At 67.3% G+C, this 113,458-nt stretch carries 106 protein-coding genes; 52 read left to right on the top strand and 54 right to left on the bottom strand.

From position 1 onward, the window contains the following. Positions 1–14: 14 nt before the first annotated feature. Positions 15–1,475, bottom strand: coding sequence for a helix-turn-helix transcriptional regulator (locus tag MFF40_RS02480; RefSeq protein ID WP_147852829.1), 1,461 nt, complete (start codon positions 1,473–1,475; stop codon positions 15–17). 205 nt (positions 1,476–1,680) lie between these two features. Here MFF40_RS02480 and MFF40_RS02475 point away from each other — a divergent pair, with 205 nt between their 5' ends. After that, complete coding sequence (locus MFF40_RS02475; protein ID WP_238259565.1) at positions 1,681–2,352, top strand: sigma-70 family RNA polymerase sigma factor; 672 nt, start codon at positions 1,681–1,683, stop codon at positions 2,350–2,352. A 41-nt stretch (positions 2,353–2,393) separates the two neighbouring features. On the opposite strand, the gene MFF40_RS02470 is transcribed toward MFF40_RS02475, so the two are convergent. Next, on the bottom strand, positions 2,394–2,651 hold the full coding sequence (locus MFF40_RS02470) for a hypothetical protein (RefSeq protein WP_147896715.1): 258 nt from the start codon (positions 2,649–2,651) through the stop codon (positions 2,394–2,396). A gap of 201 nt (positions 2,652–2,852) precedes the next feature. On the opposite strand from MFF40_RS02470, the gene MFF40_RS02465 reads away from it, so the two are divergent. Next, positions 2,853–3,059: a hypothetical protein gene (locus tag MFF40_RS02465; protein ID WP_147896716.1), complete on the top strand. Its 207-nt coding sequence runs from the start codon at positions 2,853–2,855 to the stop codon at positions 3,057–3,059. Positions 3,060–4,118: 1,059 nt separating this feature from the next. Here the strand turns inward: MFF40_RS02465 and MFF40_RS02460 are convergent. Next, positions 4,119–4,421, bottom strand: coding sequence for a DUF3862 domain-containing protein (locus MFF40_RS02460; protein WP_147896717.1), 303 nt, complete (start codon positions 4,419–4,421; stop codon positions 4,119–4,121). 65 nt (positions 4,422–4,486) lie between these two features. Continuing rightward, the gene (locus MFF40_RS02455; protein ID WP_238259564.1) at positions 4,487–5,698 is read right to left on the bottom strand and encodes an efflux RND transporter periplasmic adaptor subunit; all 1,212 of its coding nucleotides are present in this window, start codon (positions 5,696–5,698) and stop codon (positions 4,487–4,489) included. 136 nt (positions 5,699–5,834) lie between these two features. On the opposite strand from MFF40_RS02455, the gene MFF40_RS02450 reads away from it, so the two are divergent. Next, entirely contained in the window at positions 5,835–8,984 is a 3,150-nt protein-coding gene (locus MFF40_RS02450) for an efflux RND transporter permease subunit (protein ID WP_147896719.1), read from the top strand. Positions 8,985–9,239: 255 nt separating this feature from the next. Beyond that, the gene (locus tag MFF40_RS02445; RefSeq protein WP_147896720.1) at positions 9,240–10,226 is read left to right on the top strand and encodes a DUF808 domain-containing protein; all 987 of its coding nucleotides are present in this window, start codon (positions 9,240–9,242) and stop codon (positions 10,224–10,226) included. 247 nt (positions 10,227–10,473) lie between these two features. Here the strand turns inward: MFF40_RS02445 and MFF40_RS02440 are convergent, their stop codons facing one another. The 6 genes from MFF40_RS02440 to MFF40_RS02415 form a co-directional block, all read right to left on the bottom strand. Next, entirely contained in the window at positions 10,474–11,202 is a 729-nt protein-coding gene (locus tag MFF40_RS02440; RefSeq protein ID WP_147896721.1) for an SDR family NAD(P)-dependent oxidoreductase, read from the bottom strand. Then, on the bottom strand, positions 11,199–11,834 hold the full coding sequence (locus tag MFF40_RS02435) for a DUF938 domain-containing protein (protein ID WP_147896746.1): 636 nt from the start codon (positions 11,832–11,834) through the stop codon (positions 11,199–11,201). The genes MFF40_RS02440 and MFF40_RS02435 overlap by 4 nt, the downstream gene beginning before the upstream one ends. A gap of 591 nt (positions 11,835–12,425) precedes the next feature. After that, positions 12,426–12,716: a hypothetical protein gene (locus tag MFF40_RS02430; RefSeq protein ID WP_147896722.1), complete on the bottom strand. Its 291-nt coding sequence runs from the start codon at positions 12,714–12,716 to the stop codon at positions 12,426–12,428. A 188-nt stretch (positions 12,717–12,904) separates the two neighbouring features. Next, positions 12,905–13,156 (bottom strand): PilZ domain-containing protein, encoded by a 252-nt coding sequence (locus tag MFF40_RS02425; RefSeq protein ID WP_147852864.1) that lies wholly within the window; start codon positions 13,154–13,156, stop codon positions 12,905–12,907. 236 nt (positions 13,157–13,392) lie between these two features. Further along, entirely contained in the window at positions 13,393–13,608 is a 216-nt protein-coding gene (locus MFF40_RS02420) for a hypothetical protein (protein WP_147896723.1), read from the bottom strand. 267 nt (positions 13,609–13,875) lie between these two features. After that, positions 13,876–14,100 carry a hypothetical protein gene (locus tag MFF40_RS02415; RefSeq protein ID WP_147852839.1) on the bottom strand — a complete coding sequence of 75 codons (225 nt, stop codon included), beginning with the start codon at positions 14,098–14,100 and terminating at the stop codon, positions 13,876–13,878. 628 nt (positions 14,101–14,728) lie between these two features. Between MFF40_RS02415 and MFF40_RS02410 the strand changes: the two genes are divergently transcribed. Then, entirely contained in the window at positions 14,729–14,965 is a 237-nt protein-coding gene (locus tag MFF40_RS02410) for a hypothetical protein (protein ID WP_147896724.1), read from the top strand. Between the two features lie 565 nt (positions 14,966–15,530). On the opposite strand, the gene MFF40_RS02405 is transcribed toward MFF40_RS02410, so the two are convergent. From MFF40_RS02405 to MFF40_RS29045, 5 genes are all read right to left on the bottom strand, one after another. Further along, positions 15,531–15,827: a hypothetical protein gene (locus MFF40_RS02405; RefSeq protein ID WP_147852841.1), complete on the bottom strand. Its 297-nt coding sequence runs from the start codon at positions 15,825–15,827 to the stop codon at positions 15,531–15,533. A 61-nt stretch (positions 15,828–15,888) separates the two neighbouring features. Beyond that, positions 15,889–16,101, bottom strand: a complete 213-nt coding sequence (locus tag MFF40_RS02400; RefSeq protein WP_238259563.1) for a hypothetical protein — start codon at positions 16,099–16,101, stop codon at positions 15,889–15,891. Between the two features lie 98 nt (positions 16,102–16,199). Next, positions 16,200–16,583: a VOC family protein gene (locus MFF40_RS02395; protein ID WP_147896726.1), complete on the bottom strand. Its 384-nt coding sequence runs from the start codon at positions 16,581–16,583 to the stop codon at positions 16,200–16,202. 46 nt (positions 16,584–16,629) lie between these two features. Continuing rightward, a complete protein-coding gene (locus MFF40_RS02390) occupies positions 16,630–16,869 on the bottom strand; it encodes a 3',5'-cyclic-nucleotide phosphodiesterase (protein ID WP_147852843.1) in 240 nt (79 codons plus the stop codon). Positions 16,870–17,108: 239 nt separating this feature from the next. Further along, entirely contained in the window at positions 17,109–17,414 is a 306-nt protein-coding gene (locus tag MFF40_RS29045) for a GCG_CRPN prefix-to-repeats domain-containing protein (protein ID WP_378997425.1), read from the bottom strand. 650 nt (positions 17,415–18,064) lie between these two features. Between MFF40_RS29045 and wrbA the strand changes: the two genes are divergently transcribed. Beyond that, positions 18,065–18,706, top strand: coding sequence for an NAD(P)H:quinone oxidoreductase (wrbA, locus tag MFF40_RS02385; protein WP_147896727.1), 642 nt, complete (start codon positions 18,065–18,067; stop codon positions 18,704–18,706). On the opposite strand, the gene MFF40_RS02380 is transcribed toward wrbA, so the two are convergent. From MFF40_RS02380 to MFF40_RS02365, 4 genes are all read right to left on the bottom strand, one after another. After that, a complete protein-coding gene (locus MFF40_RS02380; protein ID WP_187278048.1) occupies positions 18,703–18,879 on the bottom strand; it encodes a hypothetical protein in 177 nt (58 codons plus the stop codon). The genes wrbA and MFF40_RS02380 overlap by 4 nt on opposite strands. 302 nt (positions 18,880–19,181) lie before the next feature. After that, a complete protein-coding gene (locus tag MFF40_RS02375; protein WP_147896728.1) occupies positions 19,182–19,448 on the bottom strand; it encodes a hypothetical protein in 267 nt (88 codons plus the stop codon). After that, a complete protein-coding gene (locus MFF40_RS02370; RefSeq protein WP_238259562.1) occupies positions 19,405–21,450 on the bottom strand; it encodes an ATP-binding protein in 2,046 nt (681 codons plus the stop codon). The genes MFF40_RS02375 and MFF40_RS02370 overlap by 44 nt, the downstream gene beginning before the upstream one ends. After that, positions 21,450–22,961 (bottom strand): ATPase domain-containing protein, encoded by a 1,512-nt coding sequence (locus MFF40_RS02365; RefSeq protein WP_147896730.1) that lies wholly within the window; start codon positions 22,959–22,961, stop codon positions 21,450–21,452. Before MFF40_RS02365 ends, MFF40_RS02370 begins: the two co-directional genes overlap by 1 nt. A 316-nt stretch (positions 22,962–23,277) precedes the next feature. Between MFF40_RS02365 and MFF40_RS02360 the strand changes: the two genes are divergently transcribed. From MFF40_RS02360 to MFF40_RS02350, 3 genes are all read left to right on the top strand, one after another. Further along, entirely contained in the window at positions 23,278–26,241 is a 2,964-nt protein-coding gene (locus MFF40_RS02360) for a response regulator (RefSeq protein WP_187278049.1), read from the top strand. A gap of 251 nt (positions 26,242–26,492) precedes the next feature. Then, on the top strand, positions 26,493–29,135 hold the full coding sequence (locus MFF40_RS02355) for an MHYT domain-containing protein (protein WP_147896732.1): 2,643 nt from the start codon (positions 26,493–26,495) through the stop codon (positions 29,133–29,135). Between the two features lie 259 nt (positions 29,136–29,394). Beyond that, positions 29,395–29,616, top strand: coding sequence for a hypothetical protein (locus tag MFF40_RS02350; protein WP_147896733.1), 222 nt, complete (start codon positions 29,395–29,397; stop codon positions 29,614–29,616). 215 nt (positions 29,617–29,831) lie between these two features. On the opposite strand, the gene MFF40_RS02345 is transcribed toward MFF40_RS02350, so the two are convergent. From MFF40_RS02345 to MFF40_RS02335, 3 genes are read right to left on the bottom strand one after another with little or no spacing between them, the layout of a single operon-like run. Next, a complete protein-coding gene (locus MFF40_RS02345) occupies positions 29,832–32,330 on the bottom strand; it encodes a two-component system VirA-like sensor kinase (protein ID WP_238259561.1) in 2,499 nt (832 codons plus the stop codon). Continuing rightward, the gene (locus tag MFF40_RS02340; RefSeq protein WP_147896735.1) at positions 32,327–33,328 is read right to left on the bottom strand and encodes a cytochrome-c peroxidase; all 1,002 of its coding nucleotides are present in this window, start codon (positions 33,326–33,328) and stop codon (positions 32,327–32,329) included. The genes MFF40_RS02345 and MFF40_RS02340 overlap by 4 nt, the downstream gene beginning before the upstream one ends. Before the next feature lie 2 nt (positions 33,329–33,330). Continuing rightward, complete coding sequence (locus MFF40_RS02335; RefSeq protein ID WP_147853538.1) at positions 33,331–34,092, bottom strand: response regulator; 762 nt, start codon at positions 34,090–34,092, stop codon at positions 33,331–33,333. Between the two features lie 375 nt (positions 34,093–34,467). On the opposite strand from MFF40_RS02335, the gene MFF40_RS02330 reads away from it, so the two are divergent. Further along, positions 34,468–34,767, top strand: a complete 300-nt coding sequence (locus MFF40_RS02330; RefSeq protein WP_147896736.1) for a hypothetical protein — start codon at positions 34,468–34,470, stop codon at positions 34,765–34,767. A gap of 56 nt (positions 34,768–34,823) precedes the next feature. Continuing rightward, positions 34,824–35,021: a hypothetical protein gene (locus tag MFF40_RS02325; RefSeq protein WP_238259560.1), complete on the top strand. Its 198-nt coding sequence runs from the start codon at positions 34,824–34,826 to the stop codon at positions 35,019–35,021. Positions 35,022–35,208: 187 nt separating this feature from the next. On the opposite strand, the gene MFF40_RS02320 is transcribed toward MFF40_RS02325, so the two are convergent. After that, entirely contained in the window at positions 35,209–35,463 is a 255-nt protein-coding gene (locus tag MFF40_RS02320; protein ID WP_147853536.1) for a hypothetical protein, read from the bottom strand. A 250-nt stretch (positions 35,464–35,713) separates the two neighbouring features. Between MFF40_RS02320 and MFF40_RS02315 the strand changes: the two genes are divergently transcribed. Both MFF40_RS02315 and MFF40_RS02310 read left to right on the top strand, forming a co-directional pair. Beyond that, entirely contained in the window at positions 35,714–36,952 is a 1,239-nt protein-coding gene (locus tag MFF40_RS02315) for a cytochrome P450 (protein ID WP_147896737.1), read from the top strand. An 858-nt stretch (positions 36,953–37,810) separates the two neighbouring features. Continuing rightward, on the top strand, positions 37,811–38,743 hold the full coding sequence (locus MFF40_RS02310; protein WP_238259559.1) for an adenylate/guanylate cyclase domain-containing protein: 933 nt from the start codon (positions 37,811–37,813) through the stop codon (positions 38,741–38,743). A gap of 324 nt (positions 38,744–39,067) precedes the next feature. Here MFF40_RS02310 and MFF40_RS02305 read toward each other — a convergent pair whose 3' ends face one another. Genes MFF40_RS02305 through MFF40_RS02295 form a run of 3 tightly spaced genes read right to left on the bottom strand, consistent with a single transcriptional unit; the run spans position 39,068 to position 43,970 of the window. After that, positions 39,068–40,414: an NCS2 family permease gene (locus MFF40_RS02305; RefSeq protein WP_147896739.1), complete on the bottom strand. Its 1,347-nt coding sequence runs from the start codon at positions 40,412–40,414 to the stop codon at positions 39,068–39,070. Next, entirely contained in the window at positions 40,414–43,146 is a 2,733-nt protein-coding gene (locus MFF40_RS02300; protein ID WP_238259557.1) for a molybdopterin-dependent oxidoreductase, read from the bottom strand. Before MFF40_RS02300 ends, MFF40_RS02305 begins: the two co-directional genes overlap by 1 nt. Beyond that, positions 43,143–43,970: an FAD binding domain-containing protein gene (locus MFF40_RS02295; protein WP_238259556.1), complete on the bottom strand. Its 828-nt coding sequence runs from the start codon at positions 43,968–43,970 to the stop codon at positions 43,143–43,145. Before MFF40_RS02295 ends, MFF40_RS02300 begins: the two co-directional genes overlap by 4 nt. A gap of 145 nt (positions 43,971–44,115) precedes the next feature. Between MFF40_RS02295 and pucL the strand changes: the two genes are divergently transcribed. The 8 genes from pucL to MFF40_RS02260 all read left to right on the top strand — a co-directional run bounded on the left by pucL (position 44,116) and on the right by MFF40_RS02260 (position 55,199). Beyond that, a complete protein-coding gene (pucL, locus tag MFF40_RS02290; protein WP_238259554.1) occupies positions 44,116–44,958 on the top strand; it encodes a factor-independent urate hydroxylase in 843 nt (280 codons plus the stop codon). A 577-nt stretch (positions 44,959–45,535) separates the two neighbouring features. Further along, entirely contained in the window at positions 45,536–47,020 is a 1,485-nt protein-coding gene (locus MFF40_RS02285; RefSeq protein WP_238259553.1) for a methyl-accepting chemotaxis protein, read from the top strand. Between the two features lie 355 nt (positions 47,021–47,375). Continuing rightward, positions 47,376–48,521, top strand: coding sequence for a glycosyltransferase (locus tag MFF40_RS02280; RefSeq protein WP_238259551.1), 1,146 nt, complete (start codon positions 47,376–47,378; stop codon positions 48,519–48,521). Positions 48,522–49,609: 1,088 nt separating this feature from the next. Further along, positions 49,610–49,741, top strand: coding sequence for a hypothetical protein (locus MFF40_RS28775; protein ID WP_281408058.1), 132 nt, complete (start codon positions 49,610–49,612; stop codon positions 49,739–49,741). A gap of 339 nt (positions 49,742–50,080) precedes the next feature. Next, a complete protein-coding gene (locus tag MFF40_RS02275; protein ID WP_238259548.1) occupies positions 50,081–51,118 on the top strand; it encodes a hypothetical protein in 1,038 nt (345 codons plus the stop codon). Positions 51,119–51,274: 156 nt separating this feature from the next. Further along, on the top strand, positions 51,275–51,988 hold the full coding sequence (locus MFF40_RS02270; RefSeq protein WP_238259546.1) for a MetQ/NlpA family ABC transporter substrate-binding protein: 714 nt from the start codon (positions 51,275–51,277) through the stop codon (positions 51,986–51,988). A 297-nt stretch (positions 51,989–52,285) separates the two neighbouring features. After that, positions 52,286–53,995 carry a methyl-accepting chemotaxis protein gene (locus tag MFF40_RS02265; protein ID WP_238259544.1) on the top strand — a complete coding sequence of 570 codons (1,710 nt, stop codon included), beginning with the start codon at positions 52,286–52,288 and terminating at the stop codon, positions 53,993–53,995. 1 nt (position 53,996) lies between these two features. Continuing rightward, a complete protein-coding gene (locus tag MFF40_RS02260) occupies positions 53,997–55,199 on the top strand; it encodes a substrate-binding domain-containing protein (protein ID WP_238259542.1) in 1,203 nt (400 codons plus the stop codon). Between the two features lie 69 nt (positions 55,200–55,268). Here the strand turns inward: MFF40_RS02260 and MFF40_RS02255 are convergent, their stop codons facing one another. From MFF40_RS02255 to mdcG, 4 genes are all read right to left on the bottom strand, one after another. Continuing rightward, positions 55,269–56,750 (bottom strand): aldehyde dehydrogenase, encoded by a 1,482-nt coding sequence (locus MFF40_RS02255; protein ID WP_147898948.1) that lies wholly within the window; start codon positions 56,748–56,750, stop codon positions 55,269–55,271. A gap of 71 nt (positions 56,751–56,821) precedes the next feature. Further along, positions 56,822–57,805, bottom strand: a complete 984-nt coding sequence (gene gmd / locus MFF40_RS02250) for a GDP-mannose 4,6-dehydratase (RefSeq protein ID WP_147898947.1) — start codon at positions 57,803–57,805, stop codon at positions 56,822–56,824. Between the two features lie 176 nt (positions 57,806–57,981). After that, positions 57,982–58,902 carry an acyltransferase domain-containing protein gene (locus MFF40_RS02245; protein WP_238259540.1) on the bottom strand — a complete coding sequence of 307 codons (921 nt, stop codon included), beginning with the start codon at positions 58,900–58,902 and terminating at the stop codon, positions 57,982–57,984. After that, on the bottom strand, positions 58,899–59,588 hold the full coding sequence (mdcG, locus tag MFF40_RS02240) for a malonate decarboxylase holo-[acyl-carrier-protein] synthase (protein WP_147898945.1): 690 nt from the start codon (positions 59,586–59,588) through the stop codon (positions 58,899–58,901). Before mdcG ends, MFF40_RS02245 begins: the two co-directional genes overlap by 4 nt. A 481-nt stretch (positions 59,589–60,069) precedes the next feature. On the opposite strand from mdcG, the gene MFF40_RS02235 reads away from it, so the two are divergent. After that, positions 60,070–60,987, top strand: coding sequence for a DMT family transporter (locus tag MFF40_RS02235; RefSeq protein ID WP_283206081.1), 918 nt, complete (start codon positions 60,070–60,072; stop codon positions 60,985–60,987). Positions 60,988–61,080: 93 nt separating this feature from the next. Here the strand turns inward: MFF40_RS02235 and mdcE are convergent, their stop codons facing one another. From mdcE to mdcA, 4 genes are all read right to left on the bottom strand, one after another. Continuing rightward, complete coding sequence (gene mdcE, locus MFF40_RS02230) at positions 61,081–61,797, bottom strand: biotin-independent malonate decarboxylase subunit gamma (protein ID WP_147856411.1); 717 nt, start codon at positions 61,795–61,797, stop codon at positions 61,081–61,083. Then, on the bottom strand, positions 61,784–62,713 hold the full coding sequence (locus tag MFF40_RS02225) for a biotin-independent malonate decarboxylase subunit beta (RefSeq protein ID WP_147898943.1): 930 nt from the start codon (positions 62,711–62,713) through the stop codon (positions 61,784–61,786). Before MFF40_RS02225 ends, mdcE begins: the two co-directional genes overlap by 14 nt. A 2-nt stretch (positions 62,714–62,715) precedes the next feature. Next, the gene (gene mdcC / locus MFF40_RS02220) at positions 62,716–63,024 is read right to left on the bottom strand and encodes a malonate decarboxylase acyl carrier protein (RefSeq protein ID WP_238259536.1); all 309 of its coding nucleotides are present in this window, start codon (positions 63,022–63,024) and stop codon (positions 62,716–62,718) included. Between the two features lie 199 nt (positions 63,025–63,223). Continuing rightward, positions 63,224–64,870 carry a malonate decarboxylase subunit alpha gene (mdcA, locus tag MFF40_RS02215; protein ID WP_238259534.1) on the bottom strand — a complete coding sequence of 549 codons (1,647 nt, stop codon included), beginning with the start codon at positions 64,868–64,870 and terminating at the stop codon, positions 63,224–63,226. Between the two features lie 225 nt (positions 64,871–65,095). Here mdcA and madL point away from each other — a divergent pair, with 225 nt between their 5' ends. The 7 genes from madL (at position 65,096) to MFF40_RS02180 (ending at position 70,929) form a co-directional block, all read left to right on the top strand. After that, the gene (gene madL / locus MFF40_RS02210) at positions 65,096–65,533 is read left to right on the top strand and encodes a malonate transporter subunit MadL (RefSeq protein ID WP_147856368.1); all 438 of its coding nucleotides are present in this window, start codon (positions 65,096–65,098) and stop codon (positions 65,531–65,533) included. Between the two features lie 41 nt (positions 65,534–65,574). Further along, on the top strand, positions 65,575–66,339 hold the full coding sequence (gene madM / locus MFF40_RS02205) for a malonate transporter subunit MadM (RefSeq protein WP_147898951.1): 765 nt from the start codon (positions 65,575–65,577) through the stop codon (positions 66,337–66,339). A gap of 27 nt (positions 66,340–66,366) precedes the next feature. After that, on the top strand, positions 66,367–67,038 hold the full coding sequence (locus MFF40_RS02200; protein WP_147856369.1) for a GntR family transcriptional regulator: 672 nt from the start codon (positions 66,367–66,369) through the stop codon (positions 67,036–67,038). A gap of 235 nt (positions 67,039–67,273) precedes the next feature. Continuing rightward, positions 67,274–68,467: an ABC-three component system protein gene (locus MFF40_RS02195; RefSeq protein WP_147898941.1), complete on the top strand. Its 1,194-nt coding sequence runs from the start codon at positions 67,274–67,276 to the stop codon at positions 68,465–68,467. A gap of 15 nt (positions 68,468–68,482) precedes the next feature. Continuing rightward, positions 68,483–68,986 carry a three component ABC system middle component gene (locus MFF40_RS02190; protein WP_147898940.1) on the top strand — a complete coding sequence of 168 codons (504 nt, stop codon included), beginning with the start codon at positions 68,483–68,485 and terminating at the stop codon, positions 68,984–68,986. Continuing rightward, a complete protein-coding gene (locus MFF40_RS02185; protein WP_238259532.1) occupies positions 68,968–69,579 on the top strand; it encodes a hypothetical protein in 612 nt (203 codons plus the stop codon). Before MFF40_RS02190 ends, MFF40_RS02185 begins: the two co-directional genes overlap by 19 nt. Positions 69,580–69,795: 216 nt before the next feature. After that, positions 69,796–70,929, top strand: coding sequence for a DUF3732 domain-containing protein (locus MFF40_RS02180; RefSeq protein WP_238259529.1), 1,134 nt, complete (start codon positions 69,796–69,798; stop codon positions 70,927–70,929). A gap of 6 nt (positions 70,930–70,935) precedes the next feature. On the opposite strand, the gene MFF40_RS02175 is transcribed toward MFF40_RS02180, so the two are convergent. Continuing rightward, entirely contained in the window at positions 70,936–71,331 is a 396-nt protein-coding gene (locus tag MFF40_RS02175; RefSeq protein ID WP_238259528.1) for a cell division protein ZapA, read from the bottom strand. A gap of 38 nt (positions 71,332–71,369) precedes the next feature. Continuing rightward, a complete protein-coding gene (locus MFF40_RS02170; protein WP_238259526.1) occupies positions 71,370–71,657 on the bottom strand; it encodes a DUF4164 family protein in 288 nt (95 codons plus the stop codon). Positions 71,658–72,207: 550 nt separating this feature from the next. Here MFF40_RS02170 and gap point away from each other — a divergent pair. From gap to MFF40_RS02140, 6 genes are all read left to right on the top strand, one after another. Then, positions 72,208–73,212 (top strand): type I glyceraldehyde-3-phosphate dehydrogenase, encoded by a 1,005-nt coding sequence (gene gap / locus MFF40_RS02165; protein ID WP_147898041.1) that lies wholly within the window; start codon positions 72,208–72,210, stop codon positions 73,210–73,212. 88 nt (positions 73,213–73,300) lie between these two features. Beyond that, the gene (locus tag MFF40_RS02160) at positions 73,301–73,777 is read left to right on the top strand and encodes a hypothetical protein (protein WP_147898040.1); all 477 of its coding nucleotides are present in this window, start codon (positions 73,301–73,303) and stop codon (positions 73,775–73,777) included. A gap of 25 nt (positions 73,778–73,802) precedes the next feature. Continuing rightward, positions 73,803–75,005: a phosphoglycerate kinase gene (locus tag MFF40_RS02155; RefSeq protein WP_147898039.1), complete on the top strand. Its 1,203-nt coding sequence runs from the start codon at positions 73,803–73,805 to the stop codon at positions 75,003–75,005. A 133-nt stretch (positions 75,006–75,138) separates the two neighbouring features. After that, positions 75,139–76,209: a class II fructose-bisphosphate aldolase gene (fba, locus tag MFF40_RS02150; protein WP_147857692.1), complete on the top strand. Its 1,071-nt coding sequence runs from the start codon at positions 75,139–75,141 to the stop codon at positions 76,207–76,209. Positions 76,210–76,225: 16 nt separating this feature from the next. Further along, a complete protein-coding gene (locus MFF40_RS02145) occupies positions 76,226–76,870 on the top strand; it encodes a thiamine phosphate synthase (protein ID WP_238259524.1) in 645 nt (214 codons plus the stop codon). Continuing rightward, a complete protein-coding gene (locus MFF40_RS02140; protein ID WP_147898037.1) occupies positions 76,867–77,883 on the top strand; it encodes a tetratricopeptide repeat protein in 1,017 nt (338 codons plus the stop codon). Before MFF40_RS02145 ends, MFF40_RS02140 begins: the two co-directional genes overlap by 4 nt. A 245-nt stretch (positions 77,884–78,128) precedes the next feature. Here the strand turns inward: MFF40_RS02140 and MFF40_RS02135 are convergent, their stop codons facing one another. The 9 genes from MFF40_RS02135 to MFF40_RS28770 all read right to left on the bottom strand — a co-directional run bounded on the left by MFF40_RS02135 (position 78,129) and on the right by MFF40_RS28770 (position 85,093). Next, a complete protein-coding gene (locus MFF40_RS02135; RefSeq protein WP_147855283.1) occupies positions 78,129–78,569 on the bottom strand; it encodes a cupin domain-containing protein in 441 nt (146 codons plus the stop codon). Further along, positions 78,566–78,976 carry a carboxymuconolactone decarboxylase family protein gene (locus MFF40_RS02130; protein ID WP_238259522.1) on the bottom strand — a complete coding sequence of 137 codons (411 nt, stop codon included), beginning with the start codon at positions 78,974–78,976 and terminating at the stop codon, positions 78,566–78,568. Before MFF40_RS02130 ends, MFF40_RS02135 begins: the two co-directional genes overlap by 4 nt. A 10-nt stretch (positions 78,977–78,986) precedes the next feature. Next, a complete protein-coding gene (locus tag MFF40_RS02125) occupies positions 78,987–79,412 on the bottom strand; it encodes a DUF779 domain-containing protein (protein ID WP_238259521.1) in 426 nt (141 codons plus the stop codon). Between the two features lie 150 nt (positions 79,413–79,562). Further along, the gene (adh, locus tag MFF40_RS02120) at positions 79,563–81,086 is read right to left on the bottom strand and encodes an aldehyde dehydrogenase (RefSeq protein WP_147855286.1); all 1,524 of its coding nucleotides are present in this window, start codon (positions 81,084–81,086) and stop codon (positions 79,563–79,565) included. 353 nt (positions 81,087–81,439) lie between these two features. After that, entirely contained in the window at positions 81,440–81,787 is a 348-nt protein-coding gene (locus MFF40_RS02115) for a DUF3325 domain-containing protein (RefSeq protein ID WP_147855287.1), read from the bottom strand. Beyond that, the gene (locus tag MFF40_RS02110) at positions 81,784–83,307 is read right to left on the bottom strand and encodes a PepSY-associated TM helix domain-containing protein (RefSeq protein ID WP_238259520.1); all 1,524 of its coding nucleotides are present in this window, start codon (positions 83,305–83,307) and stop codon (positions 81,784–81,786) included. The genes MFF40_RS02115 and MFF40_RS02110 overlap by 4 nt, the downstream gene beginning before the upstream one ends. Then, positions 83,304–83,615: an iron transporter gene (locus tag MFF40_RS02105; protein ID WP_147855289.1), complete on the bottom strand. Its 312-nt coding sequence runs from the start codon at positions 83,613–83,615 to the stop codon at positions 83,304–83,306. Before MFF40_RS02105 ends, MFF40_RS02110 begins: the two co-directional genes overlap by 4 nt. 313 nt (positions 83,616–83,928) lie before the next feature. Further along, the gene (locus MFF40_RS02100; protein ID WP_147855290.1) at positions 83,929–84,198 is read right to left on the bottom strand and encodes a hypothetical protein; all 270 of its coding nucleotides are present in this window, start codon (positions 84,196–84,198) and stop codon (positions 83,929–83,931) included. Between the two features lie 94 nt (positions 84,199–84,292). Continuing rightward, complete coding sequence (locus tag MFF40_RS28770; RefSeq protein WP_147898035.1) at positions 84,293–85,093, bottom strand: cold-shock protein; 801 nt, start codon at positions 85,091–85,093, stop codon at positions 84,293–84,295. Positions 85,094–85,406: 313 nt separating this feature from the next. On the opposite strand from MFF40_RS28770, the gene MFF40_RS02085 reads away from it, so the two are divergent. From MFF40_RS02085 to MFF40_RS02070, 4 genes are all read left to right on the top strand, one after another. Continuing rightward, positions 85,407–85,880, top strand: a complete 474-nt coding sequence (locus MFF40_RS02085; RefSeq protein WP_147856525.1) for a response regulator — start codon at positions 85,407–85,409, stop codon at positions 85,878–85,880. A gap of 127 nt (positions 85,881–86,007) precedes the next feature. Continuing rightward, on the top strand, positions 86,008–87,090 hold the full coding sequence (locus tag MFF40_RS02080) for a Ppx/GppA phosphatase family protein (protein WP_238259519.1): 1,083 nt from the start codon (positions 86,008–86,010) through the stop codon (positions 87,088–87,090). A gap of 10 nt (positions 87,091–87,100) precedes the next feature. Further along, a complete protein-coding gene (locus tag MFF40_RS02075; protein WP_147856523.1) occupies positions 87,101–87,835 on the top strand; it encodes an RlmE family RNA methyltransferase in 735 nt (244 codons plus the stop codon). 10 nt (positions 87,836–87,845) lie between these two features. Next, positions 87,846–88,592, top strand: a complete 747-nt coding sequence (locus MFF40_RS02070) for a hypothetical protein (protein WP_238259518.1) — start codon at positions 87,846–87,848, stop codon at positions 88,590–88,592. Between the two features lie 125 nt (positions 88,593–88,717). Here MFF40_RS02070 and MFF40_RS02065 read toward each other — a convergent pair whose 3' ends face one another. The 5 genes from MFF40_RS02065 to MFF40_RS02045 form a co-directional block, all read right to left on the bottom strand. Next, positions 88,718–89,872, bottom strand: coding sequence for a DUF4167 domain-containing protein (locus tag MFF40_RS02065; protein ID WP_238259517.1), 1,155 nt, complete (start codon positions 89,870–89,872; stop codon positions 88,718–88,720). A 420-nt stretch (positions 89,873–90,292) separates the two neighbouring features. Continuing rightward, a complete protein-coding gene (gene prmC / locus MFF40_RS02060; protein ID WP_147898031.1) occupies positions 90,293–91,186 on the bottom strand; it encodes a peptide chain release factor N(5)-glutamine methyltransferase in 894 nt (297 codons plus the stop codon). Positions 91,187–91,194: 8 nt separating this feature from the next. Further along, positions 91,195–92,280 carry a peptide chain release factor 1 gene (gene prfA, locus MFF40_RS02055; RefSeq protein WP_147854286.1) on the bottom strand — a complete coding sequence of 362 codons (1,086 nt, stop codon included), beginning with the start codon at positions 92,278–92,280 and terminating at the stop codon, positions 91,195–91,197. 221 nt (positions 92,281–92,501) lie between these two features. Then, a complete protein-coding gene (gene ptsP / locus MFF40_RS02050) occupies positions 92,502–94,763 on the bottom strand; it encodes a phosphoenolpyruvate--protein phosphotransferase (RefSeq protein ID WP_147854287.1) in 2,262 nt (753 codons plus the stop codon). A gap of 307 nt (positions 94,764–95,070) precedes the next feature. Beyond that, positions 95,071–96,306, bottom strand: coding sequence for an aspartate kinase (locus MFF40_RS02045; RefSeq protein WP_147854288.1), 1,236 nt, complete (start codon positions 96,304–96,306; stop codon positions 95,071–95,073). 282 nt (positions 96,307–96,588) lie between these two features. Between MFF40_RS02045 and ubiG the strand changes: the two genes are divergently transcribed. The 6 genes from ubiG (at position 96,589) to MFF40_RS02015 (ending at position 100,869) form a co-directional block, all read left to right on the top strand. Then, positions 96,589–97,350: a bifunctional 2-polyprenyl-6-hydroxyphenol methylase/3-demethylubiquinol 3-O-methyltransferase UbiG gene (gene ubiG, locus MFF40_RS02040; RefSeq protein WP_147854289.1), complete on the top strand. Its 762-nt coding sequence runs from the start codon at positions 96,589–96,591 to the stop codon at positions 97,348–97,350. Between the two features lie 46 nt (positions 97,351–97,396). After that, positions 97,397–97,969, top strand: a complete 573-nt coding sequence (locus tag MFF40_RS02035) for a YbhB/YbcL family Raf kinase inhibitor-like protein (RefSeq protein WP_147854290.1) — start codon at positions 97,397–97,399, stop codon at positions 97,967–97,969. A 163-nt stretch (positions 97,970–98,132) separates the two neighbouring features. Further along, positions 98,133–98,750 (top strand): PAS domain-containing protein, encoded by a 618-nt coding sequence (locus tag MFF40_RS02030; RefSeq protein WP_147854291.1) that lies wholly within the window; start codon positions 98,133–98,135, stop codon positions 98,748–98,750. Positions 98,751–98,929: 179 nt separating this feature from the next. After that, positions 98,930–99,055: a type B 50S ribosomal protein L36 gene (gene ykgO / locus MFF40_RS02025; RefSeq protein ID WP_003601867.1), complete on the top strand. Its 126-nt coding sequence runs from the start codon at positions 98,930–98,932 to the stop codon at positions 99,053–99,055. A gap of 183 nt (positions 99,056–99,238) precedes the next feature. Then, on the top strand, positions 99,239–99,859 hold the full coding sequence (locus MFF40_RS02020) for a tetratricopeptide repeat protein (protein ID WP_187277679.1): 621 nt from the start codon (positions 99,239–99,241) through the stop codon (positions 99,857–99,859). Further along, positions 99,856–100,869 (top strand): alpha/beta fold hydrolase, encoded by a 1,014-nt coding sequence (locus tag MFF40_RS02015; protein WP_147854293.1) that lies wholly within the window; start codon positions 99,856–99,858, stop codon positions 100,867–100,869. The genes MFF40_RS02020 and MFF40_RS02015 overlap by 4 nt, the downstream gene beginning before the upstream one ends. A gap of 3 nt (positions 100,870–100,872) precedes the next feature. Here MFF40_RS02015 and pyk read toward each other — a convergent pair whose 3' ends face one another. From pyk to MFF40_RS02000, 3 genes are all read right to left on the bottom strand, one after another. Beyond that, positions 100,873–102,309, bottom strand: a complete 1,437-nt coding sequence (pyk, locus tag MFF40_RS02010) for a pyruvate kinase (RefSeq protein ID WP_147854294.1) — start codon at positions 102,307–102,309, stop codon at positions 100,873–100,875. A 119-nt stretch (positions 102,310–102,428) separates the two neighbouring features. Continuing rightward, complete coding sequence (locus MFF40_RS02005; protein ID WP_378997295.1) at positions 102,429–102,920, bottom strand: DUF1036 domain-containing protein; 492 nt, start codon at positions 102,918–102,920, stop codon at positions 102,429–102,431. After that, a complete protein-coding gene (locus tag MFF40_RS02000) occupies positions 102,886–104,199 on the bottom strand; it encodes a glycerate kinase type-2 family protein (protein ID WP_238259516.1) in 1,314 nt (437 codons plus the stop codon). The genes MFF40_RS02005 and MFF40_RS02000 overlap by 35 nt, the downstream gene beginning before the upstream one ends. 194 nt (positions 104,200–104,393) lie before the next feature. Here MFF40_RS02000 and MFF40_RS01995 point away from each other — a divergent pair, with 194 nt between their 5' ends. The 3 genes from MFF40_RS01995 to MFF40_RS01985 all read left to right on the top strand — a co-directional run bounded on the left by MFF40_RS01995 (position 104,394) and on the right by MFF40_RS01985 (position 105,925). Continuing rightward, on the top strand, positions 104,394–105,158 hold the full coding sequence (locus MFF40_RS01995) for an N-formylglutamate amidohydrolase (RefSeq protein WP_147854570.1): 765 nt from the start codon (positions 104,394–104,396) through the stop codon (positions 105,156–105,158). Positions 105,159–105,218: 60 nt separating this feature from the next. Next, positions 105,219–105,527, top strand: a complete 309-nt coding sequence (locus MFF40_RS01990; protein WP_147854571.1) for a DUF1244 domain-containing protein — start codon at positions 105,219–105,221, stop codon at positions 105,525–105,527. 101 nt (positions 105,528–105,628) lie between these two features. Further along, a complete protein-coding gene (locus MFF40_RS01985; RefSeq protein ID WP_092039624.1) occupies positions 105,629–105,925 on the top strand; it encodes a DUF2312 domain-containing protein in 297 nt (98 codons plus the stop codon). A 117-nt stretch (positions 105,926–106,042) separates the two neighbouring features. Here the strand turns inward: MFF40_RS01985 and MFF40_RS01980 are convergent, their stop codons facing one another. Next, the gene (locus MFF40_RS01980; RefSeq protein WP_238259515.1) at positions 106,043–107,869 is read right to left on the bottom strand and encodes an alkaline phosphatase family protein; all 1,827 of its coding nucleotides are present in this window, start codon (positions 107,867–107,869) and stop codon (positions 106,043–106,045) included. Between the two features lie 503 nt (positions 107,870–108,372). Here MFF40_RS01980 and MFF40_RS01975 point away from each other — a divergent pair. The 4 genes from MFF40_RS01975 to MFF40_RS01960 all read left to right on the top strand — a co-directional run bounded on the left by MFF40_RS01975 (position 108,373) and on the right by MFF40_RS01960 (position 113,322). After that, entirely contained in the window at positions 108,373–109,590 is a 1,218-nt protein-coding gene (locus MFF40_RS01975; RefSeq protein WP_147854573.1) for an ABC transporter substrate-binding protein, read from the top strand. A gap of 84 nt (positions 109,591–109,674) precedes the next feature. Then, entirely contained in the window at positions 109,675–110,547 is an 873-nt protein-coding gene (locus tag MFF40_RS01970; RefSeq protein WP_147854574.1) for a branched-chain amino acid ABC transporter permease, read from the top strand. 5 nt (positions 110,548–110,552) lie between these two features. Next, positions 110,553–112,607, top strand: coding sequence for a branched-chain amino acid ABC transporter ATP-binding protein/permease (locus MFF40_RS01965; protein ID WP_147854575.1), 2,055 nt, complete (start codon positions 110,553–110,555; stop codon positions 112,605–112,607). Next, positions 112,600–113,322 carry an ABC transporter ATP-binding protein gene (locus tag MFF40_RS01960; protein WP_147854576.1) on the top strand — a complete coding sequence of 241 codons (723 nt, stop codon included), beginning with the start codon at positions 112,600–112,602 and terminating at the stop codon, positions 113,320–113,322. The genes MFF40_RS01965 and MFF40_RS01960 overlap by 8 nt, the downstream gene beginning before the upstream one ends. The last annotated feature ends 136 nt before the right edge of the window (positions 113,323–113,458 follow it).

The raw sequence follows: 113,458 nt of genomic DNA, 5'->3' as shown, positions 1-113,458 counted from the left end.
CCAGTTGAGGGATTTTATTTGCTCGGCTGATCTAACGGAAATCCGTTGTCGCGCCCCCATACGATGGCTTCTGCGCGCTTGTGGACGTCGAGCTTCCGGTAGAGCGACGCCGAGTGGTTACGCACCGTGTTCCGGGACAGGTTCAGCCGCTTGGCGATGGCATCGTCCCCGAGCCCCTGGCAGATCAGGTCGAGGATCTGACGCTCGCGCACCGAGACGTTGGGGACGATGCCGTCCTTGTGGTCGGTCCCCGGCCGTCGCAGGTTGGCGAGCTTCTCGATCAGCCCCCGGCTGAACCAGGACGTATCGGCCATCACCGTCTCGATGGCCTCGAACAGCTCGCGCTCGGTGCGCTTGCGCTCGGTAATGTCTTGCAGGACCAACAGGGCGAATGTCTCGGAGCCGATCTCCACGCGCTCCGCAGAGACCAGGCAATCGAAATTGGTGCCGTCCTCGTGCTTGAGGCAGACCTCCAGGCCCAGGACGTAGCCCGTGCGCGCCACAGCCGACTCGAACTTGCTGCGGGCCGCATCGTGAACCCAGAGCCCGAGGTCCGCCGGCGAGCGCCCGGACACCTTGTCGGCGCCGTATCCGAACACCCGGGTGAACGCCTCGTTGACCCCGGTGATGGCGAAGCCGTCGGCACGGGCCAGCAGTGTCGGAACGGGGGTGAGCCGGAACGCCTTGGCGAAGCGCTCCTCGCTCTGACGCAGGGCCGTCTCGGCCTTCCGGCGCAGTTCCAAGTCCGCGAAGGTGAAGAGCATGCAGGGCTCATCGCCGAGTTCCATCGGCTGGCCGGCGACGATCACGTAGCGGCTGCCTCCGTCGGGTAGGTCGAGGCAGGCTTCCATCTGCGGGATGGTGCCGCCGCTGTTGAGGCGCGAGATCGCGAGATCCCGACTGCGGGCGCCAGACAGCACGTCGACCTCGTAGACGCTGCGGCCGATGACGGCGTCGCGGGTGTACCCGGTCATCTCCAGGAAGCCGAGATTGACCTTGACGTGGCGCAAGTCCGAAAGCCGGCAGATCACCGCCGGTGCAGGGTTGGCGTTGAAGGTGGCCTCGAAGCGCTCCTCGGCTTCGAACTGGTCCGAGACATCCTTTAGGATGAGCGCAAGGCAGCTCGGATTACCCTCGCGGTCTGTGGCGACCAGGCTGCGCAGGGAATGGACGAAGTCGACGTCCGGCCGGTCAGTGCGCTTCACGTCGACGATGACATCGTGGAAGCGCTCACCCGAGACGACGCGCTCCATCGGATACTGGTTTGGCGTGTGATTGTTGCGGTAGCGAAGGGCGAAACGCTCGCGGTATTGCTCGACCGTTTCGCCGAGTTCGCCGACGGTCTCCGCCCCGTGCATCGCGAGCGCGGCCTCATTGGCGTAGGCGATGGTCTGATCGGGCTCGACCAGAATCACGCCCTCGCTCAGGCCGGCGATAATCTGCCGAAGCTCATGCCTGTCGACGCTAACTGTCACCTCCGACCATCCTCCCGTTGCCCGGATCAAGCCAAGCCGTAACAGGCCGCGGCACAAGAGGGTTCCAGTCGATTCTGGCGCTGGATTGGTATATCTGGATCATTGACGTGAACGTGATCGATCAGTCAAAACCACAAGTGAGTTTTCCGGCGTAGAGGGGCGGATACAGCCAGTCGTTGCCTGCAGGAAGGTCGAGTCCCCTCGCATGTACTTAAGCACGATCTCTGAAAAACCTTCGCCGAGCGAGGGATCGCTCCGTCACGTCCAGGATGCAATCGGACGGCGACTGGATCAGCTCATCCCTAAAACAGAGGCGATCGATAACGACACGCGGCTCGGCCAGGTTTTGCTTCGCCTCCGTGCCGCCTTGCTCGACGCTGAGGCGGAGCGACAGGTCACAAAAACGTTCGGCGACGAGCTCATCGCCCTCGTGCCGCGCCTGCGCCGCTTCGCCCACGTGCGGACAGACGGCGCCGCCCAAGCGGACGACTTGGTTCAGGCGACCCTGCTCAAGGCCTGGGAGCACCGGTTTCGGTTCGAGGACGGTACGAATCTCATCGCGTGGTTGTTCACGATCCTGCGCAACACGCATCTGAACCAACGCCAGCGCATGCGCCGCGAGGTCGAGGATGTCGACGGGGCCATCGCAGGTACGTTGTCATCGGCACCCGACCAGGAGCATCGGATCGCCATCTCCGAGTTGCAGTGCGCGCTGGAGACCCTTCCCGAAGACCAGCGCGAGACCTTGCTGCTGGTGACAGTGGACGGGCTCCGGCACGAGGAGGCGGCCGCCATCCTCGGTTGTCAGGTGGGAACAGTGAAGAGCCGGGTCAGCCGGGCACGAGAGCGCCTTGCCATCGCCCTGGGCCCGTCATGACTGAGCAAGTGCCTGCGTTCGACGTCGAGGGAGCCGCCCCGTCATTCGATCCCGCGCCCACCGCCGCTCAGGTCCAGGCTGCCCTCGACAGCTACCTGCGGGTTCGCGCCCCCGATCAACGGTTGGCGTTCTGGAAAGCTGTCGCGCTCGGCTACGGCGGAAATTTCCAGATCCTGGCCGGATGCCCGATGCCGCCTACCGCCGCGACGTCGCCATAGATCGCGCGCGGGTGAGGACTGACGCGACACACGCTGAATTTTACCGGAATATAGCCTGTCGAAATGATACATCTGCATCATTGAGCGGTCTCGCGGCGATCATATCTCACGGTCATCGCCAAACGCATCGAAGCAAACGGCACGCGAATCCCGAAGTTATGCCGGGCCCAAAGAGTCCCCCCGATCAGGTCCGGCATGGCCGCAGGGCCGGACGTCGTGCCGCTCCGGGCGCACGTCCGGCCCGTAGGCCACCCATCGCGAACAATCATGGAGGATCCCACGATGGCCAATCCCGGCATGCCCGATCCGATCCCCGGCGGTGACATCCCCACCGAGATGCCGCCGCGGCCGTTCCCGGGCGAACGTTCGCTCGGGCCGGACGAGCCGTCCGCGCCCTACGAGGACGCGCCTATCGACGAACCGGTGCAGCCTGGTATCGGCCCCGATCGCCTGCCTGGGGCACCCACGGACCCGGGGATACGGGCCTGAGCATGGTCCCGCATGCCTTCGAGGCGCAGGCCATCCAGGAAGCCATAGAGTCCGGGATGGCGCGTTTCGAGCTCATGGCGATCCTGGGTGGCCTGCGCATTACGGATCTCATCCCCCCGCGGCAGACGAGCCGCCGGCAGACTATGCGGCCGGGGCCACGGGCGAACTCATGGTCCGCTACCTCGGCCGACTTGTCCTTCAGTAAGCCGCGCGCGAACTGCGCCGACGGCACCTTGCCGGGCGATCGTTCCAACACGCGATTCCTGCGTCGCCTCCGCATTGCCCATTCCCCGACCACCCGCAGGCTGCCGGACGCAGTGTCGAAACTCAGTCGGCCGGAGTTCTCAGACTAAACGAAGCGATCAATCCGGGGGGGTGAACGTTCAGCAACCCGGGTTCTGTGTAGGGAAAGCGCGGATTTGGTTCCGGGCAGTGCTCGGGCTCACAGGCTTTAACCTTGGATCACCCCGTTTCGCCCGATGATATGTGGCGTCCACTGACATAGGCGGTACGGTGCGCGAACAGCGCACGTTTCCGGCAGCCACGGCATACCTGCAGGGTCGAACTCAGCTTAACTTGAATGTACCCGACCATATTATTCAGGACATTTCCGACCCTACCGCATGCTCTCCGGCAAATGCTGCATCGGATTCGTGCGGCTCGGCGCACCTTGGCCCTGAACTGCGCCCTGCGATTGCATCACATCGGTCGAGGACTGGATCGCGCTCGGGGGAGAGACCTGATCGTTACGACCGCCTCGCCCGGATTGGTTCCGGTCCGGCGCTGCCGGCATCGTCCCCGGAGTCGGTTGATCGATCCGGCTCGCGGCTGATTGGGACAGCGCGTGTGGGGGAGCAGCGAGGCCAGCGGCCAAAACGCCCACGGCCAAGCTGAGACTCAGCGGGTAAGACCGAACGATGGCTGCGAAGGATCTGGCGGTCATCGCTCGATCATATCCTCTCGAAAGAACGTGGGTGCATGTGCGTTGAGCCGGCAATGCACCCGCGCCATCGTCGTTCCCTGTGATTCGGTCCGTCGACGCGAACAAAATCAGCACGTTCAGTGCAGGCCGAGCTGCGACTTGCTCGTGAGCCGACCGTTGCGGAAGGACAGGTTCAGGTTGGCGCCGGTGCTGCCGGTTCCGCGCCAGGAATACGTCGCCCGCTGAACCGTGCCGATCTCCATGTGGGTCATCCGACGACCCGGGCAGCCGAGGATCTTCACCGCCTGATTGTAGCGCGTCCCCTGCTTCAGCGAAGCGTAGGCGTCGCGGGTGACCCGGCACTCGGCCGTGCGCGCGGTCGCGGGCAGGCCGCCGACGATCAGGAGAAGGGCAGCGAGGGCAAGACGAGGCTTCGACATGGAGGCGTTGTCCCGAGACGACGGAATTGGGATGCGGCGCGATACGGGATCACGTAGCGCCGACCTCAGCCGGGCTTGCCCGAGGCCGGTGCGTCCCCGGTCCCGAGCTTCCGATCGGGCTCGACCTCCCCTGCCGACCGGGCGACGACCTTCAGGTTCTGCCGCATCTCCTGCAGGTGATCGACGACCACTTGGTCGCCATCCGAAAGCCCCTCCAGGATCGCGGTGTTCTCGCCGTAGGTGTCCCCGGTCGTCACGGGCTTCTGCTGAACCGTGCCGTTCGCGTCGACCGCGTAGACGATCTGTTGGGCCAGTTGCGAGTCGAGGGCGACGGTCGGCACCAGCAGCCTGTCCTTCGTGCCCGTCCGGATGCTGGCGCGGACGAACTGGCCTGGCAGGAAGCGCTCGTCGTCGTTCGGCATCAGGGCCCGGACGAGGCGGCGGGCCGTCCGGGGATCGAACCGGTTGTCGAGCTGGTAGATCTTGGCCTCGCGCACCGGCTTTCCGTCTTCGCCGAGCACCGACACGGTGACGCCCCCGTCCCGCATCGCCGCCCGGACCGCTTCGGAATCCTCGGAGGACAGGGCCATCTGGATGTCGATGGGATCGAGCTGGACCACGGAAACCAATTGGGTCTGGTTCTCGATGACGAGATCGCCGGGATTGATGGTCGACAAGCTGGCGCGCCCGTCGAAGGGGGCGTTAACGACCGCGTAATCCAGGTTGAGGTTCTGCCGGGCGATGGCGGCCTCCGCACCTTGCACCTGGGCCACGGCAGAGGTCCGGTTCGCCTGGAGCTGCTGGAACCGCTGCTCGGTGGCGTAGCCCTTGTCGGCGAGCGTCTCGGTCCGGTCCACCTCCGCCTGGGCGAAGGTGAGCTGGGCCTGGGCCTGGGCCTGCTGCGACTTGGCAGTCTGCAGCGCCACCTCGAAGGGCCGCGGATCGATGTGAAAGAGCACCTGCCCTTTCTTGACGTGGCCACCCGGTTCGAACGGGCGCTCCGTCACGTTGCCGGTCACCCGCGCCTGCAAGGTGGCATCCTGTTGGGAGATGATCGTGCCGGTATAAGTGACGGCGATCGGGACCTTCACTTTGCGGACGGTGATGGTCCGGACATCCAGCGGCGGCTCGGCCGGCTCCGTCGTCGCCTTGTCACCGGTGAAAGGCAGCGCGGCGGCGATCCGCTCCGGCGTGGGTCGCCCGGCCGCGTACCAGCCCCCTGCGCCCGCCAGGACGATCAGCCCCGCTCCGATACCAACCTTGACTGCTCTCCGCACCACTGACGCTCCCAAGACCGGCGGCTCCGCCCCCCGCGAGCGCGAGCGCCCCGGCGGCAGAGGAACACGCTCATCGGCCAGACGTTGCAACGCGGCCTCCACGTCGGCGGCGCACGACCGGAAGTCACGATCCCGCATGTTCGCCCGCTTCGTCGATCGGCCGGTACTGGCCGGCGTCATCTCCGTGTTGATTACGCTGATCGGCGCGGTCGCCGGCCTGACCTTGCCGATCGCCCAGTTTCCCGAGATCGCCCCACCGATCATCAACATTCAGGCGACCTATCCGGGGGCCAGCGCGCAGCAGGCCTACGAGGCCATCGCGATCCCGCTGGAGCAGGAGATCAACGGCGCCCAGAACCTGCTCTACATCAACTCGACCAGCAACACCGACGGCAGCGTCAGCATGGACGCAACCTTCGAGGTCGGCTCGGACCTCGACGCCGCGGCAGCCGAGGTCCTCACCCGCGCCAACCGGGCGGAGGCCAAGCTCCCGCCCTCGGTCAACGCGCAGGGTCTCGAAATCACGAAGAGCTCGCGCCAGCGGCTCGGCAACATCGTCCTCTACGCAGAGGACGGCGCGCCCTACGACGAGCTGTTTCTGGCCAACTGGGCCGAGACGCAGGTGATCAAGCCGCTGCGCCGGGTGCAGGGCATGGGCCGCATCGTCAACTTCTCCAACAAGCGCTACGCCATGCGGATCTGGCTCGATCCGTTGAAGATGGAGGCCCTCGGTATCAGCCCGGGCGCGGTCACCACCGCCATCACACAGCAGAACGCCCAGATCACCACGGGCACCCTCGGCAAGCCGCCGGTCGATCAGGCGACCGCCTTCGAGCTGCAACTCGTGACCCAGGGGCGCCTGCGCCAGCCCGAGGAATTCGGCAACATCCTCCTGCGCGCGAACCCGGACGGCTCCGTGGTCCGCATCCGCGACGTGGCGCGGGTCGAGCTCGGCTCCGAGCAGTACGGCGTCCGATCGAGCTTCGACGGAGCCCCCTCGGCCACCCTCGGGCTCTATCAGAACCCGGATGCCAACGCGGTTCAGGTGATGGACGGCGCCCGCGCCACGATGGTGGACCTCGCCAAGCGCTTCCCGCCGGGCTTGAAATACAAGATCGCCCTCGACCGCACGGAATTTGTCAAGGAAGCGATCTTCGAGGTCGTGCGCACTCTGTTCGAGGCGCTCGTCCTGGTGGTGATCGTCACCTACCTGTTCCTCCAGAACTGGCGGGCGACCCTGATCCCGGCCATCGCAGTGCCGGTGGCGCTGATCGGGACCTTTGGGCCGATGGCCCTGCTCGGCTTCTCGTTCAACACCCTGAGCCTGCTCGGCATGGTGCTGGCCGTGGGTCTCGTGGTCGACGACGCGATCATCGTAGTCGAGAACACCGAGCGCCTGATGGACGAGGGCATGGCGCCCCCTGAGGCCTCTCGCGAGGCCGTGACCGAGGTCGCCGGCCCCGTCATCGCCACGACCCTTGTCCTGGCCGCCCTGTTCGTCCCGGTGGCCTTCATCCCGGGCCTCACCGGCAAGCTGTACAACCAGTTCGCCCTGACCATCGCCATCTCGGTGATGATCTCGGCGGTGGTCTCGCTGACTCTAACCCCAGCCTTGTGTGGGCTGATCCTTAAGCACCGCGAGACGGACGCCAAGGACGAGAGCCGCTGGCGGGCGCCCCTACGCCGGTTCAACGCCGGGCTGGAGGGCGCGAGCCGCCGCCTCGTGGCCGCGATCGGCTGGCTGACCGGCCACATCGCCCTCGTCGCCATCGTGTTCGTGCTTTTCGCTGCCGTGACCGTGTGGATGACGATGCAGCGGCCTTCCGGCTTCGTGCCGGACGAGGACCAGGGCTACTTCTTTGCCGACGTGGTCCTGCCGAAGGGCGCTTCCGTGGCGCGCACCGACCGGATGGTCGACCGTGTCGGCGAGGCCCTGCGCGAGATCCCGAGCGTGGAGCACACGATCGGGGTGACCGGCCGCAGCATCCTCGCGGACGCGATCGCGCCGTTCTACGGTTTCCAGATTCCGACGCTGAAGCCCTGGGGCGAGCGCGACCAGAGCGTCACCGATGTCATCGCGACGGTCCAGAAGCACTTCAAGCACGACCCCGATGGCCAGATCCGGGTGGTGAACCCCTCCCCGCTCCCCGGGCTCGGCTCGCGCAGCGGCCTCACCCTGGAACTACAGGACCGCAGCGGTACCGGCGGGCTCAAGCTCGCCGAGGCCGCCCAGCGCTTCATCGCCGAGATGGAGAAGCTGCCCTCGGTCGGCCGCGCGATCCCGACGACCAGCTACGGCGTCCCGCAGATGCGGCTTGAGATCGACCGGGCCAAGGCCGAGCAACTCGGCGTGCCGCTCCAGAACCTGTTCGACGCGCTGGGGACCTATGTCGGATCGAGCTTCGTCAACCTCTTCAACCGCTTCGGCTACGTCTACCAAGTCTACGTGCAGAGCGAGGCCTCGGGCCGCCGTACGATCGAGGATGTCGAGGCGCTCACCGTGCTCAACAACCGCGGTGAGCCTGTCCGCGTCGGCTCGCTGATCCAGACGCACTTTGTCACCGGCCCGACCGCGGTCCTGTCCTATAACACCTACCCCACCATCGAGATCGCAGTGGACACCGCGGCCAACGCCAGTTCGGGCACCGCCATTGCGGCGATCGAGGCCCTGGCTGACTCCAAGCTGCCGTCCACTTACGCGGTGGAATGGACCGACGTCGCCTACCAGGAGAAGATCGCCGGGGGCTACGCGCCGCTGATCTTCGGCCTCGGCACGCTGATGATCTTCCTGCTGCTGGCCGGGCAATACGAGTCCCTGCGCCTACCCTTCGTGATTCTGCTCGGCACGCCGATCGCGATCTTCGGCGCGGTGGGCTTCCTGGCCATCCGGGGGCTCGCCCTCGACATCTTCGGGCAGGTTGGCCTCCTGCTCCTGGTCGGGCTGGCGGCCAAGAACTCGATCCTGCTGGTCGCGTTCGCCGAGGATCTGCGCAAGCAGGGCGAGGACGTGCTCAAGGCCGCCCAGGACGCGGCGCGTCTGCGCATGCGCCCGATCCTGATGACCTCGTTCGCGTTCATCATGGGCTCGGTACCGCTCGCCATCGCCAGCGGCGCCGGCGCCAACGCCCGGGTCTCGATGGGCACCGTTGTGATCGGCGGCCTGCTTGTGGCGACCTTCATCACCCTGTTCGTGACGCCGACTTTTTACGTCGCCTTCGAGCGGCTCCTGGGTAAGCCCGCCGCGTCCCAGGAGCACGAAAGTGCGGCACCGCAACCCGCCGAGTGACATGGTGGTTCGGACAACCGAGACGGCGGTCGAAGGCTTGATCCCGCTGAAGGCCATTTGGCTCGCGTCAGCCTGAGCGCCCGTTCGGACAGCATCTTTGCAACCGAACCACACTGTGCCCCTGGAGATCCAGGAATTTCCAGGCCATAGGCGAGCATCGCTGGCTGCCCTGCCGCTTCGATCTTTTGGTGTGACGGATCAAATCCGGTCGCGGATTGTCAGTTGGGCGAAATTCTTGCGGACGAGGACAGGCCTGTGAGCGTTGGATTGATCGCCCTGCTGGACGATGTCGCGTTCATGGTCAGGGCGGCGGCGGCATCCCTCGACGATGTGGCGGGTCAAGCCGCCAAGGCCGGAACGAAGGCGGCCGGCGTCGTCATCGACGATGCGGCGGTCACGCCGCGCTACGTCGTCGGTTTTGCGGCGGAGCGCGAACTGCCGATCGTCGGCAAGATCGCCGTGGGATCGCTCCGGAACAAGCTCCTGTTCCTGTTGCCGGGCGCGCTCGCGCTCAGCGCCTTCGCGCCCTGGGCGATCACACCGCTCCTGATGCTGGGCGGCGCGTACCTCTGCTACGAGGGCACCGAAAAGGTCTACGAGGCCCTCTTTCCGCATCACGGGCATGATGCGGAAGGCGGGGGCGACACCGGGAGCGACCAAGCCCGGGAAGAAAGCCGGGTGGCGAGCGCCATCAAGACCGACTTCATCTTGTCGGCCGAGATCATGGCGATCACCCTGGCAGCCCTGCCAGAGGGCAGCTTCTGGATGCGGGCGGCCGTGCTGGCCATCGTCGCCCTGGGAATCACCGTTGGGGTCTACGGCGTGGTCGCGCTCATCGTGAAGGCCGACGACGCGGGCCTTGCGCTCGCCCGCAGCACGGCGGGACCACCGTTCGGAGGCCTCGTCCGCGGTCTCGGGCGCGGCGTGGTCCACGGCATGCCGATCCTGCTCAAGATCCTCGCCTTCGTCGGCACGGCGGCGATGATCTGGGTCGGCGGCGGGATCCTGATGCACGGGATGGAGGCATACGGCCTGTCAGCGCCGGCGCATGCCGCGCACGAGGCCGCGGTGGGTGCGGCCTTATCCGTTCCGTTTGCCGCGGGCATCGTCGAATGGTTGGTCACCGCACTGGCGTCGGGCCTGATCGGCTTGGCGGTCGGCGGATTGTTGATTCCGTTGACGAGCTTCGTCCTGGCACCGGCGTGGCGGACCCTGCGGGGCCTGTGGAGGCGGAGCGTTTGAAGCGAAGCTGCAGTCAGTCGTAGAAGACTTCTTGACGCAATTGGCCGTCCATCTGCCTTGGAAGCATTGAGGTATCGCACGCTTTGAGGGTCTGCCGCGACGTTTGCTTTAAGCCTTACTTGTGAATGGTACCGATAGCAGTAATGGTTGCTCGGCGATCGATAGAAATCGGTATCGAGATGATGCCTGCCGCGGTTGCCGGCCCAGCAGTCAGGTACCACCGGGCGTATCTTGGTCGGTACTGCGCTCAGGCCGGGATACGCATGCCATTCCAGGCGAAGACGCCGCCGGTGTCTTTCGCCCCGAGGCTGTCGAGCACGCGCAGGAGATGGGCTGCGCTCACGTCGGGCTGAACGACACCCTGGGCGGTGGGATCTGACCGGAAAGGCCGCGACAGGTTCGAGGCGACCGTCCCCGGATGCAGGCCGACGACGAGCGCCTCCGGTCGGTTGCGCGCCACTTCGATCGCAAGGGTCCGCAGGATCTGGTTCAACGCCGCCTTCGACGCGCGGTAGGAGTACCAGCCGCCCAAACGGTTGTCCTCGATGGAGCCGACCCGCGCCGACAACGCCGCAAACACGCAGCGTCCCCGGCGCGCCAGTAAAGGCACGAAATGCTTGGCCACGAGGGCCGGGCCAATCGTGTTGACCGAAAAGACGGCGGCCATCGCGGCGGGATCAAGGGCCTTGAACGACTTTTCGGGTGAAACGCCGTCCTGATGAAGGATGCCGGTTGCGACGATGACCAAGCCGACAGGTCCGGTCGCGCCCACACTCTCCGCAGCCGCAGCGATCGTGGCCTCGTCGCCGAGGTCGATCGGAACGGTGCGGACGCCGTGCGGCGCTGACGGCTCCGAACGGGAAAGCGCGAAGACCGGGGCGTAGGCCTCGCTGGCCGCGAGGGCGCACACCAGAGCCCTGCCTATCCCGCCGGAGGCGCCGATGACGACGGCGCTGGTGGATGCGGAAGCCGTCAATGCGAGGCCCCGCCGACGTTCGCGGAGGGTGGGTTTAGCTTGCGGAAGATCAAGCTGAGGTTGTTGGCGGGCATCGCAACGCGCTCGGCGAGGTGGAGCCCGTACGCGCCGGCGGCAGCCGAGACGGCCTCGATGTCGCGCACCTCCCAGGATGGGTTCCGCATGCGCAAGCTCTCGTCGAACGCGGCGTTGCTCGGCGCGGTGTGGGCACCGTCCTCCCGAAACGGACCGTAGAGGTAGAGAATCCCACCCACGGGAAGCGTCGCGCCCGCGCCGGCCATCAGCCCGGTGGCCGCGTCCCAGGGGGCGATATGGATCATGTTGATCGCGACGATTCCGTCCGCCTTGGCCACCGGCCACGGCTGCCCGGCCGCGTCGATCGCCAACGGGGACCGGAGGTTCGACAGGCCGGAGGCTCGCGCATGGGCGAGGATGCTGCGGCGCGCCGCCTCGTCCGGATCGCTGGGCTGCCAGTCGAGGTTTGGCATCGCCCGGGCGAAGTGAACGGCGTGCTCGCCCGATCCGCTGGCGATCTCCAGAACGACGCCGCCGGGCGGAACGACGCGCTTCAGGACTTCGACGATCGCTGCGGCATTGCGGGCAACGGCCGGCGAGTACAGGGCATCCGACATGGGGGGCTTCAAGCGACGATCCCTTGAGGCCGAATGGCCTGCCATCGCAGCATGGCTGTTTTCAGCGGCTCGCGCACCTGCATGATCGGCAGAGGTGTGCTGTTGCCTGGCCACTTCGGTAGCCCCTCAGCGCCTCCGCCAGGATGAGCGCGTCCTCCCCGTCGACGCCGATGCTACGCCCCTTCATGCCGATATTCGTAAGCTCGAGGGAAATCAGCGCGGCGCTCAGGCCGCAAGCCGATACCGATCAACCATGCATCCACCGGCCGGACGTACATCACGCGTGCAGATGTGCGCCGCGTGGTCGAGCCGACTTGTCCCACCGCTGGCCTCCGACCGCGCCAGGAGGCAAGTACGAGCTGGTTCAACCAGATCGAACTGGACGGGCTGGCCGGCCCTGCGCTAGACGACGAAGGTTCGCGAGCGAACGCGACCGCCGCTAACGCGCTTGCGGCCTGCGTTCCGGAGTCGTCGGTCCCACCAAACGGGGCGGTGTCCTGAATGCCCCGTCCGGTACGTCACAACCGGACCATGCCGGAAGTGAGACGAAGGCCGCGAGGTCCAAGGCCCTGTGGTCGTTGCTCTGGAACGCTACGCGACCTTGTTGCGACGCGACGTCGATTTCTCAGGCGTGGGCGACACGGCCTTGGCGTGGTCGGCGACCACACGGAGTGCCGCCACCATCGCATCGGCCTGTTCGTCGAGGACCGTTACCGTCCGGCCGTCGCGGGCGCTGCTCCACCCGATGAGCAGGCACGCAAGCCCGGTCGCGACACTCGCGACCAGAGGTGCCGTGAGGAGCGCCGCCAGGGGACTCAGCGGCGCGAGGACGATGGCCGTCACGAGACCGCTACCGATTGCGGCCGCTACCAAGAGGATCATCGGAGGCTCGCCCGACATGCGCGGTAGACCACCTCCACCGACCACCCATTAACCACTATGGCGAAACCGTTAACGAGTGGTTAACGACAAGGTCTGCAGCGACTATCTGCTCTAGATCCCTTCCTATGGCCAAGGTTCGATCAACATCGATCTTCAGCGATTGATAGAGATAGGGGTCGGGTGTCCGGTCACTCCATCAGGTCGGTCAGGGCGCCGATCTCATCGGAGCTTTTCCAGACCGTCTCGCATCCGATCACCTTGTCGGTGGCGTCGAATATCAGTGTGAACTTGTCCGGCACGCGCTCGGTACCGTCGAGCCGGACCCGCACGCCCCACTTCGAGATGTCGTGGATCACGCACGGGATCGCTGCCTCATCGGGTACGGTGATGCGCCCCATCATGTTGATGGAGACGCGACGAGCGGATCTCTGATTGTCCATGGGATCACTCAAGGCGGGCTTACGTTCAGTATAGGCTCGTGATCCTTCGCTGGCGATTTGCACATTACATCAAATTGGACTTATTCGCTTGGGCTGCGGACGATCGACGCGGTGACAGCCTCACCAATTGAGCATAGCATCGAAACGACGTCAGCCTGTGCGCCTCATGGAGGCAGATGTTCGTCCCTCCCGATCAGCGACCTGTCCCGCCCCGGTGGGAGCCGCCGCGCAAACCCTCACGGGATGCCAAGCGGGCCGAGAACGCTGCCGTCACGCTGATCATCCTGATCTCGATCCTCGGTTTGTTCGCGCCGATTGCGGGCGGGACGCTGATCGCCGTGGTAGCCGCCTTGATCAGGCACCTCTCTCCTCACTAAGTTTGAAGAAAACCGGTGTTCCGGCTGAAGCTCGCGACCGATCTGGCCCCTGCCATTTTGGATCGCCCACAGCATGATCGGGTTTCAAGCCGCGGACATCCGTAGCGACCGGTAGGTTGCCCCGCTCGCCACCCTCGGCCGCCTACGCCATGACCCGCACAGGTGCGGCCGGGCACGCGGTCCGTGGCCCTCTGCGTCTGCAACGCGGAGTTGCAGGCGGCATGGCAGGTCTTGGGACCGCCGACGATGGAGCGCACCATCGACCGCCCGTCATTCAAACTTCCGTCGCCGCCTCGCTGGCTGGAGAAGAGCGACCCTGCACGCTGCTTCGGTCAATGCTCGCTACCGCTTGGCGTCGAAAGCGCGTGGCCCTATCGGCTCGCATGAGACGAACAGGCTCGCGAGCCAGAACAGCGTCATAGCCGCAATCGCTGCCCCAGTTCCGACCAACGGGCTGACGATCAGCGCGGCCAGCACGCCGTGTTTCCACATCAGGGCGAGTGCGATGAGCCAGCCGAGGCTCGCTGCGATCGTCACGCGGAAGATGCAGCATTCGGATGCCTGCATGAGGATCTCCTTCCATGTTGCAACCAGTACGTGCAATCATGGATCCCTCACTCAATGTGTTGGATTACTGAGGCGCGGACATCTCGCAAACGCCGTGTTGATCCTGCCACATCGACCCAGGCCGTCCGGGCATCATCGTGCCCCATAGCGCCGTGCGAGGCTTGATATCCCTCCAGTCGCCGCACCCTCAGCCCAGGACGTCGTCCCCGCCATTGCAGCTTCGGCCGTCGCTCGACGAGCGGGAACGAGCTAATCGCGACGGTGAAAACCGATCACGACCGCCGTGTCCTTCGGTGACAGCACCGTCGAACCGGAATCCTTCATTCCCGCACGTTGTTCGGCCGCCGAGCTCGAACATCTCGGTGCGGCCGGTATCGGGTTGATTCTCCGGCGCTTCACGAGCGGCCTCTGGCGCGCTTGAACATGTTGGATCGCTCGACAGATCGCCTCAGTCATCGCGGCGCTGTCGTGAGGAACCTGGCCCATCGGGCGGCCCGCTCACGGGTGGCTGAAATGCGCTACTGAATTGTGGAAACAAATATCTGGCGGTCGCGTGTCCCGTTAAACGCACCTTTACCCTGCCGGAGCCCCCATGAAACGCAGTGCGGCCCGGGCTCGTACTAAGTGAATGATCGACGTGCCCATCGTACCGGCCGAGCCGATGTCCCAGAGCGAGGACGCGCTCACCCACATGTCGCAGGCCGCATTCGTGGCAGCGTGGGAAATTTTTGTGGGAGAGCCACCGGCCATGATGCTTGAAAGCCGATCCGCGATGATCCGGCTTCTGGTCGAAAGCACGCCGGCAGCGCAACTGGAACAGCTCAGCGAGCCTTCACAGACCCATCAGACCCATCAGACCGATTAGACGCCAGTGCGCGCGATTCCCTGACACGCATATCAAGCCCGGGAGCCAGATTCTGGCGCGTAGGCCGTGACGCTAAGCGATACCGGGTCACTCGAAGCCAGGGAACAGACAAGGCCCGCCCGGGTGTTCCCGTAGCGGGCCTGATGCGAGCGCGTCGGCGATGCCGTTCCATTGGCGCTCAGCCCCCCAGCCGATCGCCAGGATCAACCTGCGGTGACATAGTTAACGGTCCGTTGACTATGGCCGACCGACAGATAGGCGCAGGCCGCTGGCGGTTCGGACGACGATCCGGAGCGTTCCACCGTGACCCAACAGCATAATTGCGAGCTACGGCCCGGCATGAGGGCACTGACGTTAGCCGCCCTCTGGAACGTCAACCAACCCAGCGATGGGCCCGCCCAGAATTGATGCGGCGCCGTCGGCTTCACCTCGGCTTGATCCCACTCGCAAGGTTGGATCAATGATCGCCCAGGTCAGCGTCGTGCTCGTCGTCGGCGCCATGACGGGAACGATCTCTGAAACAGGGTAAGCCCGCAGGCCGATCGCCTACGGGCCAGGAATCATCTCAGCAGTTGTCGTCACCCGGCTTCACCGGCTGGCCCTCGGGGGCCTTCTTCTCGCCCTTGTCCGCCATCGTGCCAACTCCGGCGTTGTTCATGGCGCCGACCGTACCAGGGGATTCACCCTTGGCACCTGGCGTCACCTTGGCGGTCGAGCCACCTTCGACGTTCGAGCTGGTATCCTTGGTCGTGGGGCCATTGGTGCTGGTGGTGGTGCCCACCTTGCACGGGGCCGCGAAGGACGTCGTCGCAGTCAGCGCAATGATGGCGACGGCGCCCGTCAGCGTAGCGATGCGTGGCATGGTTCCTCCTGATTTGGTTAAGGAGGAAGAGGCAAGATCGAGCAATAGTTCCGTCGGAGCTTCAGTCTTCGCGGCCGCCTTCGACAGCGCCGTCCGTGGGCTCCAGGAGCCAATCGGGGAGGATCGGGACCACCTCTCCAGCCACCTCGCCGGCGGTCGTCAATGCCTTTTCCGCCTTAGCTTCCGGACTTTCGGCCCGAACCTCGGCGAACAGTTTACGCGCCAGGCGGTCCAGCTCTTCGTCCGACAAAGTTTGGCTTGGCTCGACCGACATGGGCTTCCTCGTGAAAAGGGTTCCGCCGGCTCTGCCCCGCCGCCCGATCTGAATGCGGGTGGGCGGGACAGTCGCCTATTTCGCCAAACGGACGGGTATCAGCCTGCGATCCGATGAAGAGCGCAGAGTTTGTTGCCGTCCGGGTCGCGGAGATACGCCAAGTACAACCGGCCGGAGCCGCCTTGGCGTTCACCCGGCGGATCTTCCACCGAAGTGCCGCCGTTCGCGACACCTGCAGCGTGCCAGGCTTTTGTCTCCTCCGGGCTGTCCATTGTGAACCCGATGGTGCCGCCATTCGCGCCACTCGCCGGATTTCCGTCGATCGGCTTGCTGATCATCAAGCGTGCGCCTTTGTGCGTGTAGATCAGCCGTCCCCGCGCATCCTCTACGCCGGAGCCCGCTCCGCTCGCGGCGAAGAGTGCATCGTAGAACGCTTTTGATCGCGCCAAATCGTTGCTGCCGACCATGATGTGGCTGAACAAGATTTATCTCCCGACTATGAATGTATGTCGTATCTTGTTGAGAAATTTACTTGCCGCCGCCGCTCTTGTACGCATCGATCGCGCTGCGGCAATTCGGCGACATCTGGCTCATGTTTTTCTTGAAGCAGGCGTCCATCTGCGGGCTATTCGGATCGATGCCGGCGCAGAACGTGATGGCGTCACCCGCGCAATAGGTCTGTAGATCCGCATTGCCGCGCTTCGGAGCCTGCGCCGAGGCGGGGACGGCAATGGCGACGAGGCCGAAGGCGATGATGAGCGTGCGCATTTTTGATCCCTAACCGAAGCGGTTCGTAGCGCCCTAACGAACTCAGCGCAGGTTTTATCCCTCCCCGAAGCGGATCTCGCCGCCGCCGCCCTTCCGGGGACGGCATCCAATGGCAATTGCCCCCCCAGTCGATCAGGGTTCGCGCGCGCATCGCGCCCTCGGACAGGCGGCTGCGCCGCGCCCGACGGCCGCCGCCCTAGCCAGCCGACCTTCGCGCCGCGGACCGGTGCTGCGATCTCCTACCGGTAGCCGCCTCCAGGCAACCGGCCATGGAAGGGCGTATTGCGGCAATGTCCCCACGGGCCGCGCCAGTAGCCCGGAGGGCACCCGTTCCCCGCGCGGACCTGATACCAACCGCCCGGGAGAGGACCGGAGTACGGGGTGTTCCGGCAATGCCCCCACGGACCACGCCACGCACCTGGTCCGCAACCACCCGCGACACGGGTAACCGGAGCAGGGCCGCCGAGGTCGGCCGCGATCGGCATCGCATGGGCCGCCGCCAGCGGTAGGGCCGTGAGAGCTGCGGCAACGATCAATGTGCTCATCATTGCCATGATTGATTTCCTCTCTGTCCAATCACTGATGTGCTCGCGCAAGCCGTCGGAACAACCTAAAACTTTGGCGGGCGATGCATAAAATATTGCCCATGCAACGGAATGGTTTTGGAAAAGCAGACAATGCAATGCGATTCAGACAAATAACCGGGCCGGATCGATCGATGATTTTTACGCTCCGAGCCTTGCCGGGCGCTGACCAGCAATCCGAAGGGCCATTTGCCGTCATGTTGCATGCCAAGCCGCCGGAAGGCTCCGCCGGGGCCCTGTAACAGTCACGTCTGCTGGGACCGGCCAGGGAGCCATGGCGCCACAGGGGCGGACCTATCGGGTAGAGCATCTGTTGCCACCTCGGATCCGCCATTGTGGATCAGCGAGGTTTCCAGGTGGCAGAGCGGCATTCCAGTCAAAACGGACAGCACGGTGGTCCCAGCATGCCGATGTTCTGCGGAATCATTGGCGCCACCGGTCTGATGCTGGCAGCGCTAACCGTGCTGATGGCGGGCCAGATGGCGACTTCGCATCGAACCACCGGCCAAGTCGTCGTCGCGTCAGCAGACTCAGGAATGCCTCCGCGGCCTGACGGCCTTTCGTCGAACCTGCAACCGCCAGCCCATGGCACCCGTCCGTAGGAGCGTGCTGTGACCGATTCGACCCGATTGTTGATCGTCTACTACTCACGCAGCGGCAGCGTGGAAGCGCTCGCAGGTGCTGCAGCGGACGCTGCGCGAGAGGCCGGCGCGGAGGTGCGCGTACGCCGCGCGCGCGAAGTCGCCGACGCGGCTTCCATGGCGAAGGTTGACGGGTGGACCGCGAGCGCCACCCGGCAGAACGTCCTGTACGAGGCTCCCACGCATGAGGATGCCGAGTGGGCGGACGCCATCCTGTTCGGCACACCCTGCTATTTCGGAGCGATGGCGACCGAGTTGAAGAATTACCTCGATCTACTCGGTCCGCAATGGAAACGCGGATCGTTGGCCGGCAAGGTCGGCGGTGCCTTCGCAGCCGCATCCTGGCCGCACGGTGGATCCGAAGTCGTCACGCTGTCGCTGTATGCTCCGATGGCGCATCTGGGCATGGTGATCCTCCCGACCGGTTACACCGACGAGGTGATGCTGGAGGCAGGATCACCCTATGGAGCGTCGGCCATCGTAGGTTCGAAGAACCGGCCGCCCCGGATGGAAGACCTCGATGCGGCCCGCCATCAAGGTCGGCGGATGGTGGCGATCGCCGGTGCGTTGATCGCGGCCGGCGAGATGCCGAACCGTCATTCAGGCAGCTAGGCCAAGCCGTCCTTGGCGGCGTGATCAGGGTCGTCCGGTTGGCTTTCGGCGTCCTCGACCACGTCTACGCTTGCGCCCTGGCGCCCAGTGGTGGGATCGGGAGCGTTGACGTTTCGGATCTGCACCGTGGGCGGCACGACGCTCACACCTTGGGATTCGTCGGTTTCCGCCATCACATGCCCTCGAATGTCTACTGAACTCAGCGCTTTGGTGACCGGACCGCTCGGTCAAGCCGATTGCTGCGTTCGGTGGCGCTCATGCCGCCACAGCGCGACGGCGACGCGACGCGCTTCATAGGATCGCCGAAGCGGGGTCCCGAGCCCGCCCTGGCCCTCCGGGGCATAGGCGTACATCAAGACGCCCTCCGGACCGTAGTTTCGACGCATCTCGGCGCGCCAGAGACCGTCTGCGGTCGCAAGGGCCGCCTCAGTCAGAGCGAGGCGGGCACGGTCGGGTGAAGCGGGGGGCTGAGCGATCATCTCGCCCAACGCGCCGATCCTGCAGAGGGTCCCACGATACCGGCCTCAATGGCTTCCGTTTCGATGGCAGGCTCAGGCCGTCCGTCCGATCCCGCGATCGGCAGCAGAAGCTGCCCTGCTTTTCGCGTGCGGACTTGATCGGCGAAGACAAATTTCAAATGAAATAAATATTTTTCATCAATGAAAACAAATCGCACAAATATCAGTTCGCCGTTGCTTTCAGCAACGCCTTCCTCCGAGAACGAGGCGGAGCGAGTGGGCAAGTTCATCCCGCCGGTACGGTTTGTTCAGGACGGGAAGGTCGCCGCGCCCGATCACCTGCCCCTCATCAAGGTTGGCCACGTAACCCGAGGTCAAGAGGACCTTTAGGCCGGGCCGGAGGCGCTGCGCCTCGACGGCAAGCTGCGAGCCGTTCATGCCGCCGGGCATCATCACGTCTGAGAACAGGATGTCGATCCGCTCGACGCCCTGGAGGTGAACGACGGCCTCCGCGGCGTTGCGAGCCACCACCACGCGGTAGTGGAGTTCCTCAAGACTTTCGACGGCCATGCCCAGCACCTGCTCATCATCCTCGACCAGAAGCACGGTGTCGCCTTCGCTGGCCCGACGAAGCGGGAGTGTGCTGCTGCCGGTGCCAACCTCGTCTCCGGCTGGTTCGGCCGAACGCGGGAACAGGAGGCGGAACGTGGTGCCGGCACCCATCTCCGTATCGATGCCGATGAACCCGCCTGCGCTGCGGGTGAAGCCGTAGACCTGGGATAGGCCGAGGCCCGTTCCTTTCCCGACCTCCTTCGTCGTGAAGAACGGTTCGAACACCCGTGCCATCGTCTCGGGGGCGATGCCGCTTCCCTGGTCGACCACAGCCACCTCGACGTAGGCTCCCGGCGGTACGCCCTTGCCGGCCACCGCCGCGGTATCGAGGTGCAGGTTCCGGCTCCGCACGACGATCCGCGAGCCGCCCCCCTCCATCGCGTCGCGAGCGTTGACGACGAGATTCAGGACCGCCGCCTCGAACTGCGCCGGATCGATCCGGATCGGGTCGATGAGGGCATCGAGATCGAGTCGAAGCTCCAATGCGCCGCCGACTGCCCGCTCGGCGAGCGGTTTGAACTCGGTGAGGAGGCGGTTCGGGTTGATGGTCTGTGGCCGCAGCATCTGCCTGCGCGAAAACGCCAGGAGTTGCTGAGTGAGTTGCTCACCGCGCCGCGCCGCGTTCATCGCGGCTTCCGCCAAGCGGACGACGCGTTCCGTGTTCTCGGGCTTGCGGATCATCATGTCGAGACCGCCCACGATGACCGTGAGCAGGTTGTTGAAATCGTGCGCCACGCCCCCGGTCAGCTGCCCGATGGCTTCCATCTTCTGGGCCTGGCGCAGGGCTTCCTCGGTGTTTCGCTGGTCGGTCCTGTCGACGACGATGCCGGCCATACGGATGGGGCTTCCGTCGTCCCCATACTCCACCTGCCCCTTGGCCGCGATCCAGCGGATCGCGCCATCGGTCCGAGACATCCGGTATTCCAGGTCCAACGTCCCGGTCTCGACCGCCAGGGCGAAGGCGGCCTCCACCATGAGCCGATCCTCCGGCACGGTGTGGTTCAGGAATTCGGCCATGCCCCACGACGTGATCGGCACGTCGTAGCCGAAGATCGCATCGTGCCGGCGCGAGCGGCGTGCCGTATCGTTGACGAGATCGAGGTCCCACGACCCCATGCCGGCGGAGTCCAGCGCGAAGGCCAGGGTCTCGCGCGCAGCCTCCACTTCGCGCGTACGCTCCGCGACACGCCGTTCCAAAGTCTCGTTCGCGATGCGCAGCCGCTGCTGGGCGTCCTCGCGTTCCCGGATGTGCTGCCGAGCCTGGTACTGGCGGCGACGGACCCGCAGGGCCGACGAGACCGCGCTGAGGAGCGTTTCAGCGTTGATCGGGCGTTCCAGCAGGACGACGTTGCCGAGACGTTCGATCATGGCGGCGGCCGTGGCGGTGCGGCGTCCGGCCTGCCGCGTCGCCAGCATTATGAAGGGGAAGTCCGACCACGGCGGCTGGGACGAGACCCATGCGTTCAGCGCCGTGGGATCGACATCAAGAAGCGCCTCCTCCGTCACGATCGACGTCGCGACGGGCGTCCGGAGTCCGTCGAGCCATTCGGCGCCATCGCCACAAACGGTGCTGAGAACGTTGGACTTGGCCAGCAATTGCGCCATGACGATCGCGTCGCGTCCGCGCGGAGCAAGGATCAGGACGCGTTCCCCGTGAGAATCAAAGGCCGGCATCACGGCGTTTCCGCCGGCTCGCCGCCGCCGGGGATCAGCGCCACCTTGCCGTCGTAGGTGGGCAGTCCGGACAGGATGCCTTGGAAATCGGTGAGGGCGGCGCCAACCTGAAGGCCGATGGGGGAGAGCTTGAGTTCCCGAATGGTTCGCTCGTGCGCGTTGACGCGGCTTTTCACCACCGAGAGGGCGGTCCGGACCGCGCCACTGGACTCGAAGTACCGGAACAGGAGGATGCCGTCGCTGAGGTAGCTGAGGTCGACGTCCGATCGAACATCGCCGATCACGCCGTGCTGACCGAGAACCAGCAGGGTCGTAGCGCCCTTCTGGTTCAGATAGTTCAGGAGTTCGTGCATCTGCAGGACGAGGTGTTCCTCGCCGGGCATGGCGTGGATGTACGCGTTCAGGCTGTCGAACACGACGAAGCTGGCGTCCCGCCTCTCCACGGTAGCGCGCACTCGGCAAGCGAATTCGCCGGGCGAAAACTCAGCCGGCTCGATCTCGTCGATGACCAGCCGTCCGCTGGAAAGATGAGCGTCGAGGTCCATTCCCAGCGCCCTGGCGCGCGTGAGCATGGTCTGCCGACCCTCGTCGAACAGGAAGTAGGTCGCCTTCTCCCCGCGATCCAAGGCCTCGATCATGCAGCGGACCGCCGTGGTGGTCTTCCCGACCCCGGAGGGACCTAGCAGCAGGGTATTGGTCGAGGGCGCTAGACCTCCGCCCAGGAGAAGGTCGAGTTCATGGGAGCCGGTCGATGCCGGGGTCATATCGAATTTCGCGGCATGGTCGTTCGCAACGAGGCTGGGGAAGACTTCGACGCCACCGGTGTCGAGGACGAAATCGTGCATCCCGCCGTGGAACTTGACGCCGCGCATCTTCAGGACGTTGAGACGCCTGCGCGCGGCGCCGAAACCGCGCCGGATCTGCTCCAGCAAGATCACCCCGTGGGCGATGCTGTGGAGTTGGACGTCGGCGGTCCCGTCATCGAGCAGGAGAACCGTGCATTTCCTGGACGCGAACATCTGTTTCAGGGCCAGGATCTGGCGGCGGTACCGGAGGGGGTTCTGGGCGAGTAGGCGAAGCTCGGACAGGCTGTCGAAGACCACTCGCTGCGGTTTGAGGCTGTCGACGCGTTCGATCACCTCGCGCACGGTTTCTCCGAGCTCGACCTCGGACGGATGCAGGACGGATTGCTCGCTGTCGGGGTCGAGGCCGAGTTCGTTGACGAGTTCGTAGACCTCAATGCCGTCCAGAGACCACCCGTGCGTCCCCGCAGCGAACGAAAGCTCGTCGGCGCTTTCTGACAGGGTGACGTAGAGACCCTTTTCTCCCCGGGCCACGCCGTCGAGAAGGAACTGAAGGCCGACGGTGGTTTTACCGGTCCCGGGCGTCCCTTCGAGCAAGTAGAGGCGGCCGCGCGTCAACCCGCCGTCGAGGATCTCGTCGAGGCCGCCGATCCCCGTCGACAGGATGTCGCGAGGTCGGGGGACGTGCGTCGTAGCGGACTCGGCCATCGGGCCCCATCTGGAGAGCGGCATCCGGCGCCCGCAACGGGAGCTCCTGGGTGCCTTGGGAGACGTATTCCGACGACAACTCCGGCTTGGCGGTTTGGTCCCATCTCAAATGCCGGGACGCGATCCTGAACCGCCGTGCGCGGAACTGACCCGGTGCCTCGATCCTCGTTCCGGGAAGCGGTGCTCGGAGACGTGGCCGGGGCGGGCCCGCAACCACTGCGCGGTCTCCGTGTTGTCGGGGGCACCCGAAGTCCGCATCCCGTCCTTTCGCGGCCTTGCGTCGGCGAGCGCATCCGTTCCCGACAGCGAGCTGCCCATGACCGACTCCCGCACGCTTCCGCCTCATGTCGGCGACGCCCGCCGGCTGGAAGCGCTTCGCGGATACGACATCCTCGACACGCCGCCCGAGAAAGGGTTCGACGATATCGTCGAGCTGGCCCGGCTGATCTGCTCTGCCCCCGTTGCGCTGGTCAGCCTCGTGGCGGGCGACCGCCAGTGGTTCAAGGCAAAGTCGGGGTTCGCCTCGTGCGAAACGTCCCTCGACAAGTCGATCTGCGCGCATGTTCTGGGCGAACCGGACCTTCTGGTCATCCCGGACCTGTCGCTGGACCCCCGCACGCGGGACAACCCGCTCGTCACCGGCGAACCGAAACTCCGCTTCTACGCTGGGGCGCCGTTGGAGGCCGCTGATGGACAGCGTCTCGGCAGCCTCTGCGTGATCGACTTGGCTCCCCGACCGGGCGGTCTCACGGACCAACAGTCGGCGGCCCTGCGCGCGCTCGCCGGGCAGGTCATGTCCCAGATGGAGTTGCGCCGCTCGGTCGCCGAGCGCGAGAGCCTTCTCTCCGGCCAAGCCGCGCTGATCGATCAGCAAAACGCGCTGATCGCCGCCCAGGCCGCCGTGACCCAGGCGGCGGGGGACCGCGACGTCATTCTCGATACCCTCGTGGCTGGCGTCATGGCCGCAGTCTCCCAGGCCGAAGGTGCGGTGATCGAACTCCTCGAGGGCGACGAACTGGTCTACCGCTCGGCACGCGGTGCGCTCGACTCCCACGTGGGGCTGCGCGTCCCGATCGCAGGAAGCCTCTCGGGTCACTGCCTGATGAATGCCAAACCGGTGCTCTGCCCGGACCTGCTCGTCGATCCCCGTGTCAGGCGCGACCTCGTCGAAGCCCTCGGCGCCCGCTCGGCGGTCTGCGTCCCGATCCTCCGCGGGGGCGAGGCCGTCGGCGTCCTGAAGCTCCAGTCCAGCCACCCCGATGCCTTCACAGGCCTCGACCTGCACGTCGCCTCGCTGTTCGCCGGCACCATCCCGGCCGGGTTGGCGGAAGCCGGCGAGGCCGAGGCGCGCCGGGGCCTGCGGGCGGGCGAGGCCACCCTGCGGACGGTGATGGAGACGCTCCCCGTCGGCGTCCTCATCGCGGAGGCTCCGTCCGGACGCATCGTCGATCACAATGCCCGCGCCGGAGTCATTCTCGGGCACGCGGTGGGGGCCGATCCGACCGGCGAGCAGCCGAAGCGCTGGGTCGGGTTCCACGCTGACGGCCGCCGGGTCGAACCTAATGAATGGCCGCTGGACCGGGTGGCGCGGGGCGGGGAGCCGCGCGCGGAACTCGAAGTCGATTACCGCCGCGGCGACGAGACCCGCGCCTGGGTCGGATTCTCGGCCGTGCCGATGCGCGACATCGACGGTCGCCGCATCGGCGCCGTCATGGTGGTGACCGACATCGACGGACGCAAGCGAGACGAGCTGCATCTGGCTGCCGCCAAGCAAGCCGCGGAGGACGCCAACCGGGCCAAGAGCGAGTTCCTCGCCAACATGAGCCACGAGCTTCGGACCCCGCTTTCGGCGGTGATCGGCTACTCCGAAATGTTGCAGGAGGAGATGGAGGACGGCGGCCACGACGACCTGCTGCCCGACATGCGGAAGATCGAAGCGAACGCCCGCCACCTCCTCGGGCTCATCAACGACGTGCTCGACCTCTCGAAGATCGAGGCCGAGCGCATGGAGACCTTCGTCGAGGACTTTGCCGTCGATGCCATGGTGCGCGACGTCGCGACGACGGTGGAATCCCTCGTTTCCGCCAAGGGGAACGCCTTATCCTTGGACCTCGCCGCCGACCTCGGCGACGCGCGCACCGACGTGACCAAGCTGCGCCAATGCCTGATCAACCTCCTGAGCAACGCAGCCAAGTTCACGGAAGGCGGACGGATCACCCTGTCGGCGGAACGGGGCGAACGCGACGGCGTCGATTGGCTGAACTTTCGGGTGAGCGACACCGGAATCGGCATGAGCCCGGATCAGCAGGCACGGCTGTTCGAGCGGTTCACGCAGGCCGACGCCTCGACCACGCGGAAGTTCGGCGGCACGGGGCTCGGCCTCTCCATCACACGGGCGTTCGCATCCATGCTGGGCGGCGCCATCGCGGTGGCCAGCGAGACGGGGCGTGGGACGACCTTCACGGTGTCGGTGCCGGCGCGCATCGCCGGAACGAACGACGCGCCGCAGGTGGATGAGGATGCCGGCCCGCCCCTGTCGGAAGACGCATCCGGGCAGGGCCTCGTCCTCGTCGTGGACGACGATCCTGCAACGCGCGATCTCCTGACGCGCTTCCTGAAGCGCGACGGGTTCCAGGTTGCGGCCGCCATCAACGGCAGGGAGGGCTTGGAGATGGCCCGCAGCCTGAGGCCCCGGGTCATTCTTCTCGACGTGACCATGCCGCAGATGGATGGATGGTCGGTCCTCCGTGCGCTCCGTGGCGATGCCGAACTCGGGAACACGCCGGTCATCATGGTGACGGTCCTGGGCGAGCGGAACCTGGCGTTCTCGCTCGGCGCCACGGACTACCTGCAGAAACCGGTGGACTGGGACGAACTCCATGGTGTGATGGACCGCTTCCGTCCCCAGGACCACGAAGGTCCTCTGCTGGTCATCGATGACGATGACGACACGCGCGAGCGGATGTCGGCGAGACTGGCCCGGGAAGGTTGGCGGATCGTCGCCGCCCAGAATGGCAAGGTCGGGCTCGCCGCCGTCGCAGCCGAGCGGCCCTGCCTCGTCCTGCTCGACCTCATGATGCCCGAGATGGACGGCTTTACGTTCCTGAGCACCCTGCGGGCGAAGCCGGAATGGGGCTCGATCCCAGTCGTCGTGCTGACCGCCAAGGATGTCGACGGCGAGGACCGCCGGCGACTGGCGGGGCAGGCCGACCGCGTCCTGCGCAAGGGCGAAGTCGGCCTCGACGAATTGCCCGCGCTGCTGCGCTCGGTGGTCACGTAGGCCGGGGCGGCGCCGGCAAGGCCCACAGACGCGATCGCGCGCTGTCGAGCCTCTGGCGCGCGAGCCGTTCCCGATCACGTTGCGGCCGGGAACGCCTCTAACGGCTTGATGTAACGGGCTCGCTCGCCGCCGAACCGGTTTCCACGTTGGCAGCGAGCGCTCTACCCGGAAGCGAACCTTCACGATTCGGAGATCGTCCGAAGACCGCTGCCGTTCGGTGTTACGACCGACCCCCACGCACCGGAAGTCTTATGGTCCACACCGGATACAATCCTCTCCTCGTCGCGCTCTCCATCGTTATCGCGGTTTTCGCCTCGTACGCAGCCCTCGATCTCGGCGCGCGGGTCCGGCGCCCCGACGCTGGACCCCGCTGGGCCTGGGGCGCCGGCGCCGCGGTAGCGATGGGCGGCGGCATCTGGTCGATGCATTTCGTCGGCATGCTCGCCTTCGAGATGGGGATGGTTGCCGCCTACGATCTCGGACTGACCCTATTGTCTCTCCTGATCGCGGTGGGCGTCACCGCCGGGGCCTTCGCCTGGGTCGCACGCAAGGGAACCGGCGCGGGTTCGCTCCTGGTTGCGGGCCCGCTCATGGGCCTTGGCGTCGCGGCGATGCATTACACCGGCATGGCGGCGATGCGGGTCCCCGGCAACCTCGCCTACGACCCGGCCGTGGTGGCGGTGTCGGTCGCCATCGCGGTCGTGGCCGCAACCGCCGCCCTGTGGCTCACCTTCCGCCGCAACCGGCCCTGGCAGAAGCTCGCCGCCGCCTGCGTCATGGGGCTGGCGGTCGCCGGGATGCACTACACCGGGATGGCCGCGGCGACCTTCACCGCGCAGGAGGCCGGTGCTCACGCGCCCCACGTGGCCTCCCTGTCGGCGGGCCAGCGCGACCTCGCTTTGGCGGTGGCAGGCGTCACCTTCCTCATCCTGTTCCTGGCGATGATCGCCTCGTCGCTCGACCAGCGCGGGGTGCAGCGCCGCCTGCACGTCAGCGAGGCGCGCTTCCGCTCCGCGGTCCGGGCCGTGAACGGCGTGATGTGGACCACCGACGCCACGGGGCGCTTCGTCGAGGAGCAGGCGGGATGGGCCGCCATCACCGGGCAGGCGCCGGAGAGCTACATGGGCACGGGGTGGGCCGAGGCGATCCATCCCGAGGACGTCGCCGCGACGGTCGCGACCTGGACCCAGGCGCTGCGTGACCAGGCCCCCTACACGGTCGAGCATCGCGTGCGCACTGCCGACGCGGGTTGGCGCCGCTACGTGGCGCGCGCGGTGCCGGTGCGCGATGCAGACGGCACGATTCGGGAGTGGGTGGGTGTCCACGAGGATATCACCGAGCGCCACGCGTTCGAGGTCGCCCTCGAGGAGGCCCGGGACGCCGCCGAGGAGCACAGCCGGGCGAAGAGCCGGTTCCTGGCCAACATGAGCCATGAACTTCGCACGCCGCTCTCGGCCGTGATCGGCTATTCCGAGATGCTGGAGGAGGAGGCGGAGGAACTCGGGCAGGAGAGCCTCCTGAAGGATCTCGGCAAGATCAAGTCGAACGCCCAGCACCTCCTTGGGCTGATCAACGACGTGCTCGACCTGTCGAAGGTCGAGGCCGAGAAGATGGAACTCTATCCCGAGGACATCGACGTCGCCGCGTTCGTCGCGGATGCGGCCGCCACGGTCGAAGCCCTGGTGAAGAAGAAGGGAAACGTCCTCGTTCTCGACGTGGCCGACGGTGTGGGCCAGGCCCGAACGGACGCAGTGAAGCTTCGCCAGTGCCTGTTCAACCTGCTCTCGAACGCCGCCAAGTTCACCGAGGGCGGCATCATCACCCTGGAGGCGGCACGGGAGCCGGGACCGCGCGGCGACTGGCTCCGGTTCACGGTGCGGGATACCGGCATCGGCATGAATCCCGAGCAGGTCGGCCGCCTGTTCGAGCGGTTCACGCAGGCCGACGAGAGCACTACGCGCAACTACGGCGGGACCGGCCTCGGGCTGGCGCTCAGCCGCGCCTTCGCCCAATTGCTCGGCGGCGACATCACCGTCACGAGCGCGTCAGGCGAGGGAACGAGCTTCACCCTGCGCGTGCCGGCGGCGGCACCGGAGCGGACGGTCGATGACGGGCCTGATGCGGTGCCGGAGAACGGCGAACGTACGGACGACTTGGTGCTCGTCATCGACGACGAGGCATCCCAGCGCGAACTCATGACCCGGTTCCTCGAACGCCAGCGCTTCTCCGTGCGCACGGCCGGGGACGGGCGCACCGGCCTCGATCTCGCCCGGTCGCTCAAGCCCCGCGCCATCCTCCTCGACGTGATGATGCCCGAGATGGACGGTTGGTCGGTGCTCGCGGCCCTCAAGTCGGACCCCGAGACTGCTGGCATCCCGGTGGTCATGGTGAGCTTTGTCGCCGACGCGACGCTCAGCGCCTCGCTCGGGGCCGTAGAAGCCGTGCCGAAGCCGGTGGACTGGGCACGCCTTCGGACGATCCTGGACCAGTTCCGGGCCGCGGACGGCGACGTCTTGGTGGTCGACGACGACGCGGATATGCGGCACCGCCTCCGCACCGCCCTCGAACGCAACGGCTGGAGCGTCCGCGAGGCCGGCGACGGCCGTGAGGCGCTGGATCAGGTCGGGCTCGGCGTGCCGCGCCTCATCCTCCTCGACCTCACCATGCCGGTGATGGACGGGTTCTCGTTCCTCGACCGTCTGAGAAGACTGCCGGGTTGCGCCGACGTGCCGGTGGTGGTCCTCAGCGCCCGGGATGTCACGGCCGAGGAGCGCGACCGGTTGTCGAAGGCCGACCGCGTCCTGCGCAAGGGCGATGCCAGCCTCCAGGACATCGCCACCGCATTGCGCAAGCTCGACAACCGCCAGGAAACCAGCTCGACTCAAGACAACTGATGCGACGGCCGTCCGAAGCTTGCTGCCGGGAAGCAGATCCCCATCATTCACGCAGGGTCTGATCACCTATCTGGTCGACCTTGCCCGCGCGAAAGGTCTGCTGGTTATATCGGACACGGAACAAGGCGCTGGGCGGCAGGCCCTGTCCGCGACGTTACGTCCCCGTATCGGTCTGCATTGGAGAGGCAGACGGCAGGCGCCCGATATCACGCGGTCTCCGAGGACGGCATCTCAGAGCGCGAGATCGCGGAAGGTGTCGGTGGCCACAGTGTCGCCGAATGAGACGGCCGGTCATTTCGGATGGTTGGGAGCGCTCGTCGGCCTCGACAAGGCGGCATCGAGCGCACTGATGCGAGCCCGGCTTGACTGGCATCCCATCGGACGCGGTGTGCTCGCCGACCTGGCGCGTATGGATCATGCCCGTCACTCTGCGGAAGTTGAGATTGCCGCGTTTGTGCAGACGTTTCGGTGGCTTGGCTGAACCGGAGTTCGGATGACGGGCTCGGCCGGGTCTCCTGCTCGTAGACGCCGGGTGCGCAATATCCGAGCGCCGAGGTGTGGCACTCCCGGTTTCATAAGCCCTCGAAGCCCGTGAAGCGGGAGATCCGCGTGTCGGCCTGCGAGCATGGTCGGTTGCCGCTGATCGAAATGGTGAGGTGCCACCAAGCCGAGGCAACCGCACATCCGGGCCTGCGATCAATGGCTCTTCTGAAGCCGCTTGGTTCTCGCGGCCTCGCGCAGGGACGGCGCGCTCCGCATCTCGGATCCCAAATGTCGTCGCAGCGTGAGCGCGAGTGCAGTCGAACGCCAGGGTCGGCGTGCGACATCCACGATGGGGACGGCTGAGAGGACCTCCGGCCTCACTGTGTCTGCGGCCGAGAGCGAGAGGACGATCGGACGGTTCACGATCGCGGCGGCCCGGCGGGCGAAGGCGAGACCCAACGGACCCGACGGCCTGTTTTCGACGATCAACAGGTCGAAGCGCTCGGGCTCCGCGCGCAGGGCCGCCAGCGCTGCCTCCGTATCGGTGTAGCCGATGGGCTCGTAGCCCAGTGCCGCAAGGGTCTCCTCATCTTCCTGCACGGCCGCGCGCACGCCCCCGACAACCATGACGGTTGCGCCGGCGACCGAGGTGGCGGTTTCTGCCTGCGGGATCACGGGCAACCACACCTCGAACGTGCTGCCCTCCCCCACCGCGCTGCGCACGTCGAAGGCCCCGTCCTGCTCCTGGACGAACTCGAAGGCGGTGGCGAGCCCGAGCCCGGTCCCGGCCGGACGGGTGGTGAAGAAGGGCTCGAAGATGCGTGCGAGCGTGCCCTCATCCATCCCGCGGCCGGTGTCGGACACGCGGATCCGGGCGTACTCGCCGGATGGCAGCTCACCATGGGAGACGGTTCGCCGCTCGGGTAGCCGGACGCGCTCGAGCCGTACGTCAACCGGCGCGCCCGGTTCGGAGGCCTGCATGGCATTACGGATGAGGTTGTGGACCACCTGCTGCAGCTGTGCCGGCTCGCCATCGACGATCGCGCCTTCGGCAGCCCCCGTCAGGCGGAGCGTGGTCGGGTCGGCGGTCGAGGTTCGGATCTGCGCCACCGTCTCGGACACGATCGCATCGACCGCGCTCGTGATCTGGGTGGCGCCGCCCCGTCGCCCGTAATCGAGGATCTGCGCCGCGATCTCGTGCGCGCGGCCACCCGCCTGGACCAGAAGGTCGATCTGCGTGCCGGCCCGTCGCGGATCGGCCGGCAGGGCGTCCGCGGCGATCTCGGCATGGCCGAGCATCACGTTGAGCACGTTGTTGATGTTGTGCGCCACGCCACTCGCGAAGATCCCGATCGCTTCGAGCCGTTGCGCGCGCCGAAGGGTCGTCTCGATCTCGCGGCGCTCCGCCCAGACGTGCTGCCGCTCCAGTGCGGCCCCGAAGCTGTCGGCGACGACCTGCAGCAGGCCTCGCGAATGCCGCATCCAGGGTGGCAGGGTGCTGCTCGTGCGCTCGAAGCACAGCACGCCGACGATTTTGCCCTGCCGGCGCATGCGCGCGCACGTGAATGTGGTGACCCCACGCTGCGCGAGGGCCAGAAGCAGGGCCGGAGGGCCATGCCCGGCCGCCGTTTCGATGAAGATGTAGTCTTCCGGGGCGGCCGTGATATCGGGCATGAGGGCCCGTTGCGCATCCGGCCATCCGCATGGGGCCCGATGCCCGGGCCGATTCCAGAGGTGCACCGCATCCGTGCCGTCCAGCATGAGGACGTAGCAATGGTCCGTCCCAGCTCCCTCTCCCACGATGGCCATGGCATCGACGATGTGCGCTTCGATCTCGTCGGGCTGGCTGGCGAGGAAGAGGTTTGTGGCCTGCGCCACGACGGCTTGGAAAACGATCGTCCGGCGCAGGATCACGGTGCCGGCCCGCATCAGGAAGCCGACCCGAACCACCAGCGCGAGCAGCGCCAGAGCCGCTGCGTAAAGGGCGAGGCGGAAGCCGTCCGCGCGCGCCTGCCGCCGGTCCTTGAGAGTGCGGCGGGCCTCCAGAAGGGCTTGCCGCGCCGCCTCGCTCGACGCTGCCGGAAGTGAACGGGTGACGGTGTCGACCTGCGGCAGCAGATCCAGGAGTTGACGGCCGTGCAGGACGATGGCGTCGATGTCCGCACCCCTGTCCGCCGCCCAGGGGGCCGCGGCCAGGGCGTCGAGCCGGGCACGGATGGCGTCGAGGCGCTCGGGGCTCGAGTCCCGGGCAAGCTCCGAGACCCGGATCTGCAGCGCGGCGACCGCGCGGGCGAGACGGGGATCGATATCCGGCTCCGACATTCGGTCGCTGAGGGAGTCGAAATAGGCGATCGAGTTCTGCACGAGGGCGTTGCCGGTCTTGAAGCGCTCGACCATCTGCGCCTCCCGGGCGATCGCCTCGGCCAGGGCGCGCATTTCACCATCGTCAAGCCCGTTCGTGGCGCGCATCCCGGTCAGCGCCGCCCGCATGTCCCGGAGGTGAGCTACGATCGGATCGTAGTTGCGCAGGAGCCCGGTCCGGGCCCGGAGCACGTCGTGCTGCATCCGGGATTCCGCGAGGGCGATGGCGTCGACCGTTCGCTGGGTCCGCACGTAGGCGGCGTCCATCTCGCCCTTGCCGTTGATCATCAGCCACGTGAGAAGCGCGGCCAGCAACGCGCCGAGGATGGCGGCCTGCGCGGTCAGCCTCACGGCTTCGGCGCGGCGCCGGGCGCGTCTGGAGCCATGAGGGGTCGTCCCGCGTAGGAGCCGGTCAGGGTTCCGAGGAACGCTACGATCGCGCCCGTCTGCGAGGCCGTCAGTTCCCGACCGAGCTGGACCCGGGCCATGAGCCGCACCGCCTCGGGCAGCGTGGCGACGCCGCCATCGTCGAAGTAGGGGGCCGTGACCGCGACGTTGCGCAGGCTGGGTACCCGCAGCACCTCGGCGGCCTTGTTGGGGATCGGGACGAAAATCCCGACCTTCTCGAACAGGTTGCCGCCGACATTGACGCCTTGGTGGCAGGCGGCGCAGCCGATTCCCCGGAACAGGGCGAAGCCCGCCCGCTCCGCTTCGGTGATGGCGTGGGTATCGCCGCGCAGCCACCGGTCGAAGCGGCTGTCGGGGGTGAGCAGGCTGCGCTCGAAGCTGTTGATCGCGTCGATCACCGCCTCCCGATCAGCCTCCCGGCCGTAGGCGGCGCGAAACGGACCGGCGAGCGCCGGATCGTCGCGGATCACCGCCAGGATATCCGGCCAGGATCCGCCCAGGAATTCCGGCCGGGTCAGGGCGAGTTCGGCTTGGTCCTGCAGGGTCGGGATGTCGCCCGCCCAGCCGAGGCGGAAGCTCAACGCCGCATTGAAGGCTGTAGGCGTGTTGCGCGGTGCGGGCGTGCCATCGGCGGTGAGATTTCGCGGAACCGCGCTGGCGCCGTTGCTGCGGATGTCATGGCAGGTGATGCAGGCCCGGTCGCCTCCGCGCGATAGCCGGGTGTCGGCGAACAGCATCCGGCCGATGGCGATCCGGCCCGGATCCGCGCCGAGGCTGCTCGGGACCGGCGTGATCACGCCCAGCGCCTCAACGGCCTCGGCCGGCATCGGGCCGCCGACCGGCCGCTCCTGGGCGAATGGCGGCAGGACCGCCAGGGCGCTGCCGACGAGGCCAGCCGCGAGAGCGGCGGCGGGGGACCGGGCCGAGCGCGGCGGGGCCACGGCTACAGGTTCTCGACGGGCGCGGCGAAGACGTAGCCGACGCCACGCTCGGTGACGATCAAGCGCGGCGCGGTGGGATCCGCCTCCAGCTTCCGGCGCAGCCGCAGGATTTGGACGTCGATGCTGCGGTCGAACACGTCTTCGTGGACGCGGGTGGCCTGCAGGAGTTGCTCGCGGCTCAACGGACGTTGGGGGGCGTCCAGGAAGGCCACCAGCAGCGCGTATTCGCCCTTGCTGAGGGCGACATCCGCGCCCGCGGGGTTGGTGAGCCGCCGGCGACGCCGGTCGAGCACCCAATCGTCGAAGCGGCTCCGGTGAGAATCCTGCGCCCGTGCTGGGACGGGCGCGACCTCGGCTCGCCGCAGGATCACCCGCACCCGAGCGAGCAGCTCACGCAAACCGTAGGGTTTGACGAGGTAATCGTCCGCGCCGAGTTCGAGACCGATCACCCGGTCGATCTCGTCCCGGCGGTGGCCGGTGGTGATGATCACCGGCAGGTCGCTCCTGACGCGCAGGTCGCGCAAGAGATCCAGCCCGTTCTCCGATCCCAGTCGCAGGTCGAGCACGACAAGATCGAACGTGCCCTCCGCGAGCCGCTTCTCCGCCTCCGCTCGGTCCGTCGCCGGCGTGACGTCGACGTCGTGGTCGGCGAAGTGGTCCGAGACGATGCGCTGCATGCCCGCATCGTCCTCGACGAGGAGGATGCGGGTCGTGCCGGGGCGTGCGCTCCGCCCGTGACCCCGGTGCAGGCTGGGTTCGACCATGGCTAACTCCGCTTCGCGGCAGCGTGCCGCGACGGCGCGATCTCGATGCGCCGGCTCAGGGATCAAGACCGCCGCCCCGGATCGGGGGACATCGCCGCCCGGGACACCGCCCCATCCTTCGCCGACCCATCCCGGCCGGCCTTCAGGGCACTTCCGGACGTCGGGCCTCGTACGGCGGAGCTGATACCATGCCCCCCAAAGGATTGCGCCCTTCACATTGTGCGAGGCAACACAACACGAGCATTCGCCCTGGACATAGCTGTATCTGGGGAGCAAATGCCAGTTTGTTACCGCTGTAATATGGATCGATGCTGATCGACATGGCGACGTAACGCACAAATACCATGGTCGAATTCTCACAGTGGAGAGGCGGCCATGATTGACGCCGTGATCCCGCCGGTCTATCCGCGCGGCCGCAGACACTTCCGTAAGTCCGGACCTGATTGGCGGGACCCCGTAGCGGGCACCGGGCAGCCGCCGGCCAGCCGATCCCGGGACTGGGCCGACCCGGCTCCACCTGCGGTCACGATCCCCCGAACGGTACGCGGCACCTTCGCGTGGCTGCTCGATATTTTGACGATCGGTTTCGCCTACGGTGGATGTATCCACCATACGCATCCTGATTATCTCGAATTTCTCTCAGATATTGGCGCTAAATATCAGCACAAACGATAATATCTTCGGTTTAATTTATACAAAATTGCAAAAGTCGGATCGGCAGAAGCGCCTGCATGATGACCTACATCTCGGCCGACGTGCCCCTGGTGGAGGCGGCGCGCGATCTCGACCGATTGCGCGAACTCTGCCCGCAGCTCGTCACCGCCAAGACGCTGCTCGCAGGCCATTACAACACGCTCGAGGTTGCCGACCAGGTCAACGCGATGATCGAGCGCTTCCTGTCGGTCGGCCTGACGACCCGCATGCCGTAGGGGAAAGCGGCGCGAAGGCCTTCGGACGGGCTCCGTCGGTCACGCAACGGCGCGGGTATGCGCGCCATGTTTCACTCCCTCGAAGGAGAGCGGCCCGCGCCCTCCTGAACCCGCGGCGTCATGTCCCAAGCGCGGCCCTCTCCGCTCGGATCAGCGGGACGGCACCCTGACCGGACGCCGTCCGACGTCATCGCGCGCCGACGTCACGGCACCGGCCCCTCTCCGGCCCGTCGCCGAGAAGGCGCCGCGCCGACGAAATGACCTGAAGCGTCTGAGTGCTCAGCTGCTCCTGCAGCGCCCGTCGCTCATAATGCCGTAGGCGAGCAATCAGGTCTTCGGCACCCGAGACCCCGTGATCTTTTCCGCCGATCATAGATTCCGTGATCGTTCGCCTGAGCAACGCCTCGAAGACGTCGTCGCTATTGGCCAGACTTGCAACCATGAAGACTTCTCCTTTTGCGAGGCGACAGCCTTCTTCGAAGGGCCAAGTTACGGCATGATTTCGGAGTCTCTGACGCACGAAACACGCTGCACTGGACGTGCTCTTGCGCACACGGGAGCCATTCGCGCGTCCTCCCCCGCAGGCCTCCGCGTGGAATGTTATGATCGTAACCCTCGGGCGAGGTTCCGAAATCGTCCTGTAGCCCGGGTCTCCGCAAGTTCGCGCGCATCACAGCAGCGAGGACCTCCGGATGAACGACACCGAAGACAGTACGCTCCACGCTGGCATTCCCGAGCCGTCCGTCGGCATCCCGATGCTGACGGTGGCGGAGCTGGAGGCTGATCCGCACGGGGTGTTCCGCGCTTGGCGACCCCGCCTGCCCCTCGTCGGTCACGAGGTCGCCGGCTTCCTCGTGCTCCGCGCCCGCGATGTCGATCTGCTGATGCGCGATCCTCGCGTCCAGGCGACGGAGACGCTCTATCCTGAGGCGCGCGGGATTCCGGAAGGCCCACTGTTCGACATCTTCGCGCACGGAATGCTCAACGCCAACGGTGCGGTTCATCGTCGGCGCCGCTCGCCCTTCACCCGCACCTTCGCGGCCCGGATGATCGAAGGCCTGCGCCCGCGGATCCGCGCTGCCGCAGAGAGCCTCGTCCAAGACTGGATGCCGGAGGGGGAGACCGACCTTGTCGGGCGTTACACCGCCCTGATCCCAGCCCAGACCATAGCCGAAATCCTCGGCCTGCCGCGCGGAGACATCCCTCGCTTCACGCGTCTCGCCTACGAGGTCTCCCGGGTGCTGAGCTTCACCTTCGGACCGGAGGACATCCCGGAACTCGAAGCGGCCGCGGTCGCGCTACAGGATTATGTGCATGCACTTCTCGATGCGCGCCGATCGGCGCCCCAGGACGACTTCCTGACGCGCTTCCTCGCGGAAGCCGAGGCGGCGGGTGAACTCACCCCCCAGGAAGTGATCATCCAGCTCGTGCAGATGATCATCGGCGGCACCGATACGACCCGCGTCGCCGGCGCCATGCAGGTGGCGCTGCTGCTGCAACATCCCGAGCAATGGGCGGCGGTAAGAGGCGATTCCGGCCTGATCCCGGCCGCGGTAGCAGAATCCCTGCGCTACGAGCCGAGCGTCGGGTCCGCTGGGCGGGTAGCCCGGGAGGAGATCCGCCTCGACGGTCATGTCGTGCCGGCCGGAAGCCTGATCCTGCTCTCGACCCTGTCGGCGTTGCGGGACGAGGCCGTCTACGCGCATCCCGACACGTTCGACGTCCGGCGCACCGACCTACCACGCCTGCATCCGGTCTTCGGCGGCGGCGCACACCGGTGCATCGGCGAAGCTCTGGCGCGGATCGAACTGGAGGAGGGCCTGGGCGCCCTGACGCGCCTAGCCCCGCGCCTCCGCCTGACCGGCGCGATGCCGGTCCTCCAGGGCCACAGCGGCATCCGACGCATCGATGCGCTGAGGGTCGCCGCGTAGCACCTTTACCCTCCGGTGGAGGCGCGCCTGCTTCGATCACGCTCCGCAGCTGCGCTCTGACAGGCCGCCCCCAGCTTCGCTCCCCGTTGCCGTCGCGACAGCACGGCAGCCGCTCTCCCCGCGCGCGAAGTGCGTCCGACGGAGGTATTCCTTCGGGCGACGCCAGCCGCAGGGCGTTCCAACTCGATCCCGAGCATCGCCCGCCCAACGGTCGACGATGGTCGCAACGTTGCGATCCTGTCGGGATCGACGCGTCTTGACGCATCGCACTTGGGCCGTCGGCGCCGGTGAGCCCGACCTCCCGCCCGTGATCACGGACGAGGGCGGCCAAGTGCTCAGAGCCTCCGGATCAAAAGCTGGATCTCGCAGCGGGCGGCCGCTGGAGGGGCGGACGTTCCAACGGTGCGCATGAGCGCAACCCGACCCCCTGGCCTGGATGCGGTCACGCGCGGTTGCACATCGTATCCGAAGATCATCGAAAAAGATTGCAGCGCGTAATATCGATGGCGAATAAATTGGCGTGTTTCTAATGTCATGAGTTTTCAGATCGAAGAAATCATGGCGTAAGATCGCCGCTGCACTCCTGATACGCCACGATCGGGAGTATGAGACCATGAATTCTCATCGGACCAGAATCACGGCGGGCGCCGCGATCGGTGTCATTCTCTTGCCCCTTGCAGTCCCGACCGCCGCACGATCGCACCCGGCCCCGCGCTTCACGCAGCCCGACGTGCCGAGCCTCGCCGCGATCAACCACCCTCTTGCATCCCGGACGAGCCGTGACGTTCGTTCTCCCGCCGTCGAGCGCGAGCACCTCAGGGCGCAGCGCGTCATCAGCCGCGTCTGCTCGGGCTGCTGATGCCGGCGATGTTCCTTCCGGAAGCTCCCGCCGTGGCGGTGGACACCTTTCCTTTGCTCGGTCGCGCGCGGCGGGTGGCTGACTGGGCCCAGAGTGTTCGCCGACGCTGTACCGTCGCCACAGTATGGGACAGTCCTTTCCTCGCCGTGGCGCCGATACCGTTGATTCTGGGGTTGGCATCCGCGACCGCGCCGGAACCTGACGCCCTCGGCGTCGCCGGGCTTGCCGCAACGTGTCTTGCGCTGCGCGTTCAGCGCCTTCGCTCCACCGCCCGGATGGTGATGCAGCAACGAGACAATCTCGCGCGCTTGGCCGCCCCTGCTGTCGCCCGATGGATCGCGGACACCGACTTCAACACTTTGCGCGCCGTCTGGGAGCAGGAGGCAACGGTGCTGTTTGCCGACATCTGCGGCTTTACCCGTCTCTGCGAAACCCTGGCGCCGAGCGACGTCGCAGCATTCCTTGCCGATTTCCGGGGCCGCGCCGCGCGGGCGATCGAGGCGGCGGGCGGCCTTGTCGACAAATTCGTGGGCGACGAGGTCATGGCCGTGTTCGGCGTGCCGCAAGCAACGTCCGAGGATGCCGATCGCGCCGTCGCGGCGGCCCGCGCGCTTGCTGCTGCCATGTCGGACTGGAGCCGCGAACGGGAGCAGGCGGGTCTATCGCCGGTCCGTATCGGCATCGGGCTGCATCGCGGTCCGGTTTTCTTCGGCGCCATCGGGGCGGAACGCGTCGAGTTCACCGCGGTCGGCGACACCGTCAACGTGGCGCGTCGCCTGGAGCAGATGACCCGCACCCTCGCCTGCGGCTGCATCGCATCAGAAGCCGTTGTGCAGAAGGCGACGTCCGGCGAGGCACAGATCGTGGCCGTCACGCCCGTGCGCGGAGCCTGTGCCGTCAAACGCCTGTTCGCGATCTCGCTTCACACCTAGCCGCGGACCGGTTTGTCCATACGCCTGAAGTGTCTTCCGAATGCGTGCGGAACAAACTCGACCGAGGCTGGAAGCTCCATCGGGTCTGTGATGCGCGGAGCACCCTCGTTCGGCTGCAGGCGGGGCACGGTCAGCAAAACGAAGTCGACCGGGCCGCCGAATTTACCTCGGGGCTAAACTGCGACTTCGGCATCTCAGCCCAGGCCTACGATGCCGAGCCTTTTCACGACACGATCTTGGAAGCATGAGCGGACCGTCGATCTCGCCACGGTTTAGCCGGCGGCGGCCGCACGCATATGATCGCCATCGTTCCTCCGCACGTTCTCAATGCGCGCTGCCGGTCTCGAAGAACTTGAACAGGAACAGCGCTGCGATCACCCACACCACCGGCTTCACCTCGCGCGCGCGGCCGGTGAGCAGCTTCACCGCCGCGTAGGTGATGAAGCCGAAGGCGACGCCCGTGGCGATCGAGTAGGTGAACGGCATGAGGAGCGCGGTCACGCAGGCTGGGATGACCTCGGTGGAATCGTCCCAGGCGAGATCCACCAGCTCGCGGAGCATCAGACAGGCGACGTAGAACAGCGCCGGCGCAGTGGCATAGGGCGGGACCGCGCCGGCCAACGGCGCGAAGAACAGGCAGGCTAGGAACAGCACCGCCACGGTGGCGGCGGTCAGCCCGGTGCGTCCGCCCTCGGCCACCCCGGAGGCGCTTTCCAGATAGGCGGTGGTGCTCGATGTGCCGAGCAGCGAGCCCACGAAGATCGCAGTGGAATCGGCCAGGAGCGCGCGGTCGAGGCGCTGCATTCGGCCGTCGGTGAGCAATCCGGCGCGGCTCGCCACCCCCATCAGGGTGCCGGTGGCGTCGAACAATTCGACCAAAAAGAGCACCAGGACGACGTGGAGCAGGCCCCCCGACAGGGCGCCTGAGAGGTCGAGGGCGAACAAGGTCGGCGTGATCGAGGGCGGCATCGAGACCACGCCCTCGAATGTGTTGCCGGCGACGAAAAAGCTCAGCCCCGTGACCGTCAGGATGCTTGTGAGCAGAGCCGCCCTCACCCCTCGGGCGGACAACGCGGCGACGATCAGGAAGCCGATCACCGCCAGCACCGTGCTCGGCTTGTGCAGGTCGCCGAGGGTCACGAACGTCGCCGGGCTGGCAGCCACGATGCCGGCGTTCTTGAGCGCGATGACGGCCAGGAACAACCCGATCCCGACCGTGAGGGCGATCCGCATCGAGCGCGGGATGCCGTCGACGATGATCGCCCGGAGGCCCGTTAGGGTGACGGCCAGGAAGCAGAGGCCGGAGATGAACACCGCGCCGAGCGCCGCCTGCCAGGTGAAGCCCATTCCGAGCACGACCACGTAGGCGAAGTAGGCGTTGAGCCCCATCCCGGGCGCCAGGGCGATCGGGTAGTTGGCGTACAGGCCCATCACCAGCGAGCCGAGCGCCGCGACCAGGCAGGTCGCCACGAACACCGCGCCTTTGGGCATGCCGTCATCGGCCAGGATGCTGGGATTGATGAACACGATGTAGGCCATCGTCAGGAAGGTGGTCAGGCCCGCGAGCAGCTCCGTGCGCACGGTGGTGCCGTGCTCGGCGAGCCGAAACCGGCGCTCCAAGAGGCCGAATTGCCCGGCCGCTGGGATCGCGACCTTGCGCGCGTCGTCCATCATCCCTCCCCGCCGCGGCCGGCCATCGTGGCCCGGAAGATCCTGTCGGGCGCGAAGGGGGTCGCGGTAAGCCGGGCCCCGGTTGCGTCGCGGATCGCGTTGCCGAGGGCCGCCGCCACCGGATTGAACGGCGACTCGCTCATCGACTTCGCGCCGAGCGGCCCGACGCTGTCGTGGGTCTCGGCGAACAGCACTTCCGTGTCCGGAACGTCGGCGCAGGCCGGGATGTGGTAGTCGCGCAGCGTCCGGGTGGTGACCCGGCCTCCGGCGTCGATGGAGACATCCTCGTACAGGGCGGCGCCGATCGCCTGCGCGATCCCGCCCTCGACCTGGCCGCGGCATTGCATCGGGTTGATCACCCGTCCGGCGTCGGCGGCATGGACGCTCCGAAGGATGCGGACCTCGCCGCTCACCGGGTGGACGGCCACCCGGAAGGCCTGGACGTTGAACGCCACCGAACGGGGGCTGCCATCGGCCCGGCCCCGGGCCTCGAGCGGGCCGATCTCCGCCAGCAGCAGGGATCCGCCGGGCACCGCCACGGCGTCTCCGGCCAGCCGGCATGCGTCTATCCCCGTACCGGATATCTCCGCTGCGCGCGCCCGGATCATCACCGCCAGCGCCTCGGCCGCGCGGAGCACCGCCAAGCCGGCAACCACGGTGCCGGTGCTGCCGTAGGCGCCGGTGTCGTGGTCGACGGCGTCGGTATCCGCCCCCGCGACCCGGACGCGGTCGGGGGCAGCGCAGAGTGCCGAGGCCGCGATCTGACGATGGACCGTGGCGGTCCCGTTGCCGAATTCGGCCGTGCCGACCCGCACGGTGAAAACGCCGTCCGGATCCAGGCTCACCCGCGCGTCGGCATGATGGCCGCGGGGCGGGATCGTGTCGATCATGGCCATCGCCATGCCTGTGCCGGCCCGCCAGCCGGGCTCGGGTTCCGGCCCAGGATCGGCGCGCAGGGCCTCCTCAGCACGGTCGAGGCATTGATCGAGACCGTAACTGCCGAAGACTACGTCGTGTGGCTCAAGACTGTTCGACACCATCAGGTCGCCCGGACGGACGGCGTTGATCCGGCGCAACGCGAATGGGTCGATCCCCAACGAGCGGGCTACTTCGTCGAGGGCCGATTCGAGGGCGAAGATCGTCTGGCTCAGCCCATAGCCCCGGAAAGCACCCGACGGCACCGTGTTGGTGAAGACGGCGTGGCCGTCGACCCGCTTGTTCGGGCATTTATAGGCGGCGAGCACCTCATTGCAGCCGTGATGAATCACGCCGCCGGCATGGTTGCCGTAGGCGCCGGTATCGGAGAGCACGTCGAGGCTGATCGCCGTGAGGCGCCCGCCCCGCCGGGCGCCGACCTTCACGGCGACCTGCATCGGGTGGCGCGTGGTGGTCGCGCTGAACTGCTCCTCGCGGGTCAGCTCCCATACCACCGGCCGGCCGGTGCGCAGGATCGCGAGCGTGACCAGATCCTCGGTCAGCATCTCCTGCTTGCCGCCGAAACCGCCGCCGACGCGGCCGCACAGGACCCGAACCGCATCCCGTTCGAGCCCGAACAGGTCGCACAGGGCGTCGCGCGTCAGGAACGGCACCTGGCTGCTGGTGCGCAGCGTCAGCCGCCCGTCCGGGTCGCGCCACCCGACGGTGCCATGCGTCTCCAGGGCGACGTGCTGGACCCGCTGTGATCGGAAGGTCTCGGCGTAGACGACATCGGCGTCGGCGAAACCCGCCTCCACGTCGCCGATCTGGCCGTGGACCTCGGCGGCCAAGTTCGGATGGCGCGTCAGCGGAGGCGCGTCCGCGCCGGGCCGGTCCGCCGGATCGTGGATGATCGGGGCATCCCCGGCGAGGGCTAGGACGGGATCGAAGAGGGCCGGTCGCAGTTCGTAGGTGACGCGCAACGCCCGGCAGCCGGCCTCCGCGGCGGCCTCGGTCTCGGCCACCACGGCCGCGACCCGCTGGCCGACGAAACGCATGATCGAATCGAGGACCCGCGTGTCGGCGGCGTCGTCGCGCGGGTCCTCGTGGCGGCCGGTGGAGAACGCCTGCTGCGGCGCATCCGCGTGGGTCAGCACCGCGACAACCCCCGGGACGGCGCTCGCCGCCGCGGTGTCGATCGCGACGATGCGGGCATGAGCGTGCGGCGAGCGGAGGACCTTGAGGTGCAGAGCGCCGTCCGGCGGCGCATCGAGGGTGAAGCGCGCTCGCCCGGTCACCACCAGGGGCGCGGCCGGAGCCGGCAGGTTCCGGCCGATCGGGTCTCCCTCCCCGGCGACATCGCGATGGGCGATCCCCGCAACGGCATCCCGGATCGCACGGTATCCGGTGCAGCGGCACAAATTCCCTTTCAGGGCCGTACCAAGGTCCCGCTTCTGCCCTTGGTTCAGGGTCGCGGCGGTCATGATCATGCCGGAGGTGCAGAAACCGCACTGGAAGCCCTGGGCGGCCAGGAACGCCGCCTGCACCGGATGGATCACGTCGGGCGCCGCATCGCCCGGCCGGCAGGGACCGGCCAGACCCTCGATGGTGGTGATGCTGCGGCCCTCGGCCCTAAAGGCCGGGACCAGGCAGCTATGCACCGGCTCGCCGTCGAGATGGATCGTGCAGGCGCCGCAATCGCCGGCGTCGCAGCCCTTCTTGACGCCGTACCAGCCGGCATCGCGCAGGTAGGTGCGCAGGCACTGGCCGGGGCGCGGCTCGCCGGTATGCGCGTGGCCGTTGACCGTGAATCTCATGCCGCAGCCTCGTCGGCCAGCGCGTCGCGGATCTCCTCCGCGAGGTGGCGGGTCATGTGCGCCCGCCACTCCGGCTTTCCGTGCACGTCGTCGTACCAGAGGTCGTCCGGGATCGCGGCGTCCAGTGCCCGGGCGAGTTCCCGGCGATCCGGCAGGCCCGCGAACGCAAGGCGCAGGGGCTTGCGGATCGAGGCCGTGACGGTGAGCGCGAAGGCGCCGTCGGACTCTCTGGTGCCGATCAGCAGCGCCCCCGAACGGCCGTTCGGACTCAAACTGATGCGCCGGAACGCGGTGCGGCGGGTCAGGGCGGCGGCCGGGATGATCACGCTGCGCAGGATCTCCCCCGGTCGGAGTGCATTCCGTTGCGGCCCGAGGACGAATTCCGTGACCGGGAGACGGCGCTCGCCGCCATCCGATGCCCAGATCACGCAGGTCGCCTCGAGAGCCGCGGTTAGCGCGGTCATGGGCCCGGCCGGCAGGGCCATGCACAGGTTGCCGCCGACCGTCGCGACGTTCCAGATCTTGAACGACCCCAGCAGGGCCCGGCAGCACTGCCCGACGAGCGGAGCTGCAATCCAGTTCGATGGCAGTTCCAGCCGGTCGAGTTGGGCTATGGTGCAGGTCGCCGCCAACGTCAGGCCGTCGGGATCGACGGCATGCGGCGACCAGCCGAGCGACGCGAGGTCGACGAGCCGCCGCGTCGTCGGCTGCGGCTCCGAGAACAGCCAAGTCCCGCCGGCCAGACAGGCGTCGCCGTCCTGCCAATCCGGCAGATCGGCACGCGCATTCGGGCGGAGGATGGTGTCGATCGTGTTGAGGTCCACACGCCCTCCTTGGCCTCGAATCGCCCGGATCGCTGTTCGGCCTCACCATATGCCGGCCGATGCGCGGCGTCGGTCAAGGGACGCGGTGGAGATATGGCGCCTCCGGTCCTAAGCTCAGGCTTCGAACATCCTCTCGGAGATCATCATGGCTCTGATAGCATCGCGGTATGGCAAGGATCGCGTCCGGGTCCTACGGTTGACCCGTTCCGGCGACTACCATGTGCCGCGGGAGCTGACGCTGTCGGTGATCCTGACGGGTCAATTTGAGGACGCTTGGATACAAGGCGACAATCGGGCCTGCATCGCCACGGACAGCATGAAGAACATCGTCAACGTGACGGCGGCCAAGAACCCGTCCCTGAATGCGGAAGCGTTCGTGACTGCCGTTGCAAAGGTCCTGCTCGACACCTACCCGCAGGTCGAGGCCGTGGCGATCGAGGCCGAGGAGACCCGCTGGCTGCGTCACGCCATCGCGGGAATACCGCACGGCCATACCTTCACCCGCGACGGCAACGGCTTCGGCTTCGTTGGGCTGCACGCGGACCGCTCGGGGTCGATCCTGTCGTCGGGCTTGCGCGGCTACACCTTCATGAAGACCACGCAATCCGGCTGGACCGGCTTCGTCGCAGACGGCTACCGCACTTTGCCGGACGCCACCGACCGTATCGCCGCCACGAGCATGGACGCCACCTGGACCTGGTCGTCGCCTCCGGCGGATTACGAGGTGGCGAACGCGCGGATCCTCTCGACGCTGCTGACGGTGTTCGGGACGCGTTACAGCCGCGGAGTGCAGGACAGCATGTACCGGATGGGCGAGGCCGCGCTCGACGCGGTCCCGGAGCTGGCAGAGATCGCCTTCGTGATGCCGAACAAGCACTATGTGCCGATCGATCTCAGGCCGTTCGGATTGGACAACCCCGGAACGGTGTTCCTCCCCACGGACGAGCCGTCCGGCCGGATCGAGGCGACGATCGGCCGAACCGGCTGAGCGTGCGTCCTCTGGTGCGTTTCGAGACGGCCAGTTCGATACAGCGTTGCTCGGCTCTCAAATCCTCGCGATTGGAACAGCCTCGCACTGGTCGACGGGTACGCGTGCAATGCACGGACACGTTGCAGAACCGCACGAGCTAGAAAGGGTCTGCCGACCGGGTGCGTGCGAAGGTGCGCGGCCCAATCGGATGACACAGCGATACTTCGCGTTTCGTCACTGAATGTTTCAGCGACCGATGGCCGTCGCTGTTCGGATAACCGTAGGCGGGCGAAACGATCGTGCCCGATGCGTGGCAGATATGCCGAATTACCGCGACCGAGTGTATAATTATCGACGAAAAACGGAAAATACGGCGTATCATAGATTAAGAGACGATATTTACGCATGCAACCCCTGCGTGCGCCGCTAAAAGCTACGGGCTGGACGCGGCCCGCGAGCCAAACAGTCGTCGTTTATTTCATGTTCGACCATTTAACCTGCAGTCAATCCACTTCCTGATACAGCCGCCTGAAGAAAAACCGCGACGCACGGCACCAGCACGCCTTGCATCCCGTCAGAGCTTCCGGAGGACATCATGTTCAATCGCCTGGCGGGCGCGCGCGACCGGGACGCCAAGCTGGCCGCCCTGAGCCGGTCCCTCGCGACGATCGAATTCGCCCTGGACGGCACCATTCTGGATGCCAACGACAATTTCCTCGCAGTGATGGGCTACACCGTCGCCGAGATCCGCGGGCGCCACCACAGTCTGTTCGTCGACCCGGCGGAGCGCGAGGGCGAGGCCTATCGCCAGTTCTGGGATAAGCTGCGGCTCGGCACGTACCAGACCGCGGAATACAAGCGCTTCGGCAAGGGCGGCCGCGAGGTCTGGATCCAGGCGAGCTACAACCCGGTGCTCGATCGTGCCGGCAGGCCGACCAAGATCGTCAAGTTCGCCACCGATATCACGTCGCAAAAGTTGCGCGCCCTCGACCTCGACGGCCAGATCGCCGCGCTTCACCAGTCTCAGGCGGTGATCGCCTTCACGCTCGACGGGACGATCCTGAGCGCCAACCAGAACTTTCTAGACGCCGTCGGGTACCGGCTCGACGAGATCGTCGGACGTCACCACGGACTGTTCGTTACCGACGCGGAACGGTCCAGTGAGGCCTATCGCGCCTTCTGGGCAGCGCTGGCGGCCGGCGAATTCCAGTCCGCCGAGTACCGGCGGATCGGCAAGGACGGCCGCGAGGTCTGGATCCAGGCGACCTACAACCCGATCAACGATGCGAGCGGGCGACCGGTCAAGGTCGTCAAGTTCGCAACCGACATCACCGCCCAAGTCCGAGAGCGCCAGCGTCGCGCCGAGGCCCAGCAGGCGATCGGTGCTGACCTCGACGCGATCGGCCGAGCCGTCGAGGACGTGACGCGTCAGACCGGGACGGCGGCCGATACCGCCGGCCGCGTCTCCATCGATATCCAGGCCATGGCGTCCGGCGCCGAGCAACTTTCGATCTCCGTGAGCGAGATCAGCCAGCAGGTCAGCCACGCGGCGTCGATGGCGGGCCAGGCCGTGACGCAGACGCAGCAGACCGGCAGCATCGTCTCCGGCTTGAGCGATCAAGCCGCGCAGATCGGCGACGTGGTCGGGCTCATCGCCGGCATCGCCGCGCAGACGAACCTCCTGGCACTCAACGCGACCATCGAGGCGGCGCGCGCCGGCGAGGCCGGCCGCGGCTTTGCGGTCGTCGCGTCCGAGGTCAAGGCTCTCGCCGAACAGACGGGTCGCGCCACGGACCAGATCCGCAATCAGATCGCCGCCGCCCAGTCGGCCACCCGTGAAGCAGTCGGTGCGATCGACACCATCCAGGGTACGATCCGGACCTTGAGCGACGTCTCTTCGAGCATCGCCGCGGCCGTGGAGGAGCAATCCGCGGTCACGCGCGAGATGTCCGGCAGTATGCAGACGGTCTCCCACGGGGTCTCGACCATCGCGGCCGGCATGGACACGATCGCCCAGGCCAGCGAGCAGGTAGGCCGCGCCACCCGTCAGGTGCGCGAGGCTTCGCGCTTGGTGGGATGAGATCTCGAAGGCTTCGCCGGGCGCGCGTCGGATCAGCGCGTCCCCGGGATCAATTTTATAAGATCAATCGCCCAAATCCTGATACTCCGAAGAGATAAAAGTCATTTTCTGCCAAATATCGAGTTAAAATTTGATTCTAGTGACATGAAATAAAATAAATAGAAATAGTATTTCCACAGATTATACTGTTTGTTCCGCTGCGTTGGAAAAAACTGCAGCGTTCCGTGGGGCCGACGCTTTGCGATTGTCGCATCGTCGCGGTACAAAATGGAATCACATTCAACGGAATCGACGCATCACCGCGTCGGAAAGTAATTCTACGATGACGCCTTCTGGTCAAAAGATCTGCCTGTCAATGATCGTCAAGAACGAAGCGCCAGTCATTCGGCGCTGCCTCGACTCAGTACGGGCAATTATTGATCATTGGGTCATTGTGGATACGGGTTCGACCGATGGAACGCAGGACATCATTCGTGCCGCCCTGGCCGATGTTCCGGGCACCTTGCTGGAGCGTCCATGGGTCGATTTTGGTCATAACCGTACGGAAGCGCTCGAACTCGCGCGACCACATGGGGACTACACGCTCGTCATCGATGCCGACGACGAGCTGATTGCCGCGCACGGTGGGACGGCGCTTCCAGTCAACTACAAAATGCCAGATCTGGATGCTCCAGGGTACACCCTACAAATTCACGACACCACGATGCGGTACCCACGGACGCAGCTTTTTAAGAATGCGTTGCCCTGGCGTTATCGAGGCGTCCTGCACGAGTTTGCAGAATGTGAGGAACTGGTCTGGACTGACACGTCGTTGCCGCTCGCAATGCGACGGGGGCACGATGGCGCGCGGCGTCGCGATGAGAGCACGTATGCACAGGACGCTGAGATTTTCGAAAAAGCTCTGAAGATTGAAAAAGATCCATATCTATTGTCGCGCTATATGTACTATCTAGCAGACAGTTATCGTGACTGCGGCGAAAAACGTAAAGCTTTGCAGGCCTACCTCAACCGTACGACCATGGGGTTTTGGGAGGAGGAAATCTACATCAGTTATCTGGGCGCTGCCCTTTTGATGGACAATCTTGACGAGCCATTTGATGAAGTTATTTCCTGCTTCGATAAAGCTATCGCAATCAACCCCCGCCGAGTTGAGGCAGTCTATTACGTCAGCCGATATTGCCAGGACAAAAAACGCTACGTCGAAGCGTACCATTATGCCGAATCGGGGCTTGAGTTATCAGCGCCAACGGACGGGCTTTTTGTTCAGCACTGGATGTATAACTATGGATTGCGGGATAAGTTTTCTGTGATCGCTTTTAACACAGGACAGTATCGAGCCTGTCTTTCCGCATGTATCAGCGTACTCGGATGCCCAGAATTTCCCCACGAGGAACGCCAACAACGTGTTGAGATTGCGCGAAAAGCGCTTGCCAAGATGGTCGATCCTGCTTGCGGCGCCAACCATTCATCTTATAGCGCGGTCTATAGCCCGGACTGGTGATCCGATTCAGAGAGTCCATGAAGTTCTGATGATATGGCCAGAACTTCCTATCATTTTACGATTTAATTTTAGAAAACGATGTATATAACAGCTTGTATATCATAAATATATTTTTTAAATTACCCACAGTATTCAATAGAGCCGAAATCTTCCTTTTGAAGCGGCTTACAGATTATATTGCTTTCGGTAGAGATCTTTCGCCGGCGCCGGTTAAACGATGAATATCAAACTATTTATTAGCGCTTAAGCCAACGCAATTATATACATTGGTGTAACGTCGATCTGGTTGTCTGCGTCTGTGAGTGTTCCGTATCGGTGCAGGAAGCGGTCGAACGTCTCCGTTTCTTTGGGGCGATCGCGCATCCTCCCTGCTCCAGCATCACCCTTGCCCGACCTACTCGGAAGCAGAAGCGGGTAAAGTCTCGCTGCCGGGCACAGCCTGTCTGCCTTGGACGTACCGACCACGTCGATGCGCGATAGCTTTCGAGGCGTCATCGAGCAACTGACCGCCCTGCTTGCGGATTGCCAAGCGCTAACGGGTTCTAGGGCTACCGGTGAGGCAGTAGGCGGTAAAATACGGCTCATACGTCTCTCGGTGCGCATATTCGATGTCGTAGATCTGACCTCCCCTCACTCGCCTCCCTTCACCCGTATGTCGGATGACGCACGAACTATCCCGTCCGAGACCAATCCCTTCCCTTAAATAGCCATCGGCCAACAATTTTGCGTTGCGCGAAGTCAGACATTTGGAAATACATTCTTAGATCTGTGAAATAAAAATACCTCATCCTTGGGCAGATCGGCATGGCTGCCGGTAGGAGGAGAAATGTTCGCGCGCTTACAGAAAATCACCTCTGGAAATTCGTCTTCGGCGCGGTGCTGTCGGCTCATCAAATCGACGCGAACCGGTGATGATGCCTTAGAGATGATCCGCTATGAATACGCACACAGATTCATATTTCGCGACATTCGGTAATACTGCTCTCCCGACAAGTATCGCTTTCTCGGAAACGTCCGCAGACTTCGGTGGGCCGCGCTATTATGCGCACGGGCGTGCAGCTCTAGCGAACGCCCTCGACGAGGGTCTCATGGCCGACGAGGTCTCGCGCATCCTCGCTGGGCGAAGTATCGTCGAGGCCTTTCCCGTCTGGCAGGGCGAAAGTCCGGCGGAGTACGCGGCGCGCGCCGTCGCCGAGATGTTCGTCGCCTACCTTCAATAGGTTCTGCTGCGTCGTCGGGCTCAAGCGTCCGACATAGTCGCCTTCACTCTGGTTGACGCCGCGCTGCGTTTTCGACGGCGGCGGCGAGGGGTGATGCGCTCCAGGCAAGAGTCTCACATCATGCCAATGATTCAAACGCCCGGGCAGGGTCTCCCGGCGCGCGTGCTGCTGCGCGCTGTCATGATCGGTGCCCTCTGCGCAGCAGCCATCTCTCCGCTTTCTGATGGGGGCCCACCCGTCCCGAGGCGGGAGTTGGCCGGCCGTGCCAGCGTTTTCAGCGAAGAGCCATCCGACGTGGCGGCACGGGTAACCCTCGGCCCGGGCGGCCGGGATATTCGGTTGGCCGGCGATCTCACGGAGGGCGTGGCGGCGCGCGTCGCCGCGTTGCTCGCGACGAACCCGCGCGTCGAACGCCTTCACCTCACCAGCGATGGCGGCTTGGTCGATGAAGCTATGGCGCTCGGGGCGCTGGTCGCGCGGCGGCACCTCGTGACCTACGTGCCGGATGCCTGCGCCTCCGCGTGCACCCTTGTCTTCGTCCAGGGACGAGCCCGCTATCTGGCCGTGGGCGGGCAACTCGGTTTTCATGCGCCCTACGAGCTTGGACCGGGCGGCCGCATTGAGGCGGTCGATCCCGATGTCGAACGGGCAGCCTATCTCGCGGCAGGCGTGGCGCCGGATTTCGTCGCGCAGACCATGACGGTGGCGCCCAAGGATATCTGGGTTCCGGAACCCACCCGGCTGCGCGCGGCGGGCGTCGTCACCGGGATGGTCGGAACCGACCGCTTTCCCGATTCCACACTCGATGCCGATTCGAGCCCACAGGCGGCGCGGGACGAGATACTCCACAACGTGCCGATCTTCGCGACGGCCAACCCTGCTTCGGTGGACGCGGCAGTGGCTTGGTATCGTGATGGGTACTTGGCCGGCCGCACGGAGGCGGAAGCTCTCGCCGGTCTGCGCCGGCGGGCGACGACCGAACTCCGACGGCAAGTCCGGTCTGCCGACGATGCGACCCTTCACGCCTTGGGTCTCGTCATCCTTGCGGACACGACGGATGCCGACATCTGCGCGGCGGTGGCACAGGGTGACCTCGTCACGCTCGACGAGACGCTCAGACGCGCGCGGCCTGGCAGCCCGGGCCTAGCCCCTCTGCGCGCTGGGCGTTCGATCGAAGCTCAGACCCACGCTGTGGTCGGTTTCGAGTCGAAGGGAACCGCTCGACCCGGACGCCCCGTCATGTCCTCGGTCTGCACTGGACCCATCACGGCGATCCGTCGCGCCCTGGAACGCGCGCCGCATCAAGCCGCGCACGCCATACGTGCAGTGTTGATGGGTGAACGATCGGCGAAAATCGCCAGTGCGGCGGCACAGTAAGGGTGACCCGAATCGCCTAAACGGCGATGACCAACCGGTCCATCACCCCCCTCCCCGGCTGAACGCGAGGCACCGATGACGACGACACGCCGTAGCGTTCTACCCGGAGCGCTTGCGCTGGCCGCCAGCGGAGCCTGAGCCGCTACGGCCCTCCGTGTGGTCGCCTCCTCGGTTCCGCATACGGAGATCCTCGAGTTCGTCGAACGGACGCTCGATCCAGGGTTTCCCCTGACACTCATCGAAACCACCGGCGATATCCGCCCGAACGGCCTCCTGCGCGACGGTGACGCCGACGCGAATTTCTTCCAGCACGTGCCGTACCTGCGCGCGGAAGAGGCGCAACTCGGGGTCAGCCTCGCGGTGATCGCCGCCGTCCATGTCGAGCCCCTCGGGATCTACTCCCGGCGCCTGAAGACCCTCGAGGCGGTGCCGCGAGAGGCGCGCGTCGCCTTGCCGAACAACGTCCCGAATTTCAGCTGGGGGCTGAAGCTCCTCGAGGCGAGCGGACTGATCCGGCTCCATTCGGGTGGAGACGGGACGTTGGCAACGGTGCAGGACATCGCCGGGAACCAAAGAGACCTCCGCTTTGTCGAAGTCGCCTCGGCGCAGCTGCCGCGCTCCCTCGACGACGTCGATGTGGCGGTCATCAATAGCAATTATGCCTTGGAGTCCGGGCTCGACCCGGCTCGGAATGCGCTCGCGCTGGAGCGTGCCGAGGGCAATCCGTACGCGAATGTCCTCGTGACGACGCAGGCCTTGGCGCAGGACGAGCGCATCCTGCGCCTCGCCAGCTTACTGACATCTGCGGAGGTCGCCGGTTTCATCAGCGAACGCTGTCGCAGCTTGGTCATTCACGGCCGGCGCGCCTGACTCTGGCATCTACCCGCCCGCCATTGTTTCAGGTTGGCTACAATTCGACTTCGAACGTCGGTCTTATCGATCCGGTCAACATCTTGAGCAATGATAACACGGAGTAAATCTAACTTACATCTGATTTTTACTGTATAATACAACAACATTATATCAGTATCTAGTTTACTTTATCCACACAAGTCAACTGTCTTGCAATTGAATGGCATTCAAACATAAAAATTTTGATAGAGATGTGTTGAATGATTAAGAAAAATATGCTAACAAATAATGACGCTTTATTTCAGGTTATATTAAATGGACCTCGCATTACAGCGAAAAAGAAAAGCCTCTGCTCTCAACATCCGATCTATTATAATCGGCTCTTCGGTAGCCCTCTTCGTTATATCGGCAGCTATAGGATTATTTTCTGTATTTCGGATGGGTATGATCAACACGGTGAGTCGGTCGGTCTCCGGCGAGATCGAAGCGGTCACGATTCTTGGACGGATGAAGGCGCTCTGCCAGGAGCTACGCGCCCTGGATGTCCAAGCTCACAATGCCTGGTCGGACATAGAGAGGCGCCGTCATCTCGACGAGGCCGGCAAGGCCCAGGAAGCGTTCTCCTCGGCCTGGAGTGCCTATGCCCCGACCATTGTCGGCGCCGACGAGCGCATTCTGGCGCATCGCTTGCGCAAAGCCTGGCAACACTTCCTGGCCGTGGAGGCCGAAGCGACGGCGCTGGATCGGGCAGGCGAGCGCGAACTCGCCGACACGGTGTTCGCCGAGGCATTCCAGGCTGATGCCGTGGCGTTCACGCAGTCGGTGGATTCCGTCCTGGTCCACCGGCAAGCGCGGGCCTTCGAGCAGATGGCGGAGGCCGATGCGGTCGGCGCCACGTCGCGGCTCGCGGTCTTCGTTGCGTTGGCCATCGCGGCACTCCTCACGATAGCTATCAGCTGGTTCATCGTCCGTCGCGTCGCCGCACCGATCGCGACGATGACCCGGGTTATGGCGCGGCTTGCCGAGAACGATCTCGCCGTAGTGGTTCCGGAGGGCGATCGCGGCGACGAAATCGGTGCGATCGCCGGAGCCGTTCAGGTGTTCAAGGAGAACATGCTTCACGCCAAGTCCCTGGAAGACGAGGCCGCTCAGCTCCGCATTGAAGCGGAACAGCAGCGCAAGGTCGTGATGCACGACATGGCGGAGCGGTTCGAGGAGACGGTGGGCGAGATTGTCGGTACGGTCACCGCCGCCGTGTTGCAGTTCCAGGGAACCGCCCACCAGATGAGTGCGGCGGCCGGGCAGACGGCGAGCCAATCGACCACGGTCGCGGCGGCGGCCGAACAGGCCGAATCCAATGTGCGGATGATCGCCGCCGCCGCCGACGAACTCGGCGCCTCGGTCCAAGAGGTGGGACGCCAGGCTGAATTGTCCGCCGCCATGGCCAACGGTGCAGCGACGGAGGCCACCCAGACCATCGCGTTCGTGCAGATCCTCAGCGGCGCAGCGGACCGGATCGGCGACGTGGTCAAGCTGATCGCCAAGATCGCGGCTCAGACCAATTTGCTCGCCCTGAATGCCGCCATCGAGGCGGCTCGGGCCGGCGATGCCGGTCGCGGATTCGCGGTGGTTGCCGCCGAGGTCAAGCAGCTCGCCGGCGAAGCGAAGCGCGCGACCGACGATATCGCCAGCCACGTTTCGGTCATCAAGGCATCCACCTCTGATGCCGTCGCAGCGATTGAGGGGATCGCCACGCGGGTCCGCGATATGAGCGGAACGGCCGCCTCGATTGCGGCAGCCGTCGAGCAGCAGGGCGCTGCCACGCAGGAGATCGTGCTCAACATCTCCCAGGCCGCCAACGGCACCGGCGAAGTGACGGCGAACATCAGCACGGTGGCTGGGACGGCGGAGCATACCGGGGCGGCCGCCGACCGGATGCTCACCTCAGCCAGCACCCTGTCCCGCGACGCGGAACGCCTGGGCGACGAGGTCCAGCGGTTCCTCAAGAGCATCAGGGCGGCCTGACGTGACGGGCCCGTTCGGCTGGCGACACTTTGCCAAGCCGGTAAACCATCGATACGGCCGGCTTGAGCGCGGCGCCGTCGGTGCCGTCGGTGCCGCCTCGAAACCGTTGATTCTTCGCGCGCTGATGCCAGACCGGGGCGGATGTCGGCGGCGCGCCCCCAAGGCAGGTGCAAGGGCCATGATCGAAACGCTTTGCGGCTGGTCCGCCTCCCGAACACGCGGTGCTGTGCAGGCGGTTCTTCGGTTAGCTCTTGGCGGTCCGGCCCGGAGATCAGCCCGCGTGGGTGGCTGGTGGCCGGCGGCGTTCATGTTCGCCCTGGCGAACCTGTCGACACCGGCTGTGTCGGCCGAGATCGGCGTGGCGATGGTCGAGCCGAGCGGGTTCACCGCGCTCCTCCGCGACGGCATCCAAAGCTATGCCAAGAGCCTGCCCGATTGCTCGGTGCGCTTCGCCTACGCGCCCCAGGGCGAGGGCGAGAAGCAGGTCGAGCAGATCCGGCAATTCATCGCTGCCAAGGTCGATGCGCTCGTGGTCCTGCCAGCCGATACGACAACGAACGCGACGATCACCCGCTTGGCCCAGGACGCCGACATCCCCCTCGTTTATGCCAATAACGGCCCCCGGGAGGATTGGTTTGCCGGACGCGTGGCGTTCGTCCTGTCCAATGATCTCGTCGCCGGCCGTCTGCAGATGAGAAAGCTCGCCCAGATGCTGGACGGCAAAGGTCGGGTCGCGATCATCCAGGGGCCGCCGAGCCACACAGCCTCGGCACTTCGAACGCAGGGCGCCAAAGAGGTCGCCGCGGCCTTCCCGGGGATCAGCATCGTCGCCGAAGGCGTCGCGGATTGGGAGCGCAAAAAAGCCGCAGCGCTCGTGGCCGGATGGCTGGCGCATGGGACGGCGCCCGATGCCATCGTCGCCAACAACGACGAGATGGCGATTGGAGCCGCCGACGCGGTCGACGCGGCTGGGATCCCGACGGATCGAATCCTAATCGGCGGCGTCGATGCGACGCCCGACGGACTGCGGGCGATGCAGCACAAGCGCATGGCCGTGACGGTCTACCAGAATGCCGGCCTACAAGCGCGGCGGGCGATCGACGATGCCCTCAAGTTGGTCCGGCACGAGCCCGTGCAGCAGTACGATTGGGTTCCGTTCGAACTCGTCACGGATCGAATGTCGACCACGCATTTTTCAAGATAGGCGGTTTCCCAACGCGGTGGGGTGGAACACGCCGCGCTGGGGCTGATGTTTGCCGGTGCGGCTTCGCCCCTAACGCATAACGAACGGATTCTCGGGGGCGTCGCGGCTCGTCGAGATCCAGACGCTCTTGGTCTCCAGGTACTCGCGGATCGACTCGATGCCGCTCTCGCGGCCGATCCCGGAGCGCTTCATGCCGCCGAACGGCATCATGTAGCTCACGGCGCGGTAGGTGTTCACCCAGACCGTTCCGGCACGCAGGCCCTTCGACATGCGCAGGGCGCGGCCGATGTCCTGTGTCCAGACGCCGGCCGCCAATCCGTAGATCACGTCGTTACCGAGGCGCAGCGCCTCGGCCTCGTCCTCGAACCCTATGATCGACAGGACCGGGCCGAACACCTCCTCCTGGGCGATGCGCATGTCGTTCGTGACGCCGGTGAAGATCGTCGGCTCGACGAACTGACCGCCGATCACGCCGGGACCGGAGGCCGGCTTCCCGCCGAAGACGCAGCGCGCGCCCTCGCTCTTGGCAAGCGCGATGTAGTCGAGCACCTTCGCATATTGCGGCGGCGTGGTGATCGGCCCGATGTTGGTGTCCGGCTGCATAGGATCGCCGAGCCGGGCGGTGCGGGCCAGAGCCACCAGCCGCTCGACGAAGGCCTCACGGATGCTGTTCTGCACGAGCAACCGCGAGCCGGCGATGCAGGTTTGCCCGGTGGCGGCGAAGATGCCCGAGATCGCCCCGGCAGCCGCGGCCTTCAGGTCGGCATCGGCGAACACGATGTTGGGCGACTTGCCGCCGAGTTCCAGCGACACCCGCTTGATCTGACGCGCGGCCGCCTCGTAGACCTTCGCGCCGGTGACATCAGAGCCGGTGAAGGTGATCTTGGCGACGTCCGGGTGCTCCACGATGGCGCTGCCAGCTTCGCTGCCGTAGCCGGTGATGACGTTGAACATCCCGTCCGGCAGCCCGGCCTCCTTGGTGAGGCGGGCGAATTCCAGCGTGCTGGCAGAGGCGAATTCAGACGGCTTGACCACGACGGCGCAGCCAGCCGCGAGCGCCGGTGCGCATTTCCAGGCCACGAACAGCAGCGGTGAGTTCCAGGCGGTCAGCGCTCCGACCACGCCCACCGGCTCGTGCCGGGTGAACGCGAAGGTCTCGGGTTTGTCGATTGGCACCTGGGCGCCTTCGACCTTGTCGGCGAGGCCCGCGTAATACCACCACCATTCGGGCTGGTAGCGGGTCTGCCCGTACATCTCGGCGAACAGCTTGCCGTTGTCGCGGACCTCGACCTCGGCGAGCGCCTTCGCATCGCGCTCCACGAGATCGCCGATCCGGCGCAGGACCTTACCCCGGGCCGAGGCGGTCATGGTGGCCCAGGGCCCATCCCACATGGCACGCTTGGCGGCCGCCACCGCCTTGTCGACATCCGCCTTCGAGGCGCGGGGGATGCGGGCCCAGGGCTCGCCCCGGTAGGGGTCGACGGACTCGAACCAAGAGTCGTCGACCGGATCGACGTCCTGGCCGTCGATGTAGAGCTGATAGGTTTTCACGGCGCGCCTCTCTAGCGGATAACGCGCGTGTTATGGGCTGGAACCCCGCCGGTGACGAGGCTCGCCGCGCCCTACGCGTTGGCGCTGAGGCGCTTGATGTCGGCGTCGACCATCTCGGTGATCAGCGACTCCAGGCTGGTCTGCGCCTCCCAGCCGAACGTGGCCTTGGCCTTGGCCGGGTTGCCGAGCAGCACCTCGACCTCGGCCGGACGGAAGAACGCCGGGTCGATGATCAAGTGGTCGTCGATGTTCAGGCCGACATGCTTGAACGCGATCACGCACATGTCCCGCACCGTGGTGGTCCGGCCGGTGGCGATGACGTAGTCGTCGGGATTTTCCTGCTGCAGCATCAGCCACATAGCCTCGACGTAGTCCCGGGCGTGGCCCCAGTCGCGCTTGGCGTCGATGTTGCCCAGCCGCAGCTCCTTCTGCATGCCGAGCTTGATCCGGGCCACCGCATCCGTGACCTTGCGGGTGACGAACTCGACGCCGCGCAGCGGGCTCTCGTGGTTGAACAGGATGCCGTTCGACGCGTGCAGCCCGAAGCTCTCGCGGTAGTTGATGGTCATCCAGTGCGCGTAGAGCTTGGCCACGCCGTAGGGCGAGCGCGGGTAGAACGGCGTCGTCTCGCTCTGGCGCTCTTCCTGGATCAGCCCGAACATTTCCGAGGTTGAGGCCTGGTAATAGCGCGCATTCGGCGCCACCGAGCGCAGGCATTCGAGCATATGGACGGCGCCGAGACCGGTCACCTGGCCGGTGAGCAGCGGCTGTTGCCATGACGAGGTCACGAAAGACTGTGCGGCGAGGTTATAGATCTCGTCCGGCTTGGTGGTTTGGACGATCCGCAGCAGCGCAGACTGGTCCAGCAGGTTGCCGTCCACGAGTTCGACGTCGCCCAGGATGCCGAGCCACTTCAACCGATGGTCGAACACCCCGGCATGGCTGGAGCGGCGCACGATGCCGGTGACCGTGTAGCCTTTCTGCAGCAGCAGCTGCGCCAGATACGCGCCGTCCTGGCCCGTTATCCCCGTGATCAGCGCGCGCTTGGCTGTCATGAATCTGTCCCGTCCCGTTGCTGCCCGGCTGCTACGACCGGTCCGGCCTTCGCGTCAAGGTGAGGCCAGACTGCGAATAGTCTTCGCGGGCTGGCGCGTCGGCCTGCGACATGACTCGTGATATGCGAAGAATTACGCGCGGCCGGCCGAATTCTTCGCGGGCAAGCCCCTTCGCCCTAGGGTTGGGTCAGCCACGCGGTGACGCCGTCGAGCGACCGGAATTCCTCCAGCGCATGGACCCGGGCGTCGGGCAGGGCCGACCGCGCCATCGTGGCCAGCGCGTGGCCGGGGCCGAGTTCGATGACCCGGTCGGCGCCGTATTCCCGAGCGGCTTCGAGGCAGGCTGCCCAGTCGATGGTATGGGAGATTTGGCGTGCCAGTTTGTCGAGACCATCCTCGGGCCGGAACATCGTCGCCCCGTCGAGTCCGGTGACGAGACGCGGGGCGCCGGCCGGCGGGTGGTGCAGGGTGACGGCGCCGAGCGCGCTTCGGAACGCATCGCTCGCTTCCGCCAGCAGCGGCGTGTGCGAGGGCGTGTGGACCGGTAGCACCACAGCCCGCTGCGCCCCCGCCCCGGTGGCGTCCCGGCACAGGGCTTCGAGCGCATCGCGTCGCCCCCCGACGACGCCGCTATCCGGGGCGTTGCGGATAGCGAGGTGGCAGGCGTGACGTCCGGCCAGGGATTCGAGTGCGTCGAGCCCGAGGCCCCGGATCCCGGCGAGCCCGAACCCCTCCCCGGAGGCGGAATCCATGGCCTCGGCGCGCCGGGCGGCCAGCGCCAGGACGTCGGCGTCGGCGATCCGACCGACGACGCCCCAGGCGGCGAGATCGCCGATGCTGTAGCCGGCCACGATGGCGCGGCCGGAGAACGCCAGCCCCCGCCAGGCGGCGAGCGCGGCGACGCAGCACAGGATCTGGCCCGTCCGGTTGACGTGGAGCGCGTCGCCGCCGCTATGGGCGAGGTCGCGCGGGTCGGTGCCGCCCAGGAGCGGCGTCGCGGCGGCGAAGACGGCCTGCGCGGCGGGATGGTCGGCGGTGAGGTCGAACATCCCCGGGTGCTGGCCGCCCTGGCCGGAGAGCAGGATCGCGACACTCATGCGGTCTCCCGGGTGCGCAGAGGGGCGACCGGCCACATCGCGAGCGCGTCCAGGCCCTTGGCCAGCACGGTGCCGCCGTCTGGCGCGTCGCGCAACTCGCGCCAGTGCAGGCCGGTCCCGTCCGGCAGCAGGATCTCGCCGTCGAGGCGCATCGGGGCGGTTTCCGCGATGGAAGCGAGTCCGTCGAGCAGGCCGGTGGGCACCGGATCTTTGCAGGGCCAGAGCAGGTCGAGGTCGGACGATGCGGTCAGGTAGGTGAGCCCGGTCACCGCCTCCCACAACAGGCCGCCGAACGGTCGGGGTTTCAGGCCGAAGCTGTCGCCGAGGCCGATCAGGGTGGCGATCACCGCCTGCCAAGCGGCGGGGGCGTGGGATGCGGCCTCGGCGAGGCTCGGCCCGGCCATCCGAGTCAGGTGTTCGGTCGGCAGGGCCACGCCGATCCGACGCTTGCCGTCGGCTGGCGGCAGGGGCAGCCCCAGCGGCACCGTGTCGGCACCCTCCCCCGGGACCCGGCGGCGGACGATCAGCGGATGGCCCGCCGCGGCCCAACCGGCGAGATGCGGGACGTCGGCAAGGTCGTCACGAGTGCGAAGCCACGACGCCCAGGCGCCGGGATCCGCGCGGACCAGATCCTGCCGGGTGAAGGCGCCCGACGTGCTGTCGTCCCGCCATGGGGGACAGGTCATTCCCATGCTTGCCTCTCCGACAAGGATTTCGCGCGCCGTGCAAGCGCGAGAGACGCGTACCATCGGCGGCCGATCACACCCGAATCCCTGACGGTCGTCGGCGTCGCGCGGCCAGCTCAGCCGCGCTCCGTCATGGGGACGTCGGAACGCGGAACCCCACCGTTCGCACGCACCGATGAAACGCTTGGACCCGCCGGCCGCGCGGGATGGCCGCCGCGCCTGATGGCCGCTTCCGAGCCACGCTCGCCATGAGGCATCTCGGACAGACAACGCTTTTTGTGCCACAACCACTTGTACGGGATAACAATGGTCGGACTGTTGATCGATCTCAGTAGGCCACAAGATCGCGTCAGATAGCATCCGGCACCATGAGCGACCCGTCGATGTCCGTCGTCGATCTTGCCGATCCGTTGACTGGGCTTCGATGATAGAAGATATTCTTGCCGCGTAAGCATTAAGACGCGACGATAGAGAGCCCATAGTGCCAAACCGAAAAATAACGGGTCTTGCTTTCGTCGCTCTTTCGGCGTTCGGTTTCGGGTCGATGGCCCTGTCGGTTCACCTGACATACAATGAGGGTATCGATACCAGAACGGTCCTGGGCCTTCGATTTTCAATCGCGGCCGGCATTATCTCCATATCGGCATGTCTAACCCGTGCGGCGTGGCCACGCAACAAAGCCTTGTTCTTGTGCGTCGTGATGGGCGTATTCTACGCTGCCATGGCATGGTTCTATTTTACCGCGCTCTCTGAAGCGTCCTCTGGGACCGTGGCCTTGCTGTTGTATACTTATCCGATCTTCGTCGCGATCACCTCCTGGACGATGAAATTCGAAGCGTTCAGCAAGAAAGATCTGGCTATCGTTTCGGCCGCTCTCATGGGCTTGGCGTTGATCCTGGGCGGCGATTTGCAAGGATCGCCCAAGGGCATCGTTCTCTCGTTGATGGCCGCCGTAAGTTATGCGACGTACATCATCATTGGCGGGCGTATGAAAGATCATGCCAGCGCCCTGACGCGAGCGAGCGTCATCTTGACGACCGCGGCCATCGTCTATCTCCTGGCCTGCGTTGCCGCCGAGGTCAGACTACCGCGAAACGCCGAATCCTGGTTCGGGATCGCGTCGCTGGCCGTGTTCGGAACGGCCGTTGCGATCTATGCATTCATCGCAGGACTGGAACGGCTCGGACCAATCCATACCTCTATCGTATCGACGATCGAGCCGGCCGTAACGATCAGTCTTGGCGTCTTGTTCATGGGAGAGTTGCTGACCCAGAATATGGTGGTGGGCGGCGCAATCCTTGTCTCGTCCTCGGTGGTCTTGGCGATGTCCAAGACGAACGACGCCCTTCCGAAGAGCGGAGACCCGGTCGCCCTGACGCACGCGGACAAGGGTCTTTGACCCGTCGACGGATCGAAAGTGGCGATAGAGGTCCAGCCACAGCGGCGACGGGGGCGTGCGAGGCGCCCCCCCTCGGATCGCGTGGCCGGACACCTATCCACATCCGGCCTGCGCGATCACCGCCGCACTGATCCCCCGCGCCACCGGCCGCCCGCCGCGCTCCTCGCCGAGGCGATCCCGGTCGTCGCCGGGTTGGAGGTTGGCGATCAGGTCGCGGATCTGGCCGTCGAGCGGCTTGGCCGGATCGAGCACGACGTGGACTGCCCCAGCCGCCACCATGTTGTCGAGCCCGGGGGCGAAGACCGGCGTCGATTTCGCCATCTCCTGGAGCTTGTCGAGGGGCAGCTTGGTCACCTTCGCCACCGAGGGCAGGTCCATCACGCTCGGGTTGGCGCCGGGCAGCGCCGCCAGGATCCGGGTCGCCAGCGCGGTGGCGATGAAGGCGCCGGCGGCGGAATGGCCGTAGATCAGCCCGATGGTCGGGTGGCCGGAGCGGTCGGCGAGCAGCAGCGCCTTGGCGAGATGGGCCAGGCACTCGTTGAGCCCCAGCAACTCGTCGCGCCGGCTCATGCGCTGGCTGTCGGAATCGACCACCACCAGGATCGGCGCCTTGTCGCCGGCCCGCACGACATCGAGCACGGCCCGCGACAGGACCAGCGCCCCGTCGACCCCGAGCGGCGTGTCGCCGTCGATCCCGACGACGTGGATCGTCTCGCCCGCGAACGGGCCGCCGCCGGTGACGAGGCCGTCGCGCACGGTGACGGAATGGCCCTGCGGAAACAGCCCGGCCAGAATCTCAGCGAGCGTCATGGTCGGCCTCCCTCACCCGGGACACGGTCTCGTCGAAGGCGGGTGTGTCCATGGCGGGCACGGATTCAGGATCGTTGACGCCGAGCCGGGCCCAGATTCCGGTGGCGTCCCGGCAATCGCCGAAACGCGCGATCCGGGCTTCGAGCCGGGCCTGCTCGGCCTCCAGCATCGCGAGATCGAAGGACGGCGCCCGCCCGATCAGGTCGAGCGCCGCCCGCCGGAAGGCCGACACGGAGTCGGCGCAGAACGCGTCGGCCCCGCCGATCAGCCGCCGGTGCTTGCCGCCCATGGTCCGCCAGACCAGAGCCCGGTCGCGGGAATCGAACTCTTCCGCGCCCTTGTTGGTCTCGATCACCTCGGGGCCCGAGACGGAGATCCGGCCGCCCTCCGAGACGGCGAGCCGGGAGCAGGTGCCGGCGATCAGGCCGCCGCCGCCGTAGCAGCCGGCGCGGCCGCCGATCAGCCCGATGACCGGGATGCCGGCAGCCCGGACATCGACGATCGCCCGCATGGTCTCGGCGATGGCGGTCTCACCGGCATTGGCCTCCTGCAGCCGGACGCCGCCGGTGTCGAACAGGATCAGCACAGCCGCCGGCTTCAGGGTGAGCGCGGCGCGCAGGAGCCCGACGAGCTTCGCCCCATGGATCTCCCCGAAGGCGCCGCCCATGAACCGGCCCTCCTGGGCGGCGACGAGCACCGGCTTGCCGTCGAGCGCGGCGCGGCCGACCACGATGCCGTCGTCGAAGGCCCGCGGCAGGTCGAACAGCGGCAGGTGCGGGCTCATGCGCCGCTCGGTCGGGGGCAGGAATTCGTGAAAACTGCCGGGATCGGCCAGCGCCACCACGCGCTGGCGGGCGGTGGCCTCGTACCAGCTCAGGGCGTCCGGGTCGGTGCTCGCGGCGTGTGCGCCAGCCATGGTCAGGCCTCCATCAGCCGGGCGCCCTGGAGCAGGCGCAACGATACGGTGTCGGGACGGGCGCCGCCGTCATTGATGCTGATGCGCAGGCCCCCGGGCTGAGCGCGGGCGACGAAATCCGCCACCACCGCCTCCCAGACGGCACCGTATCCGGCGATCGGCGTCTCGATCGCGATATCGCAGGCATCCGGCGGCAGCACCCGCTCCAGCAGGATCTCCAGGTTGCCCGACGCCACCACGCCGGTGATGGCGTTCGGCACCGAGCCGGGCAGCGGCTTTTTCGTGGTGTGGCGGAAGGTCAGGGATTCCATAATCGGTTCCTCGCAGGACGTCCCGTCATCCAAACAGAACACCTCATCCTGAGGTGCCGGAGCGTAGCGGAGGCCTCGAAGGAGGCTTCCAGTGATCTCGGCGGCCCCTGGAGGCCCCCTTCGAGGCCGTACGATCTGCGATCGCCCGGCACCTCAGGATGAGGATGTGGATGGGAGTGGCCGGCCCATCGCGGTCATCTCACCAGTTCCGGAACTTCGCCGGCGGCTCGTAGAGGCCCCCCGACCAGTGCACGAGATCCTTGATCGACTTCGCGGCGAGCAGCGCCCGGTCGGCGTCGAGGGGTTCGATGCCGAGATCCTCCGGCCGGCGGATCACCCCGCGGGCGCGCAACTCCTCGACCTTGGCCCGGTCCCGGCCGCGACCGACATCGGTGTAGCCGGCGACCCCGCGGATCGCCTGTTCCCGCTCGTCGGCGTCCCGGCACAGGAGGAGGTTCGCGATGCCCTCTTCGGTGACGATGTGGGTGACGTCGTCGGCGTAGATCATCACCGGCGCCAACTCGAGCCCGATCTTCCTGGCAAGCTCCAGGGCATCGAGCTTCTCTACGAAGGTCGGCACCAGCTTCTCCCCGAAGGTCTCGACCAGTTGCACCACCAGCTTGCGGCCGCGCATCAGCGCGGGGTCGCCGACGACCTGACCTTCGCGCCCGGCCTTCATCCAGGCATCGGACGGGTGGCGGCGGCCATGCGGGTCCGAGCCCATGTTGGGCGCGCCGCCGAAGCCCGCCACCCGCGACTGCGTGATCGTCGAGGAATGGCCCATCAGGTCGATCTGGAGCGTCGCCCCGATGAACATGTCGCAGGCGTAGAGGCCGGCCGTCTGGCAGAAGGCCCGGTTCGAGCGCAGGGAGCCGTCCGCTCCGGTGAAGAAGATGTCCGGCCGGGCGCGGATGTAGCGGTCCATGCCCACTTCCGAGCCGAAGCAGTGGACTTGGCTGACCCAGCCGGATTCGATCGCCGGGATCAGGGTTGGGTGCGGGTTGAGCGCCCAGTGGGTGCAGATCTTCCCCTTCAGGCCGAGCTTCTCACCGTAGGTCGGCAACAGCAGCTCGATCGCGGCGGTGCCGAAGCCGATCCCGTGGTTGAGCCTGCGGATGCCGTATTCCGCATAGATCCCCTTGATCGCCATCATGGCGATCAGGATCTGGGTCTCGGTCATCGCGGCCGGGTCGCGGGTGAACAAAGGCTCGACGTAGAACGGCGTGTCGGCCTCGACCACGAAGTCGATCCGGTCGCCCGGGATGTCGACCCGCGGGACCTTGTCGACGATCTCGTTGACCTGGGCGATGACGACGCCGTTCTTGAAGGCGGTGGCCTCCACGACGGTAGGCGTGTCCTCGGTGTTGGGGCCGGTATAGAGGTTGCCGTCCCGGTCCGCCGAGACGCCGGCGATCAGCGCCACGTGGGGCGTGAGGTCCACGAAGTACCGGGCGAACAGCTCGAGGTAGGTGTGCACGGCGCCGAGCTGGATCTGGCCGCCGTAGAGCATCTTGGCGATGCGGGCGCCCTGCGGGCCGGAATAGGAATAATCGAGCCGCTTGGCGATGCCGGTCTCGAACACGTCGAGATGCTCCGGCAGCACGATGCCCGATTGGACCATGTGCAGGTCGTGGACCTTGTCCGGGTCGCAGGCGGCCAGCCCCCGGGCCAGGCAATCCGCCTGCTTCTGGTTGTCACCCTCCAGGCAGACCCGGTCGCCGGGGCGCAGCACCGCCTCCAGCAGGTCGACCACCGCGCCCGGCGGCACGACCTTGCCGTCGGCGTGCGCGCGCCCCGCCTCGATGCGGGCGTCGCGCGCCTCGCGTTCGCCGCGCCACTGGGTCATCCGGCTGTCTCCCTCAGTATGCAAGAAGCAGGATAAACCCGCGGTCTTGCATTTTCAAAGCCGTTCTCATCACAGTTTCGTATACGGGATTGCCGAAGTGTCAATATCTTGCATACTGGTCGGCAAGCAACGAGCGACTGATTCGGGAAGGAGACGCCCTATGTCGAGCGCGTCGAGACGGGCGCCGCCGCGCCCCGCATACACCGCCGCGGGAGGGCAACGCCGATGATCGTCCTGGGTGTCGCCCTCCTGGCCGCGTGCACGCTGGTCGGCGTGTATCTCGGTGATCTCCTCGGCGTCGCGCTGGGGGTGAAGGCCAATGTCGGCGGCGTCGGCATCGCCATGATCCTGCTGATCGTCGCCCGGCTCTGGCTGTCCCGCCGGGGCGCCCTGACCAAGGGCGTGCAGTTCGGCGTCGAGTTCTGGGCCGGCATGTACATCCCGATCGTGGTCGCCATGGCGGCCCAGCAGAACGTGGTCGCGGCGGTGAGCGGCGGCCCGATCGTGATCATCGCGGCCACCGGCTCCCTGGTCCTGTGCTTCGGCGCGGTGGCGCTGCTGAGCCGGATCGGTCGGCGCGATCCCGGCAGCCCGGAGGTCGAGCACGGCGGCTCCGTGATCGGCGGCGAGGCCGATCCGGTGCCGGCCGGGAAACAGGGGTGAGCGCCATGGAACACGCGATGGACAACGACCTCGGACATCGGATCTGGCACGGCATCGAGCACGTCTTCATCGAGCAGAGCCTGGTGGCGGCCTTCGCGGTGGTGGGCGCCCTGATCCTGGTCTCCAACCTGGCGGCCAAACGCTTCACGAGGGGCCGCGTTCACGGCTCGGCCATCGCGATCGTGCTGGGGCTGGGGCTCGCCTATGTCGGCGGGCTCTACACCGGCGGGAAGAAGGGCGTCGCCGACATCCCGGCGCTGGCCGGAATCGGCCTGATGGGCGGAGCGATGCTGCGCGACTTCGCCATCGTGGCCACCGCGTTCGAGGTCGACGTGATCGAGGCCCGCCGGGCCGGGCTGGTCGGCGTGCTGGCGCTGGCGCTCGGCACGATCATCCCGTTCCTCGTCGGCACGCTCACCGCGGTGGCGTTCGGCTACCACGACGCGGTCTCGATCACGACCATCGGGGCGGGGGCGATCACCTACATCGTCGGCCCGGTGACCGGGGCGGCGATCGGGGCGGATTCCACCGTCATGGCGCTCTCCATCGCTACCGGGGTGACCAAGGCCGTGATGGTGATGGTCGGCACACCATTGGTTGCGAAACTGATCGGCCTCGACAACCCACGGTCGGCTATGGCCTATGGCGGCCTGATGGGGACGGTGAGCGGGGTCGCGGGCGGGCTCGCGGCGACGGACCCGAAGCTGGTGCCCTACGGGGCGCTCACCGCGACCTTCCATACCGGGATCGGCTGCCTGGTCGGCCCCTCGATCTTTTACTTGACGGTGCGGGCTCTGGTCGGTTGACCGACTGCGGGGACGCGGGACCAGGTGATGCACGGCGAGTTCCAGAAGATCGACACCGGGCTTCTCTCCGACCGGATCCGCAATGCGCTCACCGACGCGATCACGTCCGGTGAGATCCCGGCCGGCACGGCCCTCGACGAGCAGAACCTCGCGCAGCGCTACGGCGCCTCGCGCACCCCGGTGCGGGAGGCGCTGCGCCAGTTGGCGGCCTCCGGGTTGGTGGAGGTCCGCCCGCGCCGGGGCGTGGTGGTGGCCCGGCTGACGCCGGAGCGCATCGCCGACATGTTCGAGACCACCGCGGAGATCGAGGCGATGTGCGCTCGGCTGGCGACCTACCGGATGACGCCGCTGGAGCGCGGCCGGCTTATGGACCTGCAGGAGGATTCCGCCGCCGCCGTGGAGGCCGGCGACGTCGACGCCTACGACCGGCTCAACCGCGCCTTCCACGAATCGCTCTACGCGGCGACCCACAACAGCTTCATGGCCGAGCAGGCCCTGGCGATCCGCGAGCGCCTGGCCGCCTTCCGCCGGACCCAGCTCCGCCACGGCGACCGGATCCGCCGCTCACGGGACGAGCACGGCGAGATTCTTGCCGCCATCGCCGAGGGGGATGGGGAACTGGCTGCGCGGCGGATGCGGGCGCACATGCTGCGGGCTGCCGCGGCGTTGGGGCGGTATATTGCGGATACGGTTGGTTGAGGGGGGGCGGAAGTTGGTGCCGGTCAGATTTGGCCCATTCCGATCGCACGAGCAGCTATCAGCGCGGTCCGATAGCGAGTTTAAGCTCGGGCATTGTTGGCGCGAGCACCGAACCTAAACTCACGATGCGTCTTCAATAAATGGCGCCCACATTTTGCAACGTGAGGTGGCGAGAAGCGCACGCGTCTGCTAAGTCTCACACCGGGCCATAAAATGCGAGGCTGAGCTGACGAGCATGTCGCCTGGCGTGAACAAATATGGGGCGACGGCGTCAGCTACCGGCTACCTATACCAATGCCGGTACGCGCTCTTCGCTGGCGTTCAAGCCATAGCCGAAAACCCCAATCTTGAGATTTCTCTAGAGCGTTTCGACGACGTTGCGTTTGAACAGGCTGGTGAACCGGTTAAGCTGATCCAGGCGAAGCATCATATCGCGAAGAAGGGCAATCTCACAGACGCAAGCACCGATCTTTGGAAGACCCTGCGTATTTGGGCCGACCGAGTATCTACTGACATTGATGCTCCATTCAAAACCTCGTTCGTCCTGATGACAACAGGCATAGCTCCCCCGGAATCTGCGGCAAGCTACCTTCGCGCCCGTGAGCGCGACGAAGCCAAAGCCTTAGAAGCCCTGATCAGGGTTACGGATACTTCTACGAATGAGATTAACCAGGCCGCTTACTCAGCATTTCTCGATCTGCTCCCAGAAGCTCGGCTGAGCTTGTTGCGGGCCATCATCGTTCTTGACGGGTCATCCAACATCATCGACGTTCACGATGACCTAACATTTGAGTTGCGCCACGCTGTCTCGAAGAATCACTTGCTCCTGTTTATAGAGCGTCTTGAGGGTTGGTGGTTTAATGTGGTCGTGAGGGCGCTAACAGGTGGTGGCCCGGCGTCGATCCCAATATCCGCGATCGAGAGTAAGATGGATGAACTCCGCGAAGGATTCCGGCGTGAAGCACTTCCGATCGACTACGCCGACCAAACACCTTCGGAAGCGGTCGTCGCTGACCTCGACAAGCGGCCGTTCGTGCGCCAACTCCGGCTGATTGCTGTGGGACCGAAGCGTGTTGAGTTCGCGATCCGCGATTACTATCGAGCATACGAGCAACGCTCCCGTTGGGCTCGTGAGGAACTTCTCGTCAATGGAGAGATCGAAAACTACGAGCGGGAATTAGTTGAAGCCTGGGAGCCACTTTTTGAAGCCGTCAGAGAAGAACTTGAGGAAGGATGCCCGGACGGGCACAAAATTTTGGCTGGCCAGAAGATATTCAAGTGGGCTGAGACCCAAGCAGACTTCCCCCTTAGAACTGTTCGGCAGCGGTTCTTGACGCATGGTAGCTTCCATATACTGGCAAACCGGCACATCGTCGGATGGCACCCGGAACATCAAGCTCACAAGCCTTCCGATCCCGACGATACCTGAGGTTCGCTACTAGTGATGCAGCCCTGGGTGAAGCGCGCCGTTGAAGAGGCTAACCTGTTCAATCCAGCGTTCTGTGCGACGCTCTTAACGAAGGCAGTCGTCGACTTCGGGAAAAAATCGGGAGGGCGTCCAATGCCTTTCGCACTGGCATTTCTGGTGCTGCCGATCACTATGCATCGCGCCACGCGTCAGGCGCTTCCAGGCTCCACCATAACGTCAATGCTGCCCTGGTTGCAGGAACATAGGGAGCAGCTCGTTGACTTCCCTGGACGTGTAAAGAGGTTAAAGCCCTTTAGCCAAGAGGCAATTATGTTCGCGATCGCAAATGGCGCGTTGGCGGTCGAAGAAGGGGGCGGTCTCGTAGCCGGCAAGAATAAGGTTTCTACAACTGAGAAGAAGACCGAATTTTTTACGGCTGAAGCGCGCGAGTGCGTGGACCGCGCGGGCTTTCTCGGGCGCTGGTTATCGACGGCTGGCGCCTCGGTCACGATTATTGCAGCATGGAGTATAGCTCTGTGACAATACAAATTTCGAAGATTATTCTTTACAATTATGAGGGAGATCTTCGAGAGCTAACGTTTCGAACCGGCGCGTTTAATATTCTGACTGGAGCATCTAAGACGGGCAAGTCAGCATTGATAGATATCATCGATTATTGTACAGGTCGCGGCGAATGCTATGTTGCTGAAGGTGTAATCAGACGTCATGTCGCTTGGTTCTCAGTGCTATTCCAACTTGGCGACTCTCAAATCTTCGTGGCGTGGCGGAATCCGGGTCCGGGAGAGCGGACGAGTGGTGACGTTCACCTAGAGCGCGGGCGCGATATCACTCCCCCCTCATTGGCTGCGCTTCACAAAAACACGACAGTGGACGCCGTTGAGAAGTTCCTCGCGGCGGCGGTGGGAATCAGTGAGAACGAGCACCGCCCACCGGTTGGTCAGACCCGAGCACCGCTCGAGGCAAACATTCGGCATGCCTTGGTTTTTGCGTTTCAAGATCAGGACGAGATCGATAGTAAAAAAGTGTTATTTCACCGCCAACAAGACAATTTTATCGCACAATCGATCAAAGACACGTTGCCTTATTTCTTGGGTGCAATCGATGAGGATTGACTTCTCAAGCAAGCGCAACTCGATGCTGCGCGGCGGCAGCTTCGTCAGCTAGAGCGGCAACTTCGTGAAGCTGACGACTTGGACACAAGCAGCTTTCCCCGTGCACGAGGGTTATTTGAGGAAGCGAAGCAAGTTGGGCTGATAGACGAGCGGCTCACTGCTTCGACATACGGGTCTGTAATTGCAGCTCTGCGAGATGCGACGCGGGATGACATCGTGCGGGATGAGCTTCTCGTCGGCGACGGAGCTGATGCTCTTGCCGACCTACGGAACGAACGTCAGGGACTTCGCGCCGAGTTGGAAAATATTAAGGCGGAATTACGCTCGACTCGTCTGTTTAACTCGGAAAGCACAGGCTACGAACGTGAGGCAAAGGAACAGCGCGCGCGGCTAAGCGCTGTGGGTTTGTTCAAGAAAAGCGACCATGAAGGGCAACATTGCCCACTGTGCGAGAGCCGTCTCGAAACTCCCATTCCATCAGTGCGTCAGGTCGCAAGATCGCTGCGCGATATTGCCGAGCAACTCAATGCCGTAGAGGCTGAAAATCCCCGCCTTCAGCTCAGATTGGTGTCGCTTCAGCGCGAAGAAGAGCAGATAGAAAATCGACTACGGGAGAACCAGCAACTCATTACAGCTCGCGTTCGCGAGAACGAGATTTTGAAAGTTCAACAAGACAACTTCATTATTCAAGCCCGAACAATAGGGAAAATAACTCAGTATCTTGAAACAGCTTCAAGCGCTCAAGACGGATCTGCGCTCCATCGCCAAGTGGAGGCGGCGCGCTCGCGTGTAACACTTCTAGAGCAAGAACTCGACGTGGAAATAGTCCGAGAGCGTATAGAAGCGTACCTAAATATCATTGGTCGCTACATGACCGACTACTCTGTTGATCTTGACTTAGAGCATAAAGGCAGCCAATTGCGGCTTGACATCAAGAATCTGACCGTAGTTGCTGATACACTCGATGGGCCAGTGCCGCTTCAGCGTATGGGTAGCGGCGAGAATTGGGTCGGGTATCATGTGCTCGCACACCTAGCACTTCATAAATGGTTTCGTTTAAAAAAACGGCCTGTGCCGGCTTTTCTCATCCTAGATCAACCTTCGCAAGCGCACTATCCCCCTGAGCGCGACGCGGACGAAGGTTCAATTGTTGCGCTTCCAGACGAGGACAAAACTGCCGTCTACCAATTGTTCGCGCTAATCGCACAAGTAGCAGATGAGCTTGCCCCACACCTTCAAATCATCCTGATGGATCACGCCGATTTAAAGGAACCCTGGTTTGAAAAAGCGATAGTTGAACGTTGGCGACGTGGAGAGAAGCTGATCCCCGCAAGCTGGTTAAACGAATGATGTGATTTACAAAATCTCCCGAGCCACCCCACCCTTCCCCACGCCGCTCCCCCCCAAAGAATCCGCCAGCTTCCCGATCCTCTCTGCGGCCCGCCCGATCCCGTCGACGGCGCGAGCGGCGTCTTCCGCGCGGCTGCGCTCTGCCGCGTCGGCGGTCTTGCGCAGCTCCGCCGTCTCGGCCTCCAGGGCGGCGTGGCGGGTGCGCAGCTCGGCCAGCTCGTCGGCGATGGTCAGGGCGGCCATCACCTGGAGGCGCATGTCGCCGATCTCGCCGAAACTCTGGCGCATCTCGCCGATGCGGGCGCCGAAACCCTCGGCGAGCCCGGTGAGGTGGGCCTCCTCGCCGGCGCCGCAGGCCATGCGGTAGAGCTTTCCGTCGATGGTCACGTTGATCTGAGGCAAGGATCGCTCCGATGGACGGCGGCGCTGGACGGAACCGGTCAGGCCCGGCCGAGCACGCCCTGGACGGTCTGGATCGCGCGGTCGAGCCGCTGGCCGACCAGTCCGGTCGTGGCCTCGACATCGGCCAGATGCGCGCTGGCGGCGTCGAGGGCGGCGGCGAGCCGGGCCCGGTCTTCGTCCATCAGCGCCAGCTCGGCGTCCCGGTCGTCGGGCTCGGCCTCGGCCTCCAGGCGGCGGGCCACCACCGCGTCCAGGCGGCTCAACGCGGCGTCGAGCCGGGCGAAGGCCGCGTCGATGGGGTTCGGGTCCGTCCTGTCGTCGGCCATGGGGCTCCGCTCGCCGGGCGCATCGTCCCGACCGCGCGGGCTTTCAGGCGACGATGCTTCGGGGCCGTAAGTTTCGGCCGGATGCGTCCGGAATTCCAGTCCGAAATGTTGGTGCGTGTCCACGCCGTTACGGCTCAGCAATCGCCGCCGCACAACCCTGTCTATTGGATGTGGAATAGGCCCGTGTTTGTCACGGGCGTGCGTTTGACAGGTGGAGACGCCATGTTAGACAGCCGCGCGCTCCCGGAAGGGGCCGCTTCAGATAGGCTGGAAGGCCGATCCGTGACAGTCCCGTGGCCTCAGCCAACGCCGTCGGATCCGATGGGCGCGGCCGGAGCGGCCCGGCCTCTCGCGGCCCGGTTCATCGCAGGTTCAAACCCGCCCGCCCAGATCGGCCCCGCCCGGTCGGCCTGGAGGCGGGCCGCCCCGGCGTCATCCCGAAAGGCGGGTTTCGGCTTTCGGACAGGATGAGGCCACACGAACGACACTGCGCCGAGGACCGGGCGACCGGCCCGGTGCGCGGTGCTCCGCAGCAGGAAGGAGTCACACCGTGACGAAGGTTGCCATCAACGGGTTCGGACGCATCGGCCGCAACATCCTGCGCGCCATCGCGGAATCCGGCCGGACCGACATCGAGGTCGTGGCGATCAACGATCTCGGCCCGGTGGAGACCAACGCCCACCTGCTCCGCTTCGATTCCGTGCACGGCCGGTTCCCCGGCGAGGTCGCGGTGGACGGCGAGTTCCTGGTGGTCAACGGCCGGCGCATCAAGGTCACCGCCGTGCGCAACCCGGCCGAGCTGCCGCACCGCGATCTCGGCGTCGACATCGCGCTCGAGTGCACCGGCATCTTCACCGCGAAGGACAAGGCCAAGGCCCATCTCGACGCCGGCGCCAAGCGCGTGCTGGTCTCGGCGCCGGCCGACGGCGCCGACCTCACCGTGGTCTACGGCGTCAACCACGACAAGCTGACCGCCGAGCACCTCGTCGTCTCGAACGCTTCCTGCACCACCAACTGCTTGGCGCCGGTCGCCCAGGTGCTGGACGCGGCCGTGGGCATCGAGCGCGGGTTCATGACCACGATCCACTCCTACACCAACGACCAGCCGTCGCTGGACCAGATGCACAAGGATCTCTACCGGGGCCGCGCCGCCGCGCTCTCGATGATCCCGACCTCCACGGGCGCCGCCAAGGCCGTGGGCCTGGTCCTGCCCGAGCTGAAGGGCAAGCTGGACGGCACCGCGATCCGCGTGCCGACCCCGAACGTCTCGGCGGTGGACCTGGTGTTCACGGCCAAGCGCGCCACCTCGGTCCAGGAGATCAACGACGCGATCAAGGCCGCCGCCGCCGGCCCGCTCAAGGGCGTGCTCGGGGTGACCGACCAGCCGAACGTCTCGATCGACTTCAACCACGATCCGCACTCGTCCACCTTCCACCTCGACCAGACCAAGGTGATGGATGGCGTTCTGGTGCGCATCCTGACCTGGTACGACAACGAGTGGGGCTTCTCGAACCGCATGGCCGACACGGCCGTGGCGATGGCCAAGCTCATCTGAAGACCTTTGACGCCCGCCGGTCCGGACCGGATCGGCGGGCGCCGCTTCGACCGAACGGCCTTACCTCGAACCAGGGGATCATCCCGGGATGACCGACGCTTCGCAGGGCACGTCGAGCGGACAGGGCGCCGTCGTGACGCCTACGCCCAGACCCGTCACTTCGCCGCCACCGCTGGCGACGGCCGCCCCGGTGGCGACGGCGCCCGCGCAGGGGCTGCCGGCGAGCCACCTCCTCGACCAGCTCGCGCGGATCGAGGACAAGTGCTCGCGGATCGAGGACAAGTACGCGCGCTCCGAGTCCCTGCTGTCGCGGGTCGAGGACAAGGTCGAGAACGCCGCCAACCGGATGAATGAATCCGCCCGGCAATCCGACCTCGCGGCCCTGCGCACCGAGATGCGTGGGCTCGCCGACCGGACCCGGCGCCTGCCCGGCACCGGCGCGCTGGTGCTCACCGCCGTGATCACCGCGATCCTCACCGTCGTGCTGATGGTGGCGGTGCAGCGCCTCAACCTCGACCGCCTGATCCCGGCGCCGGCCGCCACGTCCGGCACCACCGTCCAATAACAGCCCTCGACCCGCACAGGACCGCATGAGCGCCTTCCGCACCCTCGATGACGCCGGCGCCCTGACGGGCAAGCGCGTGCTGATGCGCGTCGATCTCAACGTTCCGATGGAGGACGGCCGCGTCACCGACGCGACCCGCATCGAGCGCGTCGTCCCGACCATCCGGGAGGTCGCCGAGAGGGGCGCTAGGGTGATCCTGCTGGCCCATTTCGGCCGCCCCAAGGGCAAGCGCGAGCCGAAGGAATCCCTGGAGCCGGTGGTTCCGGCGCTGAGCCGCGCGCTCGGCCGCACCGTCGCCTTCGCGGCCGATTGCGTCGGCGACGACGCGGCCCGGGCCGTCGCCGCGTTGAAGGACGGCGACGTCCTGCTCCTGGAGAACACCCGCTACCATTCCGGCGAGGAGAAGAACGACGCGGCCTTCGCGGACGCGCTCGCTTCCAACGGCGACGTCTACGTCAACGAGGCGTTCTCCGCGGCACACCGCGCCCACGCCTCCACCGAGGGCCTGGCCCATCGCCTGCCGGCCTATGCGGGCCGCGAGATGCAGGCCGAGCTCGAGGCCCTGACCAAGGGCCTCGAAGCGCCGCAGCGGCCGGTGATCGCGCTGGTCGGCGGCGCCAAGGTGTCGTCCAAGATCGACCTTTTGGAGAACCTCGTCGCCAAGGTCGACATGCTGGTGATCGGCGGCGGCATGGCCAACACCTTCCTGCACGCGCAGGGCAAGGCGGTGGGCAAGTCCCTGTGCGAGAAGGACCTCGCCGAGACCGCCCTGCGCATCCTGGCGGCCGCGGACAAGGCCGGCTGCCGGATCATCCTGCCGGTGGACGCGGTGGCGGCGACCGAATTCAAGGCCCAGGCCCCGCACGAGACCGTACCGGTGGATTCGGTGCCGGAGGGCAGCATGATCCTCGATGCCGGCCCGCGCTCGGTGTCCGAGATCAACGCCGCCATCGACGACGCCAAGACCCTGGTCTGGAACGGCCCGCTCGGGGCCTTCGAGCTTGCACCCTTCGACGCCGCCACGGTGGCCGCCGCCAAGCACGCGGCCGCGCGCACCGAGGCCGGCCAGCTGGTCTCGGTCGCCGGCGGCGGCGACACCGTGGCCGCCCTCAACCATGCGGGCGTGGCCGCCGCCTTCACCTACGTCTCCACCGCGGGCGGGGCCTTCCTCGAATGGTTGGAGGGCAAGGCCCTGCCGGGCGTCGAGGCGCTGCGGGCGAAGGGCTGAACGGTCCGGAGGCGCCGCCGGAAGGCGCCTCCCGCTCTGCTGCAGACCGATCTATACAACGGAACGAACGCGAATTGAGGCGCCTCCGGCGATCGGGCGGATCGCCGGACGGCAAGCGGGAAGATAAGAGACCATGGCACGGATCACCCTCAGGCAGCTCCTCGACCACGCGGCCGAGCACGAATACGGCGTGCCGGCGTTCAACCTGAACAACATGGAACAGGGCCTGGCGATCATGGCGGCGGCCGACGCCACCGACTCGCCGGTGATCCTGCAGGCCAGCCGCGGCGCCCGCGCCTACGCCAACGACGTGGTGCTGGCCAAGCTGATCGACGGCCTGGTCGAGATCTACCCGCACATCCCGGTCTGCATGCATCTCGACCACGGGAACAACGAGGCCACCTGCGCCACCGCGATCCAGTACGGCTTCACCTCGGTAATGATGGACGGTTCGCTCAAGGGCGACGGCAAGACCCCGGCCGACTACGCCTACAACGTCGAGATCACCCGCAACGTCACCAAGATGGCCCATTGGGCGGGCGTCTCGGTCGAGGGCGAGCTCGGCGTGCTCGGCTCCCTGGAGAGCGGCCAGGGTGAGGCCGAGGATGGCCACGGCGCCGAGGGCGTGCTCAGCCACGACCAGCTGCTCACCGACCCGGACGAGGCGGTGAAGTTCGTGGAGGCCACCAAGGTCGACGCCCTCGCCGTCGCCATGGGCACCAGCCACGGCGCCTACAAGTTCACCCGTCAGCCTGACGGCGACGTGCTGGCGATGAACGTGATCGAGGAGATCCACCGCCGCCTGCCGACGACCCACCTGGTCATGCACGGCTCGTCCTCGGTGCCGCAGGACCTGCAGGACATCATCAACCAGTACGGCGGCCAGATGAAGCCGACCTGGGGCGTCCCGGTCGAGGAGATCCAGCGCGGCATCAAGCACGGCGTGCGCAAGATCAACATCGACACCGACAACCGCATGGCGATGACCGGCCAGATCCGGAAGATCCTGACCGAGAACCCGTCCGAGTTCGATCCGCGCAAGTACCTGAAGCCCGCGATGGATGCGATGACCAAGCTGTGCAAGCAGCGGTTCGAGGAGTTCGGCACCGCCGGCAAGGGCTCGAAGATCCGCCCGGTCTCCGTCTCCGAAATGGCCAAGCGCTACGCCAGCGGCGCGCTGGACCCGAAGATCGGCGCGCGTTGACGCGCCGGCCGGCCCAATGAGCAGCAACCAGCGCCTCGCCCTCCTCGGGCCCCACAACCTGGATGCCGACGGCATCGACGCCTTCGCGGCCGCACTCGGTGCGGCCTGCGCGGCGGGCGACGTCGCGGCCGTGATCCTGCGGCTCGCCGCCACCGACGAGCGCGGGCTCACCGCCCGGGTGAAGCAGGTCGCGCCGATCACGCAAGAAGCCGGCGCGGCCCTCGTCGTGGCCTGCCCGGGGTTCACCGGCGACCTCGTCTCGGTGGCGACGAGGGGTGGCGCCGACGGGGTGCATGTCGACAAGCCGCGCGACCTGAAGGACCTGCGCGACCGTCTCCGAGAGGGTCGCATCCTCGGAGCGGGCGGCATCGAGACCAAGCACGGTGCCATGGAGGCGGGCGAGGCCGGCATCGATTACCTGATGTTCGGCGGTCTCTATCCGGACGATGTCGCCCCGGAGGCCGACACCGTGCTGGCGCGCGCCGAATGGTGGGCCGAGATCTTCGAGACGCCCTGCGTCGCGGTGGCCGCGACGGCGGACGAGATCGGCCCCCTGGTCGCCACCGGGGCCGAGTTCGTCGGTCTGGAGAGCGGCCTGTGGCTGCCCGGGACTGACGTCGTCGCGCGGGCGCAAGCCGCGATCGCGGAGCGGGCCGCGTGAGTCTGCGCGTCCTGGTTCTTGCGGCATCCCTGGCCGCGGCGCTGCCGGCGCTCGCCGCGCCCAGCCCGCTCGATCCGGCCAAGATCGTCGCCCCGACCGACAAGACCGCGATGCCGGAGCTTCCGAGCCCCTACACGCCGAACTATTCCCGGGGCGCGGTCCCGCCCGCCAGCGGCCAGCCGGCGGACCTCGCCTACGGTGCCTACCAGCGCGGCCAGTACGTCACCGCCTTCCGGGAGGCGACCAAGCGGATCGAGGCCAATCCCAAGGATGCGGCCGCGATGACGCTGCTGGGCGAGCTCTACAACCAGGGGCTCGGCATCAAGCAGAACCCGGTCAAGGCCGCCGAGTGGTACCGCCTCGCGGCCGCCCAGAACGACGCCGCCGCGATGTCGTCGCTCGGCCTGATGGCGCTCGACGGGCGCGGCATGCCCAAGGATCCCAAGGCCGGCCGGCGCTGGCTGGAACAGGCCACGGCCCAGGGCTCGTCCACGGCCGCCTACAATCTGGGGCTGATCCTGATCGGCACCGGCGCCACCGCCGACGAGGCGGCCGCCGCCACGCAGTTCCGCAAGGCCGCCGATGCCGAGATCGGCCCCGCCCAGCACGACCTGGGCGTGCTCTACCTCCAGGGCCGCGGCGTCGCGAAGGATTCGAGCCAGGCGGCCCAGTGGTTCCGGCGCGGGGCCGACAACGGTGACCTCGCCAGCGAGGTCGAGTACGCGATCCTGCTGTTCAACGGCAACGGCGTGACCAAGGACGAGCGCTCGGCCGCCCGCTACTTCCTGCACGCGGCCTCGCGCGGCAACGCCATCGCGCAGAACCGGCTTGCGCGGCTCTACGCGGTGGGCCGGGGCGTATCCAAGAACCTGATCGAAGCCGCGGCCTGGAACCTCGCCGCCGCCGCGCAGGGCCTGTCCGACGCCTGGCTCGACCAGACGCTGTCGGGGCTCAGCGGCGACGAGCGCACCCGCGCCGAGCGGCTGGCCAACGAGCGCATCGAGCAGCGGTAGCGCTGAGGCGGAAAGAGCCAGGCGAGTGTGACGCCGAGTTTTCCCACGCACACCCTCATCCTGAGGTGCGCGGCGATCGAAGATCGCCGTGCCTCGAAGGAGGCCTCCAGATGCCTCAGCGACTTCTGGAGGCCTCCTTCGAGGCCTCCGCTTTGCTTCGGCACCTCACGATGAGGGGTGGGGGGTGGAAAGGCGTTTGCCCCGGTAACGGTCGCCTCACTGGCCCGCGCGAACAAACCGAAAGCCTACCCCTCGGCCTTCGACCAATCCACACCGGCTTCCAGTTCCGGCAGCAGGACCACGCTCTCCTGCTCGTTCGGGTCGGTCCGGGCGATCACCGCGGTGACCGGCTCGGTCCGGCTGCGGTTGTAGGGCAGGTGCGGCACGTCGGCGGCGATGTAGACGAACTCGCCGGCTCCCGCGATCGCGTGGTGCTCCAGGCGCTCGCCCCAGAAGCAGCCCGAGATCCCAGACAGGACGTGGATCGCGGTCTCGTGCGATTCGTGCTTGTGGGCGTGGGCGCGCTCGCCAGGCGGAATTTCCAGAAGCTGAAGATGCAACGCCTTGGCGCCCACCGCCTCCGCCGAGATCGCGGGGCGGTAGATGTGCCCCTGCTTGCCGCGGAACGGCGCGCTCTCGCGCAGGACCACAAGGCCCGGCCGTGATGCCTCGGATGCGTCGCTCATGATTCGCCGACCTTGAACGCGGAATCGACCGGGATCTGGAGGCCGTTGACCAGGGCGTTAGTCTGGTTCGCCATCCCGACCACCGCCAGGAACTCGCCGTGCTGCTCCGCGGTCAGGCCCTTCGCGCCGGCCGCGGCGGTGTGGGAGTGGATGCAATAGGGACAGCCGTTGGCGATCGAGACCGCGATGTAGACCAGCTCCTTGGTCAGCGGATCGAGGCTGCCCGGGCCCATCACGACCTTGAGGCTCGCCCAGGTGCGCTCCAGAAGGCCCGGATCGTTGGCAAGTCCGCGCCAGAAGTTGTTGACGAAGTCCGAGCCCCGGGTCGCCCGGATGTCGGCGAAAACCGCCCGCACCCGCGGGTCGGCCTCGGCTTCGGCATCGCTCCACAGCTTTACGGTCGCCATCTTGCCTCGCTCAGAGCTTGCAGGCGCCGTCGAGCGCCCGATTCTCGGCCTCGGTGAACAGGCGCGAGCGGATATGGAAGCGCTTTTCGCGGCCGTTTTCCAGAGAGAACATGCCGCCGCGACCCGGCACCACGTCGAGCAGGATGTGGGTGTGCTTCCAGACCGCGAATTGAGACCGGGAGATGTAGAAATCCGCGCCGCCGACCTGCCCGAGATGGACGTCGCCGTCGCCGATGATGAAGTCGCCGAGCGGGTAGCACATCGGCGAGGACCCGTCGCAGCAGCCGCCGGACTGGTGGAACATCACCGGCCCGTATTCGGACCGGAGTTCGTCGATCAGCGCCAGCGCCGCCGGGGTGGCAGTAACCCGCAGCGGCGTGCCGTCGGCGCCGACCTGCTCCGCCGTGGTGGCGTCGTTCGTGGAAACGGCGGTCATGCTTCACTCCCCTGCTGGCTGTGGGATATGCGCGCCGGGGTTCGGATTTCTACGGCGCGGCCCGGTTCGGCAGCAAACCCGGCCCCCAAAAGAAAAACCCCGGCCGCGAGGCCGGGGTGAAGTCGGCTCGGGGGTAACCCGGACCAGGACTCAGAAGAATCCGAGCTTCTTGGCCGAGTAGCTGACCAGCATGTTCTTGGTCTGCTGGTAGTGATCGAGCATCATCTTGTGGGTCTCGCGGCCGATGCCGGACTGCTTGTAGCCGCCGAAGGCCGCGTGGGCCGGGTAGGCGTGGTAGCAGTTCGTCCAGACGCGGCCGGCCTGGATCGCCCGGCCGAAGCGGTAGGCGCGGGTGCCGTCGCGGGTCCAGATTCCGGCGCCGAGGCCGTAGAGGGTGTCGTTGGCGATCGCCAGCGCGTCGGCGTCGTCCTTGAAGGTCGTGACCGACAGGACCGGCCCAAAGATCTCCTCCTGGAAGATCCGCATCTTGTTGTGGCCGCGAAACACCGTCGGCTGCACGTAGAAGCCCTCGGCCAGCTCGCCGTCCTTGACGTTGCGTGCGCCGCCGGTGAGCAGCTCCGCGCCTTCCTGGCGGCCGATGTCGATGTAGCTGAGAATCTTCTCCATCTGCTCGCCCGAGGCCTGGGCGCCGATCATCGTGGCGGGATCGAGCGGCGAGCCCTGGGTGATCGCCTCGACGCGCTTCACCGCCCGCTCCATGAAGCGGTCGTAGATCGACTCGTGCACGAGCGCCCGGCTCGGACAGGTGCAGACCTCGCCCTGGTTGAGGGCGAACATCGTCAGGCCCTCGAGGGCCTTGTCGAAGAAGTCGTCGTCCTCGTTGGCCACGTCGGCGAAGAAGATGTTCGGCGACTTGCCGCCCAGTTCCAGCGTCACCGGGATCAGGTTCTGCGAGGCGTATTGCATGATCAGGCGGCCGGTGGTGGTCTCACCGGTGAACGCGATCTTGGCGATGCGCGGCGACGACGCCAGCGGCTTGCCGGCCTCCAGGCCGAAGCCGTTGACAATGTTGATGACGCCCGGGGGCAGCAGGTCGGCGAGCAGCTCCATCACCACCAGGATCGAGGCCGGGGTCTGCTCGGCGGGCTTGAGCACCACGCAATTGCCGGCGGCGATCGCCGGGGCCAGCTTCCAGACCGCCATCAGGATCGGGAAGTTCCACGGGATGATCTGGCCCACGACGCCGAGCGGCTCGTGGAAGTGGTAGGCCACCGTGTCGTGGTCGATCTCGGAGATCGAGCCTTCCTGCGCGCGGATGCAGCCGGCGAAGTAGCGAAAATGGTCGATCGCCAGGGGGATGTCGGCGTGGGTCGTCTCGCGGATCGGCTTGCCGTTGTCCCAGGTCTCGGCCAGCGCGATCAGATCGAGGTTCTCCTCCATCCGGTCGGCCATCTTGTTGAGGATGCGCGCGCGCTCGGCCGGGGCGGTGCGGCCCCAGGATTCCTTGGCCGCGTGGGCGGCATCGAGCGCCTTGTCGACGTCGGCGGCGTCGGAGCGGGCAACCTCGCAGATCACCTTGCCGGTGATCGGCGAGGTGTTCTCGAAGTAGCGGCCGGCGGCCGGGGCGACCCACTGGCCGCCGATGAAGTTGTCGTAGCGGGCCGAGAAGGGCGACTTGGTCCGGGCGTCGCCGAGAAATTCCGGCTTGTTCATGGCTCTGTTCCCTCCGTAGGCCCCGGCCTCGCGAACCGCGGCTCTTGGGCTGAAGCTGGCACGCGGACGGCCGATTCGATCGGCGGCGTCCGGTTCGGCTCTGGTGGCAGCCAATGGCTTTTGGCGTGCCGAATCAAGGTGGACTTTTGGCCAGTGCGCGAGCGGGCGGATCCTACGCCCTCCCGGTCAGGATCGCGACAGGACAAGTGTCCGTCAACCCGGGACTCGGTGGTTCAGGCATGAAAACCCCTCGGATGCCCGCTGAAGCCGCGGTCGGATCGACCAATACGTTGGCATTATTCTCATGCCATATCGCTGACCTTGAGAGTTAGCTTGGCCGGTGTGCCCGCGTCTCAGGACCCGAGCGCGAACGGCAGCGCGAGCATCGCCAGCGGCAGGGCGGCCACGGCGGCGGCCCGCAACCACGCCGGCCGGTAGGACATCACCGCCACGACCAGCAGCGCGGCGCCGGTCAGGGCGCCGATCCACTGGACCGGGCCGAAATTCCAGCCGGCGCAGGCCACCGATGCTGCGAACGACACCGCCAGCCCGGACCATCCGGCCGCGCGCAGGCTCCTGGTCCGGCTCCGGGGCGCGGGCACGCGGAACACGGCGCGGTGATGCCGGTCGAGGCTGAGTGCCAGGGCGGCGAAGCTCGAGAAGCTCAGGCACAGGCTCAGCGCCAGGGCGGCGGCGGTCACGCTTCCACGGTCCGTGACAGTGCCGGCTTGGCCCCCCGAACCCGACCCGGTCGCCTGGCCGCGAAGCGGGCGCCGACGGCGAGCAGGATCGCCACCGCGAGCATCGCCGCGTCGAAGCCTAGGAAGCGGGCTTGGCCGACGGTCACCGCATCCACGACCGGGATCGCCAGGAAGGCGAGCGCTGCCGCCGAGAGCCCGGCCGGCCAGGCCTTCGCGCTGGGGGCCAGGGCCGAGGCCAGGGCCGCGAGGATCCAGACTCCGAAGAAGGCGCGCACCTCCCAATCCGCCCGGCCGGCGAGGTCGAGGGGCAGCAGTCGGTTGGCCAGGAAGTAGGCGGCCAGCCCCGTGGGCAGCCCGGCGATCGTGCCGAGGTTGAGCACGCGCACGAGGCGCAGGCCGAAACCCGCCGGGTTCGCGCCCTTCGGCGCCCGGGCCACGGTCCAGAGCACGAGGCCCGACGCGATGGTAGCCGCACCCATCACGCCGCAGAGGAAGAACAGGATGCGCAGGGGCGCGGCGGCGAAATGCGCCTCGTGTAGGCCGATCATCACGGCGCCGGTGCGGGTCGCGCCGCCGGCCTCGCCGGTCCGGGACAGCTCAGTACCGGTATCGCCCGCGTAGACGATCTGCGGATGCAGGTGCGCGAGGCCGGGCGGCTCCTCGAAGAAGGCGGTGACGCTCGAGGCCGCATCGCCCGGCTTCGTCACCATCACGACCTCCGGGGGCTCGCCTCCATCCGTGGTGGCACGGGCCACGATGTCGCCGAGCGGCATCTGGGCGCCCGGCTCACCCGCGGGCTTGCGTGCCGCCGCCATGATCCCGGACTCGGCGTAGTAAGCCAGCAGATCGTGCTGGTAGGCCGCCTTCACGCCCCAGGGCATCAGCAGCGGCCCGAGTTCGACCAGGCCGGTATAGACGATCATCAGGTGGAACGGCAGCGCCAGCACGCCGACGACGTTGTGGGCGTCGAGCCAGCCGCGCTGGGCAGAGCGGTCCCGCCGGAACGTGAAGAAGTCGGCGAAGATGCGACGGTGGGTGACGATGCCGGTGATCAGCGACACCAACAGGATCATCGCGCAGATCCCTACGATCCAGCGGCCCCAAAGCGCCGGCAGGGCCAGCTCGAAATGGAAGCGATAGAGGAAGTCGCCGCCCTTCGTCTCGCGCGCGGGCGATGCTTCGCCGGTCGCGGGATCCAGGAGTGCGTGGTGATACGGCCCGCCCGGATCCTTCCACCAATAGACCTCGACCTGCGGTTTCTCGGCGGTGGGAAGCCGGACCGACCAGGCCATGGCATCCGGCATCACGCGCCCGAGATAGGCCGCGGCGCGGTTGGCGGACGCGGCCGGATCGACCGCAGTCGCGCTCAGTTCGGGCCGCATCCAGTGCGAGACCTCGGTGCGATAGTAGCTCGCCGTCCCCGTCACGAAGATCGCGAACAGCACCCACCCGATGACGAGTCCGGACCAGGTGTGCAGCCACGCCATCGACTGCCGGAAACTTTTCCGGGGGCTGCTCATGGAGCCGTGGCCCCGGTGAACGCCCCGGCAAGCCATAGCCCTGCCGCCAGCGGCGCCGCGACGAGGCCGAGGACCAGCGCTGCACGGCCGAGGGACCGGGCCGCGAACACCCAGACCACCGCGGCGGCCATGATCGCGAAGCTCACGAGCGTCCCGGTCGAGACCGACTCGGAACGCGGCATCGGCAGGACCAGGGCCAGGAGCGCCGCCGAGAGGGCCGCGATGCCGTAGCCGCCGATGGCCGCCAGCACCACGCGTCCGGCCACCGCCAGACGGTAGGTCAAACCTGGCATGGAGCGGGCGCTCATCGCGCGATCTCCCGATTTCGTGATCCCATTCCCGCGGCCTAGCAGCGGCGCACTGCGACTCGCAACGGCTATGTTCCGGAACGATTCCAGTGTTGTGCCGGCCGCTTGAAGTTGTTCCCAAGCGCTCTGCAATCGTAAGTCGCTCAAAGTTCGGATCGTCACGCGCCGAACCGGCATCTCGTTCGACGGCGGCGCTGCTGCGGCTTCGATGCGCGTGTGGGCGCCTCGGAGGATAGGCCATCCAAGCCTTCAGGGCGCCCTGTGTACGAAGGAAACGAAGTTCCGCGCCTGCCTGGCCGCAACGGCCCGCCGCTCAGCGTCCGACATTTGTGCCGGTACCACTGCGGCCAGCTCTCCGCAGGGCGGCTGCGGCGCTGTTTGCGCTCGGCGGAAGATCCGGGCCGGCGCCGGGTCGGTCGTAGCCGGCGCGCGACCCCGGATTCGGCACCGTCCCGACACGGTCCCTGTCTTTGCCCCAGGCATAGCCGGCATTGATGCCCGCGTAGAAGCCGCTGAAATCCTCTGCCCGCGCCGGCGCCAGCGCCAGGATCAGCAGGATCGTCGGCATCAGCACGCGGTGCATGGCGGCTCCGAAACAAGAAAGGCGGCGACCCCGTTGGGGGCCGCCGCCTTGTAGAATTCCGAGGGATCGCGGCAGCAAGACGGCCGCGAGACCTTTAGTCTTCGACGTTGATGCTGGAGGCCTCGCGGCCCTTCTGACCATCGACGACGCCGAGGGTGACCTGCTGGCCTTCGGCCAGCGATTCCAGGCCGGCGCGGGACAGGGCGGAACGGTGCACGAACACGTCCTTGCCACCGTCGTTGACCGAGACGAAGCCGAAGCCCTTGGCGGGATCGTACCACTTCACGGTGCCGCTCATCTCGACCGAGGGACCGGATGCAGCCCGGCCACCACCGCCGAAGCCACCACCGCCGCCGGCGCCGTAACCACCGCCGCCGCCGCCACCATAACCGCCGCCGCCACCGCCGCCGAAGCGGTCGGCGCCGAAGCCGCCGGTGCGCGGGCGCAACTCACGGCGGGGCGCGGGCGCCTCGGCCGTGGAGGTGTCGACGCTGGTGACGCTCGTGACCTGCGGGCCCTTCTGGCCCTGCGCCGTGGTGACCGTCAGCCGGGTGCCCGGCATCAGGTCGGCGTGGCCAGCAGCCTCGACGGCGCGAATGTGGAGGAAGGCATCGCCCGAGCCGTCGCCGAGTTCGACGAAGCCGAAGCCCTTCTCCTTGTTGAACCACTTGACCGTCGCATCACGCTCCGGCCCGGTTGCCACAGGCGCTGCGCTGGGGCCGCCCCGGGGGGGACCGCGGTCGAAACCGCCGCCACCGAAACCGCCACCACCGCCGCCGCCGAATCCACCACCGCCGTATCCGCCGCTGGGGGGAGCCTGATCAGGCCATCTCGGCTCGCCAGCCTCGTCGAAGCCGCGCTTCTGCGGCCCCCTGAAATCACGACCACGTCCCATCGAAAGCTCGCAAAAACCGTCCGCCGCCCTGGTCTTAAATACCGCGTGCGCGCCATCCCAGACAGCCCACGCCCCGCACTATCATTACCCCCGGTCGCGGTAACCAAGAATAACGCCCCAGTCCTGACGCAATCGGGCCTTGACCGCAAGGACCTTCTTCGCCAAGACGCGCCCGTTTCGTTACTTTCTTGCGGTAAACAACGCAGCTTCCGGGTCCCGTCGATCCAGGCGTTCGCCTTGGCCGAGAGGGCGTTAGCGAAACGCAAAGGCTGTTCGGCTAGACTCGCGTCGCGCCCCGCAACGGCACCCGGCCATGATCGCGACTCCGACCTTCCCCGATCTTTCGGCCCTCGTGGTCGACGAGAGTCTCTACATCCGGCGAATCGTGCGCGACATGCTCATGCGGGTCGGCATCAAGCGCGTGCTGGAGGCGCCGGACGGCGCCGAGGCGCTGGGCGTGCTGGCGGAGAGCAAGCCCGACATCAGCATCATCGACTGGGACCTGTCGATCCTGTCCGGGGAAGAGTTCATCCGGCTCGCGCGCACGCCCTCCACCTCCCCCTGCCCGACCATCCCGATCATCCTGATGCTGGCCCAGCCGCGCCGGAACGTGGTCGACCGCGCCGTCGCGCTGGGGGTCAACGAGATCATCGCCAAGCCATTCTCGCCGAAGACCCTGTGGTCGCGGCTCGACGAGGTGATCAACCGGCCCCGCCCCTATTCCCAGGTCAAGAGCCTGCTGCGGCCGATCCCGCGCCGGTCGGGCGCCATGAAGGCGGTCGCGTGACGAACGCGGCCTGAGGCGGGTCGCGACGATCGGTCATTGCAGTTCCCGACCGACCCTGTAGGGTCTTCCATCAAGAATGGCCGAGCGCGACGCTCCTGGCTGACCCGAAGGACCGACGGCCGCGCCGATGAGGGACGAGACCGCTGCGGCCGCGCCGTCCCGCACGTCGACCGGCGCAGTGCCGCTCCAGCCGACGGCCCCGTCGCCGGGCCGCGACCGCAGACGCGTCGCCTACGCGGCGCTTGATCTCGGCACCAACAATTGCCGCCTGCTGATCGCCGAGCCGACCTTCAGCGGGTTCCGGGTGATCGACGCCTTCTCGCGCATCGTCCGCCTCGGTGAGGGGCTGGGCACCTCGGACCGCCTCAACGAGGCCGCGATCGAGCGCACCGTCGAGGCCCTGCGGATCTGCCGGACCAAGATGCAGACCCGGGGCGTCCGCCGGGCCAAGGTGATCGCCACCGAGGCGTGCCGCCTCGCGGTGAACGGCGCGGCCTTCGTGGAGCGCGTCCGCCGGGGTGTCGGCCTCGACCTCGAGATCGTCGACCGGCAGACCGAGGCGTATCTCGCGGTGACCGGCTGCGCGGCACTCGCCGACCCGGACGCGGAATCCGTCGTGATCTTCGATATCGGCGGCGGCTCCACCGAGATCGCGTGGCTCGACGGCGAGGCCGCCAACCCGTCCACCGATCCGACCCTGCGCATCCGCGCCTGGGACTCCCTGCCGGTCGGCGTCGTCACCTTGGCCGAGCGCCATGGCGGCGCCGAGGTGACCCGGCGGATGTTCGAGGGCATGGTCGAGGAGGTGGCGGAAAAGCTCTCCGCCTTCGCGATCCGCGCGGCGGCGGCGGCCACGGCCCCGCATTTCCACCTGCTCGGCACCTCCGGCACGGTGACCACGATCGCCGCCATGCACCTGCGGCTGGCCCGCTACGAGCGGCGGCGGGTGGACGGCCTCTGGATGAGCGACCATGAGGTGTCCGCCGCCATCGACGATCTGCTCGACACCCGGCTCGAGCAGCGGGCCGACAATCCCTGCATCGGACGCGACCGGGCGGATCTGGTATTGGCGGGCTGCGCGATCCTGGAGGCGATCCGGCGGGCCTTCCCGTCCGAGCGCCTGCGCATCGCCGACAGGGGCCTGCGCGAAGGGTTGTTGATGAACATGATGCGGGAGGACGGCGTCTGGAACCGGAAGGCCGTCCGATGAGGACACCACGATGACCGACCGGCGCGGGGGCGCGGGCTCCACGGGCGGCGTGCGCGGCGACCTGAAGCAGCGGGTGAAGACCGGCCGCGGCCGGACGCTGTCGCAGAAGCGGTGGCTGGAGCGCCAGCTCAACGATCCCTACGTGGCCCGGGCGAAGCGCGAGGGCTACCGCTCCCGGGCGGCCTACAAGCTCATCGAGATCGACGAGCGCTACAAACTGCTCAAGCCCGGCCAGCGGGTGGTGGACCTCGGGGCCGCGCCGGGTGGCTGGTCGCAGGTGGCGGCCCGGATCGTGGGGACGACGGGACGCGTCGTCGGCATCGACCTCCTGGAGATCGAGCCGATGCCGAACGTCGAGTTCATCACCCTCGACTTCCTGGATCCCGAGGCACCCGTGAAGCTGACCACGCTGCTCGGCGGCCCGGCCGACCTTGTCCTGTCCGACATGGCCGCCAACGCCACCGGCCACAAGAAGACCGACCACCTGCGGATCATCGGCCTGGCCGAGACCGCGGCCGAGTTCGCCCGCGAGATCCTGGCCCCGGGCGGCGCCTACCTGGCCAAGGTGCTGCAGGGCGGCACCGAGAACGCCCTGCTGGCCGACCTGAAGCGCGACTTTACGGCCGTGCGCCACGTGAAGCCGGCGGCGAGCCGGTCCGATTCGAGCGAGCTCTACGTGCTGGCGACCGGCTATCGCAGCGCAGCGGCCCGGGCCGCCGCGTCGGCGGCGGCCGACGAGGCCTGAGCGCCCGCACATGCTGTTCGAGTGGGCGCTGGCGCTGGCCAATCCCGCGCCGCTGCGTTTGCGCCGCCTCGGCTATGTCCGCCACAGCGGCCGGCTCCACGCCCGGTCCCGCCGCTGCCGCGCGGCCTGGGCGCCGCACCTGATCCAGGCGCGCGGCGTGATCACCGCCGCCGCCGAGGCAAGCGCCCGGCGCGGGTCGGTGGTGGTGCTCGGCTCCGGGCTCCTCGACGACGTACCGCTCGATGCCCTGGCGCTGCTGTTCGATCGCGTCACCCTGGTGGACGCCGTCCATCCCTGGCCGGCACGGCTGGCCGCACGCCGGTACCGCGACGTCGCCCTGGCGACCGCCGAGATCAGCGCGGGCTTGAGCGATCCCGGACTTGCGCAGACCTGCGCAGCCGCGGACCTGATCGTGTCGGCCAACCTGCTGTCGCAGCTCCCGATCGTTCCGATCGAGGCTCACGAAGCGCGGGGGCGTGAGGCGCCGCCGCAGCTCGGTACCCAGATCATCGAGACCCATCTCGCGGCCCTGGACCGGCTCGCGGCCGGGACCACGCGGGTTTGCCTGATCACCGACATCGTGCAGCGCGCGGAAGACCGGGCCGGGCGGGTGATCGACAGCCTCGACCTGATGTTCGGGGTGAGGCTGCCGCCCCCGGCCCAGGCCTGGGACTGGGAGATCGCACCGTTCGGCGAAATCGGCCGACGCCACCGGCTTCTCCACCGGGTCCACGCCTATCCGGACTGGCGGGCCTGATCCGGCCTCGGAGCCGATGGCATCCTGTCTCTTCAGCCGAACGTCTCCACACGAATGGCCTGACCCAAGCAAAAAGCCGCCCCGGTGTCCCGGGACGGCTTTTTCAGGAGGGGTTCGCGTTCCGCTTACTCGGTCGGTGCGTCCTCGGCGGGTGCGCGGGCCTCGCCCTCTTCCGGAGCGATCCCCTCGAAGCGCGGCCGGCGCCGACGGCGCGGCTTCACGGGCGCCTCCTCGGCGGCGGCAGCCTCGGGGGCAGGGGCCGTCGGCTGCTCGACCGGGGTCGTGGCCGCCACCGGACGGGGCGGGGTCATCAGGAAAGCCGGCAGGCTCGCCGGATCCTCGGCCGTCACCGGAGCCGGGGCGGCCTCGCGGCGGCGCTCGCGACGGGGCGCGGGCTCGGCCTGGCGGGGCGTCTCGCTGCGGGCGACCGCCTCGCCCCGGGGCTCGCTCCGGCGCGGCTGACGCTCGTCGGAGCGGACGTCCTGCCGCGTGTCCTGGCGCGCATCTTGGCGTGTGTCCTGGCGGCTCTCCTGCTGCCGGGGCTCCGCACGCGCGGTCTCAGACCGCCCGGACTCGTAGCGGTTCTGATCGCCGCGGGCGTCCTGCCGGTAATCCTGGCGGCCGTAATCCTGCCGACCGTCCTGACGGGTGTCTTGCCGATTCTCCTGCCGGCCGTCCTGCCGGCCGTCCTGCCGGTTATCCTGGCGGTCCTGCCGGTAGTCGGGACGCTGCTGATAGTCCTGACGCGGGGAATCCTGCCGCTGGTAATCCTGCCGGGGCTGGTCCTGGCGCCGGTAATCCTGGCGGCCGTTGTTGTCGAAGCGCCGCTGGTCCCGGTTCTGGAAGCGATCGCGGCCCTGCTGCTGACGGCCGTCCTGCTGCTGGTTCAGGTCCTGCCGCATCTCGTAGGGCTGGGGCTGCTGGCCCGGGTCGCCGTCGTCGTAGCCGTTGTAGGGCTGGCCGTTCTGCGACGCGCCGTTGCCCTGGCCGTCGTCGTCACCCTCGTCCATCTCGTCGTCGTAGGCGCGACTGGCATATCCCCCGGTATTCGTGGGCCGGGTCTGCTCCTGGGCGCCGGATACGATCCGGAAGTAGTGTTCGCCGTGCTGAAAATAGTTCTCGGCAGCCACAGGATCGCCGGCCGCCTGCGCATCGCGGGCGAGCTGGGCGTACTTGTCGGCGATGTGCTGCGGCGTGCCGCGGATTTTGACGTCTGGGCCGTTGGATTCGTACGAGCGCGTCAGCGGGTTCGGACCTTTCGGCCGGTTGCGGCCGCGCATCCGTCGATTCTGGTTTGGTCTCATCGGTCTTCAGTGACCCTCGTTCACGCAAACGACGTTCTTCGGGGCGTCCGGCGTCGATCTTCAGACGCGCTCCGGCCAAATGCACCCGGTGAAGCCGCACGGTCGACCGCCTCACGGTCCGCGCGTTCGCCTGACCATCCCTCGCACCGCGCGTCCGGGCACAGACGCCAGAAACCAGTCGATTGTCAGGTTCGAGTGTTGTCGAACTGCCGCGCAGTCGCACGCGCGCTCAAGTCCAACAATACGGGGGATCAGCGAACCGGGCGGCGACCTGCGATCGTTGCCGACCGTATAATCGTCCGTCTTAACGAACCGTTCGCGATCTTCAAGCGGACTCTAGCGTTCCCAGGGAGATGCAACAAGCATTTTCTCAGCGCACCGATCGTCGTCGCGGATCTAGGCATCCGTGTGGCCGAATGAAAGGCCGAATGACAGCACGCGATCGTGACCGGCGAGATCTCGCGCGAGCCCCAGGTCGGCGTAGCCCGCGCCGCGCGCGAGCGCCCGCACCGCCTCGGCCTGATCGTATCCGATCTCGAGCACCAGCCGCCCGCCCGGCGCCAGCAGCGTGGCGTCCCGGACCCCATCGAGGATCCGCCGGTAGGCGTCGAGGCCATCTGGTCCGCCGTCGAGGGCGGCGCGGGGATCGTGCAGGCGCACGTCCCGGTCGAGGTGCTGGATGACGTCGCGCACGATGTAGGGCGGGTTCGAGACCACCAGGTCGAAGCCGCCCCGGAGGGCGTCACACCAATCCCCCACCGCGAAAGCCGCCCGGTCGCCGACCCCGTTGGTGGTCGCGTTGTGCCGGGCGATGCGCAGGGCCTCCGTTGACCGGTCTAGGCCGACGGCGAAGGCTTGCGGCAGCTCGCTCAGGAGCGCCACCAGGATGCAGCCGGAACCGGTGCCGAGGTCGAGGCACCGGAGCGGCACCGTCCGGTCCGGGGCGCAGGCGAGCGCCGTCGCGACCAGGGTCTCGGTATCGGGACGCGGGACCAAGGTCTCGGGCGCCAGCCGGAACGGCAAGCCCCAGAACTCCCAGGCGCCCAGGATGCGGGCCACGGGCTCGCCGGCCAGCCGCCGCGCGAAAGCTGCGTCGAGGGCGTCGCCGGCCTGCGCGTCGAGAATCCGGTCCCCGTCGAGGAGGAGGTCGCGGGCTTCGAGGCCGAGCAGGCCCAGCAGGAGGAAGCGCGCGTCGCCCGCGGCTTCCGCGTTGCCGCCGGAGCTGAGGAGGGCGATCCCCCGGCGCAGGGCCTCTCGCCGCGACAGGCCCCGGCTCGTTCCCGCGATCACGCCGCCGCTCAGGCCATGCCTTCGGCGGCCAGCAACTCGGCCTGATGCTCGGTGATGAGCGCGTCCACGACCTCGTCCAGCGCAGTGCCGGCCATGACCTCCTCCAGCTTGTAGAGGGTCAGGTTGATGCGGTGGTCGGTCACCCGCCCTTGTGGGAAATTGTAGGTGCGGATGCGCTCGCTGCGGTCGCCGGAGCCGACCTGCGCCCGCCGGTCGGCGGCCCGGGCGGAATCCTTGGCGGTCCGCTCGGCGTCGTAGAGCCGGGCGCGCAGCAGCGACATCGCCCGGGCGCGGTTCTTGTGCTGCGACCGCTCCTCCTGGACGAAGACTACGATGCCGGTGGGCAGGTGAGTGATGCGGATCGCCGATTCCGTCTTGTTGACGTGCTGGCCGCCGGCGCCCTGGGCCCGCATCGTATCGATCTTCAGGTCGGCGTCGTTGACGACGATGTCGACCTCCTCGGCCTCCGGCAGCACCGCCACGGTGGCCGCCGAGGTGTGGATGCGCCCCTGCGTCTCGGTGTTCGGCACCCGCTGCACGCGGTGCGCGCCGCTCTCGAACTTCAGGCGCGCGAACACGCCCTTGCCCTTCACCTCGGCCACGACCTCGCGGAAACCGCCCACGGTGCCCTCGCTCTCCGAGATCACCTCGACCCGCCAGCCCTTCGACTCGGCGTATTTCGCGTACATCCGGAACAGGTCGCCGGCGAACAGCGCCGCCTCGTCGCCGCCGGTGCCGGCGCGGACTTCCAGGATCGCGCTCTTCTCGTCGGCGGCATCCTTGGGCAGCAGGATGAGCTGCAACGCCCGATAGGCGCCTTCGAGCTGTGCCTGGGCCTCCGGCTTCTCCTCGGCCGCCAGGGCGCGCATCTCCGGATCGGTGCCCGGCTCGTCGATCATCGCCTCCAGGCCCGCCAGGTTCGCGAGGGCCGACCGGTAGGTGTGGATCGCATCCACCACGGGATCGAGATCGGACAACTCCCGGGAGAGCTGGATCACGGTCTCGGATTCGCCTTCGCCGGTGGCGAGCTGCGCGGTGACGAATTCGTGGCGCGCCAGGATGGCGTCGAGGCGCTCGGTGGGAAAGGGGATCATCGCCCGTGTTTCTGCAGGTTTCGGCGCACGACGTTCCAGGCCGGGCGTGGTCTCGTCTCAGGGGTCGGAGCGCGGGATCGTAAGGCTGACCGACGCGGCAAGACAGGGTCCCACCCCACGCCGCCTCCCTTCGAGCGCGGAAGCCGCAGCGCATCGACGGGAAGCGTCGTGGCTGTGCCGTACAACCCCGGCCGAACCTTCGGCAAGAGCGGCATCGCGGGTTAGATAGGGACGCCGTGGGCGTGTGCGAAGGCGGTGAGTGCCGGGCGCAGGGAATCGCCGTCGTGCATCCGGACCATCTCGGCGTCGATCAGCTCCGAAACGGCGGCCGCATCGAGGCTGAGCACCATCGCCTTCACCGGGCCGATGGCGGCCGGCGACATCGACAGGCTGCGGTAGCCGAGGCCGATCAGCGCCATCGCGTCGAGCGGCCGGCCGCCGATCTCGCCGCAGACCGTCACCGGGCAACCGGCCGCGTTGGCCCGCTCGGCGATCAGCCGGAACGCCCGCAGGGCCGCGACGCAGAGCGGGTCGAACCGGTCGGCGACCCGGCGGTTCTCGCGGTCGACCGCGAACAGGAACTGCATCAGGTCGTTCGAGCCGACGGAGAGGAAGTCGGCCTCCTTGGCGATCTCGTCGATCTGGAACAACAGCGAGGGCACCTCGACCATCGCGCCCAGCCGGCACTCGGTGGGGAGCGTGTAGCCGTGGCGGCGCAGATAGGCCTTCTCGCGTTCCACGATGCCGCGGGCGCGGACGAACTCGTCCACGGTGGCGACCATCGGGAACATGATCTTGAGCGGGTCGCCGTCGGCGGCCTTCAGAAGCGCGCGCAGCTGCATCCGCAACAGGGCGGGCCGGTCGAGCCCGATGCGGATCGCCCGCCAGCCGAGCGCCGGGTTCTCCTCCTCGAGCTTGGCCATGTACGGCAGGATCTTGTCGCCGCCGATATCGAGGGTGCGGACCGTCACGGGCTTGCCGGCGGAGGCCGCGAACACCTTGCGGTAGAGTTCCTGCTGCTCCGCGGCCGACGGCATGCGTTGGGCGACCATGAACTGCAATTCGGTGCGGAACAGGCCGACGCCCTCGGCGCCGGTCTCGTGCAGGTGGCTGAAATCGACGAGCAGTCCGGCATTCAGCTGCAGGCCGACGCGGACCCCGTCCCGGGTCTGGGCCGGGACGTCGCGCAGGGCCCGGTACTGCTCCTGCCGGCGGGCGCGCAGCCGCACCATCTCGGCATAGGCCGCCTCGACCTCCGGGCCGGGCCGGACATGGATCTCGCCGGCCACGCCGTCGACGATGATGGCGTCGCCGGCATCGCACAGGGCGGAGGCGTTCTCGACCTCGCCCACCGCCGGGATCCCGAGCGCCCGGGCCACGATGGCGACGTGGCTGGTGGGACCGCCCTCTTCCAGGACGATGCCGCGCAGCGTCGAGGAATCGTAGTCGAGGAGCGCGGCCGGCCCCATGGTGCGCGCCACCAGGATGGCGTTCTCGGGCAGGATGACGGCTCCGCCGGCCTCCGGACCGATCAAGGTGCGCAGCAGCCGGTTGGCGAGGTCATCGAGGTCGTGCAGGCGCTCGCGCAGGTACGGGTCCGCCTGGCGCATCATCCGGGCGCGGTTGTCCGACTGCACCCGCTCGACGGCGGCCTCGGCGGTCAATCCGGACGCCACGGCCTCCCGCATCCGCCGGAGCCAGCCCTTGTCGTGGGCGAACATCCGGACGGTCTCCAGCACCTCGCGCGATTCGGCGGTGCCGATCCGGTCGCCGCGCTCGACCAGCGCGTCGATGGCGGAGCGGACCTCCTCGATCGCCGCGTCGAGCCGCGCGACCTCGCGCTCGACGTTCTCGGCGATCAGCGTCTTCACCACGACGCGCGGCTCGTGGAGCACGACGTGGCCGAGCCCGATGCCGTCCGCCAGCGCGATGCCGCGGGCGACGACCGGTCGGCGGGCGGCGGTGCCGGCATCCGGCGCCAGGCCCTCCAACTCGCCCGAGGCGATCATCTCCGAGAGCACCATCGCGGTGGTCTGGAGCGCCTCGATCTCCTCCTCGGAATAGACCCGGTAGGTCTGGTTCTGGACGGTGAGCACGCCGAGCGTGTTGCCGGCCCGCAGCAGGGGCACGCCCAGGAAGGCGTGATACGCCTCCTCGCCGGTCTCCGGCCGATAGGAGAAGGCCGGGTGGTTCTGCGCATCCGAGAGGGAGAGCGGTTCGGCAGTCCGGGCGATCAGGCCGACGAGGCCCTCGTCGGCGTGCATGCGCGTCTGGTGGACCGCCTCGCGGTTCAGGCCCTCGGTGGCGAACAGTTCGAGGGTGTTGTCGTCCCGCAGGACGTAGACCGAGCAGACCTCGGCCACCACGTTGGCGGCGATCAGGACGACGATGCGGTCGAGGCGTGCCTGGGGGCTGACCGGCTCCGCCATCGCTTCGCGGAGGCGGCGCAGCAGCAGGCGCGGGCCTCCGGGCGCAGCGGGCATCGATTCGTCGTTCCAACGTCGGCGAGCGGCCCTGGCGTCGACCACCCTGCAACCTTGGCGCCGACTGGGAAACGTCCGGCGCCGGATGGACCGCGCCGCGAGCCCCCGGAAGATCTCCGGGTTCGGCGGAAAGGCCCGTGACTGTTCTAGCTCAAGACACCCGATCCGCTGATGAGACCCCGAACGCTCGCCCCGCGAGTGGACTTGGTTCCAACCCCTGATCCGATCTCTTGTTTCAGCGCGCCCTCGTCCATCGAACCGACGTTCCGGTCAGGCCGTGGGCGCTCTCATCGAGACCCTCCCAGGCTCAGGCCTGATCCAGGCCGTATAGCGAGTGGAGCGTGCGCACGGCAAGCTCCGTATAGGCCGCATCGATCAGCACGGAGAACTTGATCTCCGACGTGGTGATCGCGCGGATGTTGATGCCCTTCTCGGCCAGAGCCCGGAACGCCTTCGCCGCGACGCCCGCGTGGCTGCGCATCCCGACGCCGATCGCAGAGACCTTGACTACGTCGGTGGCCCCCTCGATCTGCGCGTAGCCGATCTGCGGGCTCGCCTGGTCGAGGATCGCGCGGGTGCGATCGTACTCGGCGGCCGGCACCGTGAAGGTCATGTCGGTGGTCGACTGGTCCCCCGACACGGTCTGGATGATCATGTCGACGTTGATGTTCGCGTCGGCCAGCGGCCCGAAGATGGCGGCGGCCACGCCGGGGCTGTCCTTGACCCGGCGCAGGGTGATCTGCGCCTCGTCCCGGGAGAACGCGATCCCGGTGATGATCTGCTGTTCCACGATGTCGTCCTCGTCGCAGATGAGGGTGCCCGGGCGCGCGGCGTCCGGCGGATCGAAGGAGGACCGGACCGTGGTCGGCACCCGGTGGACCATGGCGAGTTCCACGGAGCGGACCTGCAGGACCTTGGCGCCGAGCGACGCCATCTCCAGCATTTCCTCGAAGGTCACGCGCTCCATGCGACGGGCCTTCGGCACGATGCGCGGATCGGTGGTGTAGACCCCGTCCACGTCCGTGTAGATGTCGCAGCGCTCGGCCTGGATCGCAGCCGCCACGGCCACCGCCGAGGTGTCCGAGCCGCCGCGCCCGAGGGTGGTCACCCGGCCGGTCTCGGCATGGATGCCCTGGAAGCCGGCGATCACCGCGACCTCGCCCTTGGCGAAGCCCGCTTCAAGGTTCTTCGGGTCGATCTCGGCAATGCGGGCCGAGCCGTGCGCGTCCGAGGTCAGCACGGGGATCTGCCAGCCCTGCCAGGAGCGGGCCTTGAGGCCGTCCTTCTGCAGGGCGACCGCCAGGAGGCCCGCGGTGACCAGCTCGCCCGAGGCCACGACGGCGTCGTACTCGCGCGGGTCGTAGAGCGGGTTGGCGTCCTTGACCCACTCGACCAGTTCGTTGGTTTTGCCGGACATGGCCGACACGATCACGGCGACCTCGTAGCCGGCCGCGACCTCGCGGGCGACGTGGCGGGCCACGTTGCGGATGCGGTCGACCGTGGCGACGGAGGTGCCGCCGAATTTCATCACCAGACGGGGCATGATGGTTCTTCGCGGGTTCCCGGCGGTGACTGGGGACGGACCGCGCTGGCGGGTCCCGGACAGTGCCCGGCGGGTACAAGCGGCTCGTTGAGGTGTCAACAACCGGCCAAGCATGGAACCTGCGAAGGGTGGTGCCGGCGCGCCGCGGCGACGGCCCCGGGGCAGCCGTGCTATGGCGGCCCTGATATGCCGTGTCGGCCGTCCCGACCCGGATCGCCCGGCGCCGGCCGGGCGTCCGGGCCGAGGGGCTGGACTAGCCGGCCTCGACGGAACGGATCGCGCATGGACAGGGCAGCCACGAACCCCGGGACGGACGGCTTCGTCGATCGCGGCGAGGTCGCGCGCTTCGACGCGCTCGCCGCGACCTGGTGGGACGAGGCCGGGCCGATGCGGGTGCTGCACCGCTTCAACCCGGTGCGCCTGGCCTACATCCGCGACGCGCTCTGCCGCCGGTTCGGCCGGGATCCGCAGGCGCCGTTCCCCCTGGACGGCCTGACGCTGTGCGATGTCGGCTGCGGCGGCGGCGTGCTGTCGGAGCCCCTGGCCCGGCTCGGCGCTACGGTGACCGGCCTCGATCCCGCGGAACAGAACATCGCCGTGGCCCGCGCCCACGCCGAGGCCGGCGGCGTGCCGGTGGATTACCGCGGCGAGACCATCGAGGCGGTGGTCGCGTCCGGCCAGAGCTTCGACGCGGTGCTGATCATGGAGGTGGTGGAGCACGTCTCCGACATGCCCGCCTTCGTGCGGACCGCCTGCGCCGCCGTGAAGCCCGGCGGCATGCTGTTCGGCGCGACCCTCAACCGGACCCTGCGCTCGTTCGGGCTCGCCATCGTCGGCGCCGAGTACGTGCTGGGCTGGCTGCCGCGGGGCACGCACGATTGGGAGAAGTTCGTGACGCCCGAGGAATTCCGCCGCGCCATCCAGGCGGGCGGCCTCGACGTCACCGACACGACCGGCGTCGCCTACAATCCCCTCACCGACGGCTGGCGCACCAGCCGGGACAAGGCGGTGAACTACATGGTCGCGGCCGAGCGCCGCGCCTGAACCGGAGCCCCCGTTCGCGGTTGAGACCGCAGCGGAGACCCGAACCATGCTCGAGAAGATTCCCCACGCGCTCGGCGCGGCCCTGTCCGGCCTGAAGGCCGGGATGGAGAAGACCGCCTACCACGCGGATTTCGCCGACGTCCCGGAGACGCTGACGCTGTCGAGCCCCGCCTTCGCGGACGGTGCCGAGATTCCCGCACGCTTCACCGCGGATGGGCCTGGCCTCTCGCCGTCCCTGGCCTGGAGCGGCGTGCCCGAGGGGACCGGCACGCTCGTCCTGCTGGTCGAGGATGCCGGCAGCCCCACGCCGCAGCCGCTCGTTCACCTGATCGTGTGGAATGTTCCGCCCTCCGACGACAGCCTCGACGAGGGGGCGCTGGCGAGCCCCGACCGGCCGGGGGCCCGCATGAGCCTCGGGAAGAACAGCTTCCTGCGGCCGGCATGGCTGCCGCCCGATCCGCCGAGCGGCCATGGACGCCACGCCTACCTGTTCCAGATCTACGCCGTCGAGAGCGCGCTGGACCTGCCCGACAGCCCCGGCCGGGGCGCTTTGCTGGACGCGATGCGCGGGCGGGTTGTCGGCAAGGGCCAGCTCGCGGGCGGCTATGCCCGCCCCTGAACCGGCCCGACCGATGGGCGGGGATTGGACAGGCCCGCGGGTTCGTTTGCGTTGTGCCGGCCGGTGCGCCGGGCTAGTGAGTCGACCAGATACAGCGAGCGCGGACAAGGACTTCTACCGCGTGCGCGGACGTGGACTTCCTCTCTGTTTCGTAGCGTGATCGGTGGGCTTGGATGCGCGCGCGCGGCGGCAGGACACGGACATCGTCGCCCGCGCCCTCGCGGCGTCGAATGTCGGGACCTGGGAGTGGCGGATCGCCGACGATGTCGTGCGCTGCGATTCCGTCGCCGCGACGATGCTCGGCATCCCCCGCTCGGCCACGGGCCACGGCACGACCTACGCGCTGTTCTTCGATCGCGTCCATCCGCAGGACCGGCAGCGGGTCGGCGCCATCGTGAAGAACCTCCAGCGTCATGGCGGGCTCTACGTCGCCCAGTACCGCACAGTGCTGGCGCCTGACGACGTCCGCTGGGTCCTGGCGCGCGGCCGCTTCGTGACGAGCCCGGACGGGATCGTCAGCGAGGCCCGCGGCATCGTCATCGACGTGACCGAAAGCAGCCGCGACGGCTTCCTCGATGAATCCACCTTCTGCGCGATCGATGCCCCCGGGGGCGGGATCGACCGGGTCGCCGAGCTGGCGCTGGCGCTGTTCAATGTGGCCGAGGGCCTGGGCGAGTCGGATTTCGAGCGGCTGAAGCCCCTGATGGACGCGCTGCTGCACGAGATCGGGCGCCAGCTGGTCGAAAGCCCCGCCGTCCTGGCGACCGACAGCGTCCACTGAGGCACCGCGCCTGCGACGCCGTGCCTGCTACGCCTTGCCTTGCGGTGGCGAATCCTGATATGGCGGCGCCATCCCGCGATGCGTGCCCCGTGATCGCTGGACGCGACCCCGCGTCCCGCCTCGCTGACACGTTCCCGATCCCCCGTGAATGGACGGCCCCACCCGGGCTCGAGAAACCGATGAAGATCCGTAATTCCCTCAAGTCCCTGCGCGGCCGTCACCGCGACAACCAGCTCGTGCGCCGCAAGGGCCGGGTCTACGTGATCAACAAGACCCAGAAGCGCTTCAAGGCCCGCCAGGGCTGAGGCCGTCTGCCCGGCTCCGGCCGGGCATCGGAGCGACTTCCCGGCGGGCCGCGACCGGTCGTTCGGGAAGTTGGATGTCGTCAAGCGAAAGCAGCCGCGCCCGGCCGGGCCGCGGCTGCTTTCGCGTGCGCGGCACCGCGGCACGTTGACGAGCGCGATACCGGCGCACACTCTGCCGACATCATGCCGACACGCTTCATCGCCGCCCTGGTCTGCCTGCCGGTTCTGGCCGTGGCGCCCGCCGCCGCAGCCCCCGATACGATACGGCCCGGCCGTGCCGCGCCGGAGGTCAAGTCGGCGCCCGAGGCCAAGCCGGCGCCGAAGCCGGTCAGCCTCGACGACCTGTTCGCTCGCCTGCGCGCCAGCGAGGATCCGGCCGAGGCGAAGGGCATCGCGAAGCTCATCGAGCGCCGTCTCGACGCGTCCGGCAGCCCGACCGCGGACCTGCTCACCGATCGCGCCCGACAGGCCGTCTCGGCCCACGACTTCCCCCTGGCGGCCGAGCTGATGGACCGGGTCACCGCCCTGGAGCCGAACTGGTCGGAGGGGTGGAACCGCCGCGCCACGGTGTTCTGGCTCCTGACCGACAAGGACGACGCCATCGCCGACCTGCGCCGGGCCCTGGTGCTGGAGCCGCGCCATTTCGAGGCCTGGGCCGCCATGGGCCGGATCTACGAATCCCTCGATGACAAGGCCCGGGCTCTCGCAGCCTTTCGCCGGGCGCGGGCGCTCTATCCGAAGATGGAGAAGATCGGCGAGGCGGTCGACCGCCTGGCCCCGGAGGTTGACGGCCGCGACCTGTGAGCCGCGTGGCCGGACTGCTCCTCACGCTCCTCGCCCTCCCCTTCGCGGTCCTGGGTCTGGTTCTCGGCCTGGGCGCGGTCGCGAGCCTCGTGATCGACCTGAAGATCGGGGCCGCGAATCCGCCCGCGGGACCCTTCGTCGAGGTCGCCAGTGGGCGTCTGGCGACGATCCAGGCCGGTCCGGCGAACGGCCGGCCGGTGGTTCTGCTGCACGGCGCCTCGGCCAACGCGTCCGATCCGATGGAGGGCATCGGCCGCCGGCTCGCGGCGGCTGGCTATCGGGTGATCGCCTTCGACCGGCCGGGCTTCGGGTGGAGCGACCGGATCGACGGCGGCGAGGCGGCGGCGCCCGCGATCCAGGCCCGGATCATCGCGGAGGCGCTCGACCGGATGGGCGTCGGCCCGGCGCTGGTGTTCGGGCATTCCTGGGCCGGCGCCCTGGCCCTGGCGCTCGCCCTCGACCATCCGGCGCAGGTCTCGGGCCTCGTCCTGGCCGCACCGGTCGCGATGCCGATGCCGTCGCGGATGCTGGTCCTGCCCTGGTACTGGCGTCTGGCCATCAAGCCGCCCGTGGCCTGGCTTCTCAGCCGCACGATCGGGCCGCCGGCCGCCCAATATTTTCTTCCCGAAACGGCCAAGCGGGTCTTCCTGCCCCAGACGGAGACACCCGGATACCCGGAGCTGGTCCGGGCCTCCCTCGTGCTGAGACCCGGGACGCTGCTCGCCAACGTCCAGGATCTCGTCGGCCTGCCAGCCGCGCTCGCGGCGCAGGGCCCTCGCTACGGAGACCTGCGCGTCCCGACCCTGGTGATCTCCGGCGATGCGGACCCGATCGTCCGCAGCGAGAGCCAGGCGGTGCCGCTGGCGAAGGCGATTCCCGGGGCCCGGCTCGTGCTGCTGCCCGGGATCGGTCACATGCTCCACTTCGTGGCGGCGGAGCGCGTGACCGATGAGATCGTCCGGTTCGCGAGCGAGCAACGGCGCGAGGCTGCACCGCTGCTCAAGGATTAGGTCTCACGCCTTCTCGGCGTGCTCCCGGGTGATGAAGGTGAGCCGCACGAGGTTCGTGGCCCCGGGGGTGCCGAACGGCAGGCCCGCCACCACGATGACCCGGTCCCCCACCGCGGCGAATTTTTCGCGCACGGCGAACTTGGCGGCGCGGAACGACATGTCGTCCACGTCGCTGGCATCCTTCGTGACGATCGGGTGTGTGCCCCAGGCGAGCGCCAGGCGCCGGGCGGTCTCCCGCCGGGGCGTGAGGGCGATGACCGTGGCGTTCGGGCGCTCGCGCGACAGCCGCAGGGCCGTCGAGCCCGAATTGGTCCAGGCCATGATCGCGTCGAGGTTGAGCGCGTCCACCATCTGGTGGGCGGCCGCCGCGATCGCGTCGGCGGCGGTCTCGTCCGGCGTCGCGCTCTGCGCCCGGATGATCGACCAGTAGACCGAGTCGCGCTCCACCTGCTCGGCGATGCGGTTCATGGTCTCCACGGCCCCAACCGGGAACGCGCCGGAAGCGCTTTCGGCGGACAGCATCACGGCGTCCGCGCCCTCGTAGACCGCGGTGGCCACGTCCGAGACCTCGGCGCGGGTCGGGACCGGCGCCGTGATCATCGATTCGAGCATCTGGGTCGCCACCACCACGGGTTTGCCGAAGCGCCGGGCGCTGCGGGTGATCCGCTTCTGCACGCCGGGCACCTGCTCCAGCGGCATCTCCACGCCAAGATCGCCGCGGGCGACCATCAGGCCGTCCGAGATCTCGATGATCTCGTCGAGCCGGGTCAGGGCCTGCGGCTTCTCGATCTTGGCCATCACCAGGGCACGCCCGGCGCAGACCTTCTTGACCTCGGCCACGTCCTCGGGCCGCTGGACGAAGGAGACGGCGATCCAGTCGGCCCCGGCGTTGAGGCCGGCATCGAGGTCGGCCCGGTCCTTCTCGGTCATCGCCGGCACCGGGATCACCGTGTGGGGCAGCGACACGCCCTTGCGGTTCGAGATCTTCCCGCCGACCTCGACCCGGGTGACGGCCCGGTTCTCCGAGGTCTCCAGCACGGTCAGCCGTAGCTTGCCGTCGTCGAGCAGGATCGCGTGGCCGGCTTCCAGGGCCTCCAGGATCTCCGGATGCGGCAGGTGGCAGCGGCTGGCATCGCCGGGCGTGGGGTCTCCGTCGAGCACGAAAGTCGCGCCGGTCTCGATCATCACGGCGCCCTCCGCGAAGGTGCCGAGCCGGAGCTTGGGACCCTGCAGGTCGACCAGGATGCCGATCGGGTGCTTGGCCTCGCGCTCGATCGCGCGGATCACCTCGACCTTCTCGGGCAGCTTCTCGCGCGGCAGGTGGCTCATGTTGAGCCGGAACACGTCCACGCCCGCCCGGAACAGGCGTTCGATCATCTCCGGCGAGTCCGAGGCCGGCCCGAGGGTGGCGACGATCTTTGTACGGCGCGAGCGTTTCAAGCTGGATCCTCCGGGTATTCCGCAGCGCTCGTCTCGGGGTCGGCCCCGGACGGCGTCGGTTCGTTGGGTGCGGGTGTAGGCATCCCGCCCGGGGCAGCGTCAAGGGCGCGACGGCATCCTCAAGGCTTGGCCGGCGCGTCCGCCCGGTTGGGATCGGTGAGCTGGATCGTCCAGCTCTTCTGCTCGCCCGTATCGACCTCGAAGAAGCCGTTCCGGTCGTAGCCGCGAGCCAGGCAATCCTCGACCCCGCGGATCGTGAACTCCGAGTCGCGGGTGCACATCAGCGAGCGCCCGCTCCACTCGCCGCCGCGGGTGTAGTCGACCGCGAACACGTAATAGAACCGCGCCGCCAGCGCCCCCTTCAGGAGCGTCTCGCAGGCTTTCGGGGCCAGGTCCCACCAGCCCTCCGTGACCCAGCCCTGCGGGTCCCGGTAACCGAGCGAGATGCCGACCTTGCTGGCGGTCTGGTTGCACAGACGCAGGTCGGCCTTCGCGGGGCCGGCGCCGAAGAGCGCGATGCCGAGCCCCAGGATCACCGGCACGGCGGCCGGCGAACCGGTCGCCCCCCTCAAAGACCTACCCGACGAGGATGATGCGGCAATCGTTGACATTGGTACGCGTCGGACCGGGGTTCACGAGGTCGCCAAGGGCCGCGAAGAACGCGGTCGAATCGTTCTGCTCCAGCATCGCGGCCGGGTCGAGGCCGGCGGCGCGGGCGCGCTCGAGGGTCGTCGGGTCGACCAGGCCGCCGGCCGGATCGGTGGCGAGGCCGCGCCCGCCGTCGGTGCCGTCGGTGTCGGCACTGATCCCGGAGATGCCGGGCTCACCGTCGAGGGCCACGGCCAGGGCCAGGGCGTATTCCTGGTTCGGGCCGCCATGGCCCTCGCCCCGGATGGTGACGGTGAGTTCACCCCCCGAGATCAGCGCGACGCGCTGCCCGGCCGCCTTGTAGCGCTTGGCCTCGCTCGCGTGCACGGCCGCGACCTCCCGGGCCTCGCCTTCGAGGTCGGCGCCCAGCATGATCGGCTCGTAGCCCGCGTCCCGGGCCGCCTGGGCGGCCGCCTCCAGGGCGTCGATCGGCCGGGCGATGATGCGGTACTCGGCCCGGGCGAAGGCGGGATCTCCGGCCTTGGGGGTTTCGTTGTTCGGGTCGTTCAGGAGCCGGACGGCCGTCTCCGGCAGCGGGATGCCCCGGCGCTCGCAGATGGCGCGGGCATCCGCCAGGGTCGAGGGATCGGGCACGGTCGGGCCCGAGGCGATCACCGCCGGATCGTCGAACGGCACGTCCGAGATGGCGAGCGTCAGGATCCGCCGGGCGTTGCGGGCGGCCATGGCGAGCCGGCCGCCTTTGATCCGCGAGATGTGCTTGCGGACGGTGTTGATCTCGCCGATCGGGGCGCCGGAGCGGAGCATCGCCCGGGTGATCGCCTGCTTCTCGGCCAGGGTCATGTCCCCGGCCGGCGCGATCCAGTTGGCGGAGCCGCCGCCGGACAGGAGCACCAGCACCTCGTCGTCCGGGCCGGCCTCGGTGGCGAGCCGCAGGGCCTCCTGGGTCGCGGCGATGCCGGCCTCGTCGGGGACCGGGTGCCCCGCCTCGACCATGTGGATGCCCGGAGCGTCCTGTCCGTAGCCGTGCCGCGCCACCGCGAGGCCGACGATGCGGTCGTCACCGAGCCCGTGCTTCTGCCGGTAGAACCGGCTGGCCACCGCGCTCATGCTGCCGGCCGCCTTGCCGGCCGCCAGGATGATCAGGCGTCCGGGGCTCGGTTCCGGCAGGTGCGCGGGCAGGCACAGGTCCGGATGGGCGGCGCGGATGCCGGCGGTCAGGAACGCTTCGAGGAGGGCGCGCTGCGCGGCGGGGGCGGCGTTGGGCGGGACGGTTTCGGACATGGCGTCGGACGGGCTCCTCACAGGATGTTCTTGCGTGCGATCCCCGCCCATTCATTGGTGGACGGCGGGCCCGTTTCTTGCCGTGAGCGCACGTTGTTTGGTAGGCATCTGGCCTCGTCAGGTGATCTGCCCGAGCCGCCGCCCCACGGCAAGCGCGATCGGTGCCGTCCCACAGATCCAACCCTCGGAGCCCCGTGACCCGTCCGGAGACTGAATCGCGCGCCCACGCCCCGCATCCGTGCGAAATCCTCCCCGGCGATCCCGCCTGCGGGCTCATCATCGCGTGCGATCATGCGTCGAACTTCGTGCCCCCGGACATCGAGCTCGGCGTGCCGGAACCCGAGTTCGCGCGCCACATCGCGTACGATATCGGCGCCGCGGCGGTGACGCGCGGGCTCGCGGCCCGGTTGAACGTGCCGGCGGTCCTGACGAACTTCTCGCGCCTGATCATCGACCCGAACCGCGGCCGGGCCGACCCGACCCTGGTGATGCGCCTGTCCGATGGCGCCGTGGTGCCGGGCAATGCCCGCATCGACGAGGCCGGCAAGCAGGCCCGGATCGCGCGCTTCTACGCGCCGTTCGATGCCGCCATCGACGCGGCGATCGCGGCGGCCCAGGCGGCCGGGCGTCCGCCGGCGATCCTGACCATGCACAGCTTCACGCCCTACTGGCGCGGCATCGCGCGGCCCTGGCAGGTCGGCATCCTGTACGACCGGGACGAGCGCCTCGCCCGGCCGCTGATCGAAGCGCTCGCGGCCGATCCGGCCGGGCTTACGGTGGGCGACAACCAGCCCTATGGCGGCGGCCTGCCGGGCGATACGATCGACCGCCACGCCACCGCCCGCGGCTTGGCCAACGCGCTGGTGGAGATCCGCCAGGACCTCATCGCGGGCGAGGCCGGGCAGGAGGAATGGGCCGAGCGCTTCGCCCGCATCCTGCGGCCGCTCATCGCGGCTTGATCGGGACGCGGCCGATCCCGAGATGCGTGCCGACAACCCTCAGCCGAAAGCGTTTCCACGATGCCTGAGATCGACCCGCAGACCCAGACCGAACTCGAAGCCGCAGTGTTCCGCCGGCTCGTGTCGCACCTGCGCAACCGCACAGACGTGCAGAACATCGACCTGATGAACCTGGCGGGCTTCTGCCGGAACTGCCTGTCGAACTGGCTCAAGGATGCCGCCGACGAGAGAGGTGTGCCGCTCACCAAGGACGAGAGCCGCGAGGCCGTCTATGGAATGCCCTACGCCGACTGGAAGGCGAAGCACCAGACCGAGGCGAGCCCCGAGCAGCAGGCGGGTTTTTCGGCTTCGCAGGCCAAGGATCACTGACCGGGCGAGAGGGGCGGCGAGAATCGGCTAAGCTTCCGGTAAGTTCGGCCCGTTAACCACCGGTCCAGGGCGCAACCGCGCCGCGCATCCCGGAGAGCCCCATGAACGCCCATTCGATGCCCACCGCAACAGCCCAACGGCCCGGCGGCGACGTCTCGTCGTCCGAGGGCGTGGCCGCCGACGAGCTGAAGCAGTTCATCGAGCGCCTGGAGCGCCTGGAGGAAGAGAAGGCCGGCATCATGGGCGACATCAAGGAGGTGTTCGCCGAATTGAAGGGCCGGGGCTTCGACGCGAAGGCGGTGCGCACGATCATCCGGATCCGCAAGCAGGATCATAGCGAGCGCCAGGAGCAGGAGGCGATCCTCGAACTCTACATGCAGGCGCTGGGCATGGCGTAGGACTTCCGCTGCGGAGCCGGCACCAGGTTCGGCGGCCGGAGCGAGATCGGAATCGAACAGGGCCGTACCCCACCGGGTGCGGCCCTTCGCTTAGTGGGTGGGAGCTTCGGGCGGAGGTCAGTGCCCCCCGGCGGCATGCTCTTCCTCGACCAGGCCCAGCGTCCGGCCCGGATGTCCGGCCGCGTCGAAATACCGGGTCTCGCCGACCGTCTGGTAGTTCAGCACCGTCACGATGCCGGCGGCGTCCGGATCCGAGCGGCGGATATGCGTCTGGGCCGCCGGCCGCGCGCCGTTCACCATCGCCTCCGTCAGCACGCGGCCGACGAGCTTGCCCTTGGCGGGGATGTCGAGATCCAGGATCCGCGCGATGGTTTTGCCGAGGTCGGCATTGCTCGCCGGGATGTCGCTCTCCACGCCGCCGCGGAAGCTCGGGCCGACCGCGCCCATGACGTTGCGGGTGTCGGAGCGCGCGAAGCTTCCGTGCATGCCCTGGCCCTGCTGAAGCGTGGTGTCCGACACCTCGACGCCGCAGGTGGTGGGATCGGCGCAGCCAGTGGAGAAGCTGCGGAAGTTCACCACGATCGCGGGCATCGGGGTCAGGGCCGAGCCGTCGAGGGCGATGGCCGAGAGCGGCAGGGTCCCGGGGATGGCGCCGAGCGCGTCGCTGACGAACAGGCCGCTGACGTAATCCTGGCGGGACAGCGCCTGGACGACCTTCCGGGCGAGCGCGGTGTCGCCGTTCGGAACGTAGACGAGGTCCGAGCCGCCATTGGCCGCCACCACCACGTCGGGCTTGGCCGGATCGGCGCCGATCAGGCCGTTGGCGCGGCTCGGAAAGGTCCCGGCCTCCACCGTGACGCCCTTGGCGTCAGGATCGAACAGCGTCAGGCCGAGGTCGTGCGCCAGGTCGATGGCGAGGAAGCCCGGGGGCAGCTGCCGGGCCGGCACGCCTTTGTAGGATTGCCCGGCGGCGAAACTCGAGGCGCTCTCCTTCGAGATCGTTGAGAAGCCGTGATCCGAGGTCAGGACGAGGTCGGTCGTCTCGGCCAGTCCCTGCTCGCGCAGGGCGGCCTGGAGGGCGGCGAGGTTGTCGTCGGCGTTGTGGATGGCGGCCAGGCTGGTCGGCCCGTTGATGCCCGGCACCAGCCGCCCGAGACTGTCTCCCTGGTTGTGCTGCGTCCCGTCGGGATCGCGCGACCAGAATACCAGCACGAACGGCTTCTGCCGGGCCTTGAACAGCGGCAGCACCGCCTTGGTGGCGACCGCGGTGAAATAGGCCTGCTGCTCGACATTGGCGGCCAGCGTGCCGGGCTTCTCGGCGGTGCCGGCCTGGCCGTTGGCGCCGCGGGTCGGAGTCTGTTCCGGCAGGTTGACCTCCTTGAGCCGGGCGCGGACCGCGTCGCCGAGCGGGATGCCGCCGGCCCGGCCGGTGCTGTCGTCGATGTGGATGTTGGACTGGCCGGAGCGCTCGGTGTGATCGAAGACCAGGGACGGTCCGAGCTTGCCGATGCTGGCGGTGGAGAACCCTTTGGCGCGGGCGGCCTCCAGGATCGTCTCCTCGTTGAGGTAATTGCCGGCGAAATGCTCGTCGACGTCGCCAAGCACGGGGTCGCTCTCCAGGAACGGGGTCAGGCTGTCGCCGGCGCCGGGCACCGGGAAGGCGGTGTAGATCGTGTTCCCGAACTGGCCGGTATCGCCGAGCATGTGGCCGGTCGCCATCGCGGTGGCGTTCGGCATCGTGAAGGTCGGAAACAGGGAGTGCGAATTGGTGAAGCGCACGCCGGTCTTCATCAGCCGGTCCATGGCCGGGGTGTTCTGCGGGTTCACCATCCCGGCCCGCAAACCGTCGGCCACGAACAGGATGACGTTGTGGGGCCGCATCTCGGCCTGGGCGCCCCCCGAGGCGCACAACCCCACGAGGCCTGCAACGATGACGCGACGCATGACGAATCTCCGACCGAACCGGGCAGCGGCGTGGCCGGGGAACATCACAGCGCCATGACAGCCGCTGGCCCGGCGGCGGCGTCCCGGTTCGGGGGTATTGCATCCGATTGGGGGTTCGGAGACTCGCGGATAGGGCAGTCGCGGAGCCGAAGATCGCCGGAAACACGTAGAGCGCCCGGTCTTAATCCGAGCCGGTCCGATCCTTCCACACGGAGGAACCGGAGGATGAATGCTGAGGACCAGGTTTCTTCCACAGACAACGTCCGGCGTCGCGTAACGCCGTCACCGAGACCTTGACGGTAGCGAGTTCTTTCCTGAAAGAGTGAGTAACCGCATCCGGTATGCCACATTGAAGGGCAGCCAGCGGACGCTTGAACGCTCTTGAGACGCGGTCTTACCCGGCCCGTGGACTGCAGGCGCGCAGCGAATCCAACACGATCGACACGCCAGACCGGGATGCGCCGATGCGGACGCGGCCCGGGACGCGCTTGGGAGAGGAAACGATGATCCTGACGAAACGCTCTCTAGTGGCCGCCCTGCTCGGCGCCACCGCGCTCGGGCTGGCGCCGGCCCAGGCTGCCGACCCGATCAAGATCGGGCTTACCGGTCCCTATACGGGTGGCTCCTCCTCGATGGGCGTCTCGATGCGCGACGGCGCCAAGCTCGCCGCCGCCGAGATCAACAAGAACGGTGGCGTCCTCGGCCGCCAGATTCAGCTGATCGAGCGCGACGACGAGGCCAAGAACGAGGTCGGCGCCCAGGTCGCGCAGGAGTTGATCAACAAGGAGAAGGTCGTCGCCACGGTGGGCTTCATCAACACCGGCGTGGCGCTTGCGGCCCAGCGCTTCTACCAGGAAGCCGAGATCCCGGTGTTCAACAACGTCGCCACCGGCACGGTCATCACCAACCAGTTCAAGGAGCCGGATTACGACGTGAACTACGTCTTCCGGAACTCGGCCTACGACGTGCTGCAGGCCGGCATGATGGTCGATGAGGCGCTGGCGCAGAACTACAAGAAGATCGCGATCCTCGCGGACTCGACCAATTACGGTCAGCTCGGCCGCGAGGACATCGAGAAGTACCTGGCGACCAAGGGCGTGAAGCCGGTCGCGGTCGAGAAGTTCAACATCAAGGACGTCGACATGACGGCCCAGCTGCTGAAGTCGCAGCAGGCCGGCGCCGACGTGATCCTGGCCTACGGCATCGGCCCGGAGCTGGCCCAGGTCGCCAACGGCATGGCCAAACTCGGCTGGAAGGTGCCGATCATCGCGTCCTGGCCGGCCTCGATGCAGAGCTTCATCGATATCGCCGGCACCAACGGCAACGGCGTGATCATGCCGCAGACCTTCATCGAGGATAAGACGCTGGCCAAGCGCGCGTCCTTCCTCGACGATTACTACAAGACCTACGGCGTGACCAAGATTCCGACCCCGGTGGCCGGCGCCCAGGGCTACGATTCGGTCTACCTGATCGCCGCGGCGATCAAGCAGGCGGGCTCGACCAACGGTCCGAAGATCCGCGAAGCCCTCGAAGGCCTGAACACCAAGGTCGAGGGCGTGGTGACCACCTACGATCACCCGTTCACCGCCAAGGACCACAACGCGATCTCGCGCAACATGGTCGTGTTCGGCAAAGTCCAGGACGGCAAGATCGTCTACGCCAAGCCGGAAGACGCCAAGAACGCCGGCGTGGTCCGCGTCAAGGAAAAGTCCTCGAACTGATCGCCTCGTGATCGCCTGCCCCGGGCGCCGCCCGGGGCAGGCTGCCGTCACCGCTCCCGCCGCCCGTTCCTGAGACGGCCTTCCATGACCATCTTCCTTCAGCTCGTCGCCTCGGGCGTCGCGGTCGGCATGATCTACGCCGCCATCGCGTTCGGCTACCAGCTCACCTTCGCCACCTCGAAGACCCTGAATTTCGGCCAGGGCGAGGCTCTGGCGCTCGGCGCCCTGTTCGGGCTGACGCTGGCGCCGTTCACGGGCTACTGGCTGATGATCCCGCTGGTGCTGGTCTTCGGCTTTGCCCTCGGGGCTGTGGTCGAGCGGCTCGCGGTTCGTCCGGCGATCAAGATCAAGTCCGAGTACGGGTGGATCATGGCCACCATCGCGCTCGGGATCATATTCCGGAACCTCGCCGAGAACATCTGGGGCCGGGACGACCTGAAGTTCCCCTCCCCGCTGCCCGACGCGGCGGTGGAGGTCGGCGGCGTCCGCGTCCTGCCGATGGAGATGCTGATCGTCGCCGGCGCGCTGCTGATGATGCTCTGCGTCGAGATCTTCAATCGCAAGTCGATCTGGGGGAAGGCGGTCGTGGCCACCTCCAACGACATCGACGCCGCCGGCCTGATGGGCATCAACACCAAGCGGATCATCACCCTCTCCTACTCGATCAGCGCCATGACGGCGGCCTTCGCGGGCGTGCTCGTGGCTCCGGTGACGCTCACCGGGGCCACCATGGGCGCGGTGCTGGCCCTGAAGGCGTTCGCGGTGGCGATCATCGGCGGTCTGGAATCCGGCCTCGGCGTGATCGTCGGCGGCCTGATCCTCGGCGTCGCGGAAACGCTGACCGGCTTCTACATCTCGACCGGCTACAAGGACGTGCCGGGCCTGATCCTCCTCCTCGTTGTGCTCTCGATCCGCCCGGTCGGCCTGTTCGGCAAGGCCGTGATCAAGAAGGTCTGACATCCATGGCGCAATCCGCCCTCGCGCCCGCCGCCGCCGATCACGCGCCGGCCCCGAACGCCCGCGGTCTCGGCCTCGTCGGCGCCGTGCTGCTGGTCGTCGCCCTCGTGACGTTCCCCCTGGTGGTCACGAGCACCTATTACATCCACCTGCTGACCGTGATCGCGATCTACGCGATCCTGATCCTCGGCCTCGATATCGTGGTCGGCTATACCGGCCAGGTCTCGCTCGGCCATGCCGGCCTGTTCGGCATCGGGGCCTACGCGGCCGCGACGCTGTTCCTGCACTTCAAGATCGGCATCTGGCTCGGGCTGGTCGCGGGCGTCGGCGTGACGGCGGCCTTCGGGGTCCTGCTGGCGGTCCCGGCCCTGCGGGTGACCGGGCCGTATCTGGCGATGGTCACGCTGGCCTTCGGCACGATCATCCAGATCTTCATCAACGAGCTGACGCCGATCACCAACGGTCCGCTCGGCATCACCCTGCCGCCGGCCCGGGTGCTCGATTTCTCGCTGATCGGCATGCAGGCACCCTGGGGGGCGGCCGGCCGGAAGCTCGAATTCTACTATCTCGTCTGCGCGGCGCTGCTGCTCACCATCCTGGTGGTGAACCGGGTGGTGCGCTCGCCCTTCGGCCGGGCCTTCGAGGCGCTGCGCGACTCGCCGATCGCCTGCGACTGCATGGGCGTCAGCGTCTATCGCTATAAGGTCTACGCCTTCGTGGTCTCGGCGGCGCTGGCCGGCTTGGCCGGCGCGTTGTTCGCCTGGTCCGAGCGCTACGTGGCGCCGAACTCCTACGGGTTCGAGCTGACGGTGCTGTTCCTGCTCGCGGTCACCATGGGCGGGCGCAAGTCGCGCTCCGGGCCGCTGATCGGCTCCGCGATCATCGTGATGATGCCCAACATCCTGGCCGATATCGAGCTCGTCCGGATCATGGCGGGCCTCATCGCGGCCGCGGCCGTGATCGTCGGCGCCCTCGCCTTCCTCCGCAAGCAGCCGAACCGCTACGCGATCCTGGTGCCGGTGGTGCTGTGCGTGCTGTTCCTGCCGGCGACCCTGGCGCTGCAATCGGTCACCGATTTCCGCCTGACGGTCTTCGGCCTGATGATCCTGTTCGTGGTCTACTACCTGCCGGACGGCATCGTCGGCTTCCTGCGCCAGAAGATCCCGGCGCTGCGGCCGGCCCATACGGCGGAGGGCCGCGACCTCGCCGCCGGCGGTGCCGCGCTGATCGCCCAGCGCGGCGATGCCGGCGGGGACGCGCTGCTGAAGGTCGAGCAGGTGCTGATGCAGTTCGGCGGCCTGAAGGCGCTCGCCGGGATCGACCTGACCGTGAAGCCGGGCACGATCCACGGCCTGATCGGGCCGAACGGCTCGGGCAAGAGCACGATGATGAACGTGCTCACCGGCATCTACAAACCCACGGCCGGGTCGGTGACGCTGGCGGTGGCCGGCGGCCGGCGCCTCGACGGGCGCACGCCCTCCGAGATCGCCCTGTCGGGGGTGGCTCGCACCTTCCAGAACGTGCAGCTGTTCCACGAGATGACCGCGCTGGAGAACGTGCTGGTTGGCCTGCACCACACCTTCCGGGGCACGATCTTCGACGCGATCCTCGGCACGCCCCGCCGCCGGCGCGAGGAGCGCGAGGCCCGGGCCCGCGCCATGTCGATCCTGGACTTCATGGGGCTCGGCGCCCTCGCCCAGGAGGAGGCGCGCAACCTGCCCTACGGCAAGCAGCGCCTGCTGGAGATCGGCCGGGCGCTCGCCCTCGATCCCGTGCTCCTGCTGCTCGACGAGCCGGCCGCCGGCCTCACCGCGCCCGACATCGCCGACCTCGTGGCGATCATCCGCAAGATCCGCGACGCCGGCATCACGGTGATCCTGATCGAGCACCACATGGACGTGGTCATGGGCCTGTGCGACCGGGTCAGCGTCCTGGATTTCGGCCACAAGATCGCCGAGGGCGGCGCCCGCGAGGTGCAGCAGGATCCCAAGGTGATCGAGGCCTATCTCGGCGCCCCTGACGACATGGGCGGCAGCAGCCCGGAGCACGCCCATGCTTGAGGTCGCCGACCTTCACGCCGGCTACGGCCAGATCGAGGTCCTGCACGGACTCACGTTCCAGGTGCCGAAGGGCCAGGTGGTCACGTTGATCGGCTCCAACGGCGCCGGCAAGACCACGACCATGCGGGCGCTCTCAGGGATGATCCGCCCGCGCGCCGGCACGATCCGCCTCAACGGCCGCGAGATCGGCGGCCTCGACAGCCACGATGTCGCCCGCGAGGGTCTGGCGCATTCGCCGGAGGGCCGCCGGGTGTTCCCGACCCTGTCGGTGGAGGACAACCTGACGCTCGGCGCCTTTCCGCGCCTGACCGGGTCCCGGCCGAAGGGCGATGTCGCGGCCGACCGCGAGCGCGCCTTCAGCCTGTTCCCACGCCTCAAGGAGCGACGCACCCAGCTCGCCGGCACCCTTTCTGGCGGCGAGCAGCAGATGCTGGCCATGGGCCGCGCCCTGATGCTGCGCCCGGAGATCCTTCTGCTGGACGAGCCGTCCATGGGGTTGGCGCCCAAGCTGGTGGAGGAGGTGTTCCGCATCATCCGCCAGCTCAAGGAGGAGCGCGTGACGATGCTGCTGGTCGAGCAGTTCGCCATGGCGGCGCTCGGGGTGGCCGACCACGCCTACGTTCTTGAGAACGGACGCATCCGATTCCAGGGGCCGGCCGCGCAGCTCAAGAGCGACCCGGCGGTACGCGCGGCCTATCTCGGCGGCGGCCATTGAGCCGGCCGGCGGCCTGAAAACGGGAACGGCCGCGATCGTCTCCGATGGCGGCCGCCCCCTGAGCCTATCAGGGAGGCTTTTGCCCCCCTCGCGGTGGTCCCGGATAGCGGCGCGCCGGTTTTCCTCAGCCCCGGCG

This window comes from Methylobacterium mesophilicum (assembly GCF_022179445.1).
GTDB classification, from domain to species: Bacteria; Pseudomonadota; Alphaproteobacteria; order Rhizobiales; family Beijerinckiaceae; genus Methylobacterium; species Methylobacterium mesophilicum.
This window is presented reverse-complemented; position numbering and strand designations above follow the sequence as displayed.

Coding starts and splice junctions, on each gene's coding strand:
- MFF40_RS02475 (WP_238259565.1), top strand. CDS start 1,681: ATGTACTTAAGCACGATCTCTGAAAAACCTTCGCCGAGCGAGGGATCG.
- MFF40_RS02470 (WP_147896715.1), bottom strand. CDS start 2,651: ATGATGCAGATGTATCATTTCGACAGGCTATATTCCGGTAAAATTCAG.
- MFF40_RS02465 (WP_147896716.1), top strand. CDS start 2,853: ATGGCCAATCCCGGCATGCCCGATCCGATCCCCGGCGGTGACATCCCC.
- MFF40_RS02460 (WP_147896717.1), bottom strand. CDS start 4,421: ATGTCGAAGCCTCGTCTTGCCCTCGCTGCCCTTCTCCTGATCGTCGGC.
- MFF40_RS02450 (WP_147896719.1), top strand. CDS start 5,835: ATGTTCGCCCGCTTCGTCGATCGGCCGGTACTGGCCGGCGTCATCTCC.
- MFF40_RS02435 (WP_147896746.1), bottom strand. CDS start 11,834: ATGTCGGATGCCCTGTACTCGCCGGCCGTTGCCCGCAATGCCGCAGCG.
- MFF40_RS02430 (WP_147896722.1), bottom strand. CDS start 12,716: ATGATCCTCTTGGTAGCGGCCGCAATCGGTAGCGGTCTCGTGACGGCC.
- MFF40_RS02425 (WP_147852864.1), bottom strand. CDS start 13,156: ATGGACAATCAGAGATCCGCTCGTCGCGTCTCCATCAACATGATGGGG.
- MFF40_RS02420 (WP_147896723.1), bottom strand. CDS start 13,608: ATGCTGTGGGCGATCCAAAATGGCAGGGGCCAGATCGGTCGCGAGCTT.
- MFF40_RS02415 (WP_147852839.1), bottom strand. CDS start 14,100: ATGCAGGCATCCGAATGCTGCATCTTCCGCGTGACGATCGCAGCGAGC.
- MFF40_RS02410 (WP_147896724.1), top strand. CDS start 14,729: ATGATCGACGTGCCCATCGTACCGGCCGAGCCGATGTCCCAGAGCGAG.
- MFF40_RS02405 (WP_147852841.1), bottom strand. CDS start 15,827: ATGCCACGCATCGCTACGCTGACGGGCGCCGTCGCCATCATTGCGCTG.
- MFF40_RS02400 (WP_238259563.1), bottom strand. CDS start 16,101: ATGTCGGTCGAGCCAAGCCAAACTTTGTCGGACGAAGAGCTGGACCGC.
- MFF40_RS02390 (WP_147852843.1), bottom strand. CDS start 16,869: ATGCGCACGCTCATCATCGCCTTCGGCCTCGTCGCCATTGCCGTCCCC.
- MFF40_RS29045 (WP_378997425.1), bottom strand. CDS start 17,414: ATGAGCACATTGATCGTTGCCGCAGCTCTCACGGCCCTACCGCTGGCG.
- MFF40_RS02380 (WP_187278048.1), bottom strand. CDS start 18,879: ATGGCGGAAACCGACGAATCCCAAGGTGTGAGCGTCGTGCCGCCCACG.
- MFF40_RS02370 (WP_238259562.1), bottom strand. CDS start 21,450: ATGCCGGCCTTTGATTCTCACGGGGAACGCGTCCTGATCCTTGCTCCG.
- MFF40_RS02365 (WP_147896730.1), bottom strand. CDS start 22,961: ATGGCCGAGTCCGCTACGACGCACGTCCCCCGACCTCGCGACATCCTG.
- MFF40_RS02360 (WP_187278049.1), top strand. CDS start 23,278: ATGACCGACTCCCGCACGCTTCCGCCTCATGTCGGCGACGCCCGCCGG.
- MFF40_RS02355 (WP_147896732.1), top strand. CDS start 26,493: ATGGTCCACACCGGATACAATCCTCTCCTCGTCGCGCTCTCCATCGTT.
- MFF40_RS02335 (WP_147853538.1), bottom strand. CDS start 34,092: ATGGTCGAACCCAGCCTGCACCGGGGTCACGGGCGGAGCGCACGCCCC.
- MFF40_RS02330 (WP_147896736.1), top strand. CDS start 34,468: ATGATTGACGCCGTGATCCCGCCGGTCTATCCGCGCGGCCGCAGACAC.
- MFF40_RS02325 (WP_238259560.1), top strand. CDS start 34,824: ATGATGACCTACATCTCGGCCGACGTGCCCCTGGTGGAGGCGGCGCGC.
- MFF40_RS02320 (WP_147853536.1), bottom strand. CDS start 35,463: ATGGTTGCAAGTCTGGCCAATAGCGACGACGTCTTCGAGGCGTTGCTC.
- MFF40_RS02315 (WP_147896737.1), top strand. CDS start 35,714: ATGAACGACACCGAAGACAGTACGCTCCACGCTGGCATTCCCGAGCCG.
- MFF40_RS02310 (WP_238259559.1), top strand. CDS start 37,811: ATGCCGGCGATGTTCCTTCCGGAAGCTCCCGCCGTGGCGGTGGACACC.
- MFF40_RS02305 (WP_147896739.1), bottom strand. CDS start 40,414: ATGGACGACGCGCGCAAGGTCGCGATCCCAGCGGCCGGGCAATTCGGC.
- MFF40_RS02300 (WP_238259557.1), bottom strand. CDS start 43,146: ATGAGATTCACGGTCAACGGCCACGCGCATACCGGCGAGCCGCGCCCC.
- pucL (WP_238259554.1), top strand. CDS start 44,116: ATGGCTCTGATAGCATCGCGGTATGGCAAGGATCGCGTCCGGGTCCTA.
- MFF40_RS02285 (WP_238259553.1), top strand. CDS start 45,536: ATGTTCAATCGCCTGGCGGGCGCGCGCGACCGGGACGCCAAGCTGGCC.
- MFF40_RS02280 (WP_238259551.1), top strand. CDS start 47,376: ATGATCGTCAAGAACGAAGCGCCAGTCATTCGGCGCTGCCTCGACTCA.
- MFF40_RS28775 (WP_281408058.1), top strand. CDS start 49,610: ATGGCCGACGAGGTCTCGCGCATCCTCGCTGGGCGAAGTATCGTCGAG.
- MFF40_RS02265 (WP_238259544.1), top strand. CDS start 52,286: ATGGACCTCGCATTACAGCGAAAAAGAAAAGCCTCTGCTCTCAACATC.
- gmd (WP_147898947.1), bottom strand. CDS start 57,805: ATGACAGCCAAGCGCGCGCTGATCACGGGGATAACGGGCCAGGACGGC.
- MFF40_RS02245 (WP_238259540.1), bottom strand. CDS start 58,902: ATGAGTGTCGCGATCCTGCTCTCCGGCCAGGGCGGCCAGCACCCGGGG.
- mdcG (WP_147898945.1), bottom strand. CDS start 59,588: ATGACCTGTCCCCCATGGCGGGACGACAGCACGTCGGGCGCCTTCACC.
- mdcE (WP_147856411.1), bottom strand. CDS start 61,797: ATGACGCTCGCTGAGATTCTGGCCGGGCTGTTTCCGCAGGGCCATTCC.
- MFF40_RS02225 (WP_147898943.1), bottom strand. CDS start 62,713: ATGGCTGGCGCACACGCCGCGAGCACCGACCCGGACGCCCTGAGCTGG.
- mdcC (WP_238259536.1), bottom strand. CDS start 63,024: ATGGAATCCCTGACCTTCCGCCACACCACGAAAAAGCCGCTGCCCGGC.
- mdcA (WP_238259534.1), bottom strand. CDS start 64,870: ATGACCCAGTGGCGCGGCGAACGCGAGGCGCGCGACGCCCGCATCGAG.
- madL (WP_147856368.1), top strand. CDS start 65,096: ATGATCGTCCTGGGTGTCGCCCTCCTGGCCGCGTGCACGCTGGTCGGC.
- MFF40_RS02200 (WP_147856369.1), top strand. CDS start 66,367: ATGCACGGCGAGTTCCAGAAGATCGACACCGGGCTTCTCTCCGACCGG.
- MFF40_RS02195 (WP_147898941.1), top strand. CDS start 67,274: ATGTCGCCTGGCGTGAACAAATATGGGGCGACGGCGTCAGCTACCGGC.
- MFF40_RS02190 (WP_147898940.1), top strand. CDS start 68,483: ATGCAGCCCTGGGTGAAGCGCGCCGTTGAAGAGGCTAACCTGTTCAAT.
- MFF40_RS02185 (WP_238259532.1), top strand. CDS start 68,968: ATGGAGTATAGCTCTGTGACAATACAAATTTCGAAGATTATTCTTTAC.
- MFF40_RS02170 (WP_238259526.1), bottom strand. CDS start 71,657: ATGGCCGACGACAGGACGGACCCGAACCCCATCGACGCGGCCTTCGCC.
- MFF40_RS02160 (WP_147898040.1), top strand. CDS start 73,301: ATGACCGACGCTTCGCAGGGCACGTCGAGCGGACAGGGCGCCGTCGTG.
- MFF40_RS02155 (WP_147898039.1), top strand. CDS start 73,803: ATGAGCGCCTTCCGCACCCTCGATGACGCCGGCGCCCTGACGGGCAAG.
- fba (WP_147857692.1), top strand. CDS start 75,139: ATGGCACGGATCACCCTCAGGCAGCTCCTCGACCACGCGGCCGAGCAC.
- MFF40_RS02145 (WP_238259524.1), top strand. CDS start 76,226: ATGAGCAGCAACCAGCGCCTCGCCCTCCTCGGGCCCCACAACCTGGAT.
- MFF40_RS02135 (WP_147855283.1), bottom strand. CDS start 78,569: ATGAGCGACGCATCCGAGGCATCACGGCCGGGCCTTGTGGTCCTGCGC.
- MFF40_RS02130 (WP_238259522.1), bottom strand. CDS start 78,976: ATGGCGACCGTAAAGCTGTGGAGCGATGCCGAAGCCGAGGCCGACCCG.
- MFF40_RS02125 (WP_238259521.1), bottom strand. CDS start 79,412: ATGACCGCCGTTTCCACGAACGACGCCACCACGGCGGAGCAGGTCGGC.
- adh (WP_147855286.1), bottom strand. CDS start 81,086: ATGAACAAGCCGGAATTTCTCGGCGACGCCCGGACCAAGTCGCCCTTC.
- MFF40_RS02110 (WP_238259520.1), bottom strand. CDS start 83,307: ATGAGCAGCCCCCGGAAAAGTTTCCGGCAGTCGATGGCGTGGCTGCAC.
- MFF40_RS02105 (WP_147855289.1), bottom strand. CDS start 83,615: ATGAGCGCCCGCTCCATGCCAGGTTTGACCTACCGTCTGGCGGTGGCC.
- MFF40_RS02100 (WP_147855290.1), bottom strand. CDS start 84,198: ATGCACCGCGTGCTGATGCCGACGATCCTGCTGATCCTGGCGCTGGCG.
- MFF40_RS28770 (WP_147898035.1), bottom strand. CDS start 85,093: ATGGGACGTGGTCGTGATTTCAGGGGGCCGCAGAAGCGCGGCTTCGAC.
- MFF40_RS02085 (WP_147856525.1), top strand. CDS start 85,407: ATGATCGCGACTCCGACCTTCCCCGATCTTTCGGCCCTCGTGGTCGAC.
- MFF40_RS02080 (WP_238259519.1), top strand. CDS start 86,008: ATGAGGGACGAGACCGCTGCGGCCGCGCCGTCCCGCACGTCGACCGGC.
- MFF40_RS02075 (WP_147856523.1), top strand. CDS start 87,101: ATGACCGACCGGCGCGGGGGCGCGGGCTCCACGGGCGGCGTGCGCGGC.
- MFF40_RS02070 (WP_238259518.1), top strand. CDS start 87,846: ATGCTGTTCGAGTGGGCGCTGGCGCTGGCCAATCCCGCGCCGCTGCGT.
- MFF40_RS02065 (WP_238259517.1), bottom strand. CDS start 89,872: ATGCGCGGCCGCAACCGGCCGAAAGGTCCGAACCCGCTGACGCGCTCG.
- prfA (WP_147854286.1), bottom strand. CDS start 92,280: ATGATCCCCTTTCCCACCGAGCGCCTCGACGCCATCCTGGCGCGCCAC.
- ptsP (WP_147854287.1), bottom strand. CDS start 94,763: ATGCCCGCTGCGCCCGGAGGCCCGCGCCTGCTGCTGCGCCGCCTCCGC.
- MFF40_RS02045 (WP_147854288.1), bottom strand. CDS start 96,306: ATGCCCCGTCTGGTGATGAAATTCGGCGGCACCTCCGTCGCCACGGTC.
- ubiG (WP_147854289.1), top strand. CDS start 96,589: ATGGACAGGGCAGCCACGAACCCCGGGACGGACGGCTTCGTCGATCGC.
- MFF40_RS02035 (WP_147854290.1), top strand. CDS start 97,397: ATGCTCGAGAAGATTCCCCACGCGCTCGGCGCGGCCCTGTCCGGCCTG.
- ykgO (WP_003601867.1), top strand. CDS start 98,930: ATGAAGATCCGTAATTCCCTCAAGTCCCTGCGCGGCCGTCACCGCGAC.
- MFF40_RS02020 (WP_187277679.1), top strand. CDS start 99,239: ATGCCGACACGCTTCATCGCCGCCCTGGTCTGCCTGCCGGTTCTGGCC.
- MFF40_RS02005 (WP_378997295.1), bottom strand. CDS start 102,920: ATGTCAACGATTGCCGCATCATCCTCGTCGGGTAGGTCTTTGAGGGGG.
- MFF40_RS02000 (WP_238259516.1), bottom strand. CDS start 104,199: ATGTCCGAAACCGTCCCGCCCAACGCCGCCCCCGCCGCGCAGCGCGCC.
- MFF40_RS01990 (WP_147854571.1), top strand. CDS start 105,219: ATGCCTGAGATCGACCCGCAGACCCAGACCGAACTCGAAGCCGCAGTG.
- MFF40_RS01985 (WP_092039624.1), top strand. CDS start 105,629: ATGAACGCCCATTCGATGCCCACCGCAACAGCCCAACGGCCCGGCGGC.
- MFF40_RS01980 (WP_238259515.1), bottom strand. CDS start 107,869: ATGCGTCGCGTCATCGTTGCAGGCCTCGTGGGGTTGTGCGCCTCGGGG.
- MFF40_RS01975 (WP_147854573.1), top strand. CDS start 108,373: ATGATCCTGACGAAACGCTCTCTAGTGGCCGCCCTGCTCGGCGCCACC.
- MFF40_RS01970 (WP_147854574.1), top strand. CDS start 109,675: ATGACCATCTTCCTTCAGCTCGTCGCCTCGGGCGTCGCGGTCGGCATG.
- MFF40_RS01965 (WP_147854575.1), top strand. CDS start 110,553: ATGGCGCAATCCGCCCTCGCGCCCGCCGCCGCCGATCACGCGCCGGCC.
- MFF40_RS01960 (WP_147854576.1), top strand. CDS start 112,600: ATGCTTGAGGTCGCCGACCTTCACGCCGGCTACGGCCAGATCGAGGTC.